Source organism: Flintibacter hominis, assembly GCF_014287965.1.
Lineage (GTDB): Bacteria > Bacillota > Clostridia > Oscillospirales > Oscillospiraceae > Lawsonibacter > Lawsonibacter aceti.
On sequence record NZ_JACOPO010000006.1, the window covers coordinates 55,952 to 171,294 of the forward strand.

106 protein-coding genes and 3 pseudogenes (1 of these 109 cut by a window edge) are annotated in these 115,343 nt (G+C 55.3%); 77 read left to right on the plus strand and 32 right to left on the minus strand.

The window, feature by feature from the left end:
* Positions 1 to 139: 139 nt before the first annotated feature.
* Positions 140 to 10,345: an S-layer homology domain-containing protein gene (locus H8S11_RS09930; protein ID WP_186853017.1), complete on the minus strand. Its 10,206-nt coding sequence runs from the start codon at positions 10,343 to 10,345 to the stop codon at positions 140 to 142.
* Between the two features lie 279 nt (positions 10,346 to 10,624).
* Here H8S11_RS09930 and H8S11_RS09935 point away from each other — a divergent pair, with 279 nt between their 5' ends.
* Complete coding sequence (locus H8S11_RS09935; protein ID WP_186853018.1) at positions 10,625 to 12,451, plus strand: sensor histidine kinase; 1,827 nt, start codon at positions 10,625 to 10,627, stop codon at positions 12,449 to 12,451.
* A 38-nt stretch (positions 12,452 to 12,489) separates the two neighbouring features.
* Here the strand turns inward: H8S11_RS09935 and H8S11_RS09940 are convergent, their stop codons facing one another.
* The 15 genes from H8S11_RS09940 to H8S11_RS10010 all read right to left on the minus strand — a co-directional run bounded on the left by H8S11_RS09940 (position 12,490) and on the right by H8S11_RS10010 (position 27,009).
* Complete coding sequence (locus tag H8S11_RS09940) at positions 12,490 to 13,203, minus strand: response regulator transcription factor (protein ID WP_186853019.1); 714 nt, start codon at positions 13,201 to 13,203, stop codon at positions 12,490 to 12,492.
* Positions 13,204 to 13,608: 405 nt separating this feature from the next.
* Entirely contained in the window at positions 13,609 to 14,013 is a 405-nt protein-coding gene (locus tag H8S11_RS09945; protein ID WP_186853020.1) for a rhodanese-like domain-containing protein, read from the minus strand.
* Positions 14,010 to 14,543: a GDSL-type esterase/lipase family protein gene (locus H8S11_RS09950; protein WP_186853021.1), complete on the minus strand. Its 534-nt coding sequence runs from the start codon at positions 14,541 to 14,543 to the stop codon at positions 14,010 to 14,012. The genes H8S11_RS09945 and H8S11_RS09950 overlap by 4 nt, the downstream gene beginning before the upstream one ends.
* Positions 14,544 to 14,591: 48 nt before the next feature.
* Positions 14,592 to 15,962, minus strand: a complete 1,371-nt coding sequence (locus H8S11_RS09955) for a hypothetical protein (RefSeq protein ID WP_186853022.1) — start codon at positions 15,960 to 15,962, stop codon at positions 14,592 to 14,594.
* 25 nt (positions 15,963 to 15,987) lie between these two features.
* Positions 15,988 to 18,705 carry an AAA domain-containing protein gene (locus tag H8S11_RS09960; RefSeq protein ID WP_186853023.1) on the minus strand — a complete coding sequence of 906 codons (2,718 nt, stop codon included), beginning with the start codon at positions 18,703 to 18,705 and terminating at the stop codon, positions 15,988 to 15,990.
* A 21-nt stretch (positions 18,706 to 18,726) separates the two neighbouring features.
* On the minus strand, positions 18,727 to 21,006 hold the full coding sequence (locus tag H8S11_RS09965; protein WP_186853024.1) for a DEAD/DEAH box helicase: 2,280 nt from the start codon (positions 21,004 to 21,006) through the stop codon (positions 18,727 to 18,729).
* Between the two features lie 5 nt (positions 21,007 to 21,011).
* Positions 21,012 to 21,479 carry a DUF4365 domain-containing protein gene (locus H8S11_RS09970; protein WP_186853025.1) on the minus strand — a complete coding sequence of 156 codons (468 nt, stop codon included), beginning with the start codon at positions 21,477 to 21,479 and terminating at the stop codon, positions 21,012 to 21,014.
* Position 21,480: 1 nt separating this feature from the next.
* On the minus strand, positions 21,481 to 21,801 hold the full coding sequence (locus tag H8S11_RS09975; RefSeq protein ID WP_186853026.1) for a nucleoside triphosphate pyrophosphohydrolase: 321 nt from the start codon (positions 21,799 to 21,801) through the stop codon (positions 21,481 to 21,483).
* Complete coding sequence (locus tag H8S11_RS09980; protein WP_186853027.1) at positions 21,791 to 22,174, minus strand: (deoxy)nucleoside triphosphate pyrophosphohydrolase; 384 nt, start codon at positions 22,172 to 22,174, stop codon at positions 21,791 to 21,793. The genes H8S11_RS09975 and H8S11_RS09980 overlap by 11 nt, the downstream gene beginning before the upstream one ends.
* On the minus strand, positions 22,171 to 22,725 hold the full coding sequence (locus H8S11_RS09985) for a M48 family metallopeptidase (RefSeq protein WP_366461104.1): 555 nt from the start codon (positions 22,723 to 22,725) through the stop codon (positions 22,171 to 22,173). Before H8S11_RS09985 ends, H8S11_RS09980 begins: the two co-directional genes overlap by 4 nt.
* Positions 22,722 to 23,213 carry a DUF3427 domain-containing protein gene (locus H8S11_RS09990; RefSeq protein ID WP_186853028.1) on the minus strand — a complete coding sequence of 164 codons (492 nt, stop codon included), beginning with the start codon at positions 23,211 to 23,213 and terminating at the stop codon, positions 22,722 to 22,724. Before H8S11_RS09990 ends, H8S11_RS09985 begins: the two co-directional genes overlap by 4 nt.
* Positions 23,214 to 23,225: 12 nt before the next feature.
* Positions 23,226 to 24,263: a helicase-related protein gene (locus H8S11_RS09995; protein WP_186853029.1), complete on the minus strand. Its 1,038-nt coding sequence runs from the start codon at positions 24,261 to 24,263 to the stop codon at positions 23,226 to 23,228.
* A gap of 37 nt (positions 24,264 to 24,300) precedes the next feature.
* Entirely contained in the window at positions 24,301 to 25,164 is an 864-nt protein-coding gene (locus H8S11_RS10000) for a DEAD/DEAH box helicase family protein (RefSeq protein WP_186853030.1), read from the minus strand.
* A gap of 842 nt (positions 25,165 to 26,006) precedes the next feature.
* Entirely contained in the window at positions 26,007 to 26,612 is a 606-nt protein-coding gene (locus tag H8S11_RS10005; protein WP_186853031.1) for an HNH endonuclease family protein, read from the minus strand.
* A gap of 4 nt (positions 26,613 to 26,616) precedes the next feature.
* Positions 26,617 to 27,009 (minus strand): hypothetical protein, encoded by a 393-nt coding sequence (locus H8S11_RS10010; RefSeq protein WP_186853032.1) that lies wholly within the window; start codon positions 27,007 to 27,009, stop codon positions 26,617 to 26,619.
* A 56-nt stretch (positions 27,010 to 27,065) separates the two neighbouring features.
* Here H8S11_RS10010 and H8S11_RS14285 point away from each other — a divergent pair, with 56 nt between their 5' ends.
* On the plus strand, positions 27,066 to 27,473 hold the full coding sequence (locus H8S11_RS14285) for an alpha/beta hydrolase-fold protein (protein ID WP_366461108.1): 408 nt from the start codon (positions 27,066 to 27,068) through the stop codon (positions 27,471 to 27,473).
* Between the two features lie 9 nt (positions 27,474 to 27,482).
* Positions 27,483 to 27,728, plus strand: a complete 246-nt coding sequence (locus H8S11_RS14290; RefSeq protein WP_366461110.1) for a hypothetical protein — start codon at positions 27,483 to 27,485, stop codon at positions 27,726 to 27,728.
* Positions 27,729 to 28,212: 484 nt separating this feature from the next.
* Here the strand turns inward: H8S11_RS14290 and H8S11_RS10020 are convergent, their stop codons facing one another.
* Complete coding sequence (locus H8S11_RS10020; RefSeq protein ID WP_186853033.1) at positions 28,213 to 29,517, minus strand: RNA-binding domain-containing protein; 1,305 nt, start codon at positions 29,515 to 29,517, stop codon at positions 28,213 to 28,215.
* 1,068 nt (positions 29,518 to 30,585) lie between these two features.
* Entirely contained in the window at positions 30,586 to 31,458 is an 873-nt protein-coding gene (locus tag H8S11_RS10025) for a tyrosine-type recombinase/integrase (RefSeq protein WP_186853034.1), read from the minus strand.
* A 448-nt stretch (positions 31,459 to 31,906) separates the two neighbouring features.
* Between H8S11_RS10025 and H8S11_RS10030 the strand changes: the two genes are divergently transcribed.
* The 56 genes from H8S11_RS10030 (at position 31,907) to H8S11_RS10310 (ending at position 76,493) form a co-directional block, all read left to right on the plus strand.
* Positions 31,907 to 33,022: a hypothetical protein gene (locus H8S11_RS10030; RefSeq protein ID WP_186853035.1), complete on the plus strand. Its 1,116-nt coding sequence runs from the start codon at positions 31,907 to 31,909 to the stop codon at positions 33,020 to 33,022.
* Positions 33,023 to 33,037: 15 nt separating this feature from the next.
* Positions 33,038 to 34,510: a DUF6138 family protein gene (locus H8S11_RS10035; protein WP_243201017.1), complete on the plus strand. Its 1,473-nt coding sequence runs from the start codon at positions 33,038 to 33,040 to the stop codon at positions 34,508 to 34,510.
* Positions 34,507 to 35,889 (plus strand): DUF6138 family protein, encoded by a 1,383-nt coding sequence (locus H8S11_RS10040; RefSeq protein WP_186853036.1) that lies wholly within the window; start codon positions 34,507 to 34,509, stop codon positions 35,887 to 35,889. The genes H8S11_RS10035 and H8S11_RS10040 overlap by 4 nt, the downstream gene beginning before the upstream one ends.
* A 13-nt stretch (positions 35,890 to 35,902) precedes the next feature.
* Positions 35,903 to 36,181: a hypothetical protein gene (locus H8S11_RS10045; protein ID WP_147571293.1), complete on the plus strand. Its 279-nt coding sequence runs from the start codon at positions 35,903 to 35,905 to the stop codon at positions 36,179 to 36,181.
* A gap of 21 nt (positions 36,182 to 36,202) precedes the next feature.
* On the plus strand, positions 36,203 to 36,712 hold the full coding sequence (locus H8S11_RS10050; protein ID WP_147571294.1) for a hypothetical protein: 510 nt from the start codon (positions 36,203 to 36,205) through the stop codon (positions 36,710 to 36,712).
* Positions 36,709 to 36,942: an immunity 17 family protein gene (locus tag H8S11_RS10055; RefSeq protein ID WP_002576934.1), complete on the plus strand. Its 234-nt coding sequence runs from the start codon at positions 36,709 to 36,711 to the stop codon at positions 36,940 to 36,942. Before H8S11_RS10050 ends, H8S11_RS10055 begins: the two co-directional genes overlap by 4 nt.
* A gap of 13 nt (positions 36,943 to 36,955) precedes the next feature.
* Positions 36,956 to 37,498: a hypothetical protein gene (locus H8S11_RS10060; RefSeq protein ID WP_186853037.1), complete on the plus strand. Its 543-nt coding sequence runs from the start codon at positions 36,956 to 36,958 to the stop codon at positions 37,496 to 37,498.
* A gap of 41 nt (positions 37,499 to 37,539) precedes the next feature.
* A complete protein-coding gene (locus H8S11_RS10065) occupies positions 37,540 to 37,740 on the plus strand; it encodes a hypothetical protein (protein ID WP_147571296.1) in 201 nt (66 codons plus the stop codon).
* A gap of 39 nt (positions 37,741 to 37,779) precedes the next feature.
* Positions 37,780 to 38,367 carry a hypothetical protein gene (locus tag H8S11_RS10070; protein WP_186853038.1) on the plus strand — a complete coding sequence of 196 codons (588 nt, stop codon included), beginning with the start codon at positions 37,780 to 37,782 and terminating at the stop codon, positions 38,365 to 38,367.
* A 10-nt stretch (positions 38,368 to 38,377) separates the two neighbouring features.
* Positions 38,378 to 39,517 (plus strand): hypothetical protein, encoded by a 1,140-nt coding sequence (locus H8S11_RS10075; RefSeq protein ID WP_186853039.1) that lies wholly within the window; start codon positions 38,378 to 38,380, stop codon positions 39,515 to 39,517.
* A 37-nt stretch (positions 39,518 to 39,554) separates the two neighbouring features.
* The gene (locus tag H8S11_RS10080) at positions 39,555 to 39,896 is read left to right on the plus strand and encodes a hypothetical protein (protein WP_186853040.1); all 342 of its coding nucleotides are present in this window, start codon (positions 39,555 to 39,557) and stop codon (positions 39,894 to 39,896) included.
* A 7-nt stretch (positions 39,897 to 39,903) separates the two neighbouring features.
* On the plus strand, positions 39,904 to 40,983 hold the full coding sequence (locus H8S11_RS10085; protein WP_186853041.1) for an ankyrin repeat domain-containing protein: 1,080 nt from the start codon (positions 39,904 to 39,906) through the stop codon (positions 40,981 to 40,983).
* Positions 40,984 to 40,994: 11 nt separating this feature from the next.
* On the plus strand, positions 40,995 to 41,615 hold the full coding sequence (locus tag H8S11_RS10090; protein ID WP_186853042.1) for a hypothetical protein: 621 nt from the start codon (positions 40,995 to 40,997) through the stop codon (positions 41,613 to 41,615).
* A 13-nt stretch (positions 41,616 to 41,628) separates the two neighbouring features.
* Entirely contained in the window at positions 41,629 to 42,225 is a 597-nt protein-coding gene (locus H8S11_RS10095; protein WP_243201018.1) for a hypothetical protein, read from the plus strand.
* 14 nt (positions 42,226 to 42,239) lie between these two features.
* Positions 42,240 to 43,079, plus strand: coding sequence for a DUF2262 domain-containing protein (locus H8S11_RS10100; RefSeq protein WP_186853043.1), 840 nt, complete (start codon positions 42,240 to 42,242; stop codon positions 43,077 to 43,079).
* Between the two features lie 12 nt (positions 43,080 to 43,091).
* On the plus strand, positions 43,092 to 43,595 hold the full coding sequence (locus tag H8S11_RS10105; RefSeq protein ID WP_147571301.1) for a DUF2004 domain-containing protein: 504 nt from the start codon (positions 43,092 to 43,094) through the stop codon (positions 43,593 to 43,595).
* 16 nt (positions 43,596 to 43,611) lie between these two features.
* Entirely contained in the window at positions 43,612 to 44,022 is a 411-nt protein-coding gene (locus H8S11_RS10110; protein WP_243201019.1) for a hypothetical protein, read from the plus strand.
* A gap of 55 nt (positions 44,023 to 44,077) precedes the next feature.
* The gene (locus tag H8S11_RS10115) at positions 44,078 to 44,674 is read left to right on the plus strand and encodes a hypothetical protein (RefSeq protein WP_186853045.1); all 597 of its coding nucleotides are present in this window, start codon (positions 44,078 to 44,080) and stop codon (positions 44,672 to 44,674) included.
* Between the two features lie 22 nt (positions 44,675 to 44,696).
* The gene (locus tag H8S11_RS10120) at positions 44,697 to 45,332 is read left to right on the plus strand and encodes a hypothetical protein (RefSeq protein WP_186853046.1); all 636 of its coding nucleotides are present in this window, start codon (positions 44,697 to 44,699) and stop codon (positions 45,330 to 45,332) included.
* A gap of 26 nt (positions 45,333 to 45,358) precedes the next feature.
* Complete coding sequence (locus tag H8S11_RS10125) at positions 45,359 to 45,913, plus strand: SUKH-3 domain-containing protein (RefSeq protein WP_186853047.1); 555 nt, start codon at positions 45,359 to 45,361, stop codon at positions 45,911 to 45,913.
* On the plus strand, positions 45,910 to 46,914 hold the full coding sequence (locus H8S11_RS10130) for a DKNYY domain-containing protein (RefSeq protein ID WP_186853048.1): 1,005 nt from the start codon (positions 45,910 to 45,912) through the stop codon (positions 46,912 to 46,914). The genes H8S11_RS10125 and H8S11_RS10130 overlap by 4 nt, the downstream gene beginning before the upstream one ends.
* Positions 46,915 to 46,931: 17 nt before the next feature.
* Entirely contained in the window at positions 46,932 to 47,477 is a 546-nt protein-coding gene (locus H8S11_RS10135) for a hypothetical protein (RefSeq protein WP_186853049.1), read from the plus strand.
* Positions 47,478 to 47,493: 16 nt separating this feature from the next.
* Complete coding sequence (locus H8S11_RS10140) at positions 47,494 to 47,820, plus strand: DUF5713 family protein (RefSeq protein WP_186853050.1); 327 nt, start codon at positions 47,494 to 47,496, stop codon at positions 47,818 to 47,820.
* Between the two features lie 5 nt (positions 47,821 to 47,825).
* Complete coding sequence (locus H8S11_RS10145; RefSeq protein ID WP_186853051.1) at positions 47,826 to 48,773, plus strand: DUF4241 domain-containing protein; 948 nt, start codon at positions 47,826 to 47,828, stop codon at positions 48,771 to 48,773.
* An 11-nt stretch (positions 48,774 to 48,784) separates the two neighbouring features.
* On the plus strand, positions 48,785 to 49,744 hold the full coding sequence (locus H8S11_RS10150; protein ID WP_186853052.1) for an NTF2 fold immunity protein: 960 nt from the start codon (positions 48,785 to 48,787) through the stop codon (positions 49,742 to 49,744).
* An 8-nt stretch (positions 49,745 to 49,752) separates the two neighbouring features.
* Positions 49,753 to 49,989 (plus strand): hypothetical protein, encoded by a 237-nt coding sequence (locus tag H8S11_RS10155; protein ID WP_186853053.1) that lies wholly within the window; start codon positions 49,753 to 49,755, stop codon positions 49,987 to 49,989.
* A gap of 15 nt (positions 49,990 to 50,004) precedes the next feature.
* Positions 50,005 to 51,486, plus strand: a complete 1,482-nt coding sequence (locus tag H8S11_RS10160; RefSeq protein WP_186853054.1) for a hypothetical protein — start codon at positions 50,005 to 50,007, stop codon at positions 51,484 to 51,486.
* 14 nt (positions 51,487 to 51,500) lie between these two features.
* Complete coding sequence (locus tag H8S11_RS10165; protein WP_186853055.1) at positions 51,501 to 52,052, plus strand: hypothetical protein; 552 nt, start codon at positions 51,501 to 51,503, stop codon at positions 52,050 to 52,052.
* 22 nt (positions 52,053 to 52,074) lie between these two features.
* On the plus strand, positions 52,075 to 52,674 hold the full coding sequence (locus H8S11_RS10170; RefSeq protein WP_186853056.1) for a hypothetical protein: 600 nt from the start codon (positions 52,075 to 52,077) through the stop codon (positions 52,672 to 52,674).
* A 2-nt stretch (positions 52,675 to 52,676) separates the two neighbouring features.
* The gene (locus H8S11_RS10175) at positions 52,677 to 52,955 is read left to right on the plus strand and encodes a hypothetical protein (protein ID WP_186853057.1); all 279 of its coding nucleotides are present in this window, start codon (positions 52,677 to 52,679) and stop codon (positions 52,953 to 52,955) included.
* Positions 52,939 to 53,808, plus strand: coding sequence for a riboflavin biosynthesis intermediates N-glycosidase (gene ybiA, locus H8S11_RS10180; RefSeq protein WP_147571315.1), 870 nt, complete (start codon positions 52,939 to 52,941; stop codon positions 53,806 to 53,808). The genes H8S11_RS10175 and ybiA overlap by 17 nt, the downstream gene beginning before the upstream one ends.
* Complete coding sequence (locus tag H8S11_RS10185) at positions 53,805 to 54,254, plus strand: C-GCAxxG-C-C family protein (protein ID WP_186853058.1); 450 nt, start codon at positions 53,805 to 53,807, stop codon at positions 54,252 to 54,254. Before ybiA ends, H8S11_RS10185 begins: the two co-directional genes overlap by 4 nt.
* Before the next feature lie 115 nt (positions 54,255 to 54,369).
* Entirely contained in the window at positions 54,370 to 54,720 is a 351-nt protein-coding gene (locus tag H8S11_RS10190) for an Imm51 family immunity protein (RefSeq protein ID WP_436233176.1), read from the plus strand.
* Positions 54,710 to 55,039 (plus strand): hypothetical protein, encoded by a 330-nt coding sequence (locus tag H8S11_RS10195; RefSeq protein ID WP_186853060.1) that lies wholly within the window; start codon positions 54,710 to 54,712, stop codon positions 55,037 to 55,039. The genes H8S11_RS10190 and H8S11_RS10195 overlap by 11 nt, the downstream gene beginning before the upstream one ends.
* A gap of 18 nt (positions 55,040 to 55,057) precedes the next feature.
* Positions 55,058 to 55,375, plus strand: a complete 318-nt coding sequence (locus H8S11_RS10200; RefSeq protein WP_186853061.1) for a DUF6881 domain-containing protein — start codon at positions 55,058 to 55,060, stop codon at positions 55,373 to 55,375.
* Entirely contained in the window at positions 55,372 to 55,782 is a 411-nt protein-coding gene (locus tag H8S11_RS10205) for a DUF6966 domain-containing protein (RefSeq protein ID WP_186853062.1), read from the plus strand. Before H8S11_RS10200 ends, H8S11_RS10205 begins: the two co-directional genes overlap by 4 nt.
* Before the next feature lie 11 nt (positions 55,783 to 55,793).
* Entirely contained in the window at positions 55,794 to 56,090 is a 297-nt protein-coding gene (locus H8S11_RS10210) for a hypothetical protein (protein WP_243201020.1), read from the plus strand.
* Between the two features lie 672 nt (positions 56,091 to 56,762).
* Positions 56,763 to 57,740 (plus strand): hypothetical protein, encoded by a 978-nt coding sequence (locus H8S11_RS14295; protein WP_366461145.1) that lies wholly within the window; start codon positions 56,763 to 56,765, stop codon positions 57,738 to 57,740.
* A 15-nt stretch (positions 57,741 to 57,755) separates the two neighbouring features.
* Positions 57,756 to 58,124: a hypothetical protein gene (locus H8S11_RS10220; RefSeq protein WP_186853064.1), complete on the plus strand. Its 369-nt coding sequence runs from the start codon at positions 57,756 to 57,758 to the stop codon at positions 58,122 to 58,124.
* A gap of 13 nt (positions 58,125 to 58,137) precedes the next feature.
* Positions 58,138 to 58,986, plus strand: coding sequence for a hypothetical protein (locus H8S11_RS10225; RefSeq protein ID WP_186853065.1), 849 nt, complete (start codon positions 58,138 to 58,140; stop codon positions 58,984 to 58,986).
* Positions 58,987 to 59,011: 25 nt separating this feature from the next.
* Positions 59,012 to 59,362: a DUF6547 family protein gene (locus tag H8S11_RS10230; protein WP_186853066.1), complete on the plus strand. Its 351-nt coding sequence runs from the start codon at positions 59,012 to 59,014 to the stop codon at positions 59,360 to 59,362.
* A gap of 15 nt (positions 59,363 to 59,377) precedes the next feature.
* On the plus strand, positions 59,378 to 66,586 hold the full coding sequence (locus tag H8S11_RS13960) for an immunity protein Imm33 domain-containing protein (RefSeq protein ID WP_243201021.1): 7,209 nt from the start codon (positions 59,378 to 59,380) through the stop codon (positions 66,584 to 66,586).
* Positions 66,587 to 66,631: 45 nt separating this feature from the next.
* Positions 66,632 to 67,405, plus strand: coding sequence for a hypothetical protein (locus H8S11_RS10245; protein ID WP_186853067.1), 774 nt, complete (start codon positions 66,632 to 66,634; stop codon positions 67,403 to 67,405).
* A 73-nt stretch (positions 67,406 to 67,478) separates the two neighbouring features.
* Positions 67,479 to 68,342, plus strand: a complete 864-nt coding sequence (locus H8S11_RS10250; RefSeq protein WP_147571323.1) for a CbrC family protein — start codon at positions 67,479 to 67,481, stop codon at positions 68,340 to 68,342.
* A 28-nt stretch (positions 68,343 to 68,370) separates the two neighbouring features.
* Complete coding sequence (locus H8S11_RS10255) at positions 68,371 to 68,649, plus strand: Imm32 family immunity protein (protein ID WP_147571324.1); 279 nt, start codon at positions 68,371 to 68,373, stop codon at positions 68,647 to 68,649.
* On the plus strand, positions 68,646 to 69,758 hold the full coding sequence (locus H8S11_RS10260) for a hypothetical protein (protein ID WP_186853068.1): 1,113 nt from the start codon (positions 68,646 to 68,648) through the stop codon (positions 69,756 to 69,758). Before H8S11_RS10255 ends, H8S11_RS10260 begins: the two co-directional genes overlap by 4 nt.
* A gap of 53 nt (positions 69,759 to 69,811) precedes the next feature.
* Positions 69,812 to 70,201, plus strand: a complete 390-nt coding sequence (locus H8S11_RS10265) for a hypothetical protein (protein ID WP_186853069.1) — start codon at positions 69,812 to 69,814, stop codon at positions 70,199 to 70,201.
* Positions 70,202 to 70,252: 51 nt separating this feature from the next.
* Positions 70,253 to 70,987 carry an SMI1/KNR4 family protein gene (locus H8S11_RS10270; protein WP_243201022.1) on the plus strand — a complete coding sequence of 245 codons (735 nt, stop codon included), beginning with the start codon at positions 70,253 to 70,255 and terminating at the stop codon, positions 70,985 to 70,987.
* A gap of 53 nt (positions 70,988 to 71,040) precedes the next feature.
* Positions 71,041 to 71,391 (plus strand): hypothetical protein, encoded by a 351-nt coding sequence (locus tag H8S11_RS10275; protein WP_147571328.1) that lies wholly within the window; start codon positions 71,041 to 71,043, stop codon positions 71,389 to 71,391.
* Between the two features lie 66 nt (positions 71,392 to 71,457).
* Positions 71,458 to 71,973: an SF0329 family protein gene (locus tag H8S11_RS10280; protein ID WP_186853071.1), complete on the plus strand. Its 516-nt coding sequence runs from the start codon at positions 71,458 to 71,460 to the stop codon at positions 71,971 to 71,973.
* 18 nt (positions 71,974 to 71,991) lie between these two features.
* On the plus strand, positions 71,992 to 72,351 hold the full coding sequence (locus H8S11_RS10285; protein ID WP_186853072.1) for a hypothetical protein: 360 nt from the start codon (positions 71,992 to 71,994) through the stop codon (positions 72,349 to 72,351).
* A 14-nt stretch (positions 72,352 to 72,365) separates the two neighbouring features.
* A complete protein-coding gene (locus tag H8S11_RS10290) occupies positions 72,366 to 73,025 on the plus strand; it encodes a DUF3885 domain-containing protein (RefSeq protein WP_186853073.1) in 660 nt (219 codons plus the stop codon).
* 28 nt (positions 73,026 to 73,053) lie between these two features.
* Positions 73,054 to 73,833 carry a hypothetical protein gene (locus H8S11_RS10295; RefSeq protein WP_186853074.1) on the plus strand — a complete coding sequence of 260 codons (780 nt, stop codon included), beginning with the start codon at positions 73,054 to 73,056 and terminating at the stop codon, positions 73,831 to 73,833.
* Positions 73,834 to 73,843: 10 nt separating this feature from the next.
* The gene (locus H8S11_RS10300; protein WP_186853075.1) at positions 73,844 to 74,557 is read left to right on the plus strand and encodes a hypothetical protein; all 714 of its coding nucleotides are present in this window, start codon (positions 73,844 to 73,846) and stop codon (positions 74,555 to 74,557) included.
* Positions 74,558 to 74,742: 185 nt separating this feature from the next.
* Positions 74,743 to 75,618 (plus strand): spondin, encoded by an 876-nt coding sequence (locus H8S11_RS10305; protein WP_186853076.1) that lies wholly within the window; start codon positions 74,743 to 74,745, stop codon positions 75,616 to 75,618.
* A complete protein-coding gene (locus H8S11_RS10310) occupies positions 75,615 to 76,493 on the plus strand; it encodes a DUF4261 domain-containing protein (RefSeq protein WP_186853077.1) in 879 nt (292 codons plus the stop codon). The genes H8S11_RS10305 and H8S11_RS10310 overlap by 4 nt, the downstream gene beginning before the upstream one ends.
* Before the next feature lie 619 nt (positions 76,494 to 77,112).
* Here H8S11_RS10310 and H8S11_RS10315 read toward each other — a convergent pair.
* Positions 77,113 to 77,628 (minus strand): annotated as a pseudogene (locus H8S11_RS10315) (O-acetyl-ADP-ribose deacetylase); the annotation flags it as partial.
* Between the two features lie 260 nt (positions 77,629 to 77,888).
* Here H8S11_RS10315 and H8S11_RS10320 point away from each other — a divergent pair.
* The 5 genes from H8S11_RS10320 to H8S11_RS10340 all read left to right on the plus strand — a co-directional run bounded on the left by H8S11_RS10320 (position 77,889) and on the right by H8S11_RS10340 (position 84,184).
* Positions 77,889 to 78,557 (plus strand): response regulator transcription factor, encoded by a 669-nt coding sequence (locus H8S11_RS10320; protein WP_186853078.1) that lies wholly within the window; start codon positions 77,889 to 77,891, stop codon positions 78,555 to 78,557.
* The gene (locus H8S11_RS10325) at positions 78,535 to 80,037 is read left to right on the plus strand and encodes a sensor histidine kinase (RefSeq protein WP_186853079.1); all 1,503 of its coding nucleotides are present in this window, start codon (positions 78,535 to 78,537) and stop codon (positions 80,035 to 80,037) included. Before H8S11_RS10320 ends, H8S11_RS10325 begins: the two co-directional genes overlap by 23 nt.
* A 394-nt stretch (positions 80,038 to 80,431) precedes the next feature.
* The gene (locus H8S11_RS14300) at positions 80,432 to 81,292 is read left to right on the plus strand and encodes an ATP-binding cassette domain-containing protein (RefSeq protein WP_186853080.1); all 861 of its coding nucleotides are present in this window, start codon (positions 80,432 to 80,434) and stop codon (positions 81,290 to 81,292) included.
* Positions 81,289 to 83,478 (plus strand): hypothetical protein, encoded by a 2,190-nt coding sequence (locus tag H8S11_RS10335; RefSeq protein ID WP_186853081.1) that lies wholly within the window; start codon positions 81,289 to 81,291, stop codon positions 83,476 to 83,478. The genes H8S11_RS14300 and H8S11_RS10335 overlap by 4 nt, the downstream gene beginning before the upstream one ends.
* Positions 83,471 to 84,184 (plus strand): hypothetical protein, encoded by a 714-nt coding sequence (locus H8S11_RS10340; protein ID WP_186853082.1) that lies wholly within the window; start codon positions 83,471 to 83,473, stop codon positions 84,182 to 84,184. Before H8S11_RS10335 ends, H8S11_RS10340 begins: the two co-directional genes overlap by 8 nt.
* 176 nt (positions 84,185 to 84,360) lie before the next feature.
* On the opposite strand, the gene purF is transcribed toward H8S11_RS10340, so the two are convergent.
* The 8 genes from purF to H8S11_RS10380 form a co-directional block, all read right to left on the minus strand.
* The gene (purF, locus tag H8S11_RS10345) at positions 84,361 to 85,773 is read right to left on the minus strand and encodes an amidophosphoribosyltransferase (RefSeq protein WP_186853083.1); all 1,413 of its coding nucleotides are present in this window, start codon (positions 85,771 to 85,773) and stop codon (positions 84,361 to 84,363) included.
* A 45-nt stretch (positions 85,774 to 85,818) separates the two neighbouring features.
* Entirely contained in the window at positions 85,819 to 87,423 is a 1,605-nt protein-coding gene (gene pyrG, locus H8S11_RS10350; protein WP_186853084.1) for a CTP synthase, read from the minus strand.
* Between the two features lie 36 nt (positions 87,424 to 87,459).
* Positions 87,460 to 88,875, minus strand: a complete 1,416-nt coding sequence (purB, locus tag H8S11_RS10355; RefSeq protein WP_186853085.1) for an adenylosuccinate lyase — start codon at positions 88,873 to 88,875, stop codon at positions 87,460 to 87,462.
* 12 nt (positions 88,876 to 88,887) lie between these two features.
* Positions 88,888 to 90,162 (minus strand): adenylosuccinate synthase, encoded by a 1,275-nt coding sequence (locus H8S11_RS10360; protein ID WP_186853086.1) that lies wholly within the window; start codon positions 90,160 to 90,162, stop codon positions 88,888 to 88,890.
* A gap of 14 nt (positions 90,163 to 90,176) precedes the next feature.
* The gene (purC, locus tag H8S11_RS10365) at positions 90,177 to 90,902 is read right to left on the minus strand and encodes a phosphoribosylaminoimidazolesuccinocarboxamide synthase (RefSeq protein ID WP_186853087.1); all 726 of its coding nucleotides are present in this window, start codon (positions 90,900 to 90,902) and stop codon (positions 90,177 to 90,179) included.
* Positions 90,895 to 91,983, minus strand: coding sequence for a carbamoyl phosphate synthase small subunit (locus H8S11_RS10370; protein ID WP_186853088.1), 1,089 nt, complete (start codon positions 91,981 to 91,983; stop codon positions 90,895 to 90,897). Before H8S11_RS10370 ends, purC begins: the two co-directional genes overlap by 8 nt.
* Before the next feature lie 29 nt (positions 91,984 to 92,012).
* Positions 92,013 to 93,596 (minus strand): asparagine synthase B, encoded by a 1,584-nt coding sequence (gene asnB, locus H8S11_RS10375; protein ID WP_147571349.1) that lies wholly within the window; start codon positions 93,594 to 93,596, stop codon positions 92,013 to 92,015.
* Positions 93,597 to 93,663: 67 nt separating this feature from the next.
* A complete protein-coding gene (locus H8S11_RS10380; RefSeq protein WP_186853089.1) occupies positions 93,664 to 95,760 on the minus strand; it encodes a glutamine synthetase III family protein in 2,097 nt (698 codons plus the stop codon).
* 339 nt (positions 95,761 to 96,099) lie between these two features.
* Here H8S11_RS10380 and H8S11_RS10385 point away from each other — a divergent pair, with 339 nt between their 5' ends.
* The 4 genes from H8S11_RS10385 to H8S11_RS10400 all read left to right on the plus strand — a co-directional run bounded on the left by H8S11_RS10385 (position 96,100) and on the right by H8S11_RS10400 (position 101,058).
* Positions 96,100 to 97,332 (plus strand): glutamine synthetase family protein, encoded by a 1,233-nt coding sequence (locus H8S11_RS10385; protein WP_207721972.1) that lies wholly within the window; start codon positions 96,100 to 96,102, stop codon positions 97,330 to 97,332.
* A 36-nt stretch (positions 97,333 to 97,368) separates the two neighbouring features.
* Complete coding sequence (locus H8S11_RS10390) at positions 97,369 to 97,953, plus strand: ANTAR domain-containing response regulator (RefSeq protein WP_186853090.1); 585 nt, start codon at positions 97,369 to 97,371, stop codon at positions 97,951 to 97,953.
* Between the two features lie 147 nt (positions 97,954 to 98,100).
* Entirely contained in the window at positions 98,101 to 99,231 is a 1,131-nt protein-coding gene (locus H8S11_RS10395; protein WP_186853091.1) for a DUF362 domain-containing protein, read from the plus strand.
* 156 nt (positions 99,232 to 99,387) lie between these two features.
* Positions 99,388 to 101,058 carry a nucleoside kinase gene (locus tag H8S11_RS10400; RefSeq protein ID WP_186853092.1) on the plus strand — a complete coding sequence of 557 codons (1,671 nt, stop codon included), beginning with the start codon at positions 99,388 to 99,390 and terminating at the stop codon, positions 101,056 to 101,058.
* 84 nt (positions 101,059 to 101,142) lie between these two features.
* On the opposite strand, the pseudogene H8S11_RS13970 reads toward H8S11_RS10400, so the two are convergent.
* Both H8S11_RS13970 and guaA read right to left on the minus strand, forming a co-directional pair.
* Positions 101,143 to 101,292 (minus strand): annotated as a pseudogene (locus tag H8S11_RS13970) (thioredoxin family protein); the annotation flags it as partial.
* A 176-nt stretch (positions 101,293 to 101,468) separates the two neighbouring features.
* The gene (gene guaA / locus H8S11_RS10410; protein ID WP_186853094.1) at positions 101,469 to 102,758 is read right to left on the minus strand and encodes a glutamine-hydrolyzing GMP synthase; all 1,290 of its coding nucleotides are present in this window, start codon (positions 102,756 to 102,758) and stop codon (positions 101,469 to 101,471) included.
* Positions 102,759 to 102,974: 216 nt separating this feature from the next.
* Between guaA and H8S11_RS10415 the strand changes: the two genes are divergently transcribed.
* Positions 102,975 to 103,604: an ECF transporter S component gene (locus H8S11_RS10415; RefSeq protein ID WP_186853095.1), complete on the plus strand. Its 630-nt coding sequence runs from the start codon at positions 102,975 to 102,977 to the stop codon at positions 103,602 to 103,604.
* A 13-nt stretch (positions 103,605 to 103,617) separates the two neighbouring features.
* Complete coding sequence (locus H8S11_RS10420) at positions 103,618 to 104,580, plus strand: P1 family peptidase (RefSeq protein WP_186853096.1); 963 nt, start codon at positions 103,618 to 103,620, stop codon at positions 104,578 to 104,580.
* 272 nt (positions 104,581 to 104,852) lie between these two features.
* Here the strand turns inward: H8S11_RS10420 and H8S11_RS10425 are convergent, their stop codons facing one another.
* Both H8S11_RS10425 and H8S11_RS10430 read right to left on the minus strand, forming a co-directional pair.
* A complete protein-coding gene (locus H8S11_RS10425) occupies positions 104,853 to 105,272 on the minus strand; it encodes a tunicamycin resistance protein (protein WP_243201023.1) in 420 nt (139 codons plus the stop codon).
* Positions 105,273 to 106,081: 809 nt separating this feature from the next.
* Complete coding sequence (locus H8S11_RS10430) at positions 106,082 to 107,359, minus strand: hypothetical protein (RefSeq protein WP_186853097.1); 1,278 nt, start codon at positions 107,357 to 107,359, stop codon at positions 106,082 to 106,084.
* 210 nt (positions 107,360 to 107,569) lie between these two features.
* On the opposite strand from H8S11_RS10430, the gene H8S11_RS10435 reads away from it, so the two are divergent.
* From H8S11_RS10435 to H8S11_RS10465, 7 genes and pseudogenes are all read left to right on the plus strand, one after another.
* Complete coding sequence (locus tag H8S11_RS10435) at positions 107,570 to 108,964, plus strand: ParB/RepB/Spo0J family partition protein (RefSeq protein WP_186853098.1); 1,395 nt, start codon at positions 107,570 to 107,572, stop codon at positions 108,962 to 108,964.
* Between the two features lie 134 nt (positions 108,965 to 109,098).
* The gene (locus H8S11_RS10440) at positions 109,099 to 109,440 is read left to right on the plus strand and encodes a DUF7768 domain-containing protein (protein ID WP_186853099.1); all 342 of its coding nucleotides are present in this window, start codon (positions 109,099 to 109,101) and stop codon (positions 109,438 to 109,440) included.
* Position 109,441: 1 nt separating this feature from the next.
* Positions 109,442 to 110,512: a DNA cytosine methyltransferase gene (locus H8S11_RS10445; protein WP_186853100.1), complete on the plus strand. Its 1,071-nt coding sequence runs from the start codon at positions 109,442 to 109,444 to the stop codon at positions 110,510 to 110,512.
* Positions 110,509 to 111,219, plus strand: coding sequence for an antirestriction protein ArdA (locus H8S11_RS10450; RefSeq protein ID WP_186853101.1), 711 nt, complete (start codon positions 110,509 to 110,511; stop codon positions 111,217 to 111,219). Before H8S11_RS10445 ends, H8S11_RS10450 begins: the two co-directional genes overlap by 4 nt.
* 85 nt (positions 111,220 to 111,304) lie before the next feature.
* The gene (locus H8S11_RS10455) at positions 111,305 to 111,847 is read left to right on the plus strand and encodes a PcfB family protein (protein WP_186853102.1); all 543 of its coding nucleotides are present in this window, start codon (positions 111,305 to 111,307) and stop codon (positions 111,845 to 111,847) included.
* Positions 111,834 to 112,367 (plus strand): annotated as a pseudogene (locus tag H8S11_RS10460) (type IV secretory system conjugative DNA transfer family protein); the annotation flags it as partial. The gene H8S11_RS10455 and the pseudogene H8S11_RS10460, both read left to right, overlap by 14 nt.
* A 48-nt stretch (positions 112,368 to 112,415) precedes the next feature.
* A complete protein-coding gene (locus H8S11_RS10465) occupies positions 112,416 to 114,776 on the plus strand; it encodes a recombinase family protein (RefSeq protein ID WP_186853103.1) in 2,361 nt (786 codons plus the stop codon).
* A gap of 51 nt (positions 114,777 to 114,827) precedes the next feature.
* Here H8S11_RS10465 and H8S11_RS10470 read toward each other — a convergent pair whose 3' ends face one another.
* A protein-coding gene (locus H8S11_RS10470) for a PD-(D/E)XK nuclease family transposase (RefSeq protein ID WP_243201024.1) crosses the window boundary here: on the minus strand, positions 114,828 to 115,343 show its 3' portion. The gene runs 450 nt beyond the window's last position; 516 of the gene's 966 nt are visible here — the last part of the coding sequence; its start codon lies beyond the right edge, outside the window; the stop codon is at positions 114,828 to 114,830.

Below are 115,343 nucleotides of genomic sequence, written 5' to 3' on the forward strand. Positions count from 1 at the left end.
GTTCAGAGGGATCAGTGGTGATAAGGCATGCGGACAGTTTAGGGAATTTCAAACTATCACCCTCAGAAAAAAGGCAGGCAGGAGAGCTCGCTCTCCTGCCTGCCTTTTCATTGTTTATACGGCGCAATTCCTGCGCGGGTTACTTTACGATATTCTGGCAGAACCGGGTCAGGATCACCGCCGCCTGCGCCCGGGTGGCGGAGCCGCCGGGCGTCAAAGTGGTATCGCTGGTGCCGGAGACCAGGCCCTCTGCGTTGGCCCAGCGGATGGCCTCCACCGCATAGGAGCCGACCTGTGCGGCGTCTGCGAACTTGCTCAGGTCCGCCTTGGCTGTGGTGTCGCAGCCCTTGTACTGGGCGTAGCGGTACAAAATGGTGGCCATCTGTTCCCGGGTAATGGTGTCGTTAGGCCCGAACAGCTCGTCACTGTATCCGGCCACGATGCCGTGCATCCGCGCCCAGTAGACCGCTGTGGCATAGTAGGCGTTGGCGTCCACATCCTTGAAGGGATACCCCCAGATCTCGTCCTCTATGTTGGGGGAGCCCTCCAGCCGGTAGAGGATGGTGACCAGCATCCCACGGGTGGTTGTCGCATCGGGACTGAAGGTATTGCCGCTGGTGCCGGCCATGAGGCCGTTCTCGTTGACATACCGCACTGCGTCGTAGTACCAGGTGCTGTCCGCCACATCCACAAAGGGATTGGTCCACTGCTTTTCAGGCACAAAGGTCACATCCACGCTCACCCTGCCGCCTGGCATGGTGAAGGTATAGATGCCGTCGCCCTTGTCGGTGACTTTGATCGTGCTGCCGTTCCTGTCGGTGACGGTGACCTTGCCCATCTGATAGCCCTCGTCGGGCTTGGTGGTGATGGTCACTGTGTCGCCTTTTTCCGCACGGCTGGGCTTCACCGTGACCGTGCCGTGGCTACTACTGGCGTTGGTGTCCACCGCATAGCTGGACGAACCGCCGTTGCTGCTCCCGGAGTCGCCGGGGTCAGGCTTGGTAGACGCAGCAACCGTGACCGTACAGGTAGCGGTCTTGTTGCCATCCACCGTGGTGACGGTGATGGTCGCAGTACCCTCACCGACGGCGGTGACCGTTCCGCTGCTGTCTACCATGGCTACCGAGGAGTCGCTGGAACTCCATCTAACACCCTTATTAGTGGCATCGGCCGGGGAAACGGTGACCGTCAGCCGCTCCGAAACACCCGCTTCCAGCTCCATACTGGTCTTGTTCAGGCTCACTCCGGTGACAGAAACAAAATCGGCATTGTTGGTCAGCTTCAGCGTGTAGCTTGCAGAGTTGCCGCCGTTGGAGACTGTAATGTTCCATGTGGTAGTACCGGAGGCAAGCTGGGTGGTATGCGAGGCATCCACATCATAATCCTGACCGTCCAGCTTGATCGTTGCGTTCTGGGGGTCCTTGGGCGCGATCTCCAGGATACCGTTGGTCAGGCCGACGGCATCGACCGTATAGGTGTTTGTGCTCGAGTCGAAGACAGCGGTGTGGCCGCCGACGGAGATATGGTCCAGTTCCACGCTACTGTCCGTCAGAATCAGGTCGGAGAACTCCACCCGGACGCCGGCAGCGCCGGTGATGCCCGCGAACTCAAAGGTCTGGGTTGCGGCACCCTCTTTCTCCATCGTCAGCAAACCGTCTGCCTTGGTGTAGCTCTGCTGCTTGGCGATGGGCTGGCCCTGGGCGTCCAGTAGCGTGACGATCAGGTTGCCGCTGGTGGTGCCGCCGAGGTAATTGTACTGCACCTTTGTATTCACAATGGTCTTGCCGTTGGCAACGCTCATGTCGTAGGTGACGGTGACCGGCTCATCCCGCTCCTCAGCCAGGCTTCTCAGAGTCAGAGAGGTGGTGTTGTTGGCGGTGAAATACTCGCTGACGCTGTCGTAGGAACCGGTTCGGGCCCGCATGGCCTGATCCTCCACAGGGGCTTCGATCCAGGCCTTGACATAGACCGGGATACCGGTGCTGGGGATCTCCGCCTGTGCGCCGCTTTCCTCCTTCATGTACTCTGCTACAGGCAGCGTGACCTCCGCGCTGTAACCGCCGGCGTCGATGAGGGACAGATCTGCCGTCTCCGTGATGGTATCGATCAGATCCTGCCCATTGGCGCCCTTCAGAATCGTGGTGCAGCTCTGGTCGGCGTAGAAGCCCACCTTGACCTGCCAGTTATCCTTCTCGTCTGCAAGGCTGGCGGACAGGCGGTTGTGCAGGGCGTAGCGCAGGGTGCGCGCGCCATCGGCCTGCTTGACTGTTGTCACATAGGAGATGCCTACGTCAGGGATGTCCAGATAGAGAGTGCCGGGCAGTTCCGCTGTCTCGTTTTCCCCGAAGGTAGCCTTGATGGTGTAATCCGCGTTCTCAATGGCCTCCCCTGTGGGGAACTTGGCCGTCACGGTGACGTCCCGGTTGGGCAGCAGGTTCAGACCTGTGCTGCCGCTGGTATAGACGCTCTCATCACCCGAGACGATCTCCAGCTTGGAGATTGGATTCATGCCGGTGTTGCGGATGGTGAACTGGACATCGATATCGCTGTTGGTGTAGAGCTCCTCATATGCCAGCATCACCGCCGACTCCTGAATCTGGTTGGTGAACTTCTCCGTGGCGGTATACATTCCGCTGACGGGGTTGGCCACGGTGATGGTTGCAGTCTCATCGTTCTCACCGTCGGAAACAGTCACCTCACGCTCTGTAGTCTCGCTGTAATTAGTACCCAGGATGACTGACCTGATCTCGTGCGTGCTCGTATCGCTGACATAAGCGTCGAAGTGGTCGATGAGGGTGCTCTCCTGCATCTCCGCTACCACCACAGTGCCGGACAGGGTGTAGGACTTACCATTCTCCACAAACTTCACCGCCTTGAGCACATCGTGGCCCATGTTAGTGGAGCTGTCAGATACCGCACCTGCAAGGGAGTCGTAAGTGGTCTCGTCAGTCTCGCCGCTGACAGAGTCCACCCACAGGATGGCCAGGTCGTCGATGCTCCCGGCGTTCTTGGCAAAGCGGAAGTTGGCGTCGATGGCGTCGCCGGCGCCGCCGGCAGCCACGCTCAGGGACTCGGGCATATTCTCATAAAGTTTGCCGTCCGTGTCCATAACGGACAGCCGGATGTCGGACTCAGTCTCGCCGTTCGGGTCGTCGGTGATGGCTCGCTCAGTGTGCCAGGCCACCACGAACCGATCCTCGCCGTCCCCAAACTCCGCAGTAGTGATCTGGGGATTTTCGTCCAGATTGTTGTCAGAAGTCAGGCGGAAGGTGCGCACCAGGTCTTCGCTCTGGGTATCATCCGCACCGTATGTTCCGTCCACGGCGGGGATAATGGCCACAACGGTCTCCCAGTCGGTGGTGCTCTCGTTGGTGGAATCGGTATCCAGGGTATAGACCACAGCGGTGGTGCCGTCGGACAGCATGGCCATCTCCAGGCCCTTGACGGAGGCGTTGGAGCCGGTACCGTCGTAGAGGGTATAGGCAGCGATATACTCTTCCCCAAAGACCTCATCTTCTTCCATCTGCCATGCGTCGTTTTCATAAATGGCATACCGGATGGCGTCCTGCTGGTCAAAGCTGGTGAGGGTATCGGCGCTGGTGGAACTGACCTCTCGCCATGCCACCACAGTGCGCTCCCCGTTAGTGGCCACCACGGGGGCCAGATCAGGGGTGGAGTTGTTGGTGAGCTGCTCCAGCGTCCAGTTACTGCCATCCTCGGAGATGGCGGCCATGATCTCGGTGGAATTTATCTGGAGCATCTGCTGACCATCGTCCAGGGCAGTTCCGGGGACCACATTTTCGGTGATGTCCTCTGTCTGCCGGACCCACACGGCGGCGTAACTGCCGTCAGAGCCGGCCACCTTCACATTGCTGTCGCCGTAGCCGGTGGACACTTCATCATTGCTGTCGAAGCGCTCTCCCTGCTGGAATTGACCATTGCTCTTAGTGGACACGGCCACACGAGTGTTGCGGATGTCCAGCGCACTCTCCGGGTCGTTGTCCTCCCGGTCGCTGAGATAGAACATGACTTCACCGTCGTCGGACAGCACCGGGTTGGCGTAGGAGTAGGCCCCGATCTGGAGGGTCTCCGCCAGTGTGGCGTTCTGATCCTTGTCCAAGCTGAACAGCCCGATGGAGGGCCGTCCGCCCAGCCACTCCTGCTCGGCGGCGTCCACATAGTCCCGGCGCTCCAGTTGCGCCCCCAGGTCCACAGCGTATATCACCTGGCCGTTGGGCATGGCCATACGGGTGACGGGCTTGCCGTTGATGGTCTTATTGGCTTTCCAGATCTCCTCGATGGTCCTCCACCCCGGATCATCGGACTCCGACTCAAAGCCGATGGAGCAGAAGATCTTTTCATAGCTGATGAACAGGAATTTGAATACGAACTCAATGCCGGTGGAGCCGCTGACAGACAGGTTGGAGCCCTGTATAACGTCGTCCGTCCGGCTGCTGACCGGCCCCACGGCGCTGATATTCGAGCTTTCCTCCAGATAACCGCGGTTGAGCCATTTGTACTGCATATCCAAATTCAGCTGGCCGAACACACCGATCTTAAAGGCCACCACTGAGACGTCGAAGCCCACACCCGCGAAGGCTCTGATATAGAAGTACATCCGCAGGTTGGTAAGATAATCGCTACCGGTGGCGTCGGTATAACTGGCACTGGCCAGGGCGGTGTTGAAGGCGCTCTGGTCGCCGGCGTTCTTCAGACCGTCCATGCCGGAGGTCACCTCGTAATAGTTACCCTGCTGCATGTCCATGCGGACCTCCAGCGAGCCGCCCAGGTTGACGCTGGCGGTGATGGGAACGATGCCCACGACGGCGTTGAAGTTCCAGTTGAAGTTCAGGCCAGCGCCTACGTTAAAGCCGCCGCTGATGGGCTGGCACTCCCACTTGCCGCTGCTGCTGTTGTAGGAGATATTCGCCTCCATGTAGCCGCCCAGCGCCATGCTGGTCCCCACGAGGCCCTTTCCGGCGGCGGCCTGCTGGGCCTCCTCCTTGGCGGCGCTCAGGTATTTGCCCTTGACCATGCTGTAGACGTCCATGGGGCCGGGAAGGGCTTCCAGTTCCTGGTTCTTGCCGGTCGAGGCGTCCCCGTGGACGAAGGTCATGTTGTCCGGGTCGTCATACTCGGGATAGACGCCGGGCTCCAGATCGCCCATGTTCACGCCGAACAGGGCGCGGAACACGGTGGGGTCGCTGGTGGCGTACAGGCGCACGGCGAACTTGTCCTCCTCAGGGTCATAGCCGGCATCGTCACTGAGCAGATCCATGCCGCCCTCGATCATGATATCGCCGTCGCCCATATCACCAACGTCTCCGCTGGCATCCACGGTCATTCCGCTCTTGACGTCGTCTAGGGCTCCGGTCAGGGCGCTGGAGGTCTCCGCCTCCGGTACGCCGATCATATTGACCATCTGGAAGGGTAGGCTGATGGTACGGCTGGCGGTGGCCCCGTCCTCGCTGAGGACGGCCCGCATCCCGCGGCTCTCGCCTGCGGCCATGCCCCACTCCTCCATGCTATCCTTGTCTATGGTCATCCAGTTTTCAGTGAAGGCCAGATCCGTGAAGGGATATGTGGTCGTCTCGCTGGTCTGACATTCCGGGGTCTTGCCGGTGGCATCCTGGAGCATCACGGAGTTGACCCGCCCCGGGTCCTTGGCGTGCTCGTCGCCCCACCACATGACTGAGGTGGTGACATAGGCGGTGGGGAAGGTGGTGCTGGGGCCCACATTGCCGGTGCTCTTGCGTATGTCGCCCACGTTGGCGGTGGCGCTCTGGCTGTATTTCACGGTCTGTTGGGCGATATAGGGCTGCTTCTGTCCGCTCTCGTTCTTCTCCCAGGCCACGATGCTGTCGCCGGTGGCGGCAATATCGTCCAGGTTCATACTTGTATCCACCCGCAGCATGATTGGATAATACTCCGCACTGCTCCCGTCGCCGTACTCCAGCTGGAACAGGTAGTAGAGCGCCTCGCCCGCCTGGACCTCCTTCTGGTTGTCAGCGGTCTTGAACTTCCCAAGATCCATGTTCACCAGCAGGCGGCCCTCGTCATTGGTGCTGACCGTTTGAGGTGCGTTGCCGGGCTTCCACTTGCTCGGATCCTTCTCGCCCTGCAGGCCGAACTGCACCGCAGAATTTCTGTCGCCCGTGCAGTACTCGCCTCCCCGGTACACACCGCCCCGGAAGGTGACCTGCCCCTCATAGGGCGTGCCGTCCGGGTTTTTCAGGTAAATTTCCGCCTGGGCCGCTCGGCGTAGCCGGAGGGTGTTCACCGGGTAGAGCTGCAGCTTGGTGGAGTCGGCCTCGGAGGACACCAGGCTCTGGCTGCGGATGACGCCCAGGAAGATAACGTCCTCGTCATCCCCATCATCCGCCATGGAATTGCAGTAGATGTCCCCGGCGATGCCGTAGGGAGTGTAGATGGCCGCCTCGCCCTTGTCGTTGGTGGTCAGGGTGTATTCCTCGGTGGCGGTTTTAGCGGCGCTGGTGTACACCTGATAGGTCAGGGTGGTCTCCGTCTTGGGGTAGCACTGGAACAGGTAGAGCTGATCCCGCAAGGTTTCCACATCCACCGTCAGGCTGTCCGAAATCTCCGGCAGCTTGCTGTGGGTGGCGGTGACGGTGGTGGAGCCGTCCTTCAGACCGGAGAGGACGAAGTCGGTGGAGGGGCGGTAGGTGGTGTAGGAGAAGTTCTCAATGTTCTCATACAGGGTGCCCTGCCGGTAGTTGACGGTGGCCACCGAGCTGTCGTCGGAGTACCACTTGATCTGGTCGGCCAGCTCCGCCCAGGCATACTGGCCGTAGTTGATGGAGATGACGTTTCTCAGGGCGATGTCCCGCTGGAGGGCCACGATGGCGTTGGAGCCGTTCTCTCCGCCGTCGCCCCACAGAGTCTTGATCTTTTCCACGTTGGACATGGTGTAGCTGCCGCCGGTGTTCTCGTCGTGGTCCAGCAGGATCTCCAGGATGTCCTCCGAGTAGACATACAGCACATAGCTGTCATAGGCCCAGGCGGCGTCGGCGGCGTTCTTGACCTTAACGGTGACGGTATAGGCGTCCCGGTAGCTGGCGGGGTCGCCGGTCTCCGGCGTCACAGCAGGGACATTCAGGGTGTAGGAATAGGTATCGCCGTCCTGCGTGACGCCGGACTCCAGGTTGGTTTCCGAGATGGTCTTTTCGCCGCCGGCGATATACAGCTCGAACTGCCCGCCGCCGTTCTCCACGTCCAGATCATCCGCCGTCCAGCTGAGGGTGATATCCTTGCCGTTCCCGCCATTGTCGGTGTGGTACAGACCGCCTTCGGGCTGTTCCAGTTTGACGGACGCGGGCGGTGAGAGCAGCGTGATGTAGGCAACGGCAGGCTCCTCGCCCTCCCCCATCTCCGGTACACCATTCTCGTTGATATAGGTGCCGAGCCGCTTTTCCTGATATTCCGCAGAGATACAGGCAACGATCAACCCCGTTCTTTTCTCATTATAGAATGTATCCAGCCCTTCATCCCACGGAATGTCAAAGGAGGAGACGATGGGGTTCTTCTCATCGGTCGTCACCGTCCACTCCTTGACAACCGCTACCGTTGGATCTGCATCCTCTAAATTGAGCGTACCCAGCTGCACTGTGAAGGTGGTGGGAACAAATGCTCCGTCCTCCCCAGCGTTCTGGTTCAGGGCGCAAACGTTGCTGCTCCAGTAGATCCGGGCGTCGTTTCCCTCCCGGACTGAGATATTGCTGCCGCTCTCGGGGATCTGCAGAAAAGCATCCCCTGTTCCGCCTCCCCAGTTTTCGCAATGGAGGGTGACGCTTCCAAGCAGCGCATCCTCCATATCGCCGTTGAGGGCCACCAGTCTGGCATTGGCATATCCTGTTTCCCCGGTGAGCATAAAGCTGGTGCTGCCGTCCTCGTTGAGTACTACCGTGACGGGGCCGGAGTATTCCCATGCAAAGTGAAATTGATTGTCGATTCCCTCCGGCTTGTTGTCCTCCGGGTACGCGGTGACCTTAGTGATGTCACCCCAGGTGAAGTCGCCTTCCTTCAGGGTGAAGGACAGCGTCATCTCCCAATCCGCCATTTCCGCCAGGTCAAAATAGACTGTGCCGCTTGTCTGTTCCTCGCGCTCTCCAGTCTTGCTGTTCGTGCGGGTAAGCTTGATGCCGCCGTCAAAGGCACCCACCGGCTTGGAACCCTCCAGAGTGTACTCCCGTCCCCAGCCGATCATCACATAGCCGTCCAGCAGGAAGTCCACCTGGCCGGTGAACTCCTCCACAGAGGTATTATAGGGCAGGGTGATCTCCGCCACCAGCGCCGTGGGGTTTTGGGTGTCGTTCACCCGGAAGTCATACTGGGTGTCCCCCGTCTGGCTGAGCACCGCCTTGAGGGCGGGCAGGATGCCGGTGGTCAGGTCCGTCACCTCATTCAACACCCAGTTGTCATAGGGCTTTCCGGTCAGGGGAAGGGTGATGGTCAGCACGGGCTTCTGCCCCTGCTGCTCCTGGCGCACCGCCAGCGTGGGCACACCAAAGGCCTGTTCCCGGTCCAGAGATTCCAGTGTCACGCCGGTCAGGTCGTCGGTCCCCCGGGAGATGGTCAGCTCCAGCTTGTTGGCGCCCTCCAACTGGCAGGTGGGTTCATCCCCCACGAAGTTGACGTCGGTGACGGAGATGGACGCGCCGCTGTCCTCGGTCACGGGATAGAGGAAGGTGCAGCTCTCGCCGGTGGTTCCCACCTCCTCTGGGGTCAGCTGTTTGTCTCCGTTCACCGTGATGGTCATGTCCCCGGTGATCTTCACGGGATAATCGAAGGTAGCCACGATGGGTACATATTGCCCGGCGTAGTAGGTTCCTGCCGGGGCGGAGAAGCTGACAGTGGCTGTGTCGGTGAGTTCCTGCATGGAGTATGTCGCGCCATAGGAGACGGGCGGATCAAAAGCGAATGAGAATTCACCACCGCTGCCACCCAAATACCTGCGGTAAAACCCGGTCATCTTCAATTCCATCGTGTGTTCAGGGATCTCCTCACCAGCCGTATACTCTATATTCTCTTCTATTCTGAAGGCTTCCAACCCGATCCCACCGAAGTTGGGATCGGTCATGTCCCAGTCGGTAAAGTTCTCTTCCTCCTGGAGCACTTCGCCATCGCGCAGTAATTGATAGGAAAAAGGCTTATGCTCAGTTTCTCTGCCCTCCCAAGTAGTGTCGAAAAAATACCACGGCATGCCTGGTACATGAAAATTGGGGCGGCCCAAGGATCCGCCGTAGCTTGAATAAAATGCGCGCAAGTAGGTTCCGGACGACATCCCTTCAATGGAATAGGTCGCTTTATCCGCAACAAACATGGGGTTGCCTTGATTTAAGATCCGGTCCCGCAGTTCCTCGTCTCCTCCATCGACAAGATAGCCATCGTAAAGCCCATGCGTTCGCTTGTTATAGCTGAGCGCTTTCGCAACGAAGTCATAGTATTTGAAATCATCGTCGCTGTCTACCGTCACGGTCAGCTCCGCCCGGCTGCTGCCGTCGTCGAACAGGGCGTTTTTTACGTCGTAGAGCTGCACCAGGAAGGTTCCCGTGCCCTGGACGCGCTCTGGGGTCTCACCCACATTGACGGTCAGGGTCTTGCTCTCGCCGGGGTACATGGTGACGGTCTCCTCACCGTCAATGCCGGCGGTCACGCTGCCGTCCACCGTCCGCCAGGAGAAGGTGATCTCCTGATCTGCGGCGGACCGGGAGGCCTCCACGGTGACGGTATACTCGCCGTTTTCTTCGGCGGTGGCCGTCCCGGTGACGGTCAGCCGCACGTTGTGGTCCACCCCGGCGGGGCCCACGCCATCCAGGGTGTCGGCGGCCAGCACCACCATGTCCCCGTTGGCCCAGGCCTCCGCCAGATCGTAGAAGCTGCCGATCTGCTCGTCGGTCAGATCCTGCTCGGTGAAGTAGGTGGCCTTGAGATAGGCCAGATACCGCTCGATCTCCACCACCGTCTTCAGGTCCTCCAGGGTGATGTACTGGCCGTCCACCTCCACCACTTTGGTAAGGTCGGTGGCCGGGTCTTCCAGGATGGCCTCGATCTCATCCAGGGTGTATGCCTGCCCGTCCATGACGATCTTCTCGTCGGTGACGAGGTTGCCGTCCTCGTCGATCAGGCCATACTGCTTCAAAATGGCCAGATACGCCTCGGCGTCGTCGCCGTAGACCTCCTCCAGCGCAGCCAGCAGGGCGGTGCGCTGCACACTGCTCATGTCCAGCAGGTCGCCAACTGCGGCATAGGCCACCGTGGGCAGCATAGTGACCAGCATCACGGCGGTGAGCAGTCCTGCGATCCATCGTTTCCAGTTCCTTCTCATAGAAACTCTCCCTTCACTTTGCAGGAGGATCTTTGCACGGGATGGTCCCCATCCCGTGCAAGGGGGTTACCCCCTTGCAATTCTTCTCTGTACGCCAGTCCTTCAGTCCGGTGCACAGTTCCTTACGCCTATCACTATACCGAAACATTTTGCTGTTTCAATAGGGATTGCAAACATGGTCAATTTTCCTGCAAACTTGGTAAGTCCGTACCCTTGACGGAAGGAAGATTCCTCGTTACTCTTATAATAGGAAACACATTAGGCTGGAGGGCAGACTGAATGAGACGTTGGATCATGCGGGGCGCGGCGGTGTTTATGGTTCTGCTCCTGTGCGGATTTTTCGCTGCGGCGCTGCTGTTCTTTACTCAGCCCATGACGGAACAGACCTTTGACCTGTCCGTAGAAACCGTCCAGTGGGAGGTCTATATCCAGGAGGGGCAACAGCGAACAGATCTGCTGCCCGATGGGGACATCGGCTACACGGGTCTTTCCGCGCCGGGGCAGACCTTTTACTTTTCCCGGATTTTGACCGAGGAGGTGGAAAGCCCCGTTTTATATCTGGACACGGTCAACCGCAGCGTGGCGGTGTTCCTGGATGGGGAGCGCCTCTACACGGACTGTCCGGAGCAATCCGGCGGGGTGGGAGAGCTGACGCTGCCCATGCTGGGCTGGGACCGGCTGGATCCGGTGGAGATCACCCTGCCCCCGGACTATCTGGGTAAAACCCTGACCATTGCCCAGTCCACCGGCCTGGGGGAAAAGCAGATCCCGGAGATGGAGCCTACCGTTTACCCCTGCGCGGTGACGCTGAGCTGCGGATATGCCTATGAGAGCGGCATCGTGGCAGAGAGCTTCCGGGGCCGTTGGGACATTGGCCTTTTCATATTCTCTTTGGCCGCCTTTTTTCTCATGCTGGTCCCTCTGGGCGGCGTCAGCTTTTTCGGTCACTATCTCCCATACCCGGAAGTGGATCTGAACGCTCTGAGCCGCGCCCTGTGCCTGACCTCTCTGCTGCTCTTTCTGGGGAGCCGGGGCAACGGGCGGCTGCGCTGGATTCTGTGGGGGACAGCGGCTCTCCACGGTCTGACCGCACTGCTGGGCCGGGCCTCTGCCACTTCTCTGCTGACAGTGGTATCGGAGTATCTGGGGCTTCTGGGCCTGCTGGCCGCTGCGGTCCTCTCCCTGGTTTGGAGAAAGCGGGGGAACGGCTTCTACCGCTTGTTCGCACCGCTGCTCCTGGCGGCCCTGGGACTGGGGCTGGCTGTATGCGGGGCCCACGCCGTGGCCGATCCCACATGGGGGCGTGAGCTGATGATTCATCTCCGGACCGGCTTCCAAAATGGCCTGCCCCGCTTCCTGCTGTGGTCGTGGTCCGCGCTGACCATGGCTGCCGGCATCCTGGCCGCCTTCATTGACCTGTTCCGGCGGGAATCCCAGCGCCGCACCGAGGAGCGGCTTCTCCTTCAACGTGGGGAACTGATCCGGGAAAACTATGAAAATCTTCGGAAGCACAATGAGGAGATCCAGACCCTTCTCCACGACCTGCGGCATCATGTCACCGCCCTCCAGGGCCTGTGCCGGGAGGGAGATATGGGGGAGATCCAGAAGTATCTGGAGTCCCTGTCCCAGCGGCCCGAGCTGAACCGAAGCAATGGCTACACCGTCCACCCGGCGGTGGACACCGTTCTGACAGCCATGCTGGCCCGGGGCGCGGAGACAGGCGTCCGCGCCGAGGTACGGGTGGAGCTGCCGCCTGAACTCCCCATACCCAACAGCGACCTTTGCCCCCTGCTGATGAACCTGCTGGAAAACGCGCTGGAAGCCAACGAAAAAGCTCCCGAGGGGGCGGAGAAGTGGCTCCGGGTAACCATGCACATCCGGGGCGAGTATCTGTATGTGGGGGTGGAGAACGCCTACTTCGCCCCGGTGGACTTCGACCCGGAAGAGGGGCTATACCACTCAACCAAGCCCGGCACGCTCCACGGTATGGGACTCAAGTCCGCACGGGCCACCGCCCGGAAGTACCACAGTGAGTTGGTCCTGAAAGCCATCGAAGACTCCTTTTCCGCCAGCACCGCTTTGCTGCTCCCCAAAACGGAAGCATAGAAAAACTCCGCTGTTTCCAACAGGAAGCAGCGGAGTTTCTATTTCAGGGATTCCACATAGCGGGCCATGAAGTCCTGATAATACCGGCGGCTGACCGGGATAGACTCGCCTGTGTCCAGGGTAAGCGCATCCCGCTCTACCCGCGCCACATGGGCCAGATTGACCAGATAGCTGAAATGGCTCAGGCAAAAGCCCTGCTTCTGGAATTCCTCTTTTAATTTGGAGAGAGGAACGGTGTATTCGATCCGGTCCTTTTGGGTATGGATGGCGGTTTTCCGCCCGGAAGTCTCCAGGTAGATAATTTCGTCCAGGGGAATTACCCGGCTGCCAACCTGCATGACCGGGCGCTTGGGGCGGATGTGCCGCTGCTGCCAGTCCCAATCCAGAGCTGCGGCCAGCCGCTCCTCATCCACCGGCTTGAGCAGGTATTCCAGCGGATAGGTGGGGAAACTGTCCAGCGCGAAGCCGGGGTGATCTGTGATGTAGATGATGGAGGCGTTGATCTGATGTTCCCGCAGGAAGCGGGCCATCTCCACACCGTCATCCCCGTCCAGCTGAATGTCCAGCAGCAGGAGCTGATAGGCATTCGAGTTTGCGGTCAGCCGTTCCATCAGCGGTGTAGCGGCATGGAACACCTCTACATCATAATCTCGTCCCTGCACACGGCCCCTTCCGTTCAGGACGCGGCAGACGGCGATTTTATTTTGCTCCGCAGTGCGCGGATCATCTTCACATACGGCAACGCAGTACATGTTCCCACCTCCAGGGCATGTGGATTTTCACCATCATTATACCATGCCTCTTTCCCCATGACCAGCCATGCAGGACTCCTTTTTCATACTTAAGGTGCTTCCAATTGCTTTTTGTTTCATGTTCCACAAATTCTGATCCGTGGGTTGAGGCAAAATGGAGCCGAGTGCTCTGAATATGAGGCGCCAATGCGGACATCTGAAAACGCAAACATCCCCGCCCTTTATCGTTTCCATGCAGTACTTGTAAAAGGCATGGGGGTATTTTTGACCACAGTTTTAGCCACAGTGTGGTGTGGAACACATGGAAACAGCACCTCTAAAGAGTGACGGAAAGCAAATAAACCGGAGCAGAAACGGCAGAAAATAAACCGAAATTATACAAAAAACTTTTCTTCACCTCTTTGACTATGGCGATATAGTTTTTAAGCACTCACGGCTCCGTGTCGTAGGGCCAAGTGTTATGCCGCCGAACTCGTAGATGCCGGTATAGCCCAGGTCCGCCAGAGCCTCGGAAGCCGTCCTGCTCCGGTTTCCGCTACGGCAGTAGACCAGGACCGTATCGTCTTTTTCTGGAATGACCGCAGCGGTGGTGTCCTCATCAATCGAGCCCACTGGCAGCAACACCGCTCCGGGGATGTGGCCGCTGTCATACGCGTCCTGCTCTCGCACGTCCAGGACGATGACCTCTTGCGTGTCCATTATCTCCTTGGCGGTCTCCTGATCGATCTGCTGGTAGGAGGTGTCGCTTTCACCTCCGCCGTAGCCGGTCAGCAGTATGAACGAAAGCAGAAAAGGGGAAATTCGTTTCATCTCAGCACCTCCAGAAGCCCGGCGGCGAAGGCCCGGTGGCCCGCCTCGGTGAAGTGGACGCCGTCATAGGCCAGGGAGACGCCCCAGGCCCCGGCGTCGGCAAAGCGGACGCCCATGCGCTCCGCCAGTTCTTTGCAGAGCTGGGCGAAGGTACGGGAGTTTTCGATGAGTCGTTCCTCTGGCACCCAGGCACCCAGGGCCATGGGCGGCGGGTCAATGAGCAGCACCCTGTCCCGCGCCAGAGTCAGGCCAGAGAGGAAACTTTCCATACGCTGGACGGTCTCCTCCGGGCTGCGGCCCTGGAGCATGTCGTTGGTGCCCAGCATCACAATCAGCAGATTGGTGTCCGTCGGAAAGTCCGGGGCCTTTGCCGGAATCCCCCGGCCGTTCTCCCCCAGGTTGCGCACCGCCCACCCGGTCTCCGCCGCCCGGATGTCCACCCAGCGATTGTCCGCATCGTACCGCACGCCGAGGTAGCTCCGCGGGTCGTAGCCGTAGGTGTTGGAGTCGCCGAAGCAGATGATGTTCACAGGAGCTCCTCTCCTTCCATATTCTAATCTGTTATCCCGCAGCAAACCTCAGATAGATGGGTCTGCTCCAAACCAGGTCTGGACATCTGTTTCCTCCGTGCATGTATTGATCCAGCAGACGCCAAACCGGTAGGTATGGGTCCTTGTAGATGGGAAAATTAAGACTTCAATTCCGTTATCGTCCCACTGTCCATCAAAGTCAAGCCCGTACTCTTCCATCTCGCCAAAAGCCGCATAGCAGCCCAGGGTGATTTTCCCGCCATTGCGGTAAAACGACAGTGCCTCCAGCATCTCACCCGGTTCAAGTTCCCCTGGCGCACCCTCCCCTGACAGCTCCAGTTTCAGAGAGTGGTATTTCCCATCCTGCTGCACTTCCACTCCTATGCGATATGTGCCATCTACATCGGGGAAGGGCCCCTCGCTCGGTTCATGCACCTCATAGGGAAAGCAAATCGGTTTGCCGTCCAGTTTGACCCGGATCTTCCCAAAGGGCGTGTCCAGTTCTATGGCCGAGTTTTCGTAGTCTACGCTCTCCAGGAGAGCCCGAGGGATCAGGGCGTCAGAAGCCAACTCCCTTCTGCTCCTGCTGTGACAGGAGCGCTTCGTCCCCTCATCCAGCCGCTCCTCATCCCAATCCTCCGGCTCAGAGAGCTTCTCCAGGATATATTTGGTCCTCTCCACGGGGAAGGGCACCTGATCCTCCGGGTAAAACCCTATCTCCACCACCTTTGCCACTGAGCGGCGGTTTTCCTTCCCCGCCGGGACCAAAACAAAGTCGCCCACGGCGATCTCTTCATCATCGGAGATGTAGTAATACCGCCTGCCGTCCTCCTCAAATTCCACAGCGCAGTACATCAGGTCCGAGGTGCGGCGCCGTGCCCTTCCGTAGACGGCGGGGTCTAACAGTTCCCCCATTCCATGGATTTCAAATAGAAATGACAGCTCACTTACAAATTCTCCCCAGCTCCCCGGCAGGGCCTTTTTGTCATAGCTCCCCCGGAGGATGCGCTGCGGCCGGTGCCTGAAGTCCACGGTGATGGTATAGCCCCGGGTATCCAAGGGGTCATCCACCACATCCTCCGGGTTCCCCTCGATCTCGCCGAAGATCACATCCGGCTCCAGGGCGTCCAGCAACTCGGCCACATCTCCCGATTGCAGCTTCTGGGAGAAGGTAAAGCCGGCACTGCTGTCCTGAAGGTACTCCGCTGTGCGGGAGGCCCGGTCCACCACCAGCCGCTCCGTCAGGGACCAGTCCCTGTGTACCACATCGTCCGAATTGGGGGCTTTTGCCCTGGTCCGGCACGCATGGTGATAGTCCACCGTCACCCGCTCCACTCGGTCGGGGTCGCCATCGAAGGCAAAGAACTCGTCCATGCCCAGTGTGTCCCGGTTCCGGTCGGAGGAAGATAGGCTCATCATGGGTTTCCTCCTCTCTGCGTATTCTTCAATCACCCGGCGACAGCGCCGCCCGCAGCCCCTGCTGGATTTTGGCCTTCTCCCCGCTCCCGTCCGTCCGCAGGCGCAGGAGGGGGATGCCGCAGGCCTGGAAAATCCGGTCCTTTTTCTGGTCCCTCTCCGCCTGCCGGGAGCCCGGGGCGTGGAATGCGGTGCCGTCCACCTCCACCGCCAGCAGGGGCGACTTGTCCATCCGACGGAAGAGCAGGAAGTCTACATGGGTCAGCGGGTTCCGGGCGTAGGCGGCCTCCTCCGGGATGAGGCCAGTATAGTCCTTCACCAGGTTGACCAGCGCCACATGGGCCGCGCAGGCCACAGAGAAAAACTCCGGCATCTGGAGGACCTCCTCGATGACGGTGTAGAGGAGATTCTCCGAGTCGTACTCCGAAATCCGCCGGTGCTTTTGCAGGAATTCCCGCCGCTGCTGGCCGTAGCTCTGGTAGAGCAGGTCGAAAACCGAGTAGACCGCGCTCTCCACCACGGCGCAGTTGTTGTACTGGATGTACCGGGCCAGGTCTCCGTAGTTGGTCCCGTCGTTGCGGGGGGCCTGGGAGGTAACCACGGTCAGGGACTTCACCGCCCGGGACACCGCCACATTCAACATCCGGGGGTCGTCCACAAATTCCCCGATCACATTGTCCACCGAGGTCAGGACGATGGCGTCCTTCTCCCGGCCCTGGAACTTGTGGACGGTGGCCACCTCCAGGCCGCCCAACTGCTGTTGGATTGCCGCCACCTGGTCCTTGTATGGCGTGATGATGCCCACACTCTCATAGCCCTTGTCCCGAAGGCGGGGCAGGACCTCTGCCCGGATGACGTCGATCTCCCGCTGGTTCAGGTGCCCTCGGGCGTGGTTGCCCGGGGCGGTCTGGATCATGGTCAGAACATCCGGCTCTCCGCTGTCCTCCGTCATGACGATGAGCTTGCCGCCGTAGAATTTCTGGTTGCAGAAATTGATAATCTTGGGATGGCAGCGGTAGTGTTCCCGCAGGAGGACGGTGGGGACCTCCGGCCATGCGGCCAGGGCAGAGGACAGCAGGCTGTGGGCGGAGAAGTGGTAGACCTCCGGCAGATCGTACCGGGCCCAGACCGCCTCGCTGGTTCGGAGATCATCGCCGTCCAGCACATTGGGGAGCTGCTGGAGGTCGCCCACAATGACGATGTTCTTGGCGCAGGAAGAGGCTAGTACCCCTGTGGCCAGATCCACCTGGGAGGCCTCGTCCACGATGAGATAGTCGTAGACATGGTCCAGGCTCAGGGTGCCCTTGATGGAATAGGTGGTGCTGAGAACCACCGGGTACTCCCGGTTGAAGTCCGCAGGGCAGCCCCGGAAGTCCTTCAGCGTAAAGCGGCGGCGGGCCTTCCGCCAGGGATAGGCCCGGCTTGCCTCGCCTCGGAACAGCCGCAGGGACTGCTCTGTCAGTTCCGCCATTTTGTCATCGAAGGCGTAGTTGGTCAGCTTCTGCTCCAGATGTGTGCGCTCCTGGATCAGTTCCTGCCGCCGGACCTCGTAAAACTGCTGCTGGAGATAGGGAATCACCAGCTCTGGCCGCTGGAGGAACAGCTCCAGTGCGGCCCGCTTGAAACGGAACAGGATGGAGAGCTTTTGCAGCAGGCCCAACCTGCGCTTCCGCTCCGTGTGTTGCTCATACTCCAGCCAGAGGGATAAGATCTTCCGGCTGGAGAGACCCTTCAGCGGCTCCAAGGGCATTTGCCCATATGTGGCGTAGTATTCGCCGAAATAGTGCTGCTCCGGCCTCAGCTCCAGCAGCTCCTGCTCGATGGCGGCGATACGGTTTTTGGCGTTGAGCATCTCACTGAGCTCTTTGGACAAGGCCGTGACCTGCTGATCCAGCGCCGCCTGTTCCTCCGGCTCCAGCTCCCATGCCCCCATATCGGGATACTGGCCGGTCTGCCCCTCCAGAAAGCGTTCCTTATTGGTCTGGCTCCCCAGAAAGGCCGTCAGGAATCCCAAGCCCTTCTTCTCCAGCTTCTCCGCCACATTGAGGGTGGCAGAGTTGTTGTTGGAGACCACCGCCACCGTCTGGCTCGCTCGGACCACATTGGCGATGATGTTCAGGATGGTCTGGGTCTTACCGGTGCCCGGCGGCCCCTGAATGATGCTGACCTGAGCGGACAGGGCGTTCTCCACCGCTGTTTTCTGGCTCTGGTTCAGGCCGAAGGGGTAGATGATGGTCTCCGGCGGGGTACACTCCACCGGTTTTTTATCCCGGTTCAGATAGCAGGACAGCACGGTAGTCTCACGGACCGTTTTGCAGCGCTCATACTGCATCTGCAAAATGTTCTGGCCGTTTTCCGCCACCAGGCTGACCGCCATCGCCGTCTCCCTGAAGTAGTCAAAGATTCCCTTCTGCTTTTTGTCGGACAGGCAGTTCTGTTGGAGCTCCACCTGGTCTTTGGGGTAAGTAAGGGGCTTCTTCTCCGGGCGGAGGAGGCGATAGTAGGGGCCGAAGTCCAGAATTTCCTCTATCTGCGAAAAGACCTCGCCCCGCACCACGACCACCAGCTCGGCCGGGTCGATCCGCCGCTGCACCGCCAGCACCTGCACCTTGTCACTGTGGTAGCGGTAGACCTTGGGGGAGCCGGCAAAGACCACCTCGCACATACCGTCCTGAAAGCGGAAGCTGGCAACGGAGTCGGTCTTGTCCTGACCGTTAATCAGGATCAAATGCTCTTTGCTCTCCATCGTGCGCCCTCCCAACATAAGTTATCCCGTTGCCCCGGGTCTGAACCGCCGATAGTAGTCTTCCAGTTTCTCATCGCACACCCGCTCGATCTCCTGTTTTTCCTCTCGGGTCAGCTTCTTCCAGACGGACTCGTCCACTTGGATCACGCCCAGGGTCTTGGTATGGTGGAGCATCTGCATATCCTCGAACCGCTTGAAGGGGTTGGACAGGATATTCCGCTGGGCCTGGGCATCTGTATAGCCGCCCTTGGCGAAAATACTGTTGGCCTTTTCCGCCACCAGCCCAGCCGCTCTGCGGGCCTCATAAAATTCTCGGAAGTAGGTGACGATATCGCTAAGTTTCACCCGGCCCTTGTCGTCGGCAAACTGGAGCACCGCCTTCAACAGTACCGGTTTGTAGGAATAGCTCATATCCATCTGCCGCACCATGTCCAGAAACAGATCCTTGCGGTTGGAGTCGTCGATGAGCGTCCAGCCGTACTGTTTCGCATACTTCTGGAGCGTCTCCTCTTTGAAGTATTTGAAAGTCCGGTGCTCACTCATGGGCACCACCAGATCCGGTACCAGCAGGCCATCCCGGACATACCGCTCGATGGTCTCCGTCTGCACGTCCACCCGGCGGACGAACTCCATCTGGGAGATCATGCCGACGGCTTCCTCCTGCCAGTTGAAGATGTCTACCAGCTCGTAGTCCAGGGCATCCACCGGCCAGTCGATAAGAGCGTCCGGGCGTTCTCCCTTGTCATAAAGCCCCTGCTCGGCGGTTTTCTGCCGTTTGGTGCCCAGCACCAGGGCGCCGGGCTTGTACTCTTTCAGCCGGAACAGCCGGTGCATGGAGTAGGGCATGTTGTACTGGCTGGCGTTGTCCACGAAATCAAACACCATCAGGCTCTCCTTGCCGGGGGACAACCGCATGCCGCGGCCCAGCTGCTGGGTATAGAGCACCTTGGACATGGTAGGTCGGGCCATAAACAGCACTTCCGTAGCCGGGCAGTCCCAGCCCTCGTTGAGCAGATTGCAGGCACACAACACCTTGACCTCGCCCTTTTCAAACTGAGCCAATATCTCCCTGCGGTCGCTGGCCTTGATCTCTCCGGACACCGCCTCGGCTACCACACCGGCATCGTGGAGCCGCTCGGCAATCTCTTGGGCGTGCTTGACGGAGGCGCAGAAGATCACTGTCCGCTTGTCCCTCACATACTGGAGCCAGGTGTCCACAATGAGCTGATTGCGCTCCGGCACATAAATCTTGCTCTCCAGATCCCGGATGTTGTACTGAACGCTGTTGAACCGTACCTTGGTCAAGTCGATGTTGGTGTGGATGCGGATGCACCGCACCGGAACCAGCTCGCCGATCTCCACGGCGGTCTGGATATCCAGCTTGTGGGCGGTGTTCTTGAAGATGTCCAGGATGTTCTTATCGTCGGCCCGCTCCGGCGTGGCGGTCAGACCAAGAGTAAATTCCGGCGCGAAGTAGGACAAGACCTTCTGATATGTATCGGCGGAGGCATGGTGTGCCTCGTCTACGATGATGTAGCCGAAGTCATCCGGTTTGAACCGCTCCAGATTCAATGCCACGCTCTGGATGCTGCCGCAGACCACAAAAGCGTCCTTCTCTTTGCAGCTCTCAACATAACAGCCTACAGTGCCCCCCGGCCACAGTTCCCGGAAGGTCTTGGCGGCCTGATCCACCAGTTCCACCGTGTGAGCCAGGAACAACGTCCGCTTTCCAAACCGCTTGGCGTCCATGACAGCGGTCACCGTTTTCCCAGTGCCGGTAGCGTGATAGAGGAGGGCGATGGTCTCGAAATTGCAGCGCATCTCCTCCAGGGCTGCCAAGGCCTGCTTCTGGTGCTCCTTCAGCTCAAGCTGGGAGCCGTCCAGGGACTTGCCCCGCTGGGTGGGGAGGTAGTCCTCGATCTCCTTGAAATTGGGGTGTTGGCCCAGGAATACTCGCAACTCGTCCTTGACGGTCTCCGGCTGCTGCTGCATCTGCCGCACCGCCCAGCGGTACACGTCCCAGCCCAGATAGATCATGCTGTTCTGCTTGAGCAGGTCATCGTAAAATTTGTTCTGGGAGACCAGTTTCGGGTTGTGAGAGGCCTCATCGTCAATCTCGATGGCCACCTTCCGCCCGCCGTTTTCAATCAGAAAGTCGGCAAATCGGCTGTTCTGGTAGATGTCGGAGAAGGGATATTGGGAGTAGAGGTAGCTGGCTTTCTCAGCACCAAAAGTGTCGGAGAACAGTTCAATGAACAGATCCTCGGCACTGCTGCCGGAGGCGGAGCGGTAGGTAGGCATGGAGATCACCTCAGCTTTGCATCATGAAAATAGGACGCTTCTTTGTACGGGTCAAGAAGGGGTAAATTTTTCTTGGACAGATTGATTCCCCATTCCGGCGCGCTTTTCTGCCCAGGTTTATCATAGTTCCGCTCAACAAACAGTGCGCTGCAGTGATTCCACACCTGAGACGGAATCACATAGCAATCAGGCAGCGCTCCGTCTGAAAACAGAAGCAGATACACCAGCCGAGTGGGAGAAAGAACCATTTTATCTTTTCGGATATAAACATAGTCCAGATTACGGACGGCCTTGACTTGAACTTCATAATATTGGCCATCCATGGGGTTTCTCGCCACAAAGTCTACGCCATGGTCATCCACTTCGGAGGTATAGACATCGTATCCGTAGGAAGCAAATTCCATCTTTGCATAGTACTCCGCATATCGCCCCAACTGCAGATGAGAAAGCTCAGACCATTTCGTGTTCGGCATTTTAATTCTCCAATACTTCTCTCAGCAGGATTTTCTTCTCAAACCCGCCCCGTTTGGCGGCCTTGTCCGCCCGCACCTGCTCCAGTTCTTCCAGCGTCCAGCCGCGGGCCTTCACGACCTCCTGCATGACTTCCAGAAGGTCGGCCAGCTCTTCCAGGGACTTGCTCTCCTGATACTCCGCCAGTTCCTCGTTCAATTTCTTGTCCAGGAGAGTTATGTAGTCCTCGTCAGAGAGCGTTTCACAGACGCAGGTTTTCCCATCAGCTTCGATGATCTCCGGAATACGATCCCGTACCAGTTTATGATAAGCTTTAATAGGCATCCTTTAGCCTCCTCAAAATTTCCTCATCCGCAGGGCAAAATGCATACTGATCGATTTCATCCACCGTAATCCAGCGGATGTCATTGTGCTCCAATTTCTGAGGGATACCCTCCCGGATAGTCGCATGAAGCAGCGTCAGGTGGACCGTCAAATCCGGATATTTATGGATGACATCCATAAATACTTCGCCCACATCCAGCGTGACAGCCAGTTCCTCCTGGCATTCCCGAATGAGCGCCTGCTCTTTTGTTTCTCCGGGCTCCACCTTACCCCCTACAAACTCCCACAGCAAACCTCTTGCCTTATGTGCTGGGCGCTGGCATATCATAAACTTGTTTTCATCCCAAATCAGGGCCGCTACTACCTCTGTCATGGTTCAAGCCTCCTGATAATCTTGCTTCCATTTTCTTTTAACCAGTGATATTGTTCTTTGTACCCAGGCAATACGCATTCCACCAGCGTCCAAAACGCCGGGGAATGGTTCAGCTCTTTCCGGTGACATAGCTCATGCACCACCACATAGTCCCGTACTTCTTCTGGGCAGAGCATCAACAGACAGTTGAAGTTCAAATTGCCCTTGGCAGAGCAGGAGCCCCACCGGCTTCGTTGATTGCGGATGGTAATCCTGCCCACTGTCACACCAACAATAGGAGCATACTTTGCCACACGCTGTGGGAGATCCTTCAAGGCAGCATCAGCCAGGGCGTGAATTTCTTCCACTGTAAACGGAGTTTCTTTTTCTTCGTTACGCTTCTTTATAATTTGCAGATGTTTCTCAATCCATCGTTGCTTTTCCATCACAAACCGCTGAATATCATTGTCCTTCATCTCCAGCGGTACTCGGACAACAATACGTAAATCTTTTTTAATTTCAATCGCAATTGTCCGTCGTTTAGAACGAATAATTTCAAGTTGTTCCATCATTTCGTCAGCCCAAAATCATATTGCAAATAATCCGGCAGACTATGCTCCATTACCACATCAAATAGGTAGGTGCCATTCCCGGTTTCTGTTTTACGGCAATTATGTAGCGTCCCTTTTCCTACATAGGTGAATGGTAGAACGATGCCGTTTTCACTGGATACCTTTCCAATAAACAAATGGGCATAACTGCTGGCCCTTAGCTTTGCTAAATCAGACACGGGAAGATGCGCCATAGATTCCCACTGAAATACGTCTGGTTGCAAAAATTTATCTTTATAGTTAAGTTTATCTGCTTCCGGCAAATCCTTTTTCAAAGAAGCAAAGATTACTCCATAGTCATCGTAGTAGTAGGTCCCAACGGCTGTATAGCCGGGATTTTTCAGCAGCTTCACCTGATCCATACGGTAGTTCTGCCACAGTTTGAAGCCAGTCTCCTCCCCGTTGTCGGCATAATAGCGGGTGATACCATAGGTCAGGAGGTCATCCACATACTCCTGCAACTAATCATCCAATTTGATGCAAAGAGACAGAGTATCGTTGCCTCTGGTGACAACCTTCAAAAACTGCAAAGCGTGTTCCAGCTGCTCTTTTCTGTAACCAGGAATCTTTTCCGACAATTCCTGATCGAGTTCTTCTATCCTGCCGGTACCGTTCATGAGGCAGCGGACGATTTCAAACTCATGGGGGCGCACCAGAGGGAGCAGGCCCGAAAGGTATCCAATGAACGCCGTCTGTTCTTCGGTAAATACCGGCAGATGTTCTTCTCCGATCCCTGTCAGGAAATTGTAATAACAGCCCGTCTTTTTGCCGCCAATTTTGATACTCATGAAGCGGATTAAATCCGGGGCGCAGTCATTATTCAGATAGTCCATGTGCCACGGGTAAAATTCGGAGCTCATATACTTTTTGAAGTTAAAATAGTCCTGCTTCAGGTACTTGATGGCATTGAAGTTCTCCTGGTCAATAAAGTCCAAAATTTCTTCTTTACTCAGATCATCAATGCGTATCTCTACACCGTACTCAGAAAGCCCGAGTGCTACAAAATCATCCCGCACTAGGGAGGCCATCAAGCGCTTCTCCACAACAAAGTTTTCTGCCAAAGAGGACAGTGCAAATGCAATCTGCACACTACGTTTATAGCTGTTTCCGATAAAGTCCAGCACTGTTACATAGGGTTTGTTATCATACTTTCGCAAACCACGGCCAAGCTGTTGAATAAAAATGGTGGAGGATTCGGTGGGGCGTAAAAAGAGAACCATATTTACGCCGGGAATATCCACACCTTCATTGAGAATGTCCACGGTAAAAAGAATTTCCAGCGAGGCGCTGTCACTTTGCAGATCATTATAGGCACGGATTCGTTCACCAATGTCATTCCGCCCTGTTAGGTAGGCAGTATGATATCGTTCCCCCATCACTTCACTCATCATACGGGCATGGGTGACATTGCGGCAAAAGGCAAGTGCCTTCAGCTTGCCTTGAGGACAATGAGCTTCGATTTGTTTCGCAATAAATTCACAATGCTCATCATTGGCCATCTGTGCGATTAAGCGCCGCTCTTCTTTGGCAGTCAGGCTATAAGTATTTGAATGGGACCACCAGATTGTTGACAATCGCATCTCGAAGCCGCAGTTCATAGGGTACATTCTTATCAAACAGCTCAAAAACATCCTGGTTGTCCATCCGCTCCGGCGTAGCGGTGAGTCCGAGCAAAAACTCCGGCTCAAAATAAGCAATGATTTTCTTGTAGGTTTCAGCCGTAGCGTGGTGACATTCATCGATGATGATGTAGTCAAATTCGTCCTTACGAAAGAGCTCCAGCGTCTTGCACATGGTAATATTCGTAGCAAAGACAAAGTCTGCATCAGATTCCTTACTGGTTCCACTATATATGCCGTAGGACACGGCGCTGCCAAATACATCCTGGAATGTTTCCAGCGATTTTTTCAGAATAGACCCCTCATGCACCACATAGAGCAGGCGCTTGGGGTTAAAATTCAGTGCGTCAAAGGCTGCCAAATATGTTTTACCACTGCCTGCCGCCGCAACCACCAGTGCTCGATTGGTACCCACTGCCCGGTATCGATTCAACTCTTTCAGAGCCTTGCGTTGCATAAAGTTAGGCTTTACAAGCGCAGCTGACAGGTCGTAATCCATATCCCACCGCTCAATTGCAAAATTTAGCTTGTTAGCATACAGATTTAGAATTTCTGAATTCAGCAGATGAGTAGCGTTCCACTTGTCCTCAAATTCCGCCAGGGCTTGTCCGTATACATCATCATCCTGCACCACTACATCCCACTCAATATTCTTCAGCAGGGCATACCGGGTAATAATTTGAGGAGCCCACAATGACCTCTCGGTGGTCGTTAAACTCAAATAGATACCCCTTGGAATGGTAACCAAGCGTGGCATAGCCTGAATCATGAAAACATTCATAACCCAGATGGCACTGGAAATTGGAACAACGCCCCATAAGCGAGAAAAAACTTTTCAGTGACTCAAGATCCGTGAAGTTTTGATAGGTGGAAGTAATGATACGACCTGTACACCCTCGCTCCACAGCAGCCTCTAAATCTTTGAATAACAAAACCAGGCCAGCTTTTTTAATAAAACTGACCGAAAAGCAAAAGGAACTGCACCGACGCAGATTGTCCTTGAGTTTCTCCAAAAAGGTGGTTTCTGTATAATTCGTAAGAAATTGATTTATCATACTGGTACCCCCAGGTTCCGGTGTGCTCCATACCCATCAAAACATTTGAAATAGTACACCTTATGAGCAGACTATACAGACAAGCAAAAATGCTCTGCCATGCGGCAGAGCATTTGGTTTATACATTCGTGCCGCCAAGGCTAATCCCAACACCTGACAGCGTTGTATATAATGATAGCATATTCAATAGGGATTCGCAAGGATCATATGTTCGCACAATTTTCAGTCGCTTTGCAGCAGAGATACATGTCGGTTTCTGCATCTTCTGCATCTGTTGAGTTTGAAGGTCTGTCCCTGGTCGATGAGGAAATTGAATCAAAATTGCAGTACAGACAATTGCTACAATCGAAAGTTGAGGAACCTATATGTGAACCTTCAAAATAGACAGCAAAACTGTATCTGTTTTCCCAATCTCTAAAATAGGAACTCCGATTTCCGACCTCAATACATTCTCTGGTGAAAACCAGAAGATGTTTGATTCTGCACAGTATATTACTCTGTGGTCTATTAGTGTTCTGAACTCGAGCTACGACATGATACCCTGGGGTGGTCATCATGCCTTCAAAAATTAAGCTGTTTCCTGGGAAACCTTTTCCCACAAATCAAAGTATTTGAAAAAATTGTCCGTAATTAACTGTAGAGCGGCTTCTTTTTTTCTACATTCTTTACCTTGAAGTTTGTCCTTATCAATACTGGCTTCGAGCTCATCTCTTTTTCGTTTGAGTTTGTCCAAATTATGTATAATCTCGTGACGTTTTAAGTACAATTGAAGAGTCTTCTTCATATATTTACCAAGAGGTGTGATTCCTGATATTGATCCGTCTGGAAGCCGTATGAGATGCTTATCATATTCTTCAGTACATGGATCAATAAACCCTTCAGGCCCTACAACATTTATCTTTGAATTATCGCTTGGCCAGATATCCCATTTTGCCCGGTTGCACCACGGACAAGCATAGAGTAAGTTATCATAATCATACCGTAATTCAGGGAATTTTTCTTTAGGAGCAAAGTGCTCGACATGATATACGCGATACCCTCCACCATATTCATCTAAATCATCATAGTAGGCACAACGATGCCTAAAATCTACTGATAGGTGCTTCTTATTTGTTCTATTTGTCCGAAACACCTCTCCATGATAACTTCTAATTGGCCGTTTCTCTCTAAGCATAGTATCATTCGCTTTCTATTATTTGGTCAATTTTAGAAATCAGTTCATTTATCTTTTCAGCTGCAAACCCTTTCTTAATGGGGACGGAAATGGCTGAACGGCCATCAATACTTCGCTCAATTTTGGAGTCCAATTCAAGAATACGTCCGTCAACTGTTGCCGACTCACCCGCACGAGGCAACAATGATTCCAACTCTTCTTTCCAATTCTCCATCTCCACTCGATGCTTTTTGATTTGCTCAATCAACTTTGAATTAAGTTCTACTCTTTCTTCATTTTCCCCTATATAGCGCGCAAAATCGAACACAAGATATGAATCAAAGAGCTCATGATCAAACAGATCATCTTTATAGGTGGTCAGTACAAAAATGGGGAATCCATGGATATCCAATATCAAGATAAAGATACGGCGGATATTTTAATAAATAAGGCAGAAAGCAGATGGGCTAAGATATGTTCAACAATAAAACTGTATCTATTTTTCTAAATACCAAACCAGATGCACCCATCATCTACCTCAATACCTTCTCTGACGAGGGCCAGAAGGTATATGAGGCTACGCAGGCCATCGGCTGCCCGCCGTTTACACTGGTGGCCATCAGCGATTTGGACTGGAACCACGACATGGTGCCCTGGGATAGTCCACCTGCTTTCAAAAATGCTGAGCCCTGCACCGGTGGTGCGGACGAATATCTGCGGCTTCTGACCGAGGAAATCATCCCAATGGCAGAGAAGGAAATTGCCGGTGCTCCCCGTTGGCGTGGAATCGTGGGGTATTCTCTGGCTGGGCTGTTTGCGCTGTATGCCATCTACCGGACGGATCTCTTTTCACGGTTTGGCAGCATGCCCGACTCTCTCTGATTTTCAAGTATGAACGAGTATATCTTCTCCCATGAACCGAAACAGTGGCCAGATTGTATGTACTTTTCTCTGGGAGATAAGGAGAGCAAGGTCCGGAACCCGATCCTGCGAAGCGTCCGTCAGAACACGGAGGCTATCCAATCCTTCTTCCAGGACAAAGGGATTGACACGGTGTTTCAGCTGAACCCTGGGAACCACTACGACCATGCGGCGGAGCGCACCGCCGCAGGACTTTGTTGGCTCCTGAGTAGGTGAGGTAACTCATCCTCTCGCCAGGCTTTATTCTTTGTATAGGCGTGTTAAAAAGGGAACAATTGATGACACCTCATCCCAATATAGGATTGCGTTTCTCAGCCAAGTACCATCTTGAATATTGATCTCTGGATAGTACAAAATTGTTTGTGCCATAAATCCACCTCATCTCAGTTTTTAAACTGCAGTTAGGAGCAGGGGGCAGTTTTTTCGACGGTAGGCATTTGCTTTTCCAACACAGTATCAAGGTGTCCTTACTCTCGGCCATTGCTTCTATCATCTTAAAATACATTTTCCAAAATGCATAAGTGCTTCCGTTGCTTCGATAAAAATAGGATTGTGTTGCTCCAGCACATTGGGACCAGTGTAAAGATTAATTTTGTTATTTTTACATGAAGTGGCTATTTAATAAAATTTCAAGAAGTATATATTCTCGGCCATTAATGATCGCTTTTTGATCCATACACAGCCTCCTCCACACCCGCAGTTACTTCCGTCTATACTTTGTTTTCCTGCCATTTCCGTCCTGATAAATGAGGCCCTCGGCGACCATGCGTTTCAGAATCCGGTTGGCTGTGGCCTGGCTTACATCCAGCAGCCAATCCACATCACTGCGCACGATATGCCCATGGGAACCAATGAAATCCAGAATCCGTTGCTCGTCGCCTTTGACCGTGCCACCCAATGTCTCTGCATGATTTGCGCCGGCGTTCCTGTTTGGCAGCGTAATTTTGAATGCGTTGCTCGATACCTCAATTTTGGGTTTTAATTTCGTCTCCGCGTAGGCGTTCATGATTTTAGGCATACCTGTGCCGTATGCCTCAATCAGCTGCAGACGATAAAATATGGCTGCCAGCTTGGGGTTTCGGCAAACCGAGAGTCCCAGCATAATGTCGTCCAGTGCAATGCCGGAGGGCAGTCCCCCCACAGAGACAAATTCGATTCTGTCTGCATATACACTGACAAGGGTGCTTGCACGGAAGGAATAGTCTCTGTGGACCAGCGAGTTCAACAGCGCTTCCCGCAGTGCATCTTCCGGATAATCCCGTGTGTCGATTCGGTATAGTCCATCAAACGTTGCCTTTGTCTGGTTGCGCATATCCAGATAGCTGTACAGCTCCTCCATCTGCTGAAACAGCGAACCGCCAAATTCTCTTCTGTCCTGAAAAGTTCCTTTATCTTCTCCCGAAAAGGTCGCCGCCTTAATGGTGCTGGGACACTGGTCGGACAGGAGGAGCGCCGCATTGGAGTAGATACCGTCCGTGGAGATCATCCCAAGGGTCTGCATTTTTGCAGCATCAAATGGGATATGCTGCTTTTCAAATTGCTTCCCTGCCGTTTCAAAGCTAAGGTTCTGCTCCAGCGAACGCATGGATTCGAAGCTGTCGCCGTCGGTTTCCTTGATCATTCTTCGGATTGCAGTATCTGTGGCCGGGTCAGAAGATGTGCCGTTTCTGACATAGACCCCACTGGGTTTCAGCCCCTTGCTGCTCAGATAATAGGGACGGTCGGTCCCTTTTTGAATGGTCACAGCGATGATATCCTTGTCATTTACATGCTGGGTCTCATAGCCCACAAACATGGTCACATCGGGCTTGATGGAATCCCGAATCATATTGTTCAACTGTAACATGACTTGATCGGTGTTTTTGACTCCCACAACGCTCCCATCGTTGCTGACGCCAATATACAGCGTGCCGCCTTTTGTGTTGGCAAAGGCAATGACTTCTTTGCAAATATAACCCACGACCTCTGCCTTTAACTCAACAGCTTCGCTTTCAACAAATGCCATACATAGCACCTCCTCTTCTTAGTTGTCATTATAATCATTCTTGTCATTCTTGTCAAATCATATTCATCAGACAGAAAATAATTCCGAATTATCAAAGCCCGCGTATTTCTTTGTATAGGCGTGTTAAAAATTGATACGCCTGACCTGACAAAATACCTTGCATCTCAGCCCTGGCAGAGGTACAATACTCCAACCCCGAACATGAAAAAGAGCCCTTCTGGCCAGGTGGCGGCAGCGGATGCCGCGCCTGGTCAAGAAGGGCTCTTTGACCACATGTTTGACCACAGACAGTGCCGGAGCACTCGGAAGCAGTGGGATTAAGAGTGTCAAAGAATGAGTGGAATGTAGCGAAAATGGTTAAAATCCATTAGAAATCACCATAAAAAATTTACTTCAACCGTTTGGGAGCAAGATGCCGGGAGTTCGAGTCTCCCCACTCGGACCAATTCCCCTTGGAGCAGACGCTCCAAGGAGAGTTTTTCTTTATTTTGCGGAGCAAATTTGGAAATTCACTTTTCTCCTATTGCCCGTTGGTAAATTTCGTCCAGCTTAATTTGCATTTCTGTATATATTGCATTTTTCTCATCTATTTCCTGAATGATATACTTTATATTTACTTTTGTAGTCATCATTATAAGCACGATAAACTTAACAAACGAAACAGAGGTGAGAACTGTAAATAATGTCATTATTTCAGCATAATGAGGGATTTCATACGGGACAAACACGCACAATACTGTTGCTACAAATGATTCAGTTAAACCTATTCCAATTAAAAAGAACAGTTGCCCTTCTACCTTATTTTTTAGTAATTCATCGTTTATTTTTGATGCAGATGTGACAACAAATGCGTTTCTTCATTCTGTTTTTCCCCTCTCTATCTATGTAAAAATCATTTATGCCTGCCCCCACAGGCCGGGAAAACGTGAGATTACTTGACTGTCCCGGCAACGCCCCCCAGTTCTTTTGACAGGCTCCCGCCCGTCTTTTCTGTGGAAAGAACGTCCGCAACAACATTCTTTCCGTTTTGTCGTTTTACGCAGAAAAAAGACCACAACAGAATTTCCACTATGTGGTCAAGACAAGGCCCATGCGCTCCATCTGCCGGGCGTGGACGGCCCCGCTCTCCATGGTGTAGACGCGGGTGGTGTTGACGGAGGAGTGGCCCAGAATGTCCGCCAGCCGGGACAGGTCCTTTTCCAGCGTGTAATAGGTCCGGGCGAACAGGTGGCGCAGGTTGTGGGGAAAGACTTTTCCCGGCTCCACCCCGGCGCTGTCGCACAGGCGCTTCATGTCCCGCCAGATGTTAGAGCGATCCAGGGGCCTGCCCGTCCGGGTGGTGAATACAGGATTTTTGACGTCCGCCGGTTGGGCGGTCTTTTTTTGTGCCTGGAGGTATGTTCGCAGCAGGCGGCGCAGCTTGTCCGGCAGGAAAACGGTGCGCCGCTTGCCCTTGTTGGCGATCTCCGCCCGGCCCGTCTGAACGGCCTCCACGGTGATGAATTTCAGCTCGCTCACCCGGATGCCGGTGGCGCAGATGGTTTGCAGGACCAGAGCGAGGCGCCGGTTGCCGTCCAGCTCCGCCGCCCGGACCAGCCGGACGTACTCGCTCCGGGTCAGCTCCCGGCCCTCGTCACAGAACGGAGACTTTTGAATGTTCAGCAGCTTCACGGCGCACTCCCGCCAGCCCATGAAGCGCAGAAAGCCGTTGACGGCGGCGATCATGCTGTTTACCGTGGCCGGGGCGTGGGCGGCGGTCAGCTCCTCCTTCCAGCCAATCAGGGCGGCCTTGGTGACGGGCCGCCCCGCCAGATGGCGGCCCAGGGCCTCCAGGTCCCGGACGTACTTTTCAATGGTGCTGTCCGCCCGCTCCTCCTCCCGCAGATGGAGGACATAGCGGCGGAGCAGGCCGGGGGTGAATTTGTGGCATTTTGGTTCCATAGCGGTATCTCCTTTGGTGTCCAGATATCGCTATTGTACAGGATCAGGGGGACATGATACGAACCGGAAGGTAAAAGCTTTTTCCTGTTAAGATTAATGTAAATTTTGGTTGATTATTTTCTCGTAATTCGGTATCATGAAAATAAACGATTCCAGCATATCATTTCCTTTGAACGAATCCTCCAGCCGTACAAGCATTGACATGATCAGAGTGTACACTGTATGTATAGAATCTGGAGTAATACATCTGGAACCTTTGGAAAATGCGTATGAATCATCCAATAACGGCCTCGTTTCTATATAAAAAACTGATTTTCTCCCAAGAAGAAACCACATCCGCCGGTGGATGTGGTGTTTCCCTCGCGGCCTTTTCACGCCCCGCGTCAGCCTGTCCAAGTGACAGAGCGTCGCGGGGCGTTTTTCTATCATCGAAAAGGAGTCGAAAAATATGAGCCTGAAATATACCTGCCCCGGCTGTGGGACCCCTTTGGGCTATGACGGATTGTGCTGGAAATGCAAGTGTGAGCAGGAGCGAAAAACTGCATTGGCCTGGACACCGGAACAGATTGCCGAGAAGCAGAGAAACCTGATCCAGAACATCCATCGGCTTGCTGATATGGAGGACCCCGAATGTACCGACTTCTGGCAGCTTCTGGGCTACCGGGACGCCATCACCCCGGAAATCCAGCGGGCGGCGCTGGCCGCAGGGGTGTTCTGGCCCTGTGAGATCTATTATCACGCTCCCGCTGATGTGGGGGAGGGCCTGATCCACGCGCTGCTGTCCACAGAGGATTCCAGTGAAGCGTCCAACCTGATGTGCTGCCTTGCCATGCAGGGAGATGACAAGGCAATGGAGACTCTGCTGGAGCTGGAGCGAAATCCCCGGCCCTGGCGTAAGGGCCTCTATGTGGACCCATCCATTTACGCCCAGTGCGGCGGCTGGACCTTTAATAAAAAGGGACAACGGACCCAACTCAACTTCGATACCTGCTTTTCCTTCGTCAAGGGAGCCCCCGGCGAAGTGTCCCCCGTCCGCATCGGGCGGGCACGGGAGGACACCTGTCCCCACTGCGGCGGGCGGATGGCGGACATGCTGGTGCTGGACGGCCGGGACAAGCGGCTGAAGTTTCTGGGGCTGGACGGCATTCTGACCGCCACCTGCTGTCCCAACTGCGTGGGCTTTCTGAAAGGCCCCGCTTTCAACCGCTTTACTCTGGACGGCGGCGTAGAGGTCTTTCCCTCAGAGCTCTTTGACGGGGCGGGAAAGATGGACTGCTATGTCCGGCCGGAGGACTACAGGTCCCTTACCGAAAATCCCTTCGTGCTGGGCGGTGCGCCTGTGCCCCCGTTCTATGGCGCCGCCTGTGACGATGTGAACACCGTCGGTGGCTTTGCCAACTGGGTTCAGGACTGGGAATACACCGCCTGCCCCCACTGCGGAAAGCCCATGAAATATCTGGCCCAGATCCAGTGGGATACTTTGATGGACGGCACAGAGGGCACACTCTACATCGAGTTCTGCCCTGACTGCCAGATCGTATCCATGCAGCACCAGCAGACCTGATAGGAGGAAATCGCTATGAATTTGCCAAAGTTCAACAGTGCGGACGGGCGCTGTTACTGGATGAAGCCCGAGGTACAGGAGGAACTGCAGCCGCTCTTTGACCAGTGCATCCAGGATGCCATTGACGGGAGAATCACGCGGCTTGATTCCCTCTGGCCGCCGGTAGTGGTCAGCAGCGAAGGCGCGCCCTTTGAGGTGTGGCAACTGCTTAGGGCGTGGACCGAAATACAGCGGGCCGAGACCCTGGATGCGGAAAAGGCCATCGCCTTCAGCGAAAACCTGCGCCGCCAGAGCCGGTGGGGTGAAATTGACCACCATCTACTTGATATGCTGAAACGGGAGCTGCAAGAGAAGTATTTTGTTGCAACAGGCAATGAAGATGATCACTTCTGGGATCGGGAGTATTCCCTGAAACCAGGCATTCGTGCAGAGGAGGTCCCGGAGACGCTGCTGCGTTTTGCCTGCTATGTGGCGGTGAGCTATAAGGTATATGGTATGGACTTTCAGTATCTGGACACCAATTACCTCTTTGGATTGGTGGAGAAAGTCCGTCCGGATATGGTGAAAAAGCTCCGGGAACATGGGACCGGCAGGCTGCCGCGCTCTCTGCAAAAGCGGAAAACAGAGCACTTCACCGCATCGGCCAACGATGCCTTTGCCGTGATCCGTATTACTGCCAGGGACAGTACAGAGGAATGCTATGCCGAAGTGCTGAACTACCTGTGTGAGCTTCTGGAGCAGGAGGATTTTCCCCGCAGCTATGCGGTGGAGTTCAAAGGACCGGAAAAGAGTTATCTTCCCATCACAGGACTGCCCAAAAAGGGAGTAAACCAGTTCTTTGCCTGTGCCGTACAGTACCCCGGCCTCCATCCCCTGATGGAACGGTACGCCCGGCTTGCCATGCGGCAGTATGAGCAGTACACCAATCTCAGTGATGAGCAGTGCGCTCTCCCGGGAAGTTTTGCCGTGTTTGCCCTGGGAATGCTGGGGCAAGAGTGGCGGCAGCTTATCTGGGATTATCTCGACCTTTGTGATGATGAGCACTCCCACTTACAGGAAAAATTCCTCAGAGAGTATGTAAAACAGTTCGGATTTACCGCCGATACCGTCCCTGTATTTGTCCGTGGGGTGCTGTCCATGCAGAACATGAAGTATTCCAAGGACTATGCCGCATGGATGGCAAACTCAGAGAGCCTGGACGCTCTGCTGGAGGCAAAAATCCACCTGTCTGAGATCGTTCCAAGCGGTTTCTCCTCCGACGAGGACGACGATGACGAGGATGAAGAACCCACCGAGGAAACAGAAGCCAGCCCGGAGGAAGTGCTGCAATACGCATGGGAAACGGTCTGCTATGTGATCTGGGGCAAAGCCAGCGCCAAGGGTGGTCAGAAAGTGGTGGAATCAGCTTCAGAGGAACTGAAAGAACTATACCGACAGATTTTTATTCCGATAATGGAGAACCTGGAAGAAAGTGGTGGCCTGCTATGAGCTTGCCAAAGCGTGACGGCGTGCATGGCCGCTACTACCTGATCCATAAACCGGATACTGACCCCGAGGTGCTGGAACACGCCGATCAGTGCATCCAGGATGTGTTGGATGGAACTGCAAAAGAAAACCATTCCGGCTATCCGGTGGTCGTTCGGACCCAAAGCGGAACACCCTTTCTTCCCAGCCATCTGCTGGAGCGGTATCTGTCCAAACTGCCTTTGCAGGGATTCCCCTATGAGGAAGCTGTTATCTTCTGCGATGCCCTGCGGCGGCTGGTTGGCTGGGAAGAGATCCGCTATACATTGGAGAAGTATATAGAACAGCAGGTGCAGGAGCGGTTCTTCCTTGTGGGAGAGCGGGACGATGGGTTTACAGTCTTTCCCCCCTGTACGGTGTGGCCGGAGTTGCGGCCGGAGGATGTGGACGAAGGGCTGCTGCGCTTTGCCTGCTATGTGGCCGTCTGCTGCACGATGTATGGACAGAGCTTTGAATCTCTTAAAACCGAACACATCCTCGGTCTGGTTTCCCAGCTCCGTCCCGACATGGTAAAGGAACTGAAAACCAATGGCAGCGGCAAATTGCCAAAGGACATCCAGCAGCGTAAGACGGAGCATTTCACCGCTTCGGCCAACGATGCTTTCGCCACCATCCGCATCACCGCCAGGGACTCCACCGAGGAGTGCTATGCGGAAATCCTGGACTACCTGTGTGCGGTGCTGGAGCAGCCGGAGTTTCCCCGCAGCTACTCCATCGAGTTCCGCGGGAAGGAAAAACTCTATCTGCCCATTCCCGGCCTGCCCAAGAAGGGAGTCAATCAGCTCTTTGCCTGCGCTGTGCAGCACCCCAATCTTCATCCGGCTATGGAGCGATACGCTCGTCTGGCTATGCGGGAGTTTGAGTGGTACAACAACCTCCCCGATGAAGCCTGCGCCATGCCCGGTACCTTCGCCGTGTTTGCTCTGGGGCTAGAGGGAGAACAGTGGGCACCGCTGGTGACGGAGTATCTGGATCTCTGTGACGATGAGCACTCCTCCCTGCAAGAGAAATTCCTTCATGCCTTGATCCGGAAGTTTGGTTTTCAACCATGGACGCTGGGGGTATTGGTGCGGGGCGCATTGTCTATGCAGTGGCTGGAGCCTGCCAGGGAATTCCGCAGCCTGATCGCCAATGCGGAAAGCCTGGATGCGCTGCAGACAGTCAAACACCGTTTTTCCGCTTATCTTCTGCCGGAAGAAAACGAAGACCCGAAATTCCGGGCCATCGCTTGGCAGAGTCTACTCTGGGCCATCTGGGGCCCGTCCTCCGAAAACGGCGGCAGCAAGGTCATCAAGTCGGCGCCGAAGGAACTGAAAGAGAAATACCAGCAAGTATTTTCGTAAGGAGGGTTCTATCATGTGCGAGCACTGCCGAAACATTCAAACATGGAGAAAATTTGACGCCCCAAAGGACTACCTGGCCTGCATTGCTTATATTCAGCAGTTGGTGGGACAAGGCCAATTTGAACTGATGACAGAGGAGTCCACCTGTCCGCTGGAGAAGGTAAAGACTGAGGATGGATGGGCAGACGAAATTATGGCTCACATGATCCGGTGCAAGCACTGTGGCCAGATCTTCACCTGTGTAGTCAACACCTGGCGGGGCAGCGGACACTTCAAAAAAGGCAAAGGATGACACAGAAAAGGCGGTGAAACGATGAATCAGACAGAAGAAACAAAACTGCTGGAGTATATTGAGCAGTGGAATGATGCGGACGAGTTCTCCCGATGTATTGAGGCTATCGAAGCCATCCCGGAGCAGGAGCGAGGTTATTTGCTGACCGTTAAACTGAGCCGGGCTTACAGCAATCTGGCGGTCCTGGGAAATCATGGAGTGCATGGGACCGACGGTGAAGTGGACGGGGATCTCATCCGACACGCCATTGATCTGCTGGAATCCGTCCGCACCCAGGGAGAGGACGATCCCTACTGGAACGCCCGGATGGGCTATTCCTGCCTGATGGCATACCGCTCCGCAGCCACCGCCTATACATACGCAAAACGCTGGCTTGCCCTGGCCCCGGATGACCCGGACGCCCAAAAACTGGTCCGGGACTGCGAGAAATATTTAGAAGAAGAAAAAGCCTTGGAGATGGATTGGAAAGAGCGGGAGGAAATCATCCGAAAGGAAACTCCTGATGATGGAAAGAGGGTTATATGTAAATGAACAGCGAGCAGATCACAGCATTTTTGCAGGAGCATTGGTACATTGCCTCGGTGCTCATCGGGGCCGTGATTTTAATTGGGGCGATCCGCAACTGGAATTGGCTCTGCGACCCCACCGGCACACGGGATGCCCACCGCCACAGCAGAGGATACCGGCGGGTGGTGTTCTTCCTGCTGGGCGTCCTCCTGATCGTAGTGAGCATCTGGGGATTTGTGCTGAAATTGAAGTAGGAGGAGAAAGACTATGATGACTGAAAAATATCCTACCTGGCTCATCGGACATGTGAAAGGATGGGCGGAGAATCGTTTGCCCACCGTGACGCTCTGTTCTACCACCGGCAGTGAACTGCTGGAGGTTTGGTATTACGGAGATCTGCTCACGGTGAAGGGAGAGCCTCAATCCTATATTGTAGATGGGGACGAGGCCCCCGGACTGGTGGCGGCCCGTGACCCGGAGAGCAGTGAGGAGTTTGTCATCTTCGACGGCGGGCGGCATGGCTACGACAATATGTTCTGCGATGAACACGATCCATCTGAATTGGAACACCGCCCCCTCAAGCGGTATGAGATCCCCGCCTCCAAGCTGGTGCTGGAGCTGGGGTACAGCGTGGACTACGAGGATGAAAAAGAGGACTTCGAACCTGATGAGGCGGATACCGTGGAACTGATCAACGGCGGGCGTATGCCCTGGGAGCAGGTCAAGAGGGACGGCATCGACTATATCGCCCTTTACTATGTGAACGAGGACGGGAAACAAGTCCAGATTCTGGACGCAGAGCTGGCGTGAGTACAGCTATTCTATCCTTTGATAATCCGAGGAGGCGCCCCATGAACCAAGAAGAACAAATCCGCCTCTACCGGCTGATGGAAAAGCTCAACTGGTTCTTCCATCAGGAGATGCACTATTTGAACCGGGATATTGCGGAACAGACCGCGCGGGAGTGTTACCCGGAGATTCGGGAGTTTACATATGATATTTTATGGAACGACCTGCCCAAAGAGGCGCAGGAACAACTTGAGGAGGATTAACTCCAATCACTTTACACTGACCCAGGAGGTGGAACCGCAATGTCCATAACCGCCTATAAAGTTGAAGCCGTCGGACATGACCGAACCGGCGAAGACTATGGCTATGTGAATATCATGTACCGCTATGGCAACAAGCAGTCCTGTCCTCGGCCAGATCAATGTGAAAAGATAGAAGTTATGTGGGCGGATGAGAGCGTCTACGGGCCGCCTGCTCCTGGCAGCAAGGTGGGCGATTTTATAAAGACATGGCTGATGGGCTCCTGGGACTGCGGGGTATTTACCCACCGGGAGATCGCCCAGCGGCTCATGGATACCTTCACCGGTCTGAAGCTCAAGGAACTGGCGTGGTTTGAGAACCCCAGGGAAAAGACTCTGAAAAATGGCAAACCGCGTGCGCACCGGGCCAAGTGGCTGCCGGAGCGGGAGGTGGATCTGGTGTATCTCTACTCCGACCACTATATTGACGCAAGAGAACCTACTTCTGCCCAAACCGACTTTTTCACCGTTACAAGGATGGACGCCTGGGGCGTGAGCACCTGGTTCATGTGTACCCCAGAGGCCGCCAAGAAGCTGATTGCTATGGATTTCAACAATCTGGCCGTCCAGGAAACCACCATTGTGGGATAGGAGAAAATGAATGATGACTTTGGAACAACTGCCCCCCAAGGGCGTAAAGCGAGAACAGGCCATTTTGGCGCTGGGCAAGGAGGAAGCCAATGGCGAACTGCTGTTCCAGCTTGTGAATACAGAAAAGGGCAAGTGCAAAACGGCTGCTCAGAAGGCCTTGGCGCAGCTGGAGTATGGCCCTGCTGCCCCACTGTGGGCCAAACTGGTCAAGGGCAAATGGATGGGCAGCAATATCATGTCAGATGCCTGCTCCGACTGTGTATCGGAGCAGATCGCCCCGGTCATCTTAAAGACCCTCTCCCAACTGCTGGATGAGGGGGACACAAAGCCACTGGAAATAGAACAACTGAACTTCTGTTTCCATTTGATGGTGGGGAAAGCCTCGCCCAAAATGCTGGAGGTCTACCGCTTTCTGGCGGAGAACACCCAGCGGATCGCCCAGCTGAAACGCACGCCTGTTTATTCTAATGATGATTGCACCTCCTGGTGGATCACAGATGGGCTTCGCATTTGGGATGCCACACCCAAGGAAAAAGAGAAAATTCCCGCTGTGGTGCTGACCGCATCCCTGATCCGCAACCCGGATGAACGATTGCAGGCACTGGCTGATGAGCTGAACGAACGCTATGGCGACAGCTGGATAATCCCGGCCTTTATGAAGGCGATCATCACCCAGCCCAAGGAGCAGGTGTATGAAACCTATTCGCCCCTTCTGGATACGCCGCAAAAAGACTATTTGTTCCATGCTCTGGGAATGCTCCATTACCGCTGTTATCCGGAAGGCTGGACCTATGAACGCCTGGGCCCAGATGGAATGATCGCTCTGATTTTTTGGGGTCATTATAGCTATGGAAGCTATGACACAAGGTTTATGATTGAACGCTATGTGGATCTGGATGAGCGGTGGCTCTTTGATCTGGCCAAGGACCCAGAGGGCCGCAAGCCTACAGTGACATGGCAGACCTACAATCGGGGCGGTGTTCTGTACGGAAGCTACGACGAAATGTTCATCAGTCTGCTGCCCCGCAAGGTGGAAAACCCAGAACTGAAGCGCGTTCTGCGGGACTACTTCCATATTCGCAGCGAAAAAGTGAGAGTGGAAGAAAGTATTACTGTTTACAAAGACGCTGCTGAGCGGTTTGGCGATTAAGCGAGAATAGAGGGACTGGCCGAAGGAGTGATACAGCATGATTGGGACAGATGAAAACCGGGCGGTGCTCCATGTGGAGGTCATCTTCTGGCACGGCAAGCGAAAGACTCCCCCCAGCCTGGTCAGCGGAAAGTATTGCCCCCATTTTGTCGTCACAGGAACCACGGAGTATCTGGGGATATGCTTTCTGGACGGAGACGACTGTTCATTTGATGAACCGGCTTTGGGAAATGCCCAACCCCTCTATCCGGATACTATTGACTACGCTCCGCTGGAAAATAATGCGGAATTTTTGATCTATGAGGGAGCCAACGCTGTTGGCAAGGGCCGGGTACTGGGCCGGACAATCCCCTATCAAGTGAAACAACGACGAAGGTAGGTGCCTTATGTACCAAATTGCATATATTGGCCGCTGGGAGACTCTCCCGGAAACGGCTGCCGCCATCTGTGACCATGACACTCCCAGGCTGGAGGCGTTGCTCCAAGGCGGTCTGGATTTAGATGTTCCCATCCAGCTTAGTGAGTATATCAAACTGATGCCATTAGAGATCGCGGTTTTTCGGAATGATGTGCCCATGATCCACTTCCTGCTGGAGCATGGAGCTGATCCCGGTCTGGCAGAGGAACAGCCCCTTCTGCTCACCGCTGTCCGCTGCTGCGGGCCGGAGGTAGTCGCTCTCTTTGCTGGACAGGCCGCAAAATTCAGCCCGAAGCAGAAAGAGCGGGCCTTCCAGGAAGTGCGCTGGGGTCAGCGAGCGGAGAATATCCCGGTGCTGGAGCAAGCCGGGATCACAGTGGACAAGTTTGGCGGCGAGGCATTCCGGGCGGCGGTGTCTGATGGGCAGGCCGAGCTTGCAAAACTGCTGCTGGAAAAAGGGGCGGACATCAATTACCACAAGCCGGACATGGTGTTTCCGAACGCCTCCACCCCTGTCACTGAAGCTGTCCGACACAAAAATCTCCCTATGGTGCGCTGGCTCATTGAGCAAGGAGCTGACATCACCATTGCCGACAAATACGGCGACCGGCCTTACACCGTGGCGGTGCAGAACAAAAATCAGGAGCTGGCTGACTACCTGAAGGCCCTGGAACCGGAGGACTGGCACAACGAGCAGGAAAAGGTCCGGCAGCTCATGCCCTATAAGCTGCCCGCCAAGCTGGTGGAATACTTGAAAACCGGCCCCCTGCGTTTGGAATTTCCGGAGCAGGAATGGGTGAAGTGGGCAGAGCTCTACTCCTACATGGATGTACAGGAGATGACCTGGAAACGGAAGAAGCTGCTCTCCCTGATGGTGCAGATGGACAACTACAGCGACTACCTGCTGCTTTGGAGCCCCAGGGACAAGAAACTCTGGTATCTGGACATCGAGCATGAGGAGTTCCACCCCCTGGCCAAATGGGATGACTTCATTGCAGACCCCGGCAGGTATCTGAACGGGATGATTGAGGGCGAGTTTGAAGCATAAGGAGTAAGGTCATGACATCGATAGACTTTCTGAACAAGGTACATAAAATCCTGGATTCCCAGGAATACAGCCTCTCTTACTCTCCGGCCAAGTCCAAAAACTATATGCTGTACTGCAACGGCAACTTTATCGGCGGCCTGTTTGACGAGGAGTTGTGCTTCGTCCATGCCGACAGTGTGAGCGAACTGCTGGGACACCCGGAACCCGTCTACCGCGGCTACTCCAGCACCGCCCAGCACAGGATGCTGGTGATTCCGGAGGAGCACTGGGAGAAGGCGCTGAAACTGCTCTATGCCGAGAAATTTGACTGGAGCCGTTTGGTGTACGACATCACCTACACCAGCATTGGCGCGGCTGTGGTGGAGGACTTCTACGACGAGAATGTAGTGTTCCTGCGCTTCTGCTTTGAAAAGGAACTGCTGAAAAAGAATCCTCTGGACCGGCAGGGCCGTATCCTTCGGATGGTCTATCTCAATCAAGATTTGACAGAAGCGGGCAAATATCTATTCCCCAGACTGATGCAGAAGTTTCTTGTTTTTACAGACCGCAGCGGGAAAACCAGCCTGGAAACCATGCTGAAACGGTGGTACACCGCGCTGGAGAAGGAATACCGCAAGCAGGCGGCGGGATAAGGAGGGCAATAACATGATGACAGAAGAAAACAGAACCTATATTACTCAACTCAAGGTCACGGATGTTCCGTGGCACCGGCTCACCACCGCCTATGGCCGGGGGACGGAGTTTCCCGCACACCTGACGGTACTGGAGCAGATGTGTGACTTGGCGTCCGTCAAAGAGTCCCTCTATGAGCTCACCACCAACATGGAGCACCAGAGTACCCTTTGGCACGCCACCCCTTTCGGCATGGTGTTTCTGAGCCGGATTCTGGGGAAGGCCCTCGCGGAGAGCGGACAAAACTCCGTGGCCCATTTTCTGGCCGGGGAGCTGCTGGACTTCTTTGCCTGCATCCTCCAGTGCTTCCACGATGGAGATGAGTTGGAGCACGCCTCTCCCCTGCCCCACTTCTCCGATCTGCTGAAGGAAGAATACCTGTGGTCGGAGGAATACGACGAGGAAGAAGATGAGATGCGCTACGAGGAGGACGAGGTCTTCCCAGATGACCTGTTTTACAGCTTCTATTACTACTCCTGGCAGGCGGTGCTGGCCTACCAGGGCGCACTGGAGCAGGAGATTCCTCCGGAGTTTACCCCCAAGATCGCGGCAGTTCTGGAAGGGCTGTAAGGGAGGCTGCACCCATGTTTGAAGAATTTTATGAGATGTACGAGCCCGAGGAGCAGGAAGTGGTGGCTTTAATCCGCAACTGCATCGGGGGCGGATACAACAATAGGGGCAACTTTTGGCAAATGACCGTCGTGACACTGGGCGTGGTGTTCTGTGACACCGGCAAGGTCACCACCAAAGAGGAGCGGCTGGAGTGGCCAGTCACCGATGAGGAACGAAACAGTGATAAGGGCTGGGGACGCTTTGGCCGCGAGCAGATCTGCCGCCTGAAGATTCGCCGGATGAAAGAAGAATGGGCAAAGGATCTGGTGGCGTGGCCCTGGTGTATCTCCGAGATAGTCAAGGCCCATGAGGACTGCCCGGAGCTTCAGGCCGTTCTGGACGAGTACCACAAGCCGGCGGTGATCCAGGACCAGGTGCTGGGAGAACTGACACTGGACAAGGACCATGATACCTTTGAGGGCGAGATCCAGTGGTGCGGAAAGGATGTGCACCTTTCCCTTGAGGTCAATGCGGAGAGCAAGCCCTCCTGGACCCGCGCCCGCAGTGCCGCCAAGAAGCTGCTGGCCGACTGTGAAACCTGGGACAAGGCCATGCGGGAGCTTGCGGCCAAGAACCTGACTGGGCTGGCCAACGACTGGCTCTCCCAGGATGAGGATAACCCCCGCGATTCGGAAACAGACCCCATCACGGAGGAAGAACTTGCCCGGCGGATCAGCATGACCAGCCTGTCCGTCACCTCCGGCGGCAGCTTCACCGCCTGGTTTGACTGCGACGAGATGTTCACCGACCATGCGGTGACGGTCTATGGCTCCTTGAAAAAGGGCCTTAAAGCTGCCAACATTGAGGGATAAGGAGGCGCAGAGATGAAGCTGAACTGTAAACGCATTGATTTACCATATACCCCCGGCGAGGAAATCTTCAACTTTCCCGAAGAATCGGGACTGCCCTTTCTCTTCGATGTGGAGGAAGAACTGACTGCTGATCCTGCTGCTATGGATGCGGTGGGAGAAATGCTGGATGAGGCGGAGAAATTGGCGGAAAAGGCCAAAGCCGCCATCAAAGCGGCGCTGGCGGACGAGGACAGCCGCTACCATAGCATTGTGACATTTTTCATGGAGTTCCACCGGGACGAGGTAGGCCCGGATATTGCGGCGGAACTTTTTCCGGGAACCGACCCATCCAAGCTGTCCTTTGCCGAGATGGTGGACTTTTTGAAGCTCAAGCGGTTTGGCAGCCTGGTGGATAGCGAGATGAATCAACAAGTTTTCATTATGGATCTGTCCTTCAACCCGGAAATTACCGACGAGCTGATGGTGGTCTACTTTGATTTGAACAAGGAGATTTTTTGTATTACTCATGAGAGCTGAGGAAAGAGCGTTACCTATGGAAAAAGCGGCTGCTGTTAACACCTGCTTAGGTGTTTTGAAGGGACGGGACTGCATCTATCTGGATCAGGTGAAACAAGATGATCTGAACAATCTGACCTTTACGGGGGACATCAATGGCCATCTGATCTCCCAGCACAGTGACGAAAAAGACTGGTTTCCCTACACACTCACCTTCCGGCGGGTGCTGACCTATTTTGCCTGTGAATTGGACACCTATGAAAATCTGGCTGGGACGGGGCGTCTAGATGGCAGCTCTTTTGATTTAATTGAGGATAGCACCTGGCTGAAGTCTTTGCCGGTGCGGGAGGACTTTGACAAAGGCATCTATCGGCACTACCGGCTGTTTACATACGATGATGTTTACAACATCATTGCGGTTTCCTATGAGTTTGCGGCAGAGTTGTAAATGTCTGAAATATGGATAATCATTGAAAGAATCAAGCCAGGAAGGGGGCGCGGCAATGAAACAGAATAGCAAACGGCGCAAATATCTGCCCACACTTCTGGTTCAGCAGATCCGCCTGCAATGGTATACAGACTGCCGGGGCGGAAACGCGGCCGCACAGCGGAACCAGTATCCCAGAGCGATGCGGCTGCCGAAAGACTTCTTCTCTTACTATTCCTTTGGCCTGCCTACACACTTTGTATCGATCTTACAGAGGCCCGATGGATTTCAGATCGATAAGGACTGTCGCAGGCTGATGGAATGGAAGCCGAATGGCACAATGCGGCTTCACCCTTTTGAACTGATTCAGCAGGAGTCCGGAATCCAGGTGCGTTACCGCTATGATTGGCATATTGGTGCGATGCCGGAGCGATATACCTACGATAAGGCCGGACAAAAACTCCCCCTCAATGAGCTGGCATTGGATTTGGCTCCCGGTGAGTATGGAAGAGCTGTCTGCAATGGGCGGTTCCGGGACTGGGATACAGGAATCTGGTATTATGTACTGGATATTTTGAATGTGATGCCGCTTACAGAACCCACTGACTCATTGACCAGTTTTACGGACAGAGAGCCTAATAAGATATATACCCAGATCGACCGACTGTGGTGACGAAAGACAGGAGGATAACCACATGATTTCCACAAAAGATTTATCTGGCCTTCCCAATGCGGAGCGCCTGAAAAACTTCTGCAAAGGGCTGGCAGCTCTGGACATCATCATGGTGGAGGAGGAATGGAGCTTCATCCGCCACTATACATACAACCCCGCATGGCGCAAAGGCAAAGAGGCATTCTTTGCCACTGATGGCAGTGACCAGAGCATGATCGTCATGTTTGCGCCGGAAGGCTGTGTAATCAACGGTGTGGACTCTGAACTCTATGACTGGGAGGAAAAACTTCCCCGTATCGAAGACCTGACAGATGGGATGCCCCCTGCTTTGCAAAAACTTATGGGCAGCCGTGAAGTCAAAAAGATGAAAAGCACCTTCTGCGTCTGGACAGAAGATGGCACCACCTGGCACTGCAATCCCATGGACGGCGAGGACGCATCCATGGATCTGATCTCCACGATTGATGGCAATCCGTTGAGCTATGCGGAGTACGGGAAGTGGTTTTATCCGGCCGATCTGCCTTTGGAAGCTGTGCGCCAGCTTGCGGACGGGGTGCCGGTGACAAAAGAACTGGTCACTGCGTTGAACCCTAAGCGCAATGAATGGGAAGAAATCAAGGCGGGCCTGGGCAAGATTGGGTATCCAAATGAACTTTGATTCACAGCAGACAGGAGATGAATTGAATGATCAAAGAACGCATCCCCATCTCCGGCGATCTCAAAAGCAAGGTTAAGCAGCTGATGGAGTACGCCGGATGGCAGGAAGGCCGCAGTGTGGATATTTCCATTGCGGAGCAGTATTACGCCGCTCATGGCATCCCGATGATGAAGACCACCCAGCGATTTTACCGTAAGTATTTCGGCCTGTGCTGTGAGTGGTACCTGGCGCAGAAAAAGCTGAACTGGGCGGCTGACTTCCAATTCGCTCTGTTCCCTTACCTGGTCAATGGGATCAAAAATCATTTGGAAGAAGCCTTTTTTCGGGATATGTCCGGCTGTGAGCTGGCGGAGATCGAGCAGGCAGCTGGTCAGAAGTGCCAGCCCATCGGTCACATCGGCTATTACTACCCGGCAGAGGTTTGGATCTCGGAGTACGGGAAACTGTATGCAAAATATGAGTATCAGGACGAGATCGAGTGCTTTCCCGATGTGTTTGCCCTGATCGAACGGGAACTGCGGCAGTGCAAATTTGATTCCGCTGCCATGAAAACGGTTGAGGCACTGGATGGAAAACTATGAAACAGGACTTTACGATTTGGCGCAATCAAATATTGCAGAATCCGTGGGACATTTCACCGCTGAAATTCGGAATGTTACAGGATGAGGTCATAGAAATTTTTGGGAATCCCGATGATGTTTCCACCATGGGAAGCGGCGGGAAACCTTTGATCCTCAAATATCATGACATTGAACTGCATTTCGATAGAAAGGCCCCTCATGGGCTCTACTTAGTGTATAGCGACGACGAAATCGAACTGAGCTTAACAGATCATCACGAAGAACTGCTGCAGCCGATCACCAACACAGAGCCGGTGGACAACGAATTTTTCCTTCGGGATGGAGTCGTCTATTTCTCTGGCCTATATGAAAACGGCTTGTTGAAGGGTGTTTCGCCCAAAGACTTCTGCTGTTGGCATTACTGGGGCAAATCCTCTACGGCCTGCTTTCTCGGCGGGATTCGCCTGCGTGGAGCAGACCCGGCATCGTTTCGGGTGTTAAACTATGCCTACGCAATGGATAAAACAGCCGTCTACACCACCAGCGGGAGAATCCCAGATGCAGATCTGGCAGCCTTCCAGGTGTTGGACAAGGGCCAGAACGATTCAGGCGCGCCCCAGGGATATGCAAAGGACAGCCGGCAGGTCTACTTCCATAATGGGGACGGAAAGGTGAAGATCATCAAGGGCGCGGAAGTTTCCTCTTTCCGCTCGTTGGGCGATACCTATTTTGCCAGGGATGAGAAACGGATCTATGCCTACGGCAAGCAGCTCCCCAATGTAGAGCTGACTTCCTGGGAACTGCTTGGGCACTGGTATTCCCGCGATGTCAAGCGGGTGTATTATCTCAACCGGGAACTCAAGGGAGCGGATTGGGACAGTTTCACAGTCTACACTCCTATGGACGCAGCTCCGCTTGCCGATCATCTGGCCCGTGACAAGGAACATTTTTACCAAAATGATGAGGTAATTGAAGAAACGCTGTGGCGGGAAAGGCTGCACGAGTTAATACAAGAACAGTAAACGGAGGGAAAACGGCTATGGACTATTTGAAGATACTGCATGAAAACCCTGATTTGGCAGAGGAATTTGATTCGCTGTTTGACTTCTTCCTGCTGGATGAGTTGTCCCCGCGGGATGACGCAGAAGGCCGATGCACCTTTTCCCTGCCCGGCATGGCGTTTGCCAGGGATGGCTCCGGCGGAGAATACCACCTGTTGGAAGATGGCTCCATCGGCTATTACAGCAGCGAAGGCGAGGCAGGCCGTCTGGCTGAGAGCATGGATGACCTTTTTTCCCTGCTTGTGAGCTGTATTTGCTGGCACGACTGCTGTGACACAAAGCTGTATGTGGATTCCAAAACATTGGAGGAGTATGGGCAGAGGCAGCGCAACTGTAACTTGGAAGATATGGATGTGGACAGCTTACGGCGGGTGTCTGATGCCCTCGGCATCCCTACTGGTGAGCCGCTGGCTCCGGTTCTGGAGCGGTTCCGCAACGCAACCCAGCGTGAGCCTCTGTATCAGTGTATATTTCACGAGGACGACGGAAGCCTGACCGAATCATACGGTTTGATGTTTGAATGAGAAAGGAACAATCCCTATGAAAGCATTTGACCCCAATTACAAACTGCTGGACGAGATGTATCAGGACGATTACTATCCTGCTTTTCTGGTAGACAAGGTAAAGGACGAGCTTCAGAAGGTCATCGACCTGCTGGAGAGCGGCGAAACCGACACCGAAGCGGTGCAGGAAACGCTGGACGAGGCGGTCTGCGGCATCAATGATCTCCGGGAGGAGTTTGACGAGAACGACAGCGAACTCGAAACGGTGGCACGGGAATGTATTGCGGCAACTGTGGCCTACATTCTAGAGTGGTTTGGCATCCCCATTGACACCGAGGAGGCCATCCGGGAACGGGACTGGTGATCCTCATGGCAGAAAAAGAACTGGCCGTTTGTGATGAGTGCGGCAGCCTGTTTTTCAAAGGCTCATCAAAGATGATGGGGCTGTGCCCGGAATGTGCCCATATTCTCTATGGCTACCCGAATTGTGACCATCATTTCCAGAATGGCCGGTGTGTGAACTGCTGCTGGGACGGCTCAAAGAGTGTGTACATCAAGAAACAGAATCAACAGGAGGAAACTGATATGCCTACAACTGAATGGCTGAACAAATACGAATCCATCAAGGATAAACTGACCTGTAAAGATGACTTGGAGGCCCACTTCACAGAGAAAGTGATTGGGAACATGGGCGTGGATGTACTGGACATCGGCGCAGTCCATTTCCCCACCGGGCAGATCTTCGCCTGTGATCCGCTGGTGGAGCTGGAGGACACTCTGCCGTTCCTTCAAACGATCCCCGCCGGAACTTATCCGGTGAAAATCTGCGTGGTGCCCAGCGAACAATACGGCGACCGCTACGCCTGCGTCAAGGTGGAGGTCAGCCAGGAAAAGCCTGTCCGCTATGAGCTGGGCATGACGGGCAACGAGGAGTTGGACGCGGCGCTGGGAGATGACGACTACTTCGGTTTCGGCGTGGATGCCGGGATGGGGTGTATCGCGGACATCCAGACCCAGGCGGCCTTCAAGACATACTGGGCCAAGCGGCTGGAGGAGGACCCGGACATCGACCCCTACAACGACTTGTTCTGCGACTTACTGGAGGAAAACGCCCAAGCCCACCCCAAATATCAGGGAGACTGCGGCGACTGGCTCAACTGGACAGTACCGGACACGGACTGCAATCTGCCCATCTTCTCCTCCGGCTGGGGTGACGGTTACTATCCCGTCTACTTCGGCTATGACGCCAAGGGAGACGTCTGCGCCGTGTATGTGCGCTTCATCGACATTGAAGCCTGTTATAGAGAGCAGGAATAAGGAGGCACGCTATGGAATGGCCAAAACGGGCGCGGACAGCGGACTGGGAAAACGGTGTCCTGACCTTGGATGGAGAGAAGCAGTTTGAGATCCCGGAGCTGACCGCCGAAATCATAGGGCGGCTGGCCGGTTATACCCTGGCGGGTTTCCACACAAAGGGATTCCCGGTGACGGATGAACTGCTTGCCCCCTTTGCCGGGCATAAAAGCATGGTCAACTTCGGCGTGGAGAAGGGCGCGCTTACCGACGCTTGTTTCCCCGTCTTTTCCGCCATGCCCAAGCTGCGCTATCTACTGCTGGACGGAAATGCCGCCATCCACGGCGGCGGCCTGTCCGCCCTGCAAAGCTGTAAGCTGGACCTTCTCACCCTCAACCACACCGGGCTGGACGACGTTGGACTGCTCCAGGCATCCTCCATCCCCAAGCTCTCCCACATCCAGATCGACCATACCGCTGTGACATACGAGGGCCTGCTGGCCATCGCCGGCAACAACTACATCCATCCGGTGGCCCATAAGCAATTCACCAAAGAGCAGATGGAACACTTCTCCCAGCTCCAACGAGAAAAGGCCAAAAAGCCCATCCAGCTGGATGAGCAGGCGGTGGAGGAATGCCGCAGGGTGTTGTCCGCGTTCTTTGCCGAGATGACGGAATGGGAGCAGTACATGGAGCAGGCTGGGTTTGAAAATCCCGAGGCTGTGCCCCGCCTGCTGACGATCTGGGAGAAGTATGTGAGCGAAAAGCCCCGTCCGGGCTATCTGCCTCTGAATCTCTCATACAGTGCCCAGGGCACTTACAAGGGCGAGCAGTTCCTGGATGCAGAGCAGATTACCAAGAACAAGCTCTATATCTATACCAGAGAGAAAAACACCGGCTTTGACCGCCGCTTTCTTATGAAGCGTGTGGGCGAGGTTTGGATGATCGACGCGGTGCAGGAGCGGCTGGACGGCTGGCAGCGCACAGGATTGTGAGGCATCACATGGCTTGGGAATATGAAACCTTTGGCCCGGACGGTCAATGCAAATTGTTCGGTGTGAACATCTTTGACTACGACTGGCAAACCACCGGAAAGCGGGTAAAAGTCCAAGACCCGATCTATCACCAGGACCACACCTTTGAGGTTTGGCAGGTAGAGATCGACGGGCAGATCCACCGCTTTGCCGCCGGAGAGTTCTCCAACTGCGTATGGGGATTTTATTTAGAGAAAGACGGATGAGAGGAGCGTGAACCCATGAAAGCCACCGCCGGAGAGGTCTATACAGTCTACAACCAATATCTGAAACGCTACACCGCCTGCCAGGTGGCCTATATTGCGCCGCCGGACTCGGTGAGCAAGGAACCCTGGGCGGTGGTCCTCTCTCTGGACTGGGTGGGGGACGCGCCTCTGACCACAGAGGAACTGCCCCATCTCCGTCCGCTCTACAAGGACTTCATGTACTGGTCCCGTGACCTTCACCTGCTGCGGGTGCCGATGGAGGTCCCGCCCCAATATAAGTTGGTGGGCACACTTCCGCCCTTCACCGACCAGCCCTGCCGCTCCTACGGCGGCTGGAATGATGGCTATGATGTGTACCTACAGATCCGGTGGCAGGCCATCCCGGAAAAGCGGCGGCGGGCCTTCAAGGAGGCCATGGAGAGCGACGAGCAAACGGAGATCGGCGGTATCCCACTGAAGACCAGCAGCCATCGGGTGATGGACCAGTACGAGCCATTCGATTCGGCGCTGGAACTGGCGGCGCTGCCCTGCCTCTCCGAACTCATCTGCGAGCAATGGCACCCGGATCTGCTGGAGTTTTTGCGGGAAAACCCCTTCGTTGATGAACTGACTTTGCTGAACCACGGTCAGAGGACGCTTGATCTGCGGGGCACCAGCATCAGAAAGCTGATGCTGGACATGACCGGCCTTCAGGAACTGTGGCTGGGTGAGGGAACGGAGCAGCTCCTGTTCCAGAACAAGGGGCCGGACGCCTGTGCCATCCATGCCCCCGAAGATGGCGGCGGTCTGACCCTCCAATTTATCGGGGAATACCGCCCGCACACGGAACTGCCGAACCTTTGGGGGCTACATGGCATCCAGCTGAAGGACTTTGATCTGACCGGACTGGCTGCTGTCCATCCCCACTTAAAGGAGCTGAGGCTCTGGGGCGCGCCGGGAAACCTTGGGAACTTCTCCGCCGTGGGAGGGTTCCGGGAACTGACGAACCTCTCCACCTTCGACCTGTTCAGCTTCGGTGCGGACGATATCCCCACCCCAGAGCAGATGCCGGAGCTTCGCTGGTTTTGGATGACCAGCCTGCCGGAAACGGCAGCAAAAGCGGCAAAGCAGCTCTGGAAAAGCAAGCCGGGAATGGACCTGCGAATCACAAAGCCCCGGAAACCGGAGTGGCTGGCGCAAAATCTGGACAATCCCTTCCGAGGCTGGGACGGCACGGAGCATATCCCTGCCGCCGCCGCGAAAAAAGCAGCCAATCAATACCGCAAGACCCGCTCCCAGCTGATGAAGCTGGCCGCTGAACCGGGCGAGGGTGCCCAGGCCCCGGCGCTGGATGCGGTGGCAGCCTACACCCGGACCTTCAACAAGATGGGCTTTATCGAAACCGAGGAACGGGATGAAATTTACATGGCCCTGCGGGGTATCCTGGACGCCCTGCCGGGCGATACGCTCCAGAAAGATGCCCTGATTGAGAAGTTTGAGGAACTAAGAGATTTTTGAGGAGAACAAGTAGCATGATAGAGTTCAGCAAGGATCATAGCTCGGCATGGATGGAAATGATGTCGGCCTATCAGGTTTTTCGGGCAAAGCTGTTTGATTGGGCCCACGAACCAGATCAGATAAAACAAAAGGATTTGCTGCTGGAGCTGGACTCTTGGCAAAATCGGGATCTTCACAGAAGGATGCTGGTAGTAGATCTTCTGCACAGCACAGATATGTGGGACGAAAAAGCCCTCCTCTTAGTTCTGAAAGAACTGACAGCGATTGCCCTACTGGAACAGGATGAGATTGCCGCTTATGCTCGAATGGCATTGTCTAAACTCAAAGACCAGTCGGAGCGGCTTACCATTGCCGATGAGGTGCTTCGTCTTGCAGCGGTCGAGGAAGAAAAGGCGGAACCTGATCCCGTTGTATTCCACAACGGCTGCCTGCTGCTGTATGAGTTGCACTGTGAAGTAGCGTTCTCGCAGTATGAAGATCGGTATGCGAATCTGATTGAGCAGGCATACGGTTTAGATGAAAAAGACTTGGCGGGCATGAAAAAAACGCTGTCCGCCGAGCCTTGAATTGAAAGGAATGTGTGGGCGCATGAGCCGAATCGTCGATGAACCCTATTTTACATACAATGCCTACAACGCCCTGACCTCCGGCATCCAGGTGAAATGCCCCAAGTGCCACGGTGCGGGTGTTGTAACGGCGGATGATGGCAACGCCTATTTCCTCTGCCTGAGCTGCGGTCATCAGGAAATCCGTGACCGGACGATCTACCGCTATGATGTCCATAACCAGTGCAAAAACTGCGGCAGGTACTACCGGGTGGATATTGAAGATACTGCAAAACAGCACTTTTCCGTTCTCCATGTGGCCTGTCCCTATTGTGGGACAACCATGTCGGGAGAAGTTCATAAAACAGCGGAGGCTTTCTCCTACATTGCTGATATTCAGAACGGACGAGAGCCTTATTTTGGCCTGGAGCTGTGGTTTTTGACCTCATTCCAGGGTAAGCCGGTCTGGGCCCTCAACCGGGAGCACCTTGCCTATCTGATCGACTATCTCAGCGCCGGCCTGCGGGAAAAGCCGTTTGGAAGTCCGAAAAAGACCCAGGCCGACCATCTCCCCACCTTCATGAAAACCGCAAAGAACCGGGAGCGGATCGTGAAGCTGCTGAAGAAAATGCAGGAGGAATGAGGATGGAACAGAAAGTAATTTACAACGGCCAAATTCTTACTCTGACTCACTTTTGGGCAACGGGAGAGCCCTGCCTGTGGATCACTGACCCGCAGCAGATCGGGATGCCCAAAATGGAGTTTGTAGGTGGATACCCAAATGAATACTGCATTTTCCTGAAAAATCTGACGGAAACAGAGCTGTCACAGATCACATCTCTGGACGGTGCTCCACTGGATGTGAAAGAAGAACTGCGGCAGCATCCAACAGGAAAGGAGAAACCCTATGGCACTACAAGATAAGAAAATCATGCCTCCCCCCTGGCTGGCCCACCGGGAGATCGAGCGATACTCCATTGGCTGGCGCATGGGCTATGGGGAGGATTACATATACCGATTTGGCGATTGGCTGGACACTCTCTCGCCGGAGGAGCGGGCGGAATACCGCGCCCTCTTCCCCGAACCGATGACCTGGAAGGGCTGGTGGGATAACGAGGACAGCAGCGAAGTGCTGGAGCATGGCGGCTTCTTTGTGGAGGTGTGGCAGCCGGAGGGCCAGCCCAAGTACACCCGGCAGTGGCTCCAGCAGGAGTTTGCCGCCGGGAGAACGCGGGAGCTGTGCCTGTTCTGGGGCCACCAGCCTTCCGAAGATGGACAGTTGACAAAAAGCTGCCTCAGCCAGTGGTGGATGGAGGACTTCTGGTCTGTTGCCGACACCTACCTCTGTATGGAGCAGTATATGATGGCAGGCAAAGCCGGGCTATTTGGGGATAGTGAAATCCGGGAGCAGATTTTGAAATGCAGCGATCCTAAACAGATCAAGGCCCTGGGCCGCAAGGTGCGAAGCTTTGACCAGAAGGTGTGGGACAGGTTCAAATACGCCATTGTGCTGCTTGGCAACTGGTACAAATTCAGCCAGAACCGCGAACTGCGGGAGTTTCTCCTTTCCACCGGGGACAGCGTGCTGGTGGAGGCCAGCCCCTACGATGCCATCTGGGGCATCCGGCTCTCGGCCAGCTCCCCGGAGGTCCAGGACCCCATGAAGTGGCGTGGACAGAACCTGCTGGGCTTTGCGCTGATAGAGGTACGGGACGAACTGCGCCGGGTGACGCAGAATGAAATGCTTTGCGATTGGAGTACAGTATGGGAACAATGAAACTCTATGAACTGGTCAACCACTACCACATCGGCACAGACCTGACCTGTGCCGAGGCGATGTTTCTGGCTTGCAATGAATATTACCATCTGAATTTATCCGAGGAAACCCGGAAGATGTTCTCCGTCATGGGCCTTGGGATGCAGACTGAGCAGTCCTGCTGCGGCGCTTTTACCGTGGCGGTGGGGATCATCGGTCTGACGACCGCCAAAGAGGGTCAGACGGATGTGAGCAACATGGAAGGCTACCAGATGATTGCTGAATTGACGGAGTTTATGCTGGGCTTCTATGGAACGCTCCACTGCGTCGAGCTGCAAAAGCTGGAGATCGTGGGATACGAAAATCCCTGCCACGCCATTGTGGAGGCGCTGGCCAAAAAGCTGGAGGAGCTGCTGGCGGGCCGCAGGATCTTCCGCCCGACAAACGGGGGGCAGATCGGTTCCTGATATGCCGGAAAAGGAGAACACCATGAAAGACCTTTGCCAATACGGAAATAGGCAGGATAATGAATGGGAAATCCTGCCCTGGATACCTGATCCGCGCCCGCCATTCAAAATTTGGGTGAAACCAGAGCAGATCGCGCCATTCTTTCTCATTCCCCACCACCCCTATGCGATTTCCCTTCTGCTGAAGATCAGCGACGGATTCCGAACAGAGGCATTCCGGCGGCTGGGACTGACTGGCAGCAGCGGGGACTGGGAGCGGCTGGTCCGGGGCGTGATCCGAGAGTTTGAGGAAAACAACAGCGGCGTGGATCTGTTTCACTTCGACTCCGACGAAGATGTGTTCTGCGTGTACTCCTTGTACATCGACGATTTGATGCTGCTGTCCAAGATGATCCGGGCGGTCTGTGACAATGAAAAAACAATGCGGACTTATCCGGGCATAGGAGAGGTGGAACATGAGAAATAAGGAGCAGGAGCTCGCATGGCAAAAAGTAATAGAAGCCTGCATAGAGGATGTAAAACACCACTTCACTGACATCCAGCAGGCCGTCGAATTTGGCTGGTACATCCAGTCGGACAACTACTTTGTGTCCTATATTTTTGCCACTGACGCACAATTAAAAGCGGCACAGCAGAGCGGTCTGACGGAACAGATCAATTCCTATCACAGAGAGCAACTGATAAAGCGTCATTACCCCATTGAGGGAATCAAGGACTGCACCTTTGCCTCTCAGGAGGAATGTGACCGGGAATTTGGCGGGAATTGGTATTACTATTTCAAATGATAGGATGAGGGCATCAAGATGATTGAATACATCAAGCTCTTTTGGGAGGGCGCACCGGGGGAAGAACCGCCGGTCATCCTCTATGAAGTGGATACAGAAAATGAGCGGCTGGTCCTCCGTTCCATTGACATCTTTGCGGATGGCAGCACCCGCAACATCCCTGACCTTTACGACGGTGCTATCGAGATCACGCCGATCCCCACCGTGGAGGAATTGAACGCCCATGTCTGGGGCGAGGAGTTCCACGCCTGCGTCATAGAGAAAGCGGAATTTGAGGCTATCTGGCAGAATCACACCTACAATGAAGAATTAAAGGGGACGGGAGAAATTGGATGAAACAGACCGATATTTATACCGAGGCTCTAATCTGTCTGCGGTCGATTTTACAGACGGACCACCCGGAATTCAAAAACTGGATCGACTGGCTGGAGCGGGATATTGAGGACTGGACCCAGCGGCGGGAGGTCGCCCACCATCTTCAGGCATACGGCGGCATGGGTTCCTTCAACGACCTGCCCAGTATGCGTGGAAATCATGACTATATTTTCGACTTTCTCAAGTCCGTGTGCTATGCCTTCGGCCATCTTTATGGCAAACGGGAAGGCATTTCTCCAGAAGCGTTGATGAAAGAATGTGTCCATGATGCCGAACAAGCATCTTATCACCCCCGTAAAGAGCTGAACCAAGCCATTGCCCAGCACTTGATGCAGGGCGATTTGCAAGAGAATCTGGATCGGATGTAGGAGGACAAACGATGGTTCAAGCGTGGCGCAAGGTGAATTTTGGCACTGGAACAGTCACCTTTTTGGATGACACACAAAAAGAAGATATGCTGCAAGTGGAATATCCAAACGGATTTTTGTTGGATATGGGCTGGTATCAGGACAGATACATCATTTCCATCATTCATAATTTTGATTGGACGCATCCAGTCAAGCGGTATGAAGCGGCAGATAGGGATCAACTTCCTGCGCTGTTGACAGAGGCGGCTCACAGTGTAGAACGGGCATCTCAAAATGACAAAGTGGAGAAATGGCGCAAAGAATCGTGAGGTAAGCGTATGGCAAAAGACATCAGGGAGTGCCTGCTGGAGCAGGCAATAAAGTTCCATCAATGGCAGGAAGCCACTTATCCCGGCAAAACCAGCGAGGAACTCGGCGGTGAGTGGGAAGTCGATTATCCATACTGGAATGACACTTACAGCGCCTTTTGCCATGTGTTGACCCAAACGGATGCAGAAACGGCAGACAGCGTCCTACTGGATGAGATGGTCTATCTGATCGCCAGGGACAACGAAGCGGAGGGGTTTATACAGGAGAGCACTTCCCATCCCAAATGGTTTGAGTGCCTCTGCCGCAGGGCCGCAGCCTCCAATGAGAATGAGGCCAAGTGGCAGTTTGCCGCCTATCTGCCGGAATGTCCGTGCAGCCAGGAAGTCAAAGACATGATCCTGGACTTCGCAAAGGACCCCAATGAATATGTGAGCCGTCGGGCGCTTTTGGCGATGCCCGCTCTGCGTCCTGACTGTGTGGAACAATTTGCTCCGCTGTTTTGGGAGCGCAACTGTTACTCTCCTGAACTTCAGGAATACCAGCGGATCGCTGTTCTGATTTCGCTGGACGCCATCCATTCCGACCTGCTTCCACAATACTTGGAGCGGGCCAAGCAGGATGGTCGGAGCTATCTGCTGGAACACGCAAAACGAATCGAAGGAGGACTTGCCATGAACGAAAAACTGTCCCGTCCCCAATTCAATCAAATGGAAACCACCGAGAAGCAGGCACTGATGGAACGCCTGGCTGCTCGTTATACTATGACCTTTCTCGGTCTACATACTTTTGACCGCTGGGGCCAGAGCTGCACCACCGGTATCTTCGAGAAAGATGGCCGGGAGTTCGTCTTTGTCCCCGGTGATACCGTTACCCTTGGCTTGGAACAGTTTGCCGTGGGGCTGAATCAGGAGAGCCGGGAGGAGTTGGAGTACCTGTTTCAGGAGTGGGAGATGGAACCGCAGAACCCGGAGGAGATGGTCCGGGAAAGCATGGCTCCCGTTCGGCAGGCGGCCATTGGCCCCATGCTGGTGGGCCGGGAGCTGGAGGAACTCTGCTGGGAGCCGGTCAAGATGGACGATCCCAGGCTGACTGCCCACCCTGACTGGCTGAAGGAATTCCGTGATTTTGCCTGGAGTGACAGCAGCAGTCTTACCTTGCATCAGTCGGCCCGCATAGAACGGACAGAAGATGGATTTCAGACCTGGATCTATAACCGCACAGACTACGATGCGCTTCTTGCCAGGCTGGAAAAGCAGGGGCTTTCGCTGCCCACGGCGGACGAGTGGGCCTACCTGTGTGGCGGCGGATGTCGGACCCTGTTCCCATGGGGAGATGGGTTAGACTACTCCATGCGTCTGCACTGGTTTGAGGACATGGATGAGGATGAGAACCGGCCCTATGACATGGAGGAACCCAACTTCTTCGGCCTGTCCATCGCCTACGATCCCTATATGCGGGAAGTGGTGCAAGCTGATAGACTTACCACCTGCGGCGGTGACGGCGGATGCAATATCTGTGGTGGGCTGGGCCCATTTCTCGGTTTCCTGCCCTGTTCGCCTCACTGTAAGCCGGAAGTGCAGGAGGACAAGGAACTGAACGGAGATTATGACTTTTATCGGCCCATTATCCGGGTGGAGTTTGATAGATAGACCGGAGTGATACGAATGGAAAAAGAGAATCTTGTTTGCCCCTCCTGTGGTCAGTTGGCGGCACAGATGAAGGAGGACGGCAGCATCTCCCACCGCCAATATGACCAGCTTCTCCAGAAACTCATGGAACTGGAGCGGCAAGGTGACATGGAACTGTTCGCCGGTGACTGCCCACTGGAGGATACCGGCGCGGTGCTGGACGCTGAACAGCACTATACCGCCTGCCACTATATGCAGTGCCGCAGCTGCGGAGCCCTCTACTTTGTGGGAGCCTGCATCCGGGGTGCGCCGGTCTTTCGGCAGGTGGCAGACATCAGAAAGGAAAACCTGGACACCCGGCTGTGGGGCCGATGTGGAGCCTACTATTTACAGAAAAAAGACTGAAGGAGGTATCCACATGGATGTCGTGAAACTTCCCAAGAAAGTCCGCATGGTCTGCTATGAGATCATGGATGGCAGAGAAGGGGCCTTGGACACTCTGGAATCCTTTGCGGATAAATACCCCCATCAGGTAGCAGCGGTCAAGGCCGAGGTCGCCTATTTCAACCTGGACTATGAAAAGGCGCTGGCTTTGGATCTGACCATCCTTCCCTGGCTGGAGGAGTGGTATTACAGCAATGTGAGCGATGAACACATGATTGCCATGACAGTGGCCGCCATCCAGCTCCACCGTGAGCAGGAGCTGATTGAGGCGCTGACAAAGGAACAGGCTCGCATCCGGGCTGAGAACGGCCTTCCCCAGCGGGTTCGGTTCTGTGACATCCTGATGGACTACCTCAAGCGGGGCGTTATGCCCTTTGCAGACAACGACAAGAACTACCCCTACCATGAACCGGAGGAACCACAGACAAAGGAGCAGCTCTGGGCAAAGCTGGCGGAGCAGCATAAAAAGCTCTCGCCGGACGATCCCGATGCCAGGCGGAAGCTCTATAACTACTGCTGTATGTTCGGAACCGCCAGGGATGCCGTAGATTTCTTTGAGGAGATTCAGGGCGTGCCCCTGGCTGACTCCTCCTATCGGGACGCAATCGCCCGCTATCTCTATCTGGGCGAACGGGAGAAGGCGGTCCAGACAGCGGAGCGGTTGGCAACATCGCGGCTGTGGGCGGTTGCCGGGCCGACCCAGGTGCGTCCTATGTCTTTCTTTGAGGACCCGAACCTGCGGGAGTTCTTGCTGGAACCGGAATCCCTCCGGCGCATCCGGGAGGCTGCAATCATTGATGACGGGAACTTAATCCGAAAGTAAATTACTTGGGAATGGAGGATTTAACATGAGTAAGGAACTTGAACTATATAAAGCATTTATCGACGGTCTTGTGGAGCGGAAGGATAGCATAACGGCCCGGTGGGTCAAGGGGGATGGCTTTCCCAAGACGGAGGACAATAAGACGAAAAACGATTTTTTAGCCACACTGACCCCAGAACAGAAAGGTATAATAACCGAGATGCTTCAGGACGAACATATTGCGGGTATCCACAATACCCTTGCATATATCAATGAGATGATGGATCTGGAGGGGCTGGAGCTTCATCAGGACGGTGAATCCTATCCCAACGACTATTTTGAGAGCCTGCACTATGACTTCATCAGCCGTTGCGACGGCGATGAGTGGCCGGAATAATAGGAGGTGTGACAAATGTATATCAAAAAATACTGGGGCAGCTTTATTGGCGGTTCCGATGACAGTCTGAACCTTGTGGCATTTTTAGAGGACCAGAAAAAGGAGGAGATCCCCCTCAGCGAGATTTTTGCGAAGATCGGTCTGGACAAACAGAACTGGGACTTCCGCCAGACCTTGGAGTATCTGGAGTTCACCCACTCCAATGGCGTAGAGATGGACTTTCACTTCGCCATTGATGTAGTCACCGATCTGGCCGCCATTCTTTTGGAGTGCGGCATCAGCGGCAGGGTAAACCTCCACGATCTGGACGAGTACAACACCCCCTCCCGCCGTATCCGCATCACCGCCACACCAGAGGAACACGACGCTATGGACAAAGTTCTAGCGGATTTCGCCCAGAACCCACTGGAATATGACCTCAGTGAGATGATGGACGACGAGGAGATCCAGGAGATGGCTCGGGATGTGGAGGCCCTGCGGAAGGAGCTGTATGAGTCCGCCGGCCGCAACCGCAGCTACCATGTGAAAGCGGAGGATGTGAAACATCTGCTTCCCGACTGGGAGGGCGCCGATGGCTGCATCGCCACCAACCGTATCACGGTGGAGGGCTGCAAGGTTGGCTACTGCTACCGTGAGGAGCCGGACGGCGACTGGGACAGCGGCTGGCGCTTCACCGCTGGTGACGAGAGCGAGGCGTACATGGACGACCCCAACAATGCCGGGATCTACAAGCTGAATACGATCTGCAACGACGATCCCGACATCATCCCTCTGCTGAACACCCCCGCTCCCTGCGCCTTTGAGCGGGATGAGCATGGTGTGTTCCAGCAGATCAAAGACTGGAAACCGGAACAGGACGAGGAGGAGCCTGATATGGACATTTTGAAGCAGTGCCAGAAGTGGAATGAAAACGACGAATATCAGAAGATCATTGACGCGCTGGAGGCCATCCCCGCCCAGGAGCGCACCCCTGAGGAGGACAGCGAGCTGGCCCGGGCTTATAACAATTTGGCAGACCCATATAAGCCAGGTGGCAAGGATATGCTCAAGAAGGCCATCGCCCTGCTAAAGCCCCACGCGGAATATTTCGAGGGCGACCACTGCTGGAACTTCCGCATGGGTTACTCTTACTTTTATCTGGATCAGGAGGGCCGGGCTCTGCGATATTTTGAAAAGGCATTGGAAGCCCGCCCCGGTGATGAGGACACCAAAGAGTTTATTGACTGGTGCAAGAAGGGCATTTCCCTACCTCAGTTCTCGGAGTGCTTCCGGGAGCGGACAGAGGACTGGTGGGAAACCTTTGCCGAGATGGAAGCAGAATTGCGCCAGATGATGGACGAGGACAAGGATCACACCCGCGGCGCAGAACTCGTGGCCGAAATGGAGGAAACCCTGAATCTGGTCTTTGATGAGATCTCCTTTGAGATGGGCTTCAATGGCGAAAAATATGAGCTGATCCTCACCCCGGAGGGGGACAAGGTCAAGCTGTTTGAGCTGGTCTACTTCCAGAAGCACGCCCCCAAGGAGGTGCTGGAACACTGGAACATCCTGGTAGGCCGTCAGCCCCTCCAGAACATCGGCCTTCGCACCGAGGATGGCTGGGAGATTTCCGGAGAGGATGTGCAGCTCTGGCTAGAGGAGCAGGGGGAGAACAGCTTCGCCATCTCCGTCTACTGTGAAAAGCTACTGCCCATGCTCCGGGAGGAGGAAGGCCGGGCCTGGTGGATGCTCACCACCCTCACCGACCAAGTGCTGGGTGAGATCCCCCACATGAGATACATAGACAGCTTTGATATGCTGGAGGAACCCAAGGCAGAGCCGTCCTTCCTCCTGTCCCAGCTGCCCGACAAACTGCGGGAGCAGGGCCTGGAGCTCTCCACTGATCCGGAAGCCTATCTGGAGAGCTATCTTGGCTACGAAATGAAACCCAAGCAGGACCCGGACGCTGACTGGCGGCTGGATGTAATGGCCGGTTCCACCTGCTGTGTGCCCCTGATCAACAGCTATCTGAATGCCGACAATGATTTTATGGATGATCTCCATGCCGACGGCGCGGTGGCGGGCTTCTTCTGCTATCCTCTGGATACCCTGCGGGAGGAGGAAGGAACGGAGAAGATCTTCGACTTCCGGGACAAGCTGGAGGAAGTGCTCACCGCCGGGGACGGCCCGGAGGTGCTCACCCTCACTGGCGGAGCCACCGGCCTCTACTGCGGCTATGTGGACTTCATTGCCTGGGACATCCGAGAGGCACTGAACATGGCGAAAGCGTTCTTTGAGGACAGCGACATCCCCTGGGCCAGCTTCCACACCTTCCGCCGTGAGGCAGGTACAGTGAGCCTGAAAACACCGCCCCAGAAGGAACCGGACGATGAGGAGCAGGCCCCCGAGCTGGACGAAACGCTGACAGGCATGGACTATATCCCTTACACTCCGCAGAACGAAGAAGCATTCTTCCAGCAACTGGAGCAGTGGAACGACGAGGACGAGTACACCCGCTGCATCCAGGCATTGAACGCCATCCCGGAGGACTGGCGGAACTACCGCACCGCCTACGCCCTGGCACGGGCGCTGGAGAACTATGCCATCATCGGGGACCACGACGAGGGCACCCCCAACTACAAGGGGGACAAGGCCCTGCTGCGGGCCATTGAGGCACTGGAGTCCGTCCGGGAGGAGGGCCGGGACAAGGCGGAGTGGAATATGCGGATGGCCTACGGCTATCAGTATCTCCACGGGCAGGAGGAAAAGGCCATCCCCTACGCCCGGCGGTGGGCGGAGCTGGACCCGGAGGACGAAAATGCCCCGGCGGTGATTCGGGAGTGCAGGGCGGAGATCCGGAAACGCCAGCGCAGCCGGAACAAGAAGGCCAAATTCGTACCTGGCAACACCCCGTTCGAGGGCTTCGACCTCACCAACTTCTGGGATGATAATTGGTATGCGCTGAAGGAGTATGTCAGTGAGCCCCCCTCTGACGAGCTGATCGCCAGCGTGGAGGAGGAGCTGGGCTACAAGCTTCCCGCCGCCTATATCTGGTTGATGAAGCGGCACAACGGCGGGATCCCGGTGAACACCTGCTATCCCTGCGATGAGCCCACCTGCTGGGCGGAGGACCATGTGGCCATCACCGGCATTTTTGGAATTGGGCGGGAAAAGAGCTGCTCCCTCTGCGGGGAATTGGGCAGCCAGTTTATGATCGACGAGTGGGAGTATCCCGCCATCGGCGTGGCCATCTGCGACTGTCCCAGCGCCGGGCACGATATGATATTCCTGGACTACCGGGCCTGCGGCCCCCAGGGAGAGCCTGCGGTGGTCCATGTGGATCAGGAAAACGACTACAAGATTACCCATCTGGCAGACAGCTTTGAGGAATTTATCCGGGGCCTGGAACATGAATCCCTGTATGATCCGGATAAAGAAGATACAGACGATCTCGACGAGGAAGATGACGCTGACGGGGAGGAAAACAGCCACACAGGCGTCTTCACCGGCTTTGTCCTCCTGTCCAAGGCAGAATGGGATAAAGAGCAGTTCATCCGGGACATGAAGGAAAAGTGGGACATCACCGTGGATGAATACGACACCAGCGAGGAAAAGGACGATGACGCCCTGGTGTTTGAAGTAGGCGATATGCTGGCCGCCGTCAGCCTGGCCTCCTCTCCTATCCCCGGTGGTGAGGCTGAGGTAAATGCGGAAAACAACTATATGTGGGAGGATGCAGTCCAAGTGGCCAAGGAACACCGTGGCCACATCATGGTAGCGGTTCTGGGCAAGGAGGAGAAAGTTCTGGAGAAGGGCAAGCTGTTCACCAAGATGGTGTCCGCCTGCTGCCGCCAGAAATATGCCACCGGCATCTACACCAGCGGCGTGGTATTTGAGCCCCGGTTCTATGAGGGTTTTGCCGATATGCTCAAAGAGGACGAACTGCCCATCTTCAACTGGGTCTGGTTCGGTCTGTACCAGAGCGAGGGCGGCTTGAACGGCTACACCTACGGCATGGATGTGTTCGGCAAGGAGGAGATGGAGGTGCTGAACGCCGACGCCGAGCCGGAGGATCTGCGGGACTTTTTGGCCAGCCTTGCCTCCTATGTGCTGGCGTGTGATGTGACGCTACAAGACGGCGAGACCATCGGTTTTGCGGCAGATGATAAGCACACCATCACCCGCAGCCCCGGAGTCTCTCTGCCGGAGGAGCAGATGACCCTGAAAATCAGCTGGGAGCCGCTGGATGACGGCCCGGATGATGACGGTGGGGACGGTCCGGAGGGTGAAGGACCTCAGGATGAGGAGCCCGGCCAGCCCGAGACAGGTTCCCTCCTTTCAGCGGAGGATATCGAAGTTTTGGAGTCCTTTGATGACGGTGCATCGGGCTATTTCGGGAAAATGATTCAGTGGCTGGATAACTTTATTGAACAAGGCATTCAGGAAGGAAGATTTACAGAAAAACAGGCCCGTCAGGATCTTCAAATCGCCCTGTGGTACTCCTTCGCTTACAACAATCTGGACTCCTACCGCTGCTACTGCAAGGCAGCGGAGTGGATGAAGGACTCGGAACAGAACGCCAAAGGCTGCGCTGCTTGGTACTACCGCTACTCTGTGGCCCTCATGTACTGCGGGAAACTGAATGAGGCCATGGAATATGCCGAAAAAGGCGCTCGGGAGGAACCAGACTACCCCTGGGTGTGGCTTCAGGTGGGCAAGCTGCGGGCCCACTTTGGAGATAAAGCCGGGGCTTTGGAGGCGGTGGAGCGGGGCCTTGCCATAGAGCCCGGAGACCACGAATTTACCGTCTTACGGGAAGAGATCGAAACCGGTGCCACCCTGGAACAGATGGAGTATCACTGGATCAACCCGGATCTGGATTGGAAACTCCAGATGGGGTTGGATGAGGACGCTGATGACAAGCAGCGCTCCATTTCCTGCATCACGGTCAGTCAGAAGGGGCTGGAGGACTTCTGGAAGATATTCGGCCCTAAGCCGGAGGAATACGAACCAAATAATCCCTTCACCCATTTCCCTTACAGGAATATGGATCTGGTATTCCAGATGAACGAGGGCGGCATGTCCAAACTGAGCCCAGAATGGCTGTGGAAACTAAAAGGTTGGCTGGATAGCGGGGACTGGCTGGAGCGAAAACACCCGGACGGCAGGGTTGCCCGCCTGGACACAGTATTGGTTGGGCTGGACTGCCGCATCGGTCTTCTTTACAAGTTGACGGATCAGGAGGAATACTTCCAAATTTTTATCAATCCAGATGGCACGGAGCAGACAGACACCCTCTGGTCCTCGGAAGGAGGCAGCCAGCCCGAGGTCTACACCGAGGAGGAGATGGAGGCCGTCGAGGGGCACATCCAGCAGTATTTCGGCAAGTTCGAGAATGTGTTCCACGAGCTGGTTTCCCCCGACATCCATGTGGACATCTGCGTGGTGCCGCCCACAGAGGAGCGGGATTACTACACCCTGGTGACGATGGGCATGGGCGCCCACCGGATGAATGTGCCGGAGGAGCTGGCGGAGTACAAGCTGGAGCGGGCGGAGCTAGCCATCGCACTGCCTGCGGACTGGAAACTGGATCAGGAGTCCATGAAAGACGAAAAGTGGTACTGGCCCATCCGTCTGTTAAAATCCCTGGCCCGTCTGCCCATCAACTGTGACAGTTGGTTGGGGCATGGTCATACGGTGGAGAACCGGGAACCATTTGCAGACAACACCAAGCTGTGTACTGCTACCCTGATCGGTCCCCAGGGTACGGAGGATGGCTGCGAGGTCTGCACCCTCCCAGGCGGCGAGGAAATCAACTTCTATCAGGTCATCCCGCTTTATGCGGATGAATTGGACTATAAACTGGAACATGATGCAGACGCTCTGCTGAACAAGATGAGGGGGATCAGTTTTGTGGTAAACCCCACCCGCCAGGATGCTGTCACTCGTGGTACCCTTTCCAATAATGATTTTGACGGTGAGATGGACGACGCTTCCTATCACCTTGAGAGCATTGAGGAGAAGGAACTGCCCATTGACCCCATCAATGCTTATAACCACATGGCTATCTACTTGCGCTGGTGCATGGAGCACGACCTGATGGGCGAGGACTTTCTGAAAGAATACGGCGAAGTGGCCAAACAGGTCAAAGCCGACCCTGCTAGCGTGGATCTGCGGGCGTTTATCCGGGATGAGCTGGACGGCTGTCTGTTCTCTGTGCTATTCAATCAGCAAGGCCGCGCCTTTGCGGGCTATTACTACGGAGAGGACGACAGCCCCTACTATCCCGCCGATGTTGACGACAATGCCCACCGCTTCTTCGGCCCGGAGCGGTATCACTCCGATGAGTTCCGGGATGAAGCCTACCTGTTCATCCCCTTTGATGAGGACTACTACCAGGCCATGGCAAAGGCGATTGAGGAACGCTTCACCAACTGGCAAGGACAGGACTTCGACGAGGACACACTGGAACCCTCCGAACTGGCTGAGGCGTTGATGGAGTATCTGGACTGTGAATGCACCTATTTCCCCTCCATGAAGGACGATGACCCCATTATGGCCGCTTACGGTTATGCCAAACGGGAAAGTGTCAAAGAAGGCTTTGTGCCGGTGCTCATCAAGGCGGATGACGAAACGCTGTTGGAGTGTCTGGTAATGAACGCCGACCCGGAGCATGATGCGGATTGCTATGAATTTGACCTCAAAACCGTGGAGGAGTACCGTAAAAAGATGCTCTCCGCCCCCATCAAGGACAGCAAGGCAGTTCTGGAGGAACTGGTCGGCCAGCGTAAAGCGGAGGCCGAGGATGACGATATGGACTGGGATGAGGAAGTCCTGGGCGAGATGGAGGGCGGCTATGACAATGACCGCTTCTCCTGCTATTGGGATTCGGACAGCCACATGACCTATCCTCTCATTCTGGCCAAGATCCCGGTGAAGAACCCCTGGGAAATCTTCGCCTACCTGCCCTTTGGAAACTGGAATGAGTGTCCTGACACCCCGGACCTGATGGCAGTGGCGAAATACTGGTTCGAGCAGCATGGTGCCATCCCAGCCGCCATGAGCCACGATGAACTGGAGTTCCTGCTCCCGGCCCCTGTTTCCCAGGAACAGGCTATGGAAGTTGCCGCAGAGCAGTACGGCTTCTGCCCGGACATCGTGGACCAGGAGCAGGATGACCCCACTGTGGGCAATCTGGCGGATGTCCTGCGGCAGTCCACCGTCTGGTACTTCTGGTGGGATTGATGGGCTGTATCGGAATGACAGAATAGCAACGATAGGAGGAACGTTATGAAAAACTTGCAGATGCTGATAACGTGCTGTTTCCTGGTACTGCTGACTGCCTGCGGGCGGGAGGGCGGCGGCACGGCCCAAACCCCTGTTGCTTCAGAGGAGATCACAGAGAGTATCACGCAAATGCCGGATGAACAGGAGAGTGAAGCCATGCCGGAAAATATGGAATTGGGGATCACAGTGAACGACGTCTATTATCCGATTCCGGTTTCTTTGAAGCAGTTAACCGAGGATGGGTGGAAAATCAGCGGGCAGACACCCTATTTCCTGGAGCCGTTTGTGGGTGAAGAGTATTACGAAACGCGGGCAGATTGGTCCCTGACAGAGGATGGGCAGGGGATTTTGCCGGGTGGGTCCATCATCCGGCTCCTGGAAAAAGACGGGGTGTTGTTAGAGGTGACCATTACAAACCAGGTGTCCACAGGGTCGGATACGCCACCTCAAAAAATCGAAGATGGTGTGGTAGATTCTATGGTGGTTTTTTATGATGAGAAACACACCAGCATCAAATTGGATAATCAGGAACTGAACCATGTAACCCAGGATTATTTGATTGAGAGGTATCCTTCCAGTGATGGTTGGACTCATCTTCCCAACACATACAGCGATCATCCAGAGTTTGGGATTTCCACAGAATATACCATCGAAAATGATTTGAACCAGTACAACAACAGTATCACGATCTATTTCGATTTGGAGAACAGACCGTTCAAAGTAAGTGTATGGAACGAGACCCCTCTGGACCAGGTGGAGCTGCCCCCACAAACATGACGGGCGGACTCATGTTTCCAGAGAGTGGTCTACGGTTTGGTGCTTCTGGTGGGATTGATGGGAGGTACGCCCGATGACAGAATATCAGAAAACCTACATCGAACTAAAAAAGCAGTTTTCCGCAACCGACGGCGGTCCGGACAGTGTCCGCGCTCTCTATGCCTTTAAGGAGGAACTGGAGCAGACCGAGGACCGGCAGGCCAAGGAAGTGCTGGTAGATGTGTATGATCTGCTGGACTTCAAGAAGGATGCCTATGAACTGCTCTGCCAAATCGGCAAGCGCTCCGATAAAAAGACCCTCAAGCGGCTGGGCGTCTTGAAGGACTATGTGGAGAGCTGGGGCAACCACTATGCCATCCCCAAGCCCAAAACACCGGAGGAAAAGCAGAAGGAGAAGGAGCGGCGGGCCCAGCTGGGCCTGCCCACCTTCCGGTATCATCCGGACCCTCTGGAAACCGGCGCTTTTGAGGAGTCCGCAGATGGCGTTGTCTGCGACTGCTGCGGCAAGACGACCCGCATTTTCTATACCAATCCGTTCTTTTCTGTGGAGGAAGTTGCGTATCTGTGTCCGGCGTGTATCGCCAGTGGCGAGGCGGCCCGGAAATATGACGGCAGCTTTCAGGACGATTACTCTGTGGATGATGGTGTAGACGATCCGGAGAAGCTGGACGAGCTGATCCACCGCACCCCCGGCTACTCCGGCTGGCAGCAGGAATATTGGCGCGCCCACTGCGGTGACTACTGCGCCTATCTGGGCCATGTGGGAGCCAGAGAGCTGCGGGCACTGGGTGTGCTGGAGGGGGTGCTGGACGACACCATGTGGGACGAGGAACAGAAGGAACTGATTCAGGAATCCGTAAACGGCGGGCATCTGCAATGCTATCTGTTCCAGTGCCTCCACTGCGGAAAGCACCTGGTCTGGATGGATTTTGATTGAGAAGTTTTCAAAAGGTGGGATACAAGCGATGACAACCAAAACACTGACTATTCAATGGAATGAGGAACAACTGCCCATCCTTCCGTTAGAGCCGGAAGCCCACCTCTCCTTTGCCACCCATGATGACGGAAATGAGTTGGAGCTAACAGGAAACCGGGCTGGGCTGCTCCTATTGGCGAAAGCCGCTCTTGGTATGGCGGAAACCATTCGTGAGGATGGATTCCACATCCATCTGGATGACCTGTATAGCATCAACGCCGAGGGAAAAAGCATCCTGATCCGAAAGGAGGAACGGTCAAAGCCATGATGGAAAAAACCTTCCTCAACCCCGCTACAAATAAGCAGTGGCGGATTGAAATTGACGGCCATACCATCCGAACCTGCCCCAATGGCGGGAAGGTCAAGGAGATCCTGTGTGACTCCGCCTTCCAGGTCAAGAGCAAGGCGGCCAGCGCCATGATGGGCCAGATGCGGAAAGGATTCGTCTATCAGAATCCGGACGCCGCTGTTGGGCAGGCGCGGTGCCATCGGTTTGTCGGAAAGGACAGCAACGGCTTCATGCCTCTGGCCGCCGCCCTCACACGGGATGACTTCTTCCTGACGCGGGTGGTAGGCGATTTTGAGGACGAGCTCCTCTATCACTTCGATGGCAATGGGAAGATCCTCGAAACGATCTCTCTGGGCGCCAAGCGGATGACCTATGAGCAGGTCCTCTGCCCCAATGATACTCTGCTGCTGAACAACAGCTATCTTTTGGAGCAGTTCTCCCTCCGCACCCATGCGGTCACCCCCTTTGCCAGCAAGAAAAACAGCATGAAGGCCATGCTGGACCAGAGCGGCGACCTGGCCCTGTGGTACACAGGCGAGGAAATCGTGGTCTTTGACTTTGGCAGCAACACAGAGGTGTGGCGGGAAACGGTAAAATGCAAGAAGTCGAAGAATCCGAATTTTGCCTATTACTGCTTCGGAATGCTCTCGCCCCGTCAAAGCAAAGCGGCCTACCGTGTCACCGAGGGTGAGTATGTGCTGGTCGATTTGAAGTCCGGCCAAAAAGTAGTGATCCCCAATGAGGGCTGGCATCCCTTCTTCTCCCCGGATGACCAGTGCTTCTCGGTGGGCGGCAGGTTCTATCTGACCCAGACCGGAGAGGAGATGACCAATCCTTTCCCGTTTTCTGTCCGGCAAGGGCTGAGTTTTTCAGATACCTGCACGGTGCGGACAAGTGGCAGCCTGATGGCCGTTCAGCAGGAGCGTGGCAGTTCCCCCATAGAGGTGTGGGATACCGGCAGCGGCCAGCTGCTGGCCACCATTGACGACCCCTTTGTGGTGCGGCAGGTGAGTTTTTCCTTTACCAAGAGCGGACTTGTCCTGCACACCGATTATGGGGCCATGAGCATCTATTCCTGCCCCCTCTGAAACGGAGGGATGAACTATATTTATTTTTACGATGAGAAAATGGAGGGGGCACAATGAACTTTAACGAAGCAATGCAAATGCTTGGAACCAAGTTGCAAGGAAAGTACGGGCATTTAGGCTTCAAGTATAAAAAATCCGACAAAACACTTACAAAGCACAGTAAAAATTTCACATATATGATTGCGTTTTCCTCATTCGGCGGGAACACAAAGGATAGCATAAGCATAGAGGTTTGCTATATAATCAACACCCGTCCATACGACCCTTATGGTTACGCCAAACCAGACGCCAACACACAACCACTGTTTTACAGTTTAAGAGACAATGAAATATATCTTGATATAGGAAATGAAGAAAAAATTAACAATGCCTTTGAGATTGTTTGTCAGTGGATGGATAAATTACTGATTCCAAAAATGAATGAGCTTTGTGCTACCGAGTAATGTGGAAGTTAAGGTTGGGAAAGAGCGTGGACACCTATGGACAAAGAATCATTGACAGTAAAACTCCTGGACTTGGCTGAGGGACGGGAAACACCTGAAACCTGGCAGAACTGGTGGGACGAACATGAGACGGAGTTGGAAGCCCTGCTGAGTCGGGGTGAATTTCTGAAACTGAAGCCCTGCCGGCATGGTTTTCAGTGGGTCCCGGTGTTTGGCAGCCAAAAGGGAGCCATCGCCATTCTGGAAAAGAGCGGCACAGCATTTGAGGCCAGCGATCTCTACCAGGATCGGTATCTGGCGGAGCTGGACGCTTTCTGCAAGGAGCAGGAGCGAGTGCAGCGGGAAAAGCAAAAGGAATTCAAGACCAGCAACCCGGAGCTGTTTCGACGCTACCCCAAGTTCTCCAAGGCGTTGGCAAAGGCGCTTGACCCCTCTGATGAGATCCAGCCCGCCGCCACGGAGGAGCAGATTGCAAGTCAAGAAAGCGTGCTGAACTTCACGCTCCCGGCCCAGGTTCGGGAGTTCTTCCTGCTGACCGCAGGCATCAATGTATCCACAGGCGTGACCATTGATTTGTCCGACTTGTTCGATCTGACCATCCACGGAGAGCGGTATTGTGTGCTGGGCGAGTTCTGGAAAGAAGCGGACGGCGACCAGCTCCTGCTCCGCCCCGGAGAGGAAACCATCTGGTACTACGCCCATGAGCAGGACAAGGTAAAGCGCCTCTGCAATGATATGACAGAACTGCTGGAGAAGAAACTGGCGAGGTATCTCAATGAGCAATAAAAACAGCGCGGTGATTGAGGGCCGAACTGTAAATCAGCGAAGGAAGAATGGAAATGACATTAGAAGAAATGTTCTGTGATCTTTATGATAAATATAGTAAGGATTTTAACTGGTATATGATCCCCTTCACACAGGCGGACGGGGCATTTGTTGCTGAACTAAACAAAGAAATAGGACAAGACCACTTCTTATACGGCAAAAAAATCTGGGCGGTTGCGAAGTGCGAATCCAATGATGATGTGTTATATGTTCTCAGAAACGGAATAGGAAGAGACATTTACTATCTGTTTCATTTGACTTATTCGGCACAAAATGCGGACGGATTTCCCCGGTATGAGGAGTTTGCAGATATATTTGCAGTAAAAGAATTTATAGAACGATCATATATCGAGGATTATATGTAATCTTCAAATTTCAATTTATTGGGAATCTACCTTACCCGCAGCGGCAGCAGAAAGGAGGCGGTCACTATGTCAACTTGGAGCGGAATGCGGAACAAACTGGAAAGTGACTATCTGTGTCCGGCGCTCCGGGGCCACATCCAGTATTTTGCCACCAGTTACAGCAAAAGTGCTGACCATGAGGGCCGGGCAGCCATTCGTGTGGACGGCGTGGAAGTGCTGCGGAGCAACTACTACACCTATTTTGAGAATGTGTGGACGAAATTTCATCACCTGCGGTCCACAACGCTGAAGGATCACGACTCCGCAAAAGAGGCCATCAACCAGGCTCATGCCTTTGCGCTGGAGCAGGGTACCTTTGACCAAAAGGTGTTCTATGAGGCGTTTGGTATCTTTGACAACCAGAGCATTGAGAAAAGCCTTGTCAGCGAGAATCCTCTTGTCCGCATCTTTGCCCTTCTGGACCGCAGGCTGGGAAAGCGCCGCCTGCTGGCTTTGGAGGAATCCATGGAGCAGGAACTGGACTGGGTACGGGCCTTCTATGTGATCCGGATGCAGGCAGAAGGGCTGATGGAAAAAGAATAACATTTAGGAGGAACTGCCATGTCACAGATTGCATCCTTTTATCTTCTCAAAGGCGGCCAGCGGCAGGAATTACCCAACGGTAACTGCTCCGGCTCGGTCTATATGGCCATCTGGGACTGGTGTGAGCGCGAGCTTGATCTGGATGTCCGTTTTCCTGCTCCCCAGACGGAGGACACCCTGGACTGCGCTCTGCTGGAGGGAGAGCTGGCGTCTAAACTGCTGGCAGTTCTGCGGGAGCAGGACCTCCCGGAGCTGACCGCTGAAATTGCCCCAGACTGGGATCTGCCCACCGAGGCGGTGCAAAGCGGACTTGAAACGCTGCGCTCCCATCTGGAACTGGTGCGGGGCAATACAGCCCTGCTGTATGAAATGTTATAAGACGGAGGGATACCATGCTGGCAAAGCGGTTTGAACACATTTTACATGATCTGGGCATGGCTGGGCTGGAACACCCTTTGTTCTACCATGCGCCGGTGGGCATTCGGCTTGAGATTGGCGGAGATGAACCAGTCTATCTGGAATGCACCTATTTGGACGAGAACACCGAGAAACTAACTCCAAATCCCGCCTATGTTCAAGGCGCACTGGAGCGGGCGATTATGATCTACCGTAACCTTCCAGCGCCGCCAGGTATTCTGCGAATTGACGGGTATCCCGAGGAAAAACCTGTCGAGTCCCTGCTGACGGCCATCCAGCAGAGGGCCGCACTTCCTGCCCCGCATGAGCAGATCACAGCGACCATGATGGACGAGGACGGGGATACATATGCTCAAGTACAGTTTTACTGGGATCTCAGCAAAATCAGCTTTCAACCGGAGCGGCTTCTCCAGGAGATCATTCTGGGGGACATCGGCGGCTGGAACGGCTTTGTGTCCAGCGTCTATCTGACCGGGCCGGGGCCATTCCTCTACCACCTGTACGATGACCGTGGGTTGGATATACTGGGCGGCTCACGGGAACTGCTACTGCCGCTCTATCATCAATTCCATGACTGGATCTTGGAATACAATCTGGAGAAGATTGACCGACTGTTCGCTCCGGCAAAAGAATGACCGTACAGACAAAAAAGGAGGCATCACGATGGGACTTGATATCTACGCCGGAACATTGACCCGGTACTATTCTCACAACTGGAAAACCGTTGTCCAGCAGTGGGCGGAGGAAAACGGATACGCCTTTAACCGGATCACGCCGGATGGAGAACCCGCTGACAACGAGGAGAATCTGTCCCCGGCCGAGGTCCAGGCGGCGGTGGAGAACTGGCGGGATCAGATCTTGAGCGCCATTTCTCAGCCGGACCAGCCCCCCTACACCCCCTGGCCGGAGGATAATGAGAAGCCCTATTACACGGACAAGCCGGATTGGGATGCCTTCGGCGCTATGCTGCTGGTGGCCGCCTGTCGTACATACGAGGAACCGGTGCCACCTACTGTGGAGAAAGACTGGGACTTCATGGAGAACCCTATTATCGCCCGTCTTTCGGCAGATAAAGAACGGGTTTGGTCATTGTTTCGCGGTGCTACATGGTGGATTCCTTTGTCGGCCAGCTTCCTGTTCCAAGGACCGCTTCCTACCAACGATACAGCCACAATTGGTACGGTAGGAGGGCTTCGAAAAGAGCTGGAGAAGCTGAACCAGCTGGCGTGGCAGGCCGATGAGGATACCATCCTTGATTGGGCGGATACGGAGGGATACCCGGTAGACGGAACCATAGACGCAGATGGGCAGTACAGCAAGGCGGACATCCCGGAACACACCCAGTATGACACCCAATCCCTGGCCAAGTTCGCCTTCTCCATGTTCTGGCGGGCCATGCGATTTGCCGAGGAACAGCAGGTTCCCATTTTACTGGATTTTTAGGGAGGTTTTTATGGGATACGACGTGAGTTTTCACCCGATTTCGCCGGAAGAAATGCGGGAATGGTATTTTACTCCCCTTACTTGGATACAGCAGGGACAGGAGGAAAAGGTACTGGCCCTTGCCGCACGGCATGGAATGGAGGATTTCTATGCGGAAAAGTATCTGGATACCCTGCGGGTCGGGGCGGGGACAGAGCCGGATGAATTGTTTGATAAGAGCCACGGCTTTTATATTGCGGTAATCCAGGGCTTTTTCCGGGATTACTATTACACCAGAGGCAGTGCCTTTTCTTTCTTGGTGGAGCAAAAGCCGGAATATGCCCGGTACTTCACCCCATGGACACAGGTGGTACCAACCTTCTTTCCCAATCCAGCAAAAAATCGGATCATCGAAAACTACTGCTCCGGTGTATACCTGTCTCCGGATCAAGCCGCACAGCTTCTCCGGGATATGAAGCAGGGGCCGAAGGTTCTGGAAGATATGGAGAGGCTTTGGAGCGATGGGCAGCTTGCGGTGCTGAAAAAGGCCCTCACCGCCGCCGTGGAGCTGGGTGCTGGCCTGCTGGAAGCCACTGAGGTAGTGGAGCCCAATCCCATCCGCCCCAATGAGAGTACAAGCTATTCCAACCTGTACCACTGCGACCGGGATGGGGTATATCTCTACATAGACATGGCTCTGAAACAGATTAGCCAAACAATGGAGAGGAGTAAAGACCATAGTTGAAAACAGAAAATTGATAAGAAGGAGAAGCGATGGATGAATGGAATCATCCTTTTGGTGGGCGTTTTATTGTTCGCGATACTGATAATGTTGCTTCTTACAAAGCAATGGGGTGGTCTGATCCTCTTTTTCCTTGCCCTGTATTTGATTTTCAAATAGTGGATGAACTTTGCCTGGAGGTGGGTACTATGGAACAAAGACGCCCTGCGGACATCTTTGCGGAGGCCCTGGACTACCTGTGGAATGGGCTGGGCTTGGAGGAAAAGGGCTGGAAGCGGCTGAAAAAGGGCGACTTCAAAAAGAGAACAAAAAACGGCCTGACCTATCAGATCTGGTTTGATAGGAGCCGATACAACTACCTGGACTATGAGATCGGTCATGGAAATGTGGAGGTAGGCTTCACCTGCATCATTAAGCTGGGGGATGACCGCCTCTATTCTTTTAAAATAGAATCCACAACAGGCGGTTCGTTCTTCCGGATGCTGACAGAGGATCTGCGGCTGGACACCGGGCTGCTGGACACCTTCCTGCCCCTGATCAAAGCCCACTACCTCGATTTTATCGACCGCTTTGAGGCGGACCCGGCAGAGGCGCTCCAGCCGGTCTGCGCCCCCTTTACCCAGCCGGAGGATTACATCTGGCGCATTCATGTGGATGAGCAGATGGTGGAACGGTACGGAACGGCGGAGCAGCTGGCGGAGTACCGCCGTCAGGCGGAACTGCGCGGAACGCCGGAGCACAAGGCAAAGAACTGGATGGGCTCGATGTTGTTCCACCTCTCCCACTCCGATGATGTGGATCACGCCTGGGCCTCAAGCCGCACCAGAGCGGAGCTGGACCAGGTGGTGGACCCCTTTGTGCAGGCCAAGCGGCAGACAGGACAGTGGTCGCAGGAGGATGAGGCGGGCTATCAGCTCTACCGGCAGGAGACAGACCCGGAGAAACGCACCTTTCGGGTCTGGTATCTCATCGCCAACCCCCGGGGCCTGCCGAAAGAGTTTGTCCAGAAAGAACTGGAGTTCCGGTGGAAGCTGTTCCCTCAAAAGAAGGAGGAGACCAAATGAGCAATAAAGTGTTCCAGCAGAACCTGGATGACAAAAAAGGCCCCCAACCCGGCGGCCCTTATCTCATTCAGATGCTGTTCAAAGAGCCGGCAGATATGCCGGACAAGGATGAAATGACCGCTGTGATGGAAAAGCACATCGGCGCTGTAGAGTGTTTCTGCCGCGACAAAAAGATGGCCGGCTATGCCGCCCTGGATCATATTGCGGAATTTCAGGACGGTAAGTGCCCGGTACAGTTGATGGTGATGAAATGCGACAAGTTCAAGGGCAAAGGCTTTGACGCCTTCCTGATGAGTCAGATGTGGGACTGCCAGGAGGACCGGGAGCGGATCTTCCGGGAGTGCCGGTATCAAGTCGTGGCCACCGATATGCTGGCTGCGGCGCTTCCGGCGCTGGAGCGGGCCAACCTGGACGCCAACTTTTTGGAGGCTCTGGCAGAGCTGTATCCCACCTGCGAGGCGTTCTATTTCCAGAACTGTGGCAAGCTGTTTCTGGCGGAAGATGTGCGTTCCCACCAGATTGAGGGGCCGGACCGTTTCATCCGTTTCGGGGTCAATGTCCGCTTTTTCAACATCGAGGGCACCGAGGATATGCTCATCGATACGGTGGGCATGAGCACTTTGTTCCTGCCGGATCTCCAGTACCACTTCCACGGCATGGACCCCAACTGGGTGGTCAATCATGCCTACAATGTAGCGTCATATATTCTGGGGAACGATAATCCTATTAGCAACGGGGAAACCGTAGACGGCGTAGTAGACGGGAGAGTGAGCCGAGAGATCCAGTGGAAGTGCCAGTATGAGGATGCCCTGATCCAGCCGCCCAGAGGGGTGCTGGACATCAATATGGGGAAATATGCCTCGGGAGGACGATGATTTGATAGGCCGACTACCTGAGCAATCTAAGGGGATCTTTGTGTGTGCCAGCGCGCAGCATGGCGCACACAAAACCGCCTGATTATCCCTCTTATAAATTGCCCATTATCTCGGAAACAGACAGCGAAAAACGGTCCGTTAGGGTTTTCCTTCCCTAACGGGCCGTCCTGTTTTATTAGCTCGGTACCAGGCTTTCATATTCATGTGCGTTGCCCCACTGAGTTGCCTGACACATGGTGAAGCCGGGCACAGGCCAGCATCAGATACACTAGGAATGGCTGGCGTTTTATCCCAGATCTACCTCCCCATTTTGTACGACACACATTTACTCTTTTACTCTCGTCCACCAGAATATCGCACACCCTGCCGGTAATTCAGGTGCGGTCAGGATTCGCAGCGGGGCTGTTTCACTCCTTCCCCGGCCCCAGCCTCTCAGCAAGCTCTGACCAAAAATGGACAGGGCCATGTTGCTTGCATAGAAATTGTAATTCCGGAGTATGAAAAAATAATTTTATGAAGATATTGAATCCGCGCAGAGTCTGGGCAAAACTTGGAATCGATGTTAGTCTTTTTTGTCGTATTGGGGCCTCGCTCATTTATTTTCCGCAACAAGACAATGGTCTTCAGTATCATCGGCAAGGTCCGCAAAAAGCTTCCTGGCGATAGAAAAGGCCGTCCGGTCAAAGATCACCAGATAGACCGTCACGTCGTGGTCCAGCACAAAGTGCCCGATGATGTCCACAGCCACCTTCAGCGCCTGCTCCTTGGGGTAGCCGTACACTCCAGCGGAGATAAGCGGGAAGGCCACCGTCTGGCAGCCATGAGCCAAGGCCAATTCCAGGGAAGAACGGTAGGCAGATTCAAGCAGTTCCCGCTCCCCGTGGCGGCCGCCCCGCCAAATTGGTCCCACCGTGTGGATCACATATTTTGCAGGCAGCCGGTATCCATTCGTGATTTTTGCCTCTCCCGTCTTACAGCCTCCCAAGGCGCGGCACTCGGCCAGCAGTTGAGGCCCGGCGGCACGGTGGATGGCGCCGTCCACACCTCCGCCCCCCAGCAGGCTCTGGTTCGCGGCATTGACGATGGCATCCACCTTCAGCGTCGTAATATCATTTTGCACAATGCGCAGGGGCATAGAGGCGCCTCCTTCATTTCTATCAAAATCAAATTTCTGCCCATCCTTCTATTTGACCACAGTATAGCATCCTTCCTATGTTTTGTCGATAGAGGGCCTGGAGTTTGTCTGCCCCTATTATCCCTGGGATGCCTTTGTAAATGTCATGGGGGTCCACCTAAAGTCTGTCATTTTATGGGTCGTTCAAATTGATATGGAAGATAGGCTTCTTCATACGAAATTCATAAACCTGTACTATACTAGTATAGAGGTGATCTCACATGAAAAAAATCTTGGTCGTAGAGGACGAGCCGGACATCCAAGAGCTCCTGGGCGCTTATCTCAGAGACACTGGATATGACGTAGAGATCGTGGGAGATGGGGTTGCGGCTCTGGACCGCTTTCAAAAGGGGACCTTTGATTTGATCCTCCTGGACTTGATGCTGCCAAAAATCGACGGCTTCGGCGTATGTGAATTGATTCGGCGAGAGTCTGATGTGCCCATCGTGATGCTCACCGCCCTGGATGGTGAGGAGGAGCAGTTACGGGGCTTTGGTCTGGATGTGGACGACTATGTGACCAAGCCCTTCTCCATGCCCATCCTTCTGGAGAAGATTCGGGTAATCCTCCGCCGTTTTGACGTTGTGGAGAGTGACAGCCGACTGCACTACCGGGAGCTGGTGATAGACCCAGACGCCCGCGAGGCCCTTCTGAACGGCCGACCGCTGGAGCTGACCGCACGGGAATTTGAGCTGCTACACACCTTTGCCGCCGCCCCCGGAAGAGTGTTTACCCGGGAAATGTTGCTGGCCAAGCTGTGGGGTTATGACTTTTACGGAGATGAACGGGTGGTGGACAGCCACATCAAAAACCTACGCCACAAGCTGGGGGCCGGCTACATCGAAACGGTAAGGGGGGTGGGCTATCGTGCTGGGAAAACGGCTCGCTGAAAGCCTGACTGTCCGTGTTTTCCTCATTACTGTCCTAATTCTATTCGGTGCGGGGGCAGTGACCTTCGGTCTGATTGCCTGGGCCACCCCCAGCACCTATACCGCTGTTGTCAACGATGACCTGACACGGCAGGTGAAGGCCCTCGCAGTCAAGCTGGAGCAGTCCTCATATAGGGACTGTGGGCCTCTGTTGGACGATTTCATCCGTGCGTCCGGAGCCCAGGCTATGCTGGTCGGTCCGGACGGAGCGCTCGCCGACACTGGTGCCCAGTTGGCCGTCCAACCGCTGTATGAGGACAGCACCATGGTAATCACGGCATCCGGCAACTTGGGAGAGGCGGACGCCGCCATCGCCCGGGCAGAGGGTACCTCTGTGGCCGGTGATATGGTTTCCGTCACCATGTCCGAACAGGACACCATTGTCACCGAAGTACGGTTTTCCGATGGAGAGGATCCCTATTCTCTCTATGTCACCCCGCGGATGGAGGCGGAAAATCTGGCGGTGCGGGCGCTGGTCCAGATGGCCCCGTGGCTGTTGCTGGTGCTGCTGGTCTTTTCCCTTCTGTGCGCCTTTGGATACTCTCGCTATATCACCCGACCTATCGTCCGACTCAGCGGCATCGCCCAAAAAATGGCCGGGCTGGACTTCCACTGGGAGTGCGGAGAGCGGCGCCGGGACGAAATCGGGCAGCTGGGACGCAGCCTGGACCAGATGTCCCATCGGCTGTCCGCCTCCCTGGCTGAACTGGAGGCAGCCAACCAGACCCTGCGCGGAGAGATCGAACGGGAGCGAGAGCGCCAGCGGCAGCGGACGGCCTTCTTTTCCGCCGCCTCCCACGAGCTGAAGACCCCGGTCACCATTCTGAAGGGACAGTTGACCGGGATGCTGGAGGGGGTGGACGTGTACCGGGACCGGGACAAATATCTGCTCCGCTCCCTCCAGGTCACTGGACGGATGGAGAGCCTGATTCAGGAGATGCTGAACATTTCCCGTGTGGAACAGGGGATAGTAACCGTGGAGAGGGAAGCCGTGGGCCTGGCAGCCCTGTTGGAGAAACAACTTTCCCAAGATGCTGGGCTGCTGGAACAGCGGGGGCAGCGGCTCTCCGCCTGTCTGACCACCGAAATCACGGTAGTGGGGGACCCCTCTCTGCTGGGTAAGGCGGTGGGCAATCTTCTCTCCAACGCCGCCCTCTACTCCCCCGAGGGGGCCGAGATTCGGGTGTGGTGTGGCCTCCTGGATGGCTGCCCCGCCCTGACGGTGGAAAATACCGGGGCCCATATTGGGGAGGAGGCTCTCCCCCACCTGTTCGAGGCCTTTTACCGGGCGGAAGCCTCCCGGAACCGGAGCACCGGCGGCAGCGGCCTGGGGCTCTATCTGGTGAAAATGATCCTGGAGCGGCACGGAGCCACCTGCACCATTGAAAACACCCCAGAGGGAGTACGGGCGTCTGTCCGCTTTTTAGAAGAGGTATCATGAGAAAACCATTCCCTTCTCCCCCACTTTGGCCCCCGAATCATAACCACTGGCTGTGCCGGTGATTTCGATTGTAAAAAACACCGCTAGAAAAATCCACACATTGGAACGCTGATAGACACAATATACGGCCTTTTCCCAGCGCGAGAATTGAGCCGTGCGTTAATCGTCCCTCTGTTCAGCGAAGACAGCGGGAGAAAGCAGGCCGCAAAATCAGGAAACCACCATTCGTCAGGCCTCATCTCCCCAATCTACCGTTGGCGGAAGCATATCACGCTTTGTATACCAAATCCATATTCCCTCTGAATCTCCACACAAAACACACACCCGCTCCAAACCGTCTCCATATGGCGCTGGTATCCTAGCCGCATCCCAAGCAGAAAGGAACCTGACACATATGGAGATCAACATTCAAACCGTCGGCATGACCTATCCCAACGGAAAGCAGGCTCTTAAGGGCCTCTCTCTGGATTTGCGCTCCCCCAGCCTGGTGGGTCTGCTGGGCCCCAACGGGGCGGGCAAATCGACCCTGATGAAGCTGCTGGTGGCCGCCCTGCTCCCCACCACCGGCTCCATTCTGGTGGATGGACAGCCTCTGACCAGGGTGGAGCGGCAACTGAAGGCCCGGCTGGGCTATCTGCCCCAGGACTTCGGACTGTTCGACGAACTCACTGTGGAACAGTTTCTGGACTACATGGCAGCCCTCAAGGGATTGCGGGGCCCCAGAGCCGTCATACGGCAGGTAATCCGCTCCGTCAATCTGGAGGAAAAGGCAAGGGCCAAAATCCGCACCCTGTCCGGCGGGCAGCGCCAGCGGGTGGGCATCGCCCAAGCTCTTTTGGGGGATCCGGAGCTGCTGATTCTGGACGAGCCCACAGTGGGCCTGGATCCAGAAGAGCGTATTCATTTCCGCAATCTCTTTTCCCAGACCGCCCAAGACCGGCTGGTGCTGCTGTCCACCCACATTATCGAGGACATACAGTCCGTGTGTGGGCAGCTTGTGGTCATTAACCGGGGCCAGGTCCTGTTTTCTGGCACCCCAGAGGCGTTGATCCAGACCGCCACCGGTCATGTGGGTATCTTTTGGGAGAAGGACGCCGCCCAGGAGGATGGACTTCACATCACTGCCCGAGTAAATACCGGCCAGGGAGTCCGCTGCCGGGCGGTGGCTGACGTGCTCCCTCCCTTCGCCCAGCCGTCGGACCCCACCCTGGAGGACGCCTACCTCTATCTCATTTCCCAGGAGGCGGTCCAATGAAGCCCCCGCGTCTGTTTTCTCTGGAGCTTGGGCGGCTACTGAAAAGCCGTCTGACCTGGCTGGTCCTGCTGTTGACCGTCCTCTCTCCTGCCGCCGGGTTGGTGCTCTACCGGCCTGCCGCCGCCAGCACCATGCTGTCCACCTATCTGGCCAACCCAGCTCTGGCCGGCGGCGTTGTGGGCGGCGTCCTGTTCGGCCTTCTGGCAGTGTACGAGCTGGACCGGACGGAGCGCGGCCGGGTCAGCCTGCTGGTGGACGGGGCGGTCTCTCCCCTGATGATGGCCCTGGTGCGCCTGCCCGCTCTAATGGCAACAGCGGCACTGGGACTGGGCCTTACTGTTGTAGTGTGGTTCCCGGTGAGCCGGCAACTCATCGGCTCTGTCTTTGATGGAGCCGACTACCTGTTGGCCTACGGGCTGCTCATGGGGCTGGCCCTGTGGCTGTCCATTTTGGCGGCAGCATCCGCCTATCAGTTCACCCGGCGGGTGGACCTATCCCTGGTTCTCTTTACCTCCTTTTCCGCTTTAAGTCTTACGGTGTGGGCCGGGGACTGGCAGTTGTGCTGGCTCAACCCCTGTGTGTGGGCCCTGTCCGATGACTTTTCTAACCTTCGTATCTTCCGGTCCGTGGCTTATATGCGCCTGACCTGGCTGGCAGCCCTGGCTGGGATATGGGTTGTTTCCTACCTGTGCGTCCGGCGGTATGAAAAGGGGCTCCTGGGTTCTCTGGCCCAGAATGCCCGGCGGGCCTACCGCCCTGCTGTGGCCCTGCTGCTCCTGATCGGCTCCGGCGCCGCCTATGCCGCCCAGCCCTTCGTAGACCACAGCAACCCGGACCTGATGGCCATGACCTTTTACGAAATTCCCTATGCCGAGGGGGTGGTGTGCACCGGCCGCTCCGCTCAGGTGTTTCCAGATACCGCCTCTGGAACAGTTTTCGGTCGGGCCAGCTATCAGTTTGAAAATACCTCCCAACAGGAACGAACAGCGTCCTTTGGCGTGACCCCTGGCTACACAATCTCTAATGTGCGGGCCAACGGTGTGGAGGCTCCTTTCTCTGTAAGCGACTACCAGGAATATAACGAAGCCCTGCTGGAGGTAACTCTCCCCGCTGATGAGCAGGTGGAGTTAATCATGGAGTACAGCGGCTTTCCCCAAGAGAGCAACGTCATGTCCACGATGCAGGGTGGCGCGGAGATCAGCGGGGAATACCTGTGTCTGGAAAACGCAGCCCTGTCTCCCCGGCTGATGAATGTGCTGCCAGGCGAGGCGGGTTATCCCACCACCATGGAGCTCACCCTGCCCTCCTCCATGACGGTCATCCCCTTCGGCTCCAGTGAGGCGGAAGTGGTGGCCCAGCACGACGACGGCACCGCCACCTGGCGCTATCAGTTCAGCAGCACCGGCGGAATTGTCTATGCTGGGGACTATATCCGGGAGGACATTCAGGCCGGGGGTATGACCATCCAGTTCTATTACGGCCGTAAGCACCAGGCTGTGATGGCGGAGGCTGGCGCGGCAGATGCGGTAAAGGCGGTGGTGGACTACTGCACAGAGCATTACGGTCCCCTATCTTTTGGCGCCGGGAAAACCCTGAAGCTTGTCCAGAGCCGAGTGTCTGGCGGCGGCTATGCCGCAGACGGGGCCAGCCTGCTGGATGAGGCGGACTTCACCGCCGCCAATCTCAGCGATGGAGGCAAGGGCGCCGCCCCCGGTGAGGTAATGATACACGAATTGGTCCACCAGTGGTGGGGCCTGGGCAATATGTTTGATTTGGCGGCCCCTGCCTCTCCCTGGTCTGCCGAGGGCTTGACCGTGTACACCACCTACCGTATCGTAAAGGAGCTCTACGGCGAAGATTACGCCCAAACACACTATGTAGACCAGTGGAAGCGGGAGGTGGAGGACTACTACCTAGATTTCTATGTCCGCAATCCCGAGTTCTTGGCCAAGTTGCCCCAGGAGGAGCAATTAGCGATCAGCAACAGCCTGTCCTTCATACGTCAGTACCACGAGATGCCCTTGAAGATCCTGAAGGCGGAGAAACTGGTCGGCGGAGAAGAGGCCATGGACCAGGTTCTGTGCGGCCTGTTTACCCGAGAGCTGGACCCCATGTATCCCTATCTCACCTATCAGGAGTTTTTGGATGCCTGTGGGCTGACGGAGGAGGCGTTGAATCTTGGCTAAGATTTTCGGATATGAGTGCAGGCGGCTGCTGTGGAACAAGTTTTTCCTGAGCCTGTTGGCAGTCCTGCTGTTTTACGGGTGGCAGGTCCTGGATTGGGTGACCATCCTGGGGGTGTCCCACACTGCCCCCTTCTCCCCATGGAGCTTTGGGGACTACCTGTGCCGGCTGCTCCCCCTGATGTGGATCGGGGCCCTGTTTTTTCTGACCTTCTTTACTTCGGGAAAAGCCCGGCGGGCAGCGGTACTCACCGACGCCGCCCCGGCGGAGCCCTATCGATACGCCCTGGCCCGGTGCGCCGCCGCTCTGGTGGGGACGGGGCTGCTGGCCTTGGCCTGCCTGGGCGAAGCGGCGGTGTTTTACGGTCGATACTTCGGCTGGTACCGCTGGGGGGAGCTGGTCCTCCCAGCCCTGGCTACCCTGGCCCCTCCTTTGGTGTTTGCCCTGGGAAGTGGCTGGCAGTTAGGGAGAGTACGGCCCTGGCTGATCTTCCCGTGGATGCTCCTTCCCATTCTTCTGACGGCGCTGCCCCTACCTGAATCCCTTGGACTGTTAAATGGCAGTATCTTTGTAAGCCGTCCTCTGGCCCTGGGCGTGCTAGATCCGGCCTTTTCCTTGCCCGTGGGCGCCATTGTGACCCAATGTGTTCTCCTCCTTGCAGGCGTGTTATTCCTGATCATCCGTCCTTCCAAGAGAAAAATACGCTGAACCTGTCCGGTACAGGCAGGATCTTATAAGGGGAGCGATTTCATCTCTCTAATCTAAAAATCTCCCATTTCAATCATTGAAATGGGAGATTTTCCTCTCTGTTTAAATATCTAATTCTTTTCCTTCCAATCTTAGGAGGTGACATCCCTCGATTTACTGTCCGCTGCTGGCACCATCTACCGGGATAGCTTCCGTTCAAAGCGGTCCTTCCTGGTATCCGAGGGTATTGCGGTGGGATATCTGCCGCTGAAACAGGCGTCACAGCAGTTCCCTCCCCCGATAAGTTCCCCCAGCTTGGACAGTGGAAGATACCCCAGCGAATCCGCCCCTATCATGTCTGATATTTCCTCTGGCGTGTGGCTGCAGGCAATCAGATTTTCCTTCGAGTCGATATCTGTGCCATAGTAGCAGGGATTCAAAAAGGGTGGCGCCGAAACACGCACATGGATCTCACAGGCTCCCGCCTCTCGTAGAAGGCTGACAATACGGCCGCTGGTAGTACCCCGGACAATGGAGTCGTCAATGAGGACTACTCGCTTGCCCCGGACGGTTTCTCCGATGGCGCTTAACTTGATCTTCACCTTGTCCAGACGCTGCTCCTGTCCCGGCGAGATAAAGGTGCGCCCAATATACTTGTTTTTGAGCAGTCCAATTCCGTATGGGATACCGGAGGCCTGGCTGAATCCAAGGGCGGCGTCCAGCCCTGAGTCCGGCACCCCTACCACCACGTCCGCTTGAACCGGGTGCTCCCGTGCCAGGATCCTTCCGGCCCGGAGTCGGGCGGCGTGGACGGATACCCCGTCGATGACCGAGTCCGGACGGGCAAAATAGATGTACTCAAAAATACAAGGCCGCCTCGCGGCTTTTCCACAGTGCTCCCTCCGGGCGACCATTCCTTCCGGACTGAATACCAGGATCTCTCCTGGCTCTACATCACGGACGAACCGCGCTCCTACGGCAGTCAGGGCACAGCTCTCTGAGGCTGCCACGTAGCCCCCGCCAGGCAGTTCCCCATAACACAGGGGACGGAACCCATAGGGGTCCCGGGCGCAAATCAGCTTCCTGGGAGACATGAGTACCAGAGAGTAAGCCCCCTCCAGCTCATCCATGGCCTTGCTCAGAGCTTCCTCAATGGAGGGGCAGGTCAGCCGCTTTCTTGTAATGGTATAGGCAATAATCTCTGTATCGCTGGTGGTATGAAAGATGGCTCCCTTCAGCTCCAGTTGCCCCCGCAGTTGGGCGGCGTTGCTGAGGTTTCCGTTGTGAGCGATGGCCATGTGCCCCTTCACATGGTTGACCTCAATGGGTTGGCAGTTGCCGCGATTTGCGGCCCCGGTAGTGCCGTACCTCACATGGCCCACCGCCATGGTTCCCTTGGGAAATCGGGCCAGCTTCTCCTGAGAAAAGACCTGGCTCAACAACCCCAGATCCTTTCTTGAGAAGAATACACCGTCGTCGTTGACCACGATGCCGCAGCTCTCCTGTCCCCGGTGCTGGAGGGCATACAGTCCGTAATAGGCCAGGCTAGCCGCCTGGATCGGGGCTTGGCTGATGACGCCGAATACACCGCACTCCTCATGGATGCTCATTTCTATTCCTCCCGCTCTGAAGCTGGCGCCGGTCCGCGCGCGCTCTTACGCTCCGCTTTTCTCCTTCGCCGCGAATATAAATTCCCGAAACAGCGGATGTGCCCGGTTGGGCCGGCTTTTCAGCTCCGGGTGGAATTGGACGCCTACAAACCAGGGATGGGAGGGCAGCTCTACTATCTCCACCAGCCGGCCGTCCGGCGACAAACCAGACAGGCGCAGCCCAGCTTGGGTCAACCGCTGGCGATATTCGTTGTTGAACTCATAGCGGTGCCGGTGCCGCTCCGAGATGTCCGACGTTCTGTAAGCTTGGAACGCCGCTGTGTCTTCCCGGTCAATGCGGCACGGGAAGGCGCCCAGGCGCATGGTGCCTCCCTTGTCGGTCACGCCCCGCTGGCCCTCCATCAGGTCGATGACGGGATAAGGTGTGTCCGGGTCCAGCTCGCTGGAGTGAGCCCCCTTCATGCCGCACACATGGCGGGCAAACTCCACCACCGCCATCTGCATTCCCAGACAGATGCCCAGAAACGGTATTTTATGCTCCCTGGCATAGCGGATGGCGGAGATCTTGCCCTCGATCCCCCGGCTGCCAAAGCCGCCGGGTACCAGGATGCCGTCCACTCCGGCAAGGAGCATCTCCACGTTGCCCTCTGTGACCGCTTCGCTGTCTACCCAGCGGATGTGTACCTTTACCCCGTTCTCGATCCCTCCGTGGGTCAGCGCCTCCACCACAGAGAGGTAGGCGTCATGGAGGGCCACATACTTACCCACCAGTGCGACCTCCACTTCTCCTTTTGGGTGCTTGGCCCGCTGAACCATAGTATCCCACTCGGTCAGGTCCGGAGCGTGGCACTCCAGCCCCAGATGCTTCACCACCACCTGAGCCAGTCCCGCCTTCTCCAGCATCAGCGGGACCTCGTAGAGCAGGCCGGCGGTCAGATTTGGGATGGCGTTTTCCACCGGGATATTGCAGAACAAAGATATCTTTTCCAGGATCTCCTGGGGCACCGCCTCATCACTACGGCACAGGATAACATCGGGCTGGATGCCCAGCGAGAGCAGCTCCTTGGCCGAGTGCTGGGTGGGCTTTGATTTCAGCTCCCCGGTCCCTGGGATGGATACGATGAGGGATACATGGAGAAACATGACGTTTTTTCTCCCCCGCTCGGCGGCCACCTGGCGGATGGCCTCCAGGAACGGCTGGGATTCGATATCGCCTACCGTACCGCCGATCTCTACAATGGCTACATCGGTTTCAGGCCCCTCCAAGGTATAAATACACCGCTTGATCTCGTCGGTAATATGGGGGATGATTTGGACCGTTCCACCCAAATAGTCCCCTTTCCGCTCCCGATTCAGTACGTTCCAGTATATCCGGCCCGCTGATACCGAGGAGTTTACTGTCAGATTCTCATCGATGAAACGCTCATAGTGGCCCAGGTCCAGGTCAGTTTCCGCCCCATCATCGGTGACAAAGACCTCCCCGTGCTGATAGGGGGACATGGTCCCTGGGTCCACGTTGAGATATGGGTCCAGCTTCTGGACTTTTACCTTCAGCCCCCTCTGCTTCAGGAGCCGGCCCAAGGACGCCGCTGTGATCCCCTTGCCTAGGCCGGACACCACGCCTCCAGTCACAAAGATATAGTTTGTCATAGCCCCTTCTCTCCCTTCACTGGCCGCAGCCTGTTCTCACAGCTCGATCCGGGCAGTCTCCCGCTCCAGATCCGCAAACAGCGGACGGATGCTCTGGACAAAGTCCTCCACCTGCTGGGCACACCGGCCGGTATACAGCTCCGGGTTCAGCAGCCGCTCCATATCCCCTCGTGACAGGCCGAAGGACGGCTCCCCGGCCAGCCGGTCCAACAGGTCGCAGTCCCCCCCATCTTTCATCCGGGCGGTGGCTGCCATGGAGCAGCGGCGGATGATTTCATGGAGCTCCTGCCGGTCTCCCCCCCGCTTTACCGCCTCCATCATCAGATTTTCCGTGGCGATGAAGGGCAGGTACTCCTTTACCGTTTTCTCAATCACTCTTTCATTGACATGGAGCCCGTTTGTTACATTCTGGGCCAGACGCAGGATAGCGTCAGCGCACAAGAAGCCCTCGGGCAGGGCAATGCGCCGGTTGGCTGAGTCGTCCAGCGTCCGCTCCAGCCACTGGGTCGAGGCGGTCATAGGGGCATTCATAGCGTCGGCCATCAGATAGCGGGCCAGGGAGCAGATTCGCTCACAGCGCATAGGGTTGCGCTTATAAGCCATGGCGGAGGAGCCGATCTGGTCCTTTTCAAAGGGCTCCTCCACCTGCCTGTCGTGCTGGAGCAGGCGGATATCATTGGCCATACGGTAACAGCTCTGGGCGATAGAGGAGAGGCAATTCAAAATGCGGCTGTCCAGCTTTCTGGGGTAGGTCTGGCCGCACACCGGGAAGCACTCCTCAAATCCGAAGTCAGAGGAAATCTTCCGGTTCATTTGACTGATCTTCTCCTGGTCCCCGTCAAACAGGTCCAGGAAGCTGGCTTCAGTGCCGGTAGTCCCACGGCAGCCCAGGAACTTGACGTTCTTCAGGGTGAAGTCCAGTTCGGACAGGTCGGACTCCAAGTCCTGGAGCCAGAGCGCCGCCCGCTTACCTACCGTGACCAGCTGGGCAGGCTGATAGTGAGTGTAGCCCAGGGTAGGCAGGGCCCGATATTGCTGGGCAAAGTCGGCCAGATTGGCCATCACCTGAAGCAGCTGCTGGCGGAGATAGCGCAGCCCATCCCGGTAAAGGATCAGATCGGCGTTGTCTGTGACATAGCAGCTGGTGGCCCCCAGATGGATGATGCCGGCGGCAGAGGGGGCCGCCTGTCCAAAGGCGTAGACATGGGCCATCACGTCGTGGCGCACCTCTTTCTCCCGCCGCCTGACACAGTCATAGTCGATCTCGGAGATGTGGGCCTCCAACTCCTCTACCTGCCCCTGGGTAATGGGCAGGCCCAGTTCCATCTCCGCCCGTGCCAGGGAAACCCACAGCCGCCGCCAGGTCTGATAGCGGGTATCGGCGGAAAAAAGCTGGAGCATATAGGGGGAGGCGTAACGGGTAGACAGCGGGGATTCATATCGGTCAGTCATTTGTCGTCCTCCTTATACTCTGATGACGCTGTCCCGCTCCGGCCCCACCGAGATATAGGCGATAGGACAGCCGATGGCCCGCTCCACATGGCCCACATACTCCTGGGCCTGGCGGGGCAGATCCTCCCACCTACGGGCCGAGGAGATGTCCTGCTTCCAGCCCGGCAGATACTCGATCTCCGGCAGGGCTTTGCCCAGGGCCGTGGGGAAGGGAAAGCTCTCTGTAGGCTGGCCGTCCAGCCGGTAGCGGACGCACACAGGGATTCGGTCCAGATAGCTGAGTACATCCAGTTTGGTCAGTGCGATCTCTGTGGCCCCCTGGATTTCCACCCCGTACCGGGTGGCCACCAGGTCGATGGGTCCTACCCGCCGCGGCCGGCCGGTCTTGGCGCCATATTCCGCTCCCGCCTTCCTCAGTTTCTCCGCCTCCGGACCGAACATCTCACAGACAAAGGGCCCCTCCCCTACACAGGTGGAGTATGCCTTTACCACACCTACCACCCGGTCAATTTTGGCGGAGGGCAGGCCGGAACCGATAGGGGCGTAGGCCGCCGTGGTGTTGGATGAGGTGGTGTAGGGGTAGATGCCGAAGTCCAGGTCCCGAAGGGAACCCAGCTGGGCTTCGAAGAGGATGCTCTTTCCCCGGCTCTGGGCCTGCTTCAAATAGGCCCCGCTGTCACAGAGATAGGGCTTGATTTTTTCGCAGCTGTTGGCCAGCCACTCCTCCACCCTCTCCATGGTGAAGGGCTCTGCCCCATACACCTTAGTCAAGGTTAGGTTCTTCCACTCCAGAAGCTGGGCCAGATGGTCCCGTAATTCCTCCGGATAGAACAGCTCTCCGGCCATAATGGTCTTTTTCTGGTACTTATCGGAGTAGAAGGGGGCAATCCCCTGCTTGGTTGAGCCATACTTGTGGTCCTTCAGCCGCTTCTCCTCCAGCTCGTCCAGCTCCCGGTGCCAGGGCAGCAGAAGCGAGGCCCGGTCGCTGATCTTCAGATTCTCCGGGCTGATCTCCACTCCTCTGGACATCACATCCTCTATCTCTGTCCACAGGTTCTCCGGGTCCAGAGCCACCCCGTTCCCCAGGACATTGACGACCCCCGGGCGGAAAATACCCGAGGGAAGAAGATGGAGGGCAAATTTTCCATACTGGTTGATGACGGTGTGTCCGGCGTTGCCGCCCCCCTGGTAGCGGACCACAAGGTCATAGTCCTGGGTGAGCAGATCCACCATCCTTCCCTTGCCCTCGTCCCCCCAGTTGATGCCCACGATGGCGCAGTTTGACATATCGTTCCCTCCGTTTACAGTTGTTGGTTGAGCCGGCCCATGACCTGGCGGTAGGCCGCCTCCACGCCGCCCAGATCCCGGCGGAAGCGGTCCTTGTCCAGTTTGTCCCCAGTCTGACTGTCCCACAGGCGGCAGGTGTCGGGGCTGATCTCATCGGCCAGGATTATGGTACCGTCTGGCAGCCGGCCAAACTCCAGCTTGAAGTCCACCAGTGTGACGCCGCACTGCTTCCAGATCTCCCGGAGCAGCCTGTTGACCTCCAGGGCATAGCGCCGGATGACCGCTACCTCCTCCGGGGAAGCCAGCCCCAGGGCGAGCACATGGTCGTCGTTGAGCAGAGGGTCCCCCAGCTCATCATTCTTATAGGAAAACTCCAGGGTCGGCCGGTAAAAGACCGCTCCTTCGGCCACCCCGTACCGCTTGGAAAAGGAGCCGGCGGCAATGTTGCGCACGATGACCTCCAGGGGGACGATGGCCACCCTCTTTACCAGGGTATCCCGGTCGTTGAGCTCCCGGACCAGGTGGGTGGGGATTCCCTCCCGCTCCAGCCGGGCCATCAGCAAATCGCTCATCCGGTTGTTGATGACACCCTTACCGACGATGGTACCCTTTTTCAGCCCATTGAAGGCGGTGGCGTCATCCTTATAGGATACAATCAGCAGCTCCGGGTCATCTGTGGCGTACACCTTTTTCGCCTTGCCCTCGTAGAGCAGCTCCCGCTTTTGAGGCATTTCACTCATTTGTTTTCCCTCCCATAGACGCTACAAATCGGTCAAACAGATACTCCATATCCCTGGGGCCGGGGTTGGCCTCTGGATGGAACTGTGTGGAAAAGCAGTTGGGGCGGCGGTAGCGCAGTCCCTCGCAGGTTCCGTCGTTGGCATTGATGTGGGACACCTGGGCCACCACCGGGTCCACGGTATCGGCCAGTACCATATAGCCGTGGTTTTGACTGGTGATAAACACCCGGCCCCTCTCTACATCCCGGACCGGGTGGTTCCCGCCCCGGTGGCCATAGTCCATCTTTCCCGTCCTGGCCCCGGTGGCCAGTGCCAGCATCTGGTGGCCCAGACAGATGCCATACAGGGGCAGGCCGCTGTCATAGAGCTTTTTTATCTCCCGGATCATGTCTGTGTTCTCCGCCGGGTCCCCAGGGCCGTTGGACAACAGCACCCCATCATAGCCGCCGGAGAGGACTGTCTCGGCCGGGGTGGAGGCGGGCAGCGCCGTGACGCTGCATCCCCGGCGGCGGAGACAGTCTATCATATTCTGCTTGACCCCGTAGTCCATCATGGCCACATGGTACCGCTCCTCCCCTATGGCGGGAAACTCCTCCGGGGCGGAGCGGGTAACCTTCTGGATCGTATCCCGGACCTTATAGGCGTGCAGCCGCTCCAATACCTGCCCCACATCAAACTGCTGGGCACAGGTCAGCATGGCGTTCATGCTCCCCTGGCTGCGGAGCATCTTGGTCAGGGCACGGGTATCCACCCCCTCGATGCCGGGGATGTCATGCTCCTTCATATAATCCCCCAGGTCCATCTCTCGGCGAAAGTTGCTCCCCCTGGGGGACAGATGGCGAACCACCAGCATCTCCACCCAGGGGTGGCTGGACTCGTTGTCCTCGCTGTTCACCCCGTAGTTGCCGATGAGGGGATAGGACATGACCACGCCCTGTCCGGCATAGGAGGGATCGGTCAGGATCTCCTGGTAGCCAGTCATGGAGGTGTTGAACACCAGCTCGCACACCCGTGTCTCTGTGCTCCCGATGCTGGTACCGGAGAGGACGCTTCCGTTTTCCAAGATCAAAGTCGCTTTCAAACTGCTCACTCGCTTCCTATGTGATGGTCTTAAACTCCGCTCTGGCCGTAGTTGGCCAGCACACGGGCGGAGGGGTCATCCACGTCGCAGCCCTCCCACTCCCGGTTGGGCATCCAGAAATCCAGGACCATCCCGCTCTGCCCCGGATAGTATTTCTCAAATATCTCACGATAGAGCAATGACTCCTTGGTAAAGGGGCGGGCATGGACATACTTCTGCCTCAGCTTCTGGAAATCGTCATCGGTGTAACACTGTTCCGCGTATTCCTTCAGGTCGTCCACCAGTGAGTGGCCCACAGCGTCGGAGAAGGCCGCCTTCTCCCGCCACAGGATATCCTGGGGCAGCCAGCCGCCCTCCTCGAAGGCGTGGCGGAGCAGATACTTGCCCTTTCCATATCGGTTCCGCTTCCGCTCCGGGTCCACCGACATGACATAGCGCACGAACTCCAGGTCTCCGAAGGGGACTCGTGCCTCCAGGGAGTTGACCGAGATACACCGGTCTGCCCGGAGCACATCGTACATGTGCAGCTCTCGGACCCGTTTTTCCGACTCCTCCTGAAACGCTTGGGCAGAAGGGGCGTAGTCTGTATACTTATAGCCGAACAGCTCGTCGGATATCTCGCCAGTGAGCAGCACCCGAATATCGGTCTGCTCGTGAATGGCCTTACAGACCAAGTACATTCCCACGCTGGCCCGAATGGTGGTAATGTCGTACGTGCCCAGCAGATGAATCACCCGCTCCAGGTTGGAGATCACATCCTCCCGTGTGATGATCACCTCCGTGTGGCGGCTGCCGATGTATTCCGCCACCTCCCTGGCGTATTTCAAATCGATGGCGTCGCCGCTCATGCCGATGGCAAAGGTCCGAATCGGGGTCTTGCTCCGCCGGGCGGCGATGGCGCACACCAAGGAGGAGTCAAGCCCTCCGGACAGCAGGAAGCCCACCTTGGCGTCGGCCACCAGCCGCTTTTCCACCCCGGCGATCAGCTTTTCCCGGATGTTCCGGCATACCGTTTCCAGGTCATCCCGGCAGATCCGCTCCACCTGGGTCATATCCCGGTAACAGATAAATCTGCCGTCCTTATAGTAATGTCCAGGGGGGAAGGGCAGTATTTCTCCCGCCGCCAGGCCCAGCAGGTTCTGGGGCTCGCTGGCAAAGAGGATAACTCCTTGGCTGTCATATCCGTAATAGAGGGGGCGGATGCCGATGGGATCACGGGCGGCGATGTACTCCTGTCTCTCACCGTCATAGAGGATGCAGGCGAATTCCGCATCCAGCATCCGGAACATCTCCACCCCGTATTCCCGGTACAGAGGGAGCAGCAGCTCACAGTCAGAGTCGCTGGCAAAGGTATATTTTTCTTCCAGTCGCTTTTTTAGCTTTTCAAAGCCGTATATCTCGCCGTTGCACACCACGAAGCTGCCGTCCAGCGCAAAGGGCTGCATCCCGGCAGAAGTCAGGCCCATAATGGACAGCCGGTGGAATCCCAGCAGGCCCTTTCCTGTGTCAACGATTCGGCTGTCATCCGGCCCCCGACTGACCGTGCGCTGAAAGCCGGCCTGAAATGCCTCCAGGTCGAACACTGGGCCGCAATATCCCATAATGGAACACATAAACGCTCCTCCAATCTCTATTGGGCCCCGGTCCGAATGGAGGCCGGGGCCAGAAGGGATCTGGTCGTTACCGCACGCCAAACAGCAGGTCGCCGTAAGTGGGAAACGGCCAATACTTTTTGGGGGTCAGGGTCTCCGCCTCGTCGCAGGCCAGGCGCAGCTGCCCCATTTTACACAGGATCACATCCCGGACAGCGGCGGCCTCCTGGGCGATATCCCCGGCGGAGGACACCTCCAGCACCGCCTGCTCCAGCTCCGCGGTTTTGGCCGCCATCTGATCCGTGAGAGCAGACAGCTTTTTTACCAGCTCGGACTCATACCCGCAGGGGCAGCCAGGGACCAGTTCCCGCTTGGCGGCCGCCCCTCTGGCGGTGTCCAGCGCAAAGGACTCCACGGCTGGCAGGATCTCCGTTCTGGCCATATCCACCATGGTGTTGGCCTCGATCAGAATGGTTTTGCAGTAGTTCTCCATCATGACCTCATACCGGGAGGTAAGTTCCTCCAAGGTCAGCACGCCGTGGGAGGTGAGGAGCCTAACATTCTTCTCATCCAGCAGATGGGGGACGCAGTCCGGGGTGGTGCGGTAGTTGAGCAGGCCCCGCTTCTCTGTGGCCTCAGTGATCCAGGCATCATCGTAGCCGTTTCCGTTGAAGATGATGCGCTTGTGCTCCCGGATAGTCTGCCGGAGCAGCTCCTGCAGGGCGGCGGGGAAGTCCTCGGCCCCCTCCAGGCGGTCGGCATAGAGCTTGAGGCTCTCAGCCACAGCGGTGTTGATCATGATGTTGGCACAGGCGATAGAGTCGGAGGAGCCCACCATGCGGAACTCAAACTTGTTGCCAGTGAAGGCGAAGGGGGAGGTGCGGTTCCGGTCGGTGGTATCCTTGCTGAATTTGGGCAGGATATCCACCCCAAGCTTCATCTTGGTCCGGGCAGCTCCCTGATAGGGGGTCTCATGGTCAATGGCCTCCAGCACACCGTTCAGCTCATCTCCCAGGAAGATGGATACCACAGCGGGAGGCGCCTCGTTGGCTCCTAGGCGGTGGTCGTTGCCGGCCGTGGCCACCGAGATGCGCAGCAGGTCCTGATAGTCGTCCACCGCCTTGATGACGGCGCACAGAAACAGCAGGAACTGGGCGTTCTCATAGGGCGTATCACCGGGAGAGAGCAGGTTGACGCCAGCGTCGGTGGAGATAGACCAGTTGTTGTGCTTACCCGATCCGTTCACTCCTACAAAGGGCTTCTCATGGAGCAGACAGACCAGCCCGTGCCGGGCGGCCACCTTCTGCATGATCTCCATGGTCAGTTGGTTGTGGTCAGTGGCAATGTTGGTGGTGGTATAGATAGGGGCCAGCTCGTGCTGGGCTGGGGCCACCTCGTTATGCTGGGTCTTGGCCAGGACACCCAGCTTCCACAGCTCCTCATTCAGGTCCTCCATAAAGGCGGCCACCCTGGGTTTAATCACGCCGAAATAGTGGTCATCCATCTCCTGGCCCTTGGGGGGCTTGGCGCCGAACAGAGTTCGGCCGGTAAACCGAAGATCCCGGCGCCGCTCATACATTTTGGCATCCACCAGGAAATACTCCTGTTCTGGACCCACCGCGGTGGACACCCGTTTCACCGTGTCATTTCCAAACAGCCGCAGGATGCGGAGGGCTTGTCGGTTCAGGGCCTCCATGGAGCGCAGCAAGGGGGTCTTTTTGTCCAGCGCCTCGCCGCTGTAAGAGCAAAAGGCCGTGGGGATGCACAGCGTTTTCCCCTTGATAAAGGCATAGGAGGTGGGGTCCCAGGCAGTGTAGCCTCTTGCTTCAAAGGTAGCCCGCAGCCCCCCGGAGGGAAACGAGGAGGCGTCCGGCTCCCCTCGGATCAGCTCCCTGCCTGAGAATTCCATGATAACCCCTCCATCTGGAGAGGGGGTGATAAAGCTGTCGTGCTTCTCGGCGGTGATGCCGGTAAGTGGCTGGAACCAGTGGGTAAAGTGGGTGGCCCCCTGGGCTACGGCCCAGTCCTTCATGGCGGCTGCCACAGCGTTGGCCACACCCAAATTCAATTTAGCCCCCTCGTCGATGGTCTTCTTTAAAGACTGGTATACCTCAGCGGATAAATTTGCCTTCATCACCCTGTCGTCGAACACCATGCTTCCAAAATACTCCGGAACAGCTGCCATTGTCTTTCACCCTTTCTACTTCTAAAAAAATGCAAAAAAGGCGAAGGCGCCTCTAAGGAAAATCCTTAAAGACGCCTTTGCCTTTATGTGCCGCATTATAGCCCCGTGGCAGCCGTTTGTCAATGAGATTTTGGACTGTTTAGTACATTCTGTAACAGTTTCCAAAAACATTTCGCCCTATTTTTCCTGTTTCTGTCTGGACCGCCAAAATTTTTTCCCATAGGAGACAACACTGGAAAATCCATTTTTACCGGTGCTATAATAGCAGCGGATCCCGTTCCACCAGGCTGCCAGCCGGCTTTGCGGCCTTCGCATATGCCCGGCGACGCAAAAATATCCATGAAAGTTGGTGTGACCGTGAAATATTCCAAGCGCGAGGTCATGCAGTATGTTCAGGAGGAGGAGATCAAGTTCATCCGCCTCGCCTTTTGTGACGTATTCGGCCGGCAGAAAAACATCTCCATCGTGGCCACCGAGCTGCCCCGGGCCTTTGAGTACGGCATCGCCATTGACGCCTCCGCCATCGCCGGCTTTGGGGACGTAGCCCATTCCGACCTGCTCCTCCGGCCTGACCCAGAGACGCTGATGCTCCTCCCCTGGCGCCCGGAGCATGGTCGGGTGGTGCGGATGTTCTGCTCCATTGTCTATCCCGACGGCCAGCCCTTCCCTTGTGATTGCCGGGTCCTGCTTAAGCAGGCTGTGGCCTGCGCTGAGGAGAGGGGGCTTCAGTTTCTCTTTGGCGCGGAGCAGGAATTCTACCTGTTCCGGCGGGATGAAAACGGTGAGCCCACCAAGATTCCCCACGACAGGGCCAACTATATGGATACGGCCCCAGAGGACAAGGGGGAAAACATCCGCCGTGAGATCTGCCTCACTCTGGAGCAAATGGGCATCTGGCCTGAGTGTGCCCACCACGAGGAGGGGCCCGGCCAGAACGAGATCGACTTCCGCTACTCCGACCCTCTCACTGCCGCCGACAATGCCATGACTTTACAGGCCATCGTGAAAATCATTGCCGAGCGGAATGGACTGTGCGCGGACTTCAGCCCCAAGCCCCTGGAGGGGAAACCGGGCAACGGCTTTCACATCAATATGTCAGTGAAGTCAACGGATGGACTGGACCACCTGCCCGAGATGGTAGCCGGTGTGCTGGACAAGGTGGGGGAGATGACCGCCTTTTTGAACCCTACCCGAGAGTCCTATTCCCGTCTGGGCGGCTATAAGGCCCCAGATTACATCTCCTGGTCCAAGGGGAACCGTTCCCAGCTGATCCGGATCCCAGCGGCGGCTGGTGAGTACCGTCGAGCGGAGCTGCGCTCTCCCGATCCTATGGCCAACCCATACCTGGCCTTCGCACTGATGATCTATGCCGGCCTGTACGGCATTGAGCGGCATCTGGAGATGCCTCATCCCGCCGAGGTGGACCTCTACCAGGCGGACGCAGAGACGCTGGTAAAATTCCGTCGGCTGCCTCAGAACCTCCAGTCCGCCTGCGCCACCGCCGCAGACAGCCCCTTTATCCAGACCTATATCCCGGAAGCCATCCTGGCGGAATACCGCAAGCGGGCCTGAAGCCCGTCTGCATAACAGGGAAAGGAGTGGGAAGCCATGAGCCTGAAGGAGCAGGTATACAGCGTTCTTTTTGTATCATCGGCGGAGCGGTTCAACATCGGCTTTTCCGCCGTCCTTCAGGAAACTCCCTGTGAGCCGGTGGTCACAGTGTCTAGCGTAAGCGCCGCCGAGCAGACCCTAACCCAGCGGTCCTTTGATTTTATCTTCATCAACTCTCCCCTTCCGGATGACTCCGGCGTTCGGTTCGCCGTTGACAGTTGCCGTCTGGGGGGGACTGTCATCCTTTTACTTGTCCCCAGCGACCTCCATGACGAGGTCTATGACCGAGTGGCAGAGCACGGAGTATTCACCTTGCCCAAGCCCTTTTCCCGGACCATGCTCCTCCGGGCGGTCAGCTGGATGGTCAGCACCCGGGAGCGGCTCCGGAGGCTGGAAAAGCGCGTCCTGCCTCTGGAAGAGAAGATGGAGGAGATCCGCCTGGTCAACCGGGCCAAATGGTTACTCATCAGTGAATTGAAGATGACCGAGCCGGATGCCCACCACTATATCGAGCATCAGGCGATGGACCGCTGTGTGTCCAAAAGATCCGTTGCGGAGGATATTATCCGTCTTTATACATAGCGGTCCCAAAAGGCCGGAGGGCGCTCCTCTTACCCCACCTGTGGCCCGCGTTCAAATCTCCTCTTGACATGGAGTGTACTCCAACCTTTATAATAGGACAAGTGAAAGTAGTCTTTGAGAATCATATTGTTCAGGAGGGAACCGATCATGGCAGAGTCCAAGGTCTATTTTACCGATTTTCGCACGATCGCCTTTGGCGATAGCCTGCCTATCAAACTGAAGAAACTCATCCGCAAGGCCGGCATCGGCCAAATCGACATGGATGGCAAGTTTGTGGCCATTAAGATGCACTTCGGAGAGCTGGGCAACATCAGCTATCTCCGCTCCAATTACGCCAAGGCGGTAGCCGACGTAGTAAAGGAGCTGGGCGGCAAGCCCTTCCTTACCGACTGCAACACTATGTACCCCGGCAGCCGTAAAAACGCTCTGGAGCACCTGGAGTGCGCTTGGGAAAATGGTTTCACGCCCCTCTCTGTGGGCTGCCCTGTTATTATCGGCGATGGACTGAAGGGGACTGACGATGTGGCTGTCCCCGTGGTGGGCGGTGAGTATGTGAAGGAGGCGAAGATTGGCCGTGCTGTGATGGACGCCGACGTTTTCATCAGCCTGACCCACTTCAAGGGACATGAGATGACCGGCTTCGGCGGGGCCATTAAGAACATCGGCATGGGCTGCGGCTCCCGGGCCGGTAAAACCGAGCAGCACAGCAGTGGAAAGCCCAGCATCTCCCCTGATCGGTGCCGGGGCTGCCTGCGCTGCCAGCGGGAGTGCGCCAACGGCGGACTGGTCTTTGACCAGCAGACACGGAAGATGCATGTGGACCACGACCACTGTGTAGGCTGCGGGCGCTGTCTGGGAGCCTGTAACTTTGACGCTATCTCCTTTGACAACGACAACGCCAACGAAGTCCTCAACTGCCGCATGGCGGAGTACACCAAAGCCGTGGTGGACGGCCGTCCCTCCTTCCACATCTCTTTGGTGGTGGATGTTTCTCCCAACTGCGACTGCCATTGTGAGAATGACGCCCCCATCCTGCCCGACCTGGGGATGTTTGCCTCCTTTGATCCCCTGGCGCTGGACCAGGCCTGCGTAGACGCCTGTCTGGCTGCTACCCCCATGCCCAACAGCCAGTTGTCCGACCATCTGGCCGACCCCGGCTTCCACGACCACCACGATCACTTCACCAACTCCTCCCCTGAGTCCGAGTGGCGCACCTGCCTGGAACACGCCGAGAAGATCGGTCTGGGGAGCCGGAAATACGAATTGATTCGCGTCTAATCCCGCGCACATGAATCATCCTCCCGCCTTACCAGCGGGAGGATGGTTTTTTCTGTTCCGCTGACTGGTTGATTTCCCATGCCCCCGGTGATACAATGATATTTGACCGTCGTCTTTCAATCCATCCGGCCGCGTTGACCTGAGGAAGGAGTTTTTATGGAACAGACCAAACTGTGCACCGTAACTGTGGGCGAGACTGCGCGCGCCTACCCCTATGGGACCACTTATCAAACCATTGCCGCTGACTTTCAGGAGCAATATGAAAACGACATTCTGCTGGTCAGCCGAAACGGGAAGCTCTGTGAGCTGAATAAAACATTGGACCGGGACTGCACCCTGGACATAATCACAGCAAAGGACAAGCCCGGCATCCAAACCTACGAGCGAAGCGCGGTCTTTCTGATGCTCAAGGCCTTTTATGATGTGGCAGGCAGCGAAAACGTGGAGCGAATTTCTGTGGAATACTCTATTGGCCCAGGGCTGTTTATTCGGGCCAAGGGCAGCTTTGTCCTCAACCAGTCCCTCTTGGATCAGGTCGGCGAGCGGATGCGGCTGCTTGTAAACCAGGCAATCCCCATTCAAAAACACTCTATCAGCACGGACGACGCTGTGGACCTGTTTCAGAAAAATCGGATGTACGACAAGTCCCGTTTGTTTGAATTCCGGATCAATTCCCATGTCAATATCTATTCTCTAGACGGCTTTTCAGACTATTTTTATGGATACATGGTCCCGGACACCAGCTATCTCAAATGGTTTGATCTTCAACTGTTCCAGGAAGGCTTTGTCCTTCTTCTGCCCAGCCAGAAAAACCCCCATGCGCTGGCGGAATTCCACCCCTCTGTCAAGGTCTTTCAGGCCCTTTATGATGCCACGCTTAGGTCCGAGAAGCTGGGCATTTCCAACGTGGCGGAGATGAATGAGACGATTGCCAGCGGCGGCGCCACCCAGATGATCCTGACCCAGGAGGCCATGATGGAGAAGCAGATTGGCGACATCGCCGAAGAGATCTCCCGACGGAAAGACGTCCGGTTTATCATGATCGCCGGCCCCTCCTCCTCTGGTAAGACCACCTTCTCTCACCGCCTGTCCACACAGCTGCTGGCCTGTGGGATGCGCCCCCACCCCATCGCCACAGACAACTATTTTAAAAACCGCGCAGATACTCCCCGCGACGAGAATGGGCAGTATGATTTTGAAAGTCTGGGGGCCATGGATGTCGAACTGTTTAATCAGGATATGACCAGGCTTCTGCGGGGGGAGAGCGTTGAGATTCCTCAATTCAACTTCAAAAAGGGGGCGCGGGAATATAATGGTGACTACCTCACCCTCGGCCCCCAGGATATTCTCGTCATCGAGGGCATCCACTGCCTGAATGACCAGTTTTCCTATTCGCTCCCCACGGCAAGCAAGTATAAAATCTATATTAGCTGTCTGACTACACTGAATATCGATGACCACAACCGCATCCCTACCACGGACGCCCGCCTCCTCCGCCGGATCGAGCGGGACGCCAGGACTCGGGGGTACAGCGCAAGAGCCACGATCCAGATGTGGCCGTCTGTCAGACGGGGCGAGGAGCGTTATATCTTCCCCTATCAGGACAGCGCGGATGTGATCTTCAATTCTGCCCTGATCTATGAAACGGCTTTGCTGAAGCCATATATCGAGTCTTTGCTCTTTGCCGTGCCCAAAGACTGTGACGAGTACACAGAGGCCAAACGTCTTTTGAAGTTCCTGAACTACTTTTTACCTATTCCTTCCGACGATGTGCCGAAGACCTCCCTGATGCGGGAGTTTATCGGCGGCGGCTGTTACAAGGTCTGAAGACAGGCCCTGCCGCCTGTGTTTTTTGGAATAAATATAGAGCCTGTGACTTTTGTCACAGGCTTTTTCTATTAAAAAAGAAAGTTAGAAAGCATGATATAATTTGATATTTTTTATCGCCTTGCCATCCACCACCAGCGCCGGGGTCGTCATAACCCCATAGGCGGCGATTTGCGTGAAGTCCGTTACATGGTCGATAGTAGTGTCCATTCCCAGCTCCGCCAGGGCAGATTCCAAGAGGTGAGGAGGGACAAACTCTCAGAAATAGAGAAAACAGGGTGCCCCTCTGATTTCAACCGTCAGACGGGCACCCTGTTTTTTCAACCATAAACCATTGGTACCAAATCGTTGCCACAGAAGGCCTTAATCCCTCAAAACCCAGTCATATCGGGCTTTTTGGACCTCTGAAATCATTCCCACTCTATGGTGCCAGTAGGCTTTGGTGTCAGGTCAAACAGCACTCGATTGACTCCCTTTACCTCGCTGGTAATGCGGGCTGTGATATGCTGGAGCAAGTCGAAGGGCACATTCTCCACTGTGGCGGTCATGGCGTCCACGGTATTGACAGCCCGGATAATGACGCACCACTCGTCGGCCCGCTTGTTCTCCCGGACGCCCACGCTCCTCAGGTCGGGAATGGCGGTAAAATACTGCCACACCTTCCCCTCCAAGCCGTTTTTGGCGAACTCCTCCCGAAGAATGGCATCCGACTCCCGGACAGCCTCCAGGCGATCTCGAGTAATCGCGCCCAGGCAGCGCACTCCCAGGCCAGGACCGGGGAAGGGCTGGCGGTACACCATGGAATCGGGTAGGCCCAGAGCCTTACCACAGGCCCGCACCTCATCCTTGAACAGCATCTTTAGCGGCTCTACCAGCGCAAAGTTCAGATCCTCCGGCAGACCACCCACGTTGTGGTGGCTCTTGACCGCCTTGACGGTTTTGGTTCCGCTCTCGATGATATCAGGGTAGATGGTCCCCTGACCCAGGAATTGGATACCCTCCAGCTTTCGGGCCTCCTCCTCAAAGACGCGGATGAACTCCGCTCCAATGATCTTACGCTTCTGTTCCGGATCAGCTACCCCGGCCAGCTTGTCCAGGAAACGGTCCACCGCGTCCACGTAGACCAGATTGGCGCCCAGCTCCTCACGGAAGACCTTGACCACCTGTTCGGGCTCCCCCTTACGCAGCAGGCCGTGGTTCACATGCACACAGGTGAGCTGTTTGCCGATGGCCTTAATGAGCAGAGCGGCCACCACAGAGGAGTCCACTCCTCCGGACAGGGCCAGCAGCACCTTTTTACCGCCCACCTGCTGGCGGATGAGCTCCACCTGGTCGGCAATAAAGTTCTCCATATTCCAGTTGGCTTCTGCCCCACAGATGGTAAAAATAAAGTTGGACAGAGCCTGCTTGCGTTCTTCTGCATTCTCCGGCCAAGGGGCATCTCCCTTGTGGTCTACCAGCAACGCAGGGATATCGCAGTTGTAGATGTCCTGGGACACGTCAATCTCCACACCATCCACCACCCGGTTGGGGCCCCCGTTCAGGATGATACCCTTGACATTGGGCAGGGCTCTCAGCTCGGCCAGCGTGATGTCGTGGGGGTGTATCTCACTGTACACGCCAAGGGCACGGATTTCACGGGCCAGTCTAGGATTTTCCTCACTGCCCAGATCCAGAATGACGATCATATCCTGTTTCATTGGCAAATGCCTCCTTATTTTTCTCTCTCAAATATCCTATCATGCCGCGTCCCTTCCCGCAAGAGTAAATCGTAAAAAGGTCCCTCGCCTCTTGCAAAAGAGTACAAAGTAGGGTATACTGCCCTTGGCATTCCAGCGTTCTTCTTGATATGAAGAACGCCCAAAAAATTGCGCTGCATCCGCAATATGGCGGAGCGGCAGCAGGAGGAACTGAATATGGAAAAGGCAAAAACCAATCTCACGTACCTGATCGAATTGGCCCTGCTCGTCGGGATCCTGCTGATGATGAACATTACAGGACTGGCGATGATCCCTCTACCTGGACAGTACGCGTCGATCATGACTGTACCAGTGGCTGTGGGCGCGATGATGCTTGGGCCTTTAGCTGGGGGAGTTCTGGGCGGTGTGATGGGCTGTATCAGCTTCTATACCGCCATCAAAACTGGGTTCAGCACCCTGTTCCTTGCGGGCTACACCGGCGGTATAGTGGTAGTTCTCAGCTTCATCAATACTATCATTCCTCGCATCCTGATGGGTATCTGCGTGGGCTGGGTATACCGGGCCGCCAGCAGACTGGACCGGGGAAACACGATTTCCTATTACATCGGCGGCATTGCGGCTCCGCTGCTGAACACCCTTTTCTACATGACGGTGCTGGTCCTGATCTTTTTGAACGCCCCCACCCTCCAAGCGCTTCTGGGCGAGGAGCTGATGGCTAAGTTCCAGGATAACATCCTGCTATTTGTGGCCGCCTACGTGGGGGTCCAGGCCCTGATCGAAGCCGCGCTGGGCTGCGTCATCAGTGGCTCTGTCTGTAAGGCTCTGCGCGTCGTGCTGAAACAGTGAAGGGGGAGAGGTCATGCAAGAGATCGGGATTATGGATGTGGGCGGCTTTCAGGTCGGTCACGCCCAAGATTTGGAGGGAGCCACTGGATGCACTGTCATCCTCTGTGACCGGATGAGCCCCGCCGGACTGGATGTCCGGGGCGGCGGCCCGGCCTCCCGCGAGTCCCAAATATTGAATCCTGTGGCTGCCGCCGAGGGGATCAACGCGGTACTGCTGTCCGGTGGCAGCGCCTTTGGTCTGGATGCCGCCGGCGGAGTCCAGCGGTATCTGGAGGAGCGAGGCATCGGCTTTGACACAGGGGTGGCCAAAGTCCCCCTGGTAAGTCAGTCTTGCCTGTTTGACCTGGGTGTTGGCAGCAAGGAGGTGCGGCCCACTGCGGACATGGCCTATCAGGCCTGTGAGAACGCCAGCCGGTCCGCCCCCGCCCTTGGGAATGTGGGTGCCGGCACCGGCTGCTCCATTGGAAAGTACCGTGGAATGGACAGGGCGATGAAATCAGGTTTCGGCACCTTTGCCCTTCAGGCCGGCCCTGTTAAGGTAGGCGCCCTGGTGGCGGTGAATGCGCTGGGTGATGTGTATGCCCCCGACGGAAAAGTGGTCGCTGGGCTGCTTGATAAGAAGAAATCAGGGCTGTCCTGCACCTTGGATGAGCTGTTTTCCGATGCTTCTCCAACCGGGAATCTGTTTACTGGCAATACTACGTTAGGCATTATCGTCACCAACGCACAATTTTCCAAAACCCCTCTGACCAAGATTGCCGGTATGGCCCACAACGGCTATGCCAGGGCCATTCGCCCGGTTCACACCACCGCTGACGGAGACAGCATCTATGCTCTCTCCGTGGGCTCTGTTCCGGGTGACGTCAATCTGGTGGGCGCTCTGGCCGCTCAGGCCATGGAGATGGCGATCCTTCGAGCTGTCCAGACGGCGAAATCCGCCTATGGACTGATTGGTTTGCCTGACCTTTCCCACTGACCATGGGGCCTCCCTTCTGTATTTCCACCAGGGAAATGGCTCTTTTAGGAGAGGATTCCCGCTGTTCCCAGAGATATAAGTTTTTTGAGAGTAAGTAAGCACGGCTGAAGTCTGTCGAGTGGAAAGCGCAGCAGCAGACCGAACAGTAGAAACAGGTATAACATACGGCGGGAACATCTTAAACGATGCTCCCGCCTTTGCTTGCAAGAGCACATTATACCAATAAGGCGCTGATAAATCTGCACAACAAACTGTAATTGACCGGTTCAACCTCAATTACGAATATGTTTGCACTGGACTATGAACCTGTCAAAGCGTTTGCGAAGGTTGTTTCGGCTATCCTCAGATAAAGTTACAGTGCTTACCGCGGCAATCTGTTCAATAACCTGATCAATATTCAAATCATCAGTGTAGATTTTATATTCGGTTATATCCTCAGAAAATGATTTGATACATCTGTCAATCTGTTGAGCTGCCCAAGATTGTTTTCCTTCAAGTCTGGATGCAAGCCGCTGCAAAAGAGTTTCCTTTTTGGCATATAAAATAATATGTTTTACTTCATATTTTTTTGATAGGGTGCCAATGATCTCGTCATAGTATTGCTTATCTGTTATCGTCATAGGGACGATTACATGGCCAGAACAGTGTTCAGAAATGTAATCCAGCATATCATAGTTAAACTTACGCCACATAGGGTAGTCTTGGAAATCATCTTTGTTGATTGATGGAGGAATATTTTTACGAATAAAAAATCCTACATTTTACGGATCGTAAACATATGAATTTGGAATCCTGCGCTGCAATCCATATGCTGCTTGTGTTTTTCCTGAACCAAAAGCGCCATTTATCCAAATAATCATTTTGCCTCCTGTATAGAATCATATATCTTTTAACTTGTCGAATTCGTCTTCACCGCCTAATGCGTACCAGACAATTTCTGCACCCTATTATAATTGAACAATGAAAAAATACAAGGGCGGGAACTTAGCCCCCGCCCTTGTCCATCATAGAATGTTCTCAATAGAAATGATAAATCCGAACACACTACCCACTTGGATCATGTAGTTCGGATTATCATTATTTGGAAGGGACGGTTAAAACCGATATTTCTGTCAGAAACGAAAAACGCCGCCCCCAGGGCGGCCCCAAATCACAACCCAGCGTAAGCGGTTGTGATTTGGAAAGGAGGAGCAGCGGCGTGAGCGCGCTCTGACTTTTGAAAAAAATCGGAGCAAGCGATACAAAGCTTGCTCCGACGTGGTCGGAGTGTCATTAAAGAATCTGTGAAAACTCAGTAATATCAATGGTTTGCAAGCATCGAGCAAGGTTCTTATCCTAAATTTTGAACGATTACACTACCTAACTACCTTTCGTGTGATGGCGGATTACATTATTCAAACAATACTAAAAAATTATGCCATATCTACTCTTATTTGTTAATGCAGAAAGGAAAGAGAAAGCCTTTGAGGAGACAACCATTTGACTGCCTTTTTCAATGCATTTACTCATTTTCCTCATTCTCAGATGGTTCGTCAACATTATCCTCACTATCTTTGCTATCTTCCTGGTGTGCAGATTCGAGTTGGTCATCTTGTGGATCAGATGCTACTAAAGATGCTAAGAATGTTGTCATTGTTCCAGAAAGCGCAGAAAAATTAACAGTTTGCATTACATTGTTAATCCCATCACTGATCTGTTTCAATGCATTTATTGCAGGAGATAAAGAGGCGGAAATAGCTTGTGTTAGCTCTGCCATTCTCATTAACGGTTCTGCCAGCGCTTCACTCATGTATTCATAGTTCTTACTAGCGAAATCTTTTTCTTCGGTAATTTGAATAGCCTTAATAATAGCTTTGTTCAGCCCTCTCATTATTTTCTCACAGTGGGTATATTCTGATTTCGAGAAAAATTTGAAATGCGCAATTTTGTTTCTATATTTTCTGATGTTTTCTATTATTTCTTCGATTTCGTCTATATCAACTTTGCTGCTAAAAAATCTCTCCCAATCGCTTTTAATTGAGAACTCCGAAAATGCCTTGCGTAGTTGATCATCGGACAGTTTTGATAAATCTTGGTGCTCATCAAGAAACTTCTTCTTAGTTTCCTCATCAAAAGGAGTCCAACTAGGCGTAAATAACAATGTTTGAATATCATTAAACTCGAGAGAATAGAAGAACTGTTTTAAACGTTCTTCTTCTTTCTTTTCTTTGTTTCCACTGGCTTGGATTACTCTTTTTATCTTTGCCTGAAATTCCTCACCCGTAGTAGCCTGATAATAGTTTCTTCCAAAATTAACAATATAGATGTTAAATAGAAGTTTTCTTAGATTTCTCTCAAGTGAGTTGAGTTTTGGAATGATTTTATTGCAATAATATTCTGAAATTGCGTCATAAGAAATAATAGTGATATACCTTTCGTTTAATTCTGGTAAAGAAAGGAGTTTATCTTGAATTTGTTCCAAGCAGCCAATAATTTTAACTTTGCTCTTTCCTTCCACAAAAACATTCAAATAGGTAGTGTCAATAACTTCACTAATATCGAAACTTACATGATAAAAATCATCTCTAACTTGCATCACATAAGTAATTTTGTTTTTGAACAGCTCGTCGGTGATTTTTTCGCTAGATGCGCCGGGAAATAGTTTCATAATGTAATTATGAATTCTGTGTCCAACCTCGATAACAAGAATTTTATTTCCCGCACTATCTACATGGTCTTTTTTACTCGCACATTCTTTTTTTAAAAAGATATAGCTGCTTTGAAGCGTCATCGTTTTCACCACAGTATTTTAAACTTTATTTATTTATTTGCAAACATTTTACTTCAAAATGGTTCAAAATTCAATGTGTGTAATAGCGAATACAAGTAAAAGCGCCCACCGGGACTACGGGCGGCGTTTTCATATATCCCAATAAGAAAGGAGGGGGGCTCCCCCACAGGCCAGCCATCGGGCTGGCTTTTTGTATTTTATAATGAAGGAGGTTTTTAGGTGGTTGACGATAAAAAGAATATTCCCGAGGCTGGGAAGGTAGACGAGCCCTCCAAGCTGGGAAAGGTGGAGCCTGTCAAAGTCGATTCTCCGGCGCAGGATCAGCCCGCCCCGGCCAAGACGAAGGCCCCAAAAACCAAGGATGCTCCTGCTCCGTCTGAGGAGGGTACGCCGCAGCCGGGTAAGGAGGAGAAGCAGACCACGATCCCTGGCATGGGTGATCCTGCCCCCGCTGGAAAGGTGGTGGATTTTACCGCTGCCCGGGAAGGAGCGGCGAAAAGCAAGCCCCCGGAAAAGGTGGCGGCCCCGGATAAGGGCAAGCAGGCGGACAAAGTGAAGGATGCAGCTAAGCCCCGCAGGGGCCGCCCACCCAAGGCGGATAAGGCGGCCCCTGACAAGGCCAAGCCGCAACCTCGGGACAAAATGTCCCAAAGCAAACCGTCTGCCGGGAAAGGTGCTCCCGCCAAGGTGGAGGCCCCGGCTGCAACCGAGCAGCCGCCCGCCCCTCGGGACGCTACCCGTGGCGTGAAAGAGGAGATCGTGTATCTCAATCTTGCCGAGCTGCACCCGTTCAAAAATCATCCTTTTGGCGTCCGGGACGATGCGGAAATGCAGGGACTGGTGGAGTCGGTCAAGGCTGCTGGGGTCAATCAGCCTGCGCTGGTGCGGCCCCGTGAGGGCGGAGGATATGAGATCATCGCCGGACACCGCCGCCAGCGGGCCAGCGAACTGGCCGGGTTTGTCAATATGCCCTGTATCGTCCGCAACATGACCGATGACGAGGCCATCCTCACCATGACGGACGACAACCTGCGGCACCGGGAGAGAATTTTGCCCACGGAAAAGGCCGCTGCGCTGAAACAGCAGGTGGAGGCCATCAAGCACCAAGGAGCCCGGCCAGGTGAGGACGATAAGAGCGCCGGAAAACGCTCTACGCAGGTCGTGGGAGATCGCAACGGAATGAACTACAAGCAGGTACAGCGGTATATCCGCCTGACCGAGCTTGTCCCCGATCTGCAAAAGATGGTGGACGAGAAGCAGCTCGCCTTTACCCCTGCCGTGGAGGTTTCGTTTATCCGCCCCAAGCACCAGAAGTATATCGCTGTCGCCATTGAGGGGCAGGCGTCCTCTCCGTCCCTCTCCCAAGCCCAGAAGATGCGGGAGCTGGATAAGGAGGGCAAGCTGAACGGCAATGTGATCGACGGTATTCTGAGCGAACAGAAAAAGGAGGTTGACAAGGTGATCATCAACAGCGCCGAACTGGAAAAGTATTTTGGAAAGGACAAGACGCCCCGGGAGATGAAGGACACCATTCTGGCCCTGCTGGACGAGTGGAAGGAGAAGCAGCCCCCCGAGCTGGGCAAGCCCGACAAGAAAAAGGATATGGAGAAGTAACTGACCTTGGGACAATTTGTCCCGAGGTCTTTTTCGCCTCCTCGTTCAAGGCTCTGGTGCTTGATCCCCCCGCCCCCTTTCCCATGGATGGGAGAGGGGGGATAGGGGTGAACACAATGAAACGGAGGATTTCTATGAAAAGACCCCTTGCGTATATCACCGCCGCGTGGTGCGGCGATGACTACAAAAACACGGAACAGGCGGCCCGGTACTGCCGGGCGGTGTACGAGGCGGGCTTTTCGCCCATCTGCCCCACGCTGTTTCTGCCCTTGTTCCTCAACGACGCCGTTCCCGAGGAGCACAAGAACGGCATCGACATGAGCCGTGACCTGCTGCGGCGCTCCCATGTGCTGGTGGTGTGCGGCCATACCGTCACCGAGGCCATGAAAAATGACATCGCCGTGGCCCAGCGGCTGGGGATCACCGCCACAACGCTGGATGGCATCCTCACCGTCAAAGGACAGGGGCGGCGCTAAGGTGCCGGAAATCACATTAGGGAGCTTGTTTGATGGGATCGGCGTATTCCCTTTGGCTGCGGCCCGCTGTGGGATCGTGCCGGTATGGGCAAGCGAGATCGAGGCCGCTCCCATCTCTATCACCAAGCGCCATTTCCCCGGTGTGAAGCATTTAGGGGACATCACAAAACTACATGGAGGAGCAATCCCGTCTGTCCATGTATTGACCTTCGGCTCCCCTTGTCAGAACCTTTCACAGATTGGAAACCGCACCGGCCTTGCCGGGGCAAAATCCAATCTGTTTTTTCATGCCATCAGGATCATCCAAGAAATGAGGGATGCGACCAAAGGTGTATATCCAATTATCGCTGTTTGGGAAAACGTCATGGGAGCGTTTTCTTCAAATGACAGGATGGATTTTAGAGCCGTACTATCCGCTTTTGCAGACACCGAAATTTCAATGCCTCCTTCGGGAAGATGGGCAAACGCCGGAATGGTGCGAGGGGGATGCCCCGACATCGCATGGCGGCTCATGGACGCCCAATATTGGGCAAGCCCCCGGCTGGCACGACGGCAGCGCATCTTTCTCGTGGCAGATTTTGGAGGGAGACGTGCTCCCGAAATACTGTTTAAGCCCCGTACAATGCAGCCACTTCCTGCGTCTGGCGGAACGCGCCGGATGTTCGCCTCCGAGGGAGATCGAGGCGCTTTTCTTGAAGCAAGGGGGCGTGTACCTATCGTCCGACCCTTTCAAGGATTCCGTATGCGGGGAGCTGCCAAGCAGGGAGAACAAACGGCATTCCAAAACAGTTTCGGATTTCCAACTGACCCTTTTCCCACTTTATTAGCGGGAGCGGTCTCTCCATTTGCCTTTTGGTATGAGGACGATCCTGAGGGCGGCTGTATCCGCTTCCCCACAGAGTTGGAGAGTGAGCGCATGATGGGGTTGCCGGAGGGATGGACAAAGTACGGCATCGGAGGTGAAGAAATAAGATCGGCCCAGCGGTATAAAGCCTTGGGGAACGCAATCGCTCTGCCCTGCGCCGAGTACATCATGACAGGGATATATGAAGTGCTGGGAGGTGTTGCATGACATTGTTTGAAGCCTATATCACCAACTTGGGGAAGTACAACAAAGGTGAGCTGGTAGGCGAATATCTGAAATTCCCCACGACACCCGAGGAGGTGCAGGCCCTCTTGAAGCGCATCGGCATTGACGGGGTGCGGTATGAGGAGATATTTATCACCGACTTCGACGGGGATGTGCTGGGGCTGTACGACCACTTGGGCGAATATGAGAACATCGACGAGCTCAACCATCTGGCCTGCGTGATCTCCGAGCTGGATCAAAGCGATCTGGAGAAGTTTGAAGCGGTCATTGACAGCGGCGAATACACCGGCAGCGTGAAAGAACTGATCAATCTGGCGCAAAATCTGGATTGTTTTGAGTTCTATTCCGGCATCTCCAACGAGGAGGAGCTGGGGCGGATGTATATCGAGGACTTTGAGGCCCTCCAGATCCCCGAGCATCTGATCGACTACATTGACTATGAGGCATACGGACGGGATGTCCGTATCAACGAGGGTGGACATTTCGCCCCCGGAGGCTATGTGTTCAATAACAATAGTAGTTTTATTGAACACTATTCCGGGCTGGAGGACATTCCCGACGAGCATAAAGTTTTTTCCATGCCCAAGCTCAACATCCGGGAGCAGATGGCCGCTTACAAAGAGGTCATAGACCGTTCCTCGCTGGAGGGAGAACGGCTACACCCGAGAAAGGAGGTACCGGAGCGATAACAACACTTCGGGACAATTTGTCCCAAAGAAAGGGGTGGTTTGACTGGTAGATGAAGATATTTCCCGGCGCACGATTGCCGTTTCCGTGAAGGCGTCCAAGCTGACCGCCCGGGGCCTTGCCTATGTCGTGCGAGGTGTGGGCCGGAAAATTGCCAAGCACCACCGGGCCAAGCAGACGCCCCACGGCAAGCAGAGCGTGAAAAAGCTCATGGCCCACGGCGCATCGGCATCCAGCATTGAGCTGTCCGGCGATACCAAGCTGTTTGACCGGGTGGCCCGGAAATGGAATGTAGACTACGCCTTTTACAAAACCGGGCCGGACAAATATCTGCTGTTCTTCAAGGCTGGGCAGGCCGACGCCATGACCGCCTGTTTTTCTGAATACTCCCGGAAGGTACTGAACAAATCCAAATCCCGGCGCATCCCCATCCGGGATCAGCTCAAACGGGCGTCGGAGCAGCTTGCCCAAGAGCGGCCCCGTCCCAAAGAATATGGGACCCCCGCAAAGTCGCAGGACTTTGAGGGGAGAGGAGGTGCAAGGGAGCGGGCGGATTTCGGCGGCAGGGCCGCCGAAGGAGCAGAGCGGACTTTGCACCGACGACAGGAGGTGGTTCATGCCGACAGATAAAATCCGAAAGTACATTCTCCCCAACATTCCCTATCTGTTCATCGGCTGGGCCTGTCTGAAGCTAGGGACGGCCTACCGTCTGGCGGCAGGGGCCGGGTTTGGGGAAAAGCTGCTGGGGCTGGGCCGGAGCATCGGCCCGGCCTTTGCTGACTTTGCTCCGGGGCTTGATTCCTTTGACTGGCTGGTGGGCCTTGTGGGGGCGGTGGCGTTTCGCCTGCTGATCTACTTCAAAAGCAAGAACGCAAAGAAATACAGGCGGGACGAGGAATACGGCTCCGCCCGATGGGGCACAGCGGCGGATATTGCCCCCTATGTCGATCCGGTTCCCGACTGGAACATCCCGCTGACCCAGACAGAAAAGCTCACCATGTCCAGCCGCCCGAAAAATCCCAAGTACGCCCGGAACAAAAACATTCTGGTCATCGGCGGCAGCGGCAGCGGCAAGACCAGATTCTTCGTCAAGCCCTCCCTCATGCAGATGCACAGTTCCTATGTGGTCACCGATCCCAAAGGGTCACTATAATAAGGATAGAAAGGTCGTGAAAATACAAAACAGGAGGTTACACACATGAGAAAGCAGGAGCAAAAGGGTAAAATCACAGCATTGTACGAAAGGTTATCTCACGACGATGGGCGGTCTGACGAGAGCGTGTCCGTAGAAAATCAAAAGCGCATCCTGGAGGACTACGCCCGAAAAAATGGCTTCACTAATGTCCGCCACTTCACCGATGACGGGGTGCGGGGAACGACCTTCAAGCGGCCCGGCCTGGACGCTATGGTGGACGAGATACGGGCCGGAAATGTGGCTACCGTCATTGTCAAAGACCAGAGCAGAATAGGCCGTGACGTGGTGGAGGTCGGCTTGCTCAAACGCACCTTTGACGAGTACAACGTCCGCTTTATCGCCGCCAATGACAACCTGGACACCGCCAATGGATTTGATATTATGTCCATCTTCCGGGATGTGATAAATGAGTGGTACGTTGCTGACACCAGCCGCAAAATCAAGACCGTTTTCAAGTCCAGAATGGAAAAGGGCCTGCGCTGTTCGGGGGCCGTCCCCTATGGCTATCTCGCTTCAAAAGAAGAAAAGGGCGAGTGGGTGATCGACGAGGAAGCTGCCGCCGTTGTGCGCCGCATCTTTCAGATGGTCATGGACGGTCAGAGCGTCAACGGCATCGCCCGAACGCTGCGGGCCGAGCAAATCCCCATCCCTTCCGAACACTGGAAGCGTATCGGCTGTCCTGTTCGAGCCAACAGCTACCGCGACCCCTACGCATGGTCTGCCACCACCCTGGGTTATGTTCTTAAAAGGCCGGAGTACCTGGGGCGCAAGGTGCTGGGCAAGACTGTCTGTGAGAACTACAAGACTAAAAGCACCCGCAGGACAATGCCAGAGGAACAATTTGTATTTGAGGGAGCCGTCCCCGCCATCATTGACGAAGAAACGTGGCACAATGTTCAGCGTTTGCGGGAAACCAAGCGCCGGACACCCAAGCGGAGTAATGCCCCTAACCGTTTAACCGGACTGCTCTACTGTGCCGACTGCGGCGCAAAGCTGACCCACCACAACAGTCTTGTCCAAGGCAAGTACATTGACGATGCTTTCACCTGTTCCAGATACCGGGCACCTATGGAGGATTGCACCATTCACTATGTTGCCACGCAAAAGCTGGAAGCGGCGATCCTCTCCGCCATCCAGCGGATAAGCTGGTATGTCCGCAACAACGAGCAGGAGTTTGTTCAGCGGGTTCGAGAGGCATCCAGTCTGCGCCAGGAGGAAGCAGTCAAGGATTGCCGGAAACAGATTGTCCAGGCGAAGAAGCGCCACGCCGAACTGGACGGACTGGTGAAGAAGCTGTACGAGGCCAACGCCACGGGCAAGCTGCCGGATAAGCATTTCAGCCGTCTCCTTGCCGAGTATGACGAGGAACAGGCCGCGCTGGAAGCCTCCATGACGGAGTGGCAGGGCTTGCTGGACAACTGGAACGCCGACCGGGTGAGAATGACGGAGTTTATCGACCTTGCCAAGCGGTACACCGATTTTTCGGAACTGACTACGCCCATGCTCAATGAGTTTATCGAGAAAATCGTTGTCCATGAGGGCAACGGACGGGGAAAGCAGCGCCGTCAGCGGTTAGATTTCTATTTCAATTTCATTGGCGCGTTTGAGGTTCCCGCCGACATTGTGACCCCGATGGAGCAGGAGGAAGAACGCCGCCAGCAGGAGGAACAGGCAGAGAAAGAGGAACGCTCCCAGGCGCTTGCCCAGGTTCGGTATGAGAGGTACAAGCAGGAGCGCCGGGAGTTTACCGCGAGGAAGCGGGCGGGCCTGTTGACCCCGGAGGAACAGGCGGAGGAAGAACGGCGGTTAGAGCGCAATCGGGCCTATCAGCAGAAGCAACGCGACAAGAAAAAGGCCAGTCAGCCAGAGAAGCCTCGCAAACGCTCACTGAAGGAACTCGCCAAGCTGGATGGAGCCGATCTCACCCCGGAGGAAGCGGAGCGGCTTGCGGCGCACCGCCAGAAGAAAGCCGAGCAGCACAAAGCGTGGCGTGACAGGCAGAAGTCCGCACAGCCCCCGAAGCCCCAACAGCGGACGTTGAAAGAACTTGCCAGATGTGCCGAGGCAGGTTTGCCTCTCACCCTGGAAGAAGCAGAACGGCTGGAAGCCCATCACAATCGGAAAAAGGCGGCTTTGCAGGATTTGAAAGCCCGCGCCGAAACCGACCCGGTAGCGGCGGCAGAGTTGGCGCAGCAGAGAGCGCAACAGTCAGAAGCGGTAAAGAAGTCCCGTCAGAAAATGTATGCGGACGCTGCCACCGGAGATCCCGAAGCCCAGGCCCGGTATGAACGTATGCTTGCCGCGAGGCGGGAGAACTACCACAGGAAGAAACAGGCAGAAGCCGAAGCTGCTCAAGTCAGTTAACGTAGATACAGAAAACGCCAGGGACAACGATAGTCCGTGGCGTTTTTGTCATTACTGCCGTTCCAGCAAATCCATATATTTCTGACGTTCGCCCTCCGGGACTTTCAGCGCCGCCATAGCCTGTTCAATGGTCAGCCCCATCGTTTCCATGAGGTTTTTGATAGAGGACAAGATACCTTTAGCAACGCCTTTTTCCTCAACGCCCTTGCTCAAATTACACATGACCGACACCTCCCTTTCCATTGTCTGCGTCATTTGAATGTCGTAATCGTCCTGCAAAATTTTCCGCTTTTCCGCCTCGCTGGTTTCGTTGGAGAGAAGCACATCCAGCATCCGCAATACGCCGTCATAATTTGACCCATCCGGCCCGCCAAGGCACAGCATGATGATGGACAGCAAATCATAATTCCTGATGGGTTCTTTGCCCTCGCCGACCAGATATTCTTCCACCAGCCGATACCGGGTAATGGTGTTCTCTCGATACTGCGGCGGTTTCATGCAAATCCAGATGGAATAGACCTTCTTGATTTTTTTATAATGGGAGCCAGTGAACTCCCTGCCATACTG

Coding starts and splice junctions, on each gene's coding strand:
- H8S11_RS09930 (WP_186853017.1), bottom strand. CDS start 10,345: ATGAGAAGGAACTGGAAACGATGGATCGCAGGACTGCTCACCGCCGTG.
- H8S11_RS09935 (WP_186853018.1), top strand. CDS start 10,625: ATGAGACGTTGGATCATGCGGGGCGCGGCGGTGTTTATGGTTCTGCTC.
- H8S11_RS09940 (WP_186853019.1), bottom strand. CDS start 13,203: ATGTACTGCGTTGCCGTATGTGAAGATGATCCGCGCACTGCGGAGCAA.
- H8S11_RS09945 (WP_186853020.1), bottom strand. CDS start 14,013: ATGAAACGAATTTCCCCTTTTCTGCTTTCGTTCATACTGCTGACCGGC.
- H8S11_RS09955 (WP_186853022.1), bottom strand. CDS start 15,962: ATGATGAGCCTATCTTCCTCCGACCGGAACCGGGACACACTGGGCATG.
- H8S11_RS09960 (WP_186853023.1), bottom strand. CDS start 18,705: ATGGAGAGCAAAGAGCATTTGATCCTGATTAACGGTCAGGACAAGACC.
- H8S11_RS09965 (WP_186853024.1), bottom strand. CDS start 21,006: ATGCCTACCTACCGCTCCGCCTCCGGCAGCAGTGCCGAGGATCTGTTC.
- H8S11_RS09970 (WP_186853025.1), bottom strand. CDS start 21,479: ATGCCGAACACGAAATGGTCTGAGCTTTCTCATCTGCAGTTGGGGCGA.
- H8S11_RS09975 (WP_186853026.1), bottom strand. CDS start 21,801: ATGCCTATTAAAGCTTATCATAAACTGGTACGGGATCGTATTCCGGAG.
- H8S11_RS09980 (WP_186853027.1), bottom strand. CDS start 22,174: ATGACAGAGGTAGTAGCGGCCCTGATTTGGGATGAAAACAAGTTTATG.
- H8S11_RS09985 (WP_366461104.1), bottom strand. CDS start 22,725: ATGATGGAACAACTTGAAATTATTCGTTCTAAACGACGGACAATTGCG.
- H8S11_RS09995 (WP_186853029.1), bottom strand. CDS start 24,263: ATGGCCAATGATGAGCATTGTGAATTTATTGCGAAACAAATCGAAGCT.
- H8S11_RS10000 (WP_186853030.1), bottom strand. CDS start 25,164: ATGAATGTTTTCATGATTCAGGCTATGCCACGCTTGGTTACCATTCCA.
- H8S11_RS10005 (WP_186853031.1), bottom strand. CDS start 26,612: ATGCTTAGAGAGAAACGGCCAATTAGAAGTTATCATGGAGAGGTGTTT.
- H8S11_RS14285 (WP_366461108.1), top strand. CDS start 27,066: ATGTTCAACAATAAAACTGTATCTATTTTTCTAAATACCAAACCAGAT.
- H8S11_RS14290 (WP_366461110.1), top strand. CDS start 27,483: ATGAACGAGTATATCTTCTCCCATGAACCGAAACAGTGGCCAGATTGT.
- H8S11_RS10020 (WP_186853033.1), bottom strand. CDS start 29,517: ATGGCATTTGTTGAAAGCGAAGCTGTTGAGTTAAAGGCAGAGGTCGTG.
- H8S11_RS10025 (WP_186853034.1), bottom strand. CDS start 31,458: ATGGAACCAAAATGCCACAAATTCACCCCCGGCCTGCTCCGCCGCTAT.
- H8S11_RS10030 (WP_186853035.1), top strand. CDS start 31,907: ATGAGCCTGAAATATACCTGCCCCGGCTGTGGGACCCCTTTGGGCTAT.
- H8S11_RS10035 (WP_243201017.1), top strand. CDS start 33,038: ATGAATTTGCCAAAGTTCAACAGTGCGGACGGGCGCTGTTACTGGATG.
- H8S11_RS10040 (WP_186853036.1), top strand. CDS start 34,507: ATGAGCTTGCCAAAGCGTGACGGCGTGCATGGCCGCTACTACCTGATC.
- H8S11_RS10045 (WP_147571293.1), top strand. CDS start 35,903: ATGTGCGAGCACTGCCGAAACATTCAAACATGGAGAAAATTTGACGCC.
- H8S11_RS10050 (WP_147571294.1), top strand. CDS start 36,203: ATGAATCAGACAGAAGAAACAAAACTGCTGGAGTATATTGAGCAGTGG.
- H8S11_RS10055 (WP_002576934.1), top strand. CDS start 36,709: ATGAACAGCGAGCAGATCACAGCATTTTTGCAGGAGCATTGGTACATT.
- H8S11_RS10060 (WP_186853037.1), top strand. CDS start 36,956: ATGATGACTGAAAAATATCCTACCTGGCTCATCGGACATGTGAAAGGA.
- H8S11_RS10065 (WP_147571296.1), top strand. CDS start 37,540: ATGAACCAAGAAGAACAAATCCGCCTCTACCGGCTGATGGAAAAGCTC.
- H8S11_RS10070 (WP_186853038.1), top strand. CDS start 37,780: ATGTCCATAACCGCCTATAAAGTTGAAGCCGTCGGACATGACCGAACC.
- H8S11_RS10075 (WP_186853039.1), top strand. CDS start 38,378: ATGATGACTTTGGAACAACTGCCCCCCAAGGGCGTAAAGCGAGAACAG.
- H8S11_RS10080 (WP_186853040.1), top strand. CDS start 39,555: ATGATTGGGACAGATGAAAACCGGGCGGTGCTCCATGTGGAGGTCATC.
- H8S11_RS10085 (WP_186853041.1), top strand. CDS start 39,904: ATGTACCAAATTGCATATATTGGCCGCTGGGAGACTCTCCCGGAAACG.
- H8S11_RS10090 (WP_186853042.1), top strand. CDS start 40,995: ATGACATCGATAGACTTTCTGAACAAGGTACATAAAATCCTGGATTCC.
- H8S11_RS10095 (WP_243201018.1), top strand. CDS start 41,629: ATGATGACAGAAGAAAACAGAACCTATATTACTCAACTCAAGGTCACG.
- H8S11_RS10100 (WP_186853043.1), top strand. CDS start 42,240: ATGTTTGAAGAATTTTATGAGATGTACGAGCCCGAGGAGCAGGAAGTG.
- H8S11_RS10105 (WP_147571301.1), top strand. CDS start 43,092: ATGAAGCTGAACTGTAAACGCATTGATTTACCATATACCCCCGGCGAG.
- H8S11_RS10110 (WP_243201019.1), top strand. CDS start 43,612: ATGGAAAAAGCGGCTGCTGTTAACACCTGCTTAGGTGTTTTGAAGGGA.
- H8S11_RS10115 (WP_186853045.1), top strand. CDS start 44,078: ATGAAACAGAATAGCAAACGGCGCAAATATCTGCCCACACTTCTGGTT.
- H8S11_RS10120 (WP_186853046.1), top strand. CDS start 44,697: ATGATTTCCACAAAAGATTTATCTGGCCTTCCCAATGCGGAGCGCCTG.
- H8S11_RS10125 (WP_186853047.1), top strand. CDS start 45,359: ATGATCAAAGAACGCATCCCCATCTCCGGCGATCTCAAAAGCAAGGTT.
- H8S11_RS10130 (WP_186853048.1), top strand. CDS start 45,910: ATGAAACAGGACTTTACGATTTGGCGCAATCAAATATTGCAGAATCCG.
- H8S11_RS10135 (WP_186853049.1), top strand. CDS start 46,932: ATGGACTATTTGAAGATACTGCATGAAAACCCTGATTTGGCAGAGGAA.
- H8S11_RS10140 (WP_186853050.1), top strand. CDS start 47,494: ATGAAAGCATTTGACCCCAATTACAAACTGCTGGACGAGATGTATCAG.
- H8S11_RS10145 (WP_186853051.1), top strand. CDS start 47,826: ATGGCAGAAAAAGAACTGGCCGTTTGTGATGAGTGCGGCAGCCTGTTT.
- H8S11_RS10150 (WP_186853052.1), top strand. CDS start 48,785: ATGGAATGGCCAAAACGGGCGCGGACAGCGGACTGGGAAAACGGTGTC.
- H8S11_RS10155 (WP_186853053.1), top strand. CDS start 49,753: ATGGCTTGGGAATATGAAACCTTTGGCCCGGACGGTCAATGCAAATTG.
- H8S11_RS10160 (WP_186853054.1), top strand. CDS start 50,005: ATGAAAGCCACCGCCGGAGAGGTCTATACAGTCTACAACCAATATCTG.
- H8S11_RS10165 (WP_186853055.1), top strand. CDS start 51,501: ATGATAGAGTTCAGCAAGGATCATAGCTCGGCATGGATGGAAATGATG.
- H8S11_RS10170 (WP_186853056.1), top strand. CDS start 52,075: ATGAGCCGAATCGTCGATGAACCCTATTTTACATACAATGCCTACAAC.
- H8S11_RS10175 (WP_186853057.1), top strand. CDS start 52,677: ATGGAACAGAAAGTAATTTACAACGGCCAAATTCTTACTCTGACTCAC.
- ybiA (WP_147571315.1), top strand. CDS start 52,939: ATGGCACTACAAGATAAGAAAATCATGCCTCCCCCCTGGCTGGCCCAC.
- H8S11_RS10185 (WP_186853058.1), top strand. CDS start 53,805: ATGAAACTCTATGAACTGGTCAACCACTACCACATCGGCACAGACCTG.
- H8S11_RS10195 (WP_186853060.1), top strand. CDS start 54,710: ATGAGAAATAAGGAGCAGGAGCTCGCATGGCAAAAAGTAATAGAAGCC.
- H8S11_RS10200 (WP_186853061.1), top strand. CDS start 55,058: ATGATTGAATACATCAAGCTCTTTTGGGAGGGCGCACCGGGGGAAGAA.
- H8S11_RS10205 (WP_186853062.1), top strand. CDS start 55,372: ATGAAACAGACCGATATTTATACCGAGGCTCTAATCTGTCTGCGGTCG.
- H8S11_RS10210 (WP_243201020.1), top strand. CDS start 55,794: ATGGTTCAAGCGTGGCGCAAGGTGAATTTTGGCACTGGAACAGTCACC.
- H8S11_RS14295 (WP_366461145.1), top strand. CDS start 56,763: ATGAACGAAAAACTGTCCCGTCCCCAATTCAATCAAATGGAAACCACC.
- H8S11_RS10220 (WP_186853064.1), top strand. CDS start 57,756: ATGGAAAAAGAGAATCTTGTTTGCCCCTCCTGTGGTCAGTTGGCGGCA.
- H8S11_RS10225 (WP_186853065.1), top strand. CDS start 58,138: ATGGATGTCGTGAAACTTCCCAAGAAAGTCCGCATGGTCTGCTATGAG.
- H8S11_RS10230 (WP_186853066.1), top strand. CDS start 59,012: ATGAGTAAGGAACTTGAACTATATAAAGCATTTATCGACGGTCTTGTG.
- H8S11_RS13960 (WP_243201021.1), top strand. CDS start 59,378: ATGTATATCAAAAAATACTGGGGCAGCTTTATTGGCGGTTCCGATGAC.
- H8S11_RS10245 (WP_186853067.1), top strand. CDS start 66,632: ATGAAAAACTTGCAGATGCTGATAACGTGCTGTTTCCTGGTACTGCTG.
- H8S11_RS10250 (WP_147571323.1), top strand. CDS start 67,479: ATGACAGAATATCAGAAAACCTACATCGAACTAAAAAAGCAGTTTTCC.
- H8S11_RS10255 (WP_147571324.1), top strand. CDS start 68,371: ATGACAACCAAAACACTGACTATTCAATGGAATGAGGAACAACTGCCC.
- H8S11_RS10260 (WP_186853068.1), top strand. CDS start 68,646: ATGATGGAAAAAACCTTCCTCAACCCCGCTACAAATAAGCAGTGGCGG.
- H8S11_RS10265 (WP_186853069.1), top strand. CDS start 69,812: ATGAACTTTAACGAAGCAATGCAAATGCTTGGAACCAAGTTGCAAGGA.
- H8S11_RS10275 (WP_147571328.1), top strand. CDS start 71,041: ATGACATTAGAAGAAATGTTCTGTGATCTTTATGATAAATATAGTAAG.
- H8S11_RS10280 (WP_186853071.1), top strand. CDS start 71,458: ATGTCAACTTGGAGCGGAATGCGGAACAAACTGGAAAGTGACTATCTG.
- H8S11_RS10285 (WP_186853072.1), top strand. CDS start 71,992: ATGTCACAGATTGCATCCTTTTATCTTCTCAAAGGCGGCCAGCGGCAG.
- H8S11_RS10290 (WP_186853073.1), top strand. CDS start 72,366: ATGCTGGCAAAGCGGTTTGAACACATTTTACATGATCTGGGCATGGCT.
- H8S11_RS10295 (WP_186853074.1), top strand. CDS start 73,054: ATGGGACTTGATATCTACGCCGGAACATTGACCCGGTACTATTCTCAC.
- H8S11_RS10300 (WP_186853075.1), top strand. CDS start 73,844: ATGGGATACGACGTGAGTTTTCACCCGATTTCGCCGGAAGAAATGCGG.
- H8S11_RS10305 (WP_186853076.1), top strand. CDS start 74,743: ATGGAACAAAGACGCCCTGCGGACATCTTTGCGGAGGCCCTGGACTAC.
- H8S11_RS10310 (WP_186853077.1), top strand. CDS start 75,615: ATGAGCAATAAAGTGTTCCAGCAGAACCTGGATGACAAAAAAGGCCCC.
- H8S11_RS10320 (WP_186853078.1), top strand. CDS start 77,889: ATGAAAAAAATCTTGGTCGTAGAGGACGAGCCGGACATCCAAGAGCTC.
- H8S11_RS14300 (WP_186853080.1), top strand. CDS start 80,432: ATGGAGATCAACATTCAAACCGTCGGCATGACCTATCCCAACGGAAAG.
- H8S11_RS10335 (WP_186853081.1), top strand. CDS start 81,289: ATGAAGCCCCCGCGTCTGTTTTCTCTGGAGCTTGGGCGGCTACTGAAA.
- purF (WP_186853083.1), bottom strand. CDS start 85,773: ATGAGCATCCATGAGGAGTGCGGTGTATTCGGCGTCATCAGCCAAGCC.
- pyrG (WP_186853084.1), bottom strand. CDS start 87,423: ATGACAAACTATATCTTTGTGACTGGAGGCGTGGTGTCCGGCCTAGGC.
- purB (WP_186853085.1), bottom strand. CDS start 88,875: ATGACTGACCGATATGAATCCCCGCTGTCTACCCGTTACGCCTCCCCC.
- H8S11_RS10360 (WP_186853086.1), bottom strand. CDS start 90,162: ATGTCAAACTGCGCCATCGTGGGCATCAACTGGGGGGACGAGGGCAAG.
- purC (WP_186853087.1), bottom strand. CDS start 90,902: ATGAGTGAAATGCCTCAAAAGCGGGAGCTGCTCTACGAGGGCAAGGCG.
- asnB (WP_147571349.1), bottom strand. CDS start 93,596: ATGTGTTCCATTATGGGATATTGCGGCCCAGTGTTCGACCTGGAGGCA.
- H8S11_RS10380 (WP_186853089.1), bottom strand. CDS start 95,760: ATGGCAGCTGTTCCGGAGTATTTTGGAAGCATGGTGTTCGACGACAGG.
- H8S11_RS10385 (WP_207721972.1), top strand. CDS start 96,100: ATGAAAGTTGGTGTGACCGTGAAATATTCCAAGCGCGAGGTCATGCAG.
- H8S11_RS10390 (WP_186853090.1), top strand. CDS start 97,369: ATGAGCCTGAAGGAGCAGGTATACAGCGTTCTTTTTGTATCATCGGCG.
- H8S11_RS10395 (WP_186853091.1), top strand. CDS start 98,101: ATGGCAGAGTCCAAGGTCTATTTTACCGATTTTCGCACGATCGCCTTT.
- H8S11_RS10400 (WP_186853092.1), top strand. CDS start 99,388: ATGGAACAGACCAAACTGTGCACCGTAACTGTGGGCGAGACTGCGCGC.
- guaA (WP_186853094.1), bottom strand. CDS start 102,758: ATGAAACAGGATATGATCGTCATTCTGGATCTGGGCAGTGAGGAAAAT.
- H8S11_RS10415 (WP_186853095.1), top strand. CDS start 102,975: ATGGAAAAGGCAAAAACCAATCTCACGTACCTGATCGAATTGGCCCTG.
- H8S11_RS10420 (WP_186853096.1), top strand. CDS start 103,618: ATGCAAGAGATCGGGATTATGGATGTGGGCGGCTTTCAGGTCGGTCAC.
- H8S11_RS10425 (WP_243201023.1), bottom strand. CDS start 105,272: ATGTGGCGTAAGTTTAACTATGATATGCTGGATTACATTTCTGAACAC.
- H8S11_RS10440 (WP_186853099.1), top strand. CDS start 109,099: ATGAAAAGACCCCTTGCGTATATCACCGCCGCGTGGTGCGGCGATGAC.
- H8S11_RS10450 (WP_186853101.1), top strand. CDS start 110,509: ATGACATTGTTTGAAGCCTATATCACCAACTTGGGGAAGTACAACAAA.
- H8S11_RS10465 (WP_186853103.1), top strand. CDS start 112,416: ATGAGAAAGCAGGAGCAAAAGGGTAAAATCACAGCATTGTACGAAAGG.